Origin of the sequence: Streptomyces sp. NPDC007088, from assembly GCF_042869355.1 — a bacterium.
GTDB lineage: Bacteria > Actinomycetota > Actinomycetes > Streptomycetales > Streptomycetaceae > Streptomyces.
The window spans coordinates 223776-339118 of the sequence record NZ_JBIAFO010000007.1; the positions used below are offsets into that span (position 1 = coordinate 223776).

The window sequence follows — 115343 nt, forward strand, 5'->3', positions numbered from 1 at the left end:
TGCGCAGCCACTCCTCGACCCGGTCGGCGACGTGCGCGCCGTCGAGGGCGGCGATGTCGGCGGTGTCGACGGGGTGCAGCAGGTTGCCCGCGGCGAACACGCCGGGCGCGCTGGTGCGCAGCGCGGTGTCCACGAGCGGGGCGCGACTGGCCGGGTCCATGGTGAGACCGGCCAGGCGGGCGAGTTCGTGGTCGGGAATCCAGTCACCCGTGAAGACGACGGTGTCGCAGGCCACGCGGGTACGGGCGCCGGTGTCGAGGTGGGTGAGTTCCACGGCCTCGACCCGCCCCTTGCCGATGACGCGGCTGACCTTGGCGCGCCGGGCGACGGGCAGGTTCAGCACGGTGCGCCCGGCGAGGTTGAACACGCCGTAGGACTCGGGCCTCGGGTGCGAGCTGACCATGAGCGCGGTGCGGCAGCCCGCCTCGCGCAGGGTCAGCGCCGCCGAGTAGCTGACGAGTTCGGCGCCGACGACGACGGCCCGTTCGCCCACCGGCTGGTGGTGGAGGTGGACGAGGTTCTGCAACTGCCCGGTGGTGAGCACCCCGTGCGGGCGGTCGCCGGGTACGAGGCGGGCGCTGCGCGGGCGTTCGCGGGCGCCGGTGGCCAGGACGACGGCGTCGGCGGTGACGCGCGCGCGTCCCTGCGGGCCGGTGATCTCGACGGTGCGGGGCCCGGCCCAGCCGGTCACGGTGGTGGCGGTGCGCAGGACGGCCCCGGCGGCGGTGGCGCGGTCGGCCAGGAGACGGGCGTAGGCGGGGCCGCGCAGCACGCGGCGCAGGTCGCGCAGCCCGTAGCCGGTGTGGTCGCTGTGCCGGGGGATGCCGCCGGGCCGGTGTTCGCGGTCGAGGACGAGGACCTCGCCGGGCAGCCGGCGGGCGAGCCGGGCGGCGGCGGTGAGCCCGGCGGGCCCGGCGCCGATGACGAGGACCTGCGGCGTGTGGACGGGGAGGGGCACGGCGTCCTCGGGCGTGGTCGCGGAGTGGAGGGGCATGGTCACGGAGGTCACCTCTGCTGTGCGGTCCCGGCGGGGCGGGCGGGGGCTGCGGCCTGGGCGGGGCCGGGGTCCGGGGTGGCGAAGCCGGTGGCGTGCGCGGCGGCGGCCGGTACGTAGGGGGCCCGGTCCCCGGCGCTCTCGGCGCCCGCCGCCGCGCAGCGGGCCCGTACCTCGGCCCCGCAGTAGAAGCCCTGGCAGCGGCCGTTCATGGCGCGGGTGCGACGGCGCAGCCCCTCGGGGGTGCGGGCGGGGACCTCGGCGCGGAGCGCGTCGCGGATCTCGCCCTCGGTGACGCGTTCGCAGAAGCAGACGACGGTGCCGTAGGCGGGGTCGGCGGCGATGAGCCCGGCGTCCTGGTAGGGGCGGACGCCCGCCTCGCCGAGGTTCGGCATCCGGGGCGGCTCGGGCAGGTCGGTACGCGGGGTCAGCGGCAGGCCGGTCCCGGCGAGCAGGTCGCGGACGTGTTCGGCGAGGGCCATTCCCGAGGTGAGGCCGGTGGAGCGGATACCGCCGACGAGGACGTACCGCCCGTCGGGCGCGGCCTCGACGAGGTAGTCGGGGTGGTCGACGGCGGCGCGCAGTCCGGCGTAGCTCGCGGTGACCTCTTCCTCCAGCAGGCGCGGCATGAGCTTCCCGCCCTTGCCGAGCAGGAAGGCGAAGCCCTCCTCGGAGGTGCCGGTGGCGCCCCGGTCCGTGAGGTTCTCGGAGGTGGGGCCGAGCATGACGTTGCCGTAGATGGTCGGCGAGACGAGCACGCCCTTGCCGCGTTTGGTGGGCACCGGCAGCACGATGCGCGGGACGAGGGGCCGGGCGAGCTTGTCGTACACGAGGAGTTCGCCGCGCCGGGGGGTGACGGTGAAGCGGTCGTGGCCGAAGAGCCGGTCGACGTGGTCGGCGCCGAGTCCGGCGGCGTTGACGACGCGCCGGGCGTGGACGGGCCCGGCGGGCGTGTCCAGCACGGTGACGCCGCCCTCCTCGGTCCGTACGGCCGTGACCGGGTGGTCCAGGAGCAGCGTGGCCCCGCGGCGGACGGCGTCGGTGGCGAGCGCGAGGTTGGTGGTCCAGGTGCAGATGATCGACTCGTCGGGGACGGTGAGCCCGCCGCGTACGCCCTCGCCGAGGTCGGGCACGAGTTCCCGCACCTCCTCGGCGGAGATGATCCGGCAGCGCTCGTACCCGTTCGCCCCGGCCTTCTCGCGCAGTCCCGGCAGCGCGTCGAGTTCCTCGTCGTTCCAGGCGACGAGGACGGCCCCGGTGCGCTCGACGGGGATGCCGGTCCGCTCGGCGTACGCGGAGAGCAGCTCGTAGCCGCGCCGGACGAGGCGGGCCTCCAGGCTGCCGGGGGACGCGTCGAAACCGGTGTGCAGGATCGCGGTGTTGGCCTTGCTGGTGCCGTCGCCGACGTCGGAGCGGGCCTCCACCAGGGCCACCGTCAGTTCGTGACCGGCGAGTTCGCGGGCGATGGCGCATCCGACGATGCCGCCGCCGACGACGGCGACGTCGTACACGGGTGTGCCGTCCCCCGTGGGGGTGGGCCGGCCGGCCGGGGTGGTGCTCATGCGGTTGCTCCTTGGGCGTACGGGGCGGGGTGCGGGGCGGCGGCCGCGGCGGCCCCGGCGGCGGCCTGCCAGCGGGCGAGGTGGTCGGCGGCGCGGTCGGCGCTCCAGCGCGGGGTGACGACGGCGGAGGGCGGCTTGGCGGGGGCGGCACCGGCGAGGCCGAGTCCCGGTTCGAGGGCGAGCCGGGCGAGCGCGGCGGCGCCGAGCGCGGTGGCGTGCTCGCTGGGGTGCGCCTCGACCGGGATCTGGGCGAGGTCGGCCTGGGCCTGGAGCAGGGCGCGGCTGCGGGTGAGGCCGCCGTCGGCGCGCAGGGCGCCGACCGGGGCGCCGGTGTCCCGGACGACGGTGGCGCACAGGGTCGCGACCTGGGCGGCGATGCCCTCCAGGACGGCGGCGACGAGGTGGCCGGGGCGGGTGGCGAGCGCGAGCCCCTCGAACCGGGCCCCCGCCCCGGGGCTCCACCAGGGCGCGGCGAGCCCGGCGAAGGCGGGCACGCACAGGGCGCCCCCGCTGCCCCCGGCGGCGGCGGTGTCGAGGTCGGCGGCGGAGGCCAGCAGCCCCATGTCGGTGAGCCAGCGCACGGCCGAACCCGCCGTGTACACCTGCCCGTCGAGGCAGTACGCGCTCTCCCCGGCGGTCCGCCAGGCGCAGGAGAGCGCGAGCCCGCCGGAGGAGCGCACCGCCTCGCTCCCGGTGTTCGCGAGGAGGAAGGCGCCGGTGCCGTACGTGCACTTGGCGGTGCCGGGCGTGAGGCAGCCCTCGGCGATCAGGGCCGCCTGCTGGTCCACGACGAGCCCCGCGACGGTGGCGGGCGGCCCGAAGGCGGTGGTGGTGCCGACGGGTTCGTCGCAGCGCACGAGCCGGGGCAGGCGCTCGTCCCCGAGTCCGAAGAGGCCGAGCAGGTCCGTGTCCCAGTCGAGCCGGTCGATGTCGAGGAGCAGCGAGCGGCTCGCGGTGGTGACGTCGGTGACGAAGGCCCCCGTGAGGTGGTGCAGGAGCCAGGAGTCGGTGGTGGTGACGACGCCCTCGGTGGTGACGTGGGCGCGCAGCCAGGCCATCTTCGGCGCCGAGAAGTACGGGTCGAGCGGCAGTCCGGTGCGGGCGGCGACCTCGGCGGCGCGCGGCGCGAGCGGACCGGTCACGCTCCCGGCGCGCCGGTCCTGCCACACGATCGCCGGGGAGAGGGGCCGGCCGGTGTCCGGGTCCCAGGCCAGCACGGTCTCGCCCTGGTTGGCGAGGGCGACGACGTCGGGGGCGCGACCGGCCCTGGCCACCGCCTCCCGCCCGGCGGAGAGCACGGAGTCCAGGAGCGCGGCCGGGTCCTGCTCGACCCCGCCACCGGGCAGGTAGCGGGGGCGTACGTCGTGCAGGGCGACGGCCAGGGGTTCGAGCCGCTCGTCGGTGAGGACGGCCTTCGTCCCGGAGGTGCCCTGGTCGATGCTGAGGATGGTGGTCATGGCCGGGTCCTTCTGCGGTGCGGCGGGTGCGGGTGCGGGGCCGGTGTCCAGGGATCGGCCCGCGCCGGTGCCGCCGGGCGGGGCACCGCCCCGGGGCCGTACCGCCGCGCGCCGAGTGAAGCGCTGACCGTAGATGACCGCTACTGTGGCTTTCTGACCGCACCTGCGTCAAGGGGGCGGGAGGAATTCACACCCACCGGACACCTCACCGGGCACCCCACCGGTCTCTCCCGGGCATCCCCTCGGCGCCCCCACACCACGCCCACGGCACCGGACGACGGCACCGGACGGCCGCACGCCGGACACGCCGAGCGGCGGGGGCCCGCGGCCCCCCCCCCGCCGCCCGGCGGGCGCCCCCGGACCCCCCGGCCCCGCGCGCGCCCCCCCCCCCACCGGGCCCCGCCCCCCCCCCCCCCCGGGGGGCGCGCCCCCCCCCCCCCCGCCCCCCCCCCGGGCCGCCCCGCCCCCCCCGCGCCCCGGGCGGGGGGCGCCCCCCCCCCCCCCCCCGCGCGGGGGGGGGCCCCCCCCCCCCGCGGGGCCCACAGCCGTATGAGGGGACGGGCTCCGCTCAGGGCCGCTGGACGCTGCCGTCCGCGTTCCGCAGCAGCGCCCAGCGGTCGTGCTCCAGCGGAGCGCCGACGGGGTGGGCGCGGGCCGCCGTCTCGTCGAAGTCGACGCCGAGGCCGGGCTCCTGGGAGGGGTACAGGCGGCCCTCGTGCGGGACGGGGGCGCCGGGGAAGACCTCGCGGGTCGCCTCCCTGAAGGCCGCCGCCTCCTGCACCCCGAACGCGGGGGAGCTGATGTCCAGCGCGAGGTTGGCCGCCATGCCCACCGGGCTCACGTCGCCCGGCCCGTGCGGGGCGGTGCGCGCCCCGAACAGCTCGACGGCCGCGACGAGTTTCCTGGCGGGGGTGAGCCCGCCCAGAGTGGGGACGCGGACCCGGGCGAAGTCGACGACCCGCTGTTCCAGCAGCGGCAGGTACATCCCGACGTCGTGGTACAGCTCGCCGACCGCGAGCGGCACCGGCCCGGCCGCGCGCAGTTGCCCGAAGTGCGCGGCGTCCTCCGGGGCGAGGGCGTCCTCCAGGAAGAACAGCCCGGCGTCGGTGACCTCGTGGACCAGCTCGCGGGCCTGCGAGGGCGTCAGCCGCTCGTGCGCGTCGTGCAGCAACTCCACGTCCCAGCCGACGCGTTCGCGCACCTCCCGCAGTACGGGCGGTACGTGCCGCAGATAGCTCAGCGAGTCCCAGGTGCCGGAGCGCAGGGCGCGGCGCCTGGCCTCGGCCTCGTCGCGCGGGGCGGTGCCGTAGGCGTCGGTGCCCTCCACCGCGACCTGCACGCGCACGTGCCGGTAGCCGCGTTCGCGCGCGGCCAGCACCCGTTCGGCGATCTCCCCGGCCTCCCGGCCGTCGACGTGCGTGTACGCCTCGGCCGCCTCCCTGGCCCGGCCGCCGAACAGCTGGTACAGGGGCAGCCCGGCGGCCTTGCCCTTGATGTCCCACAGCGCGACGTCGATGCCGGCCAGCGCGTTCTGCCCGATCGAACCCCCGCGCCAGTATCCGCTGTTGAGCAGCAGCCGGTGCAGGTCCTCGATGTCGGAGGGGTCCCGGCCCAGCAGCATCGGCCCGTAGTAGTCGTCCACCACGGAGCGGATCGCCAGGGTGCGCTGCGGGTCGCTCGCGCAGCCGAGGCCGTACAGGCCGGGCTGGTTGGTCTCCACGCGCACGATCACGTACGGGCAGCCCTGCGGCGCGCACAGGAAGGTGCGGACGGCGGTCACGCGCAGCGCGTCGGCGGCGGAAGAGGCCCACGGGGCGCGGGCGAGCACCTCGTCGCGGGGGCCGGCGGGCGCTGGGGCCGGGGCCGCGCCGGGGGAGGTCGGGGGAGCCTGCGCCGGGCCCTCGGCGGGGTCGGGACGGAGGTGGTCGGTCGAGGCCATGGGGCCCTCCGGAAGGGGGTGTCGGCGGACGGAGTTTTCCGCTGTTTTTCCGTGTGGTTACGACTGTTGACACCGTACATCAACTCGATTTAGATACCACCAACTGCTTCGAGAGAAGCCGGAGGGGCTGAACGAACAGCTCTGGAGAAAGGCGCTGGGAACGTGAAAAGACTCCTCCCGGCCGCACGTCGCTCTTCGCTCCTGGCCACGGTCGCCGCTTTGAGCGTCCTTGTCGCCGGATGCGGTTCCAGCGGCGGCGGAACGGGTTCCGGCCGGGGTGAACTGCGCATGTGGACCTTCAAGCAGTCCCATGTGGCCGCTTTCCGGGCCGCCGCCGAGAAGTTCACGGAGGCGACGGGGACGAAGGTGGACGTCCAGGCGTACACGCCCGACGACGCCTTCCTGACGAAGATCCAGGCGGCCGCGCGGACCAACGACCTGCCCGACGTCATGGAGGTGCACGCCAAGGGGGAGGACTTCGCGCTCGGCGGGGCCGGCCTCCTGGCGGACCTCTCGGACGAGGTGGACGCGGACTGGACGAAGCGCTTCCTGCCGCAGGTGCGCGGGGACGGCGTCGTCACCCCGGTCGACTACGAGAACTCGCTCACCGAGGGCTCCAAGTCCCTCGGCGTGCAGCGCGGCGACCGTTACAGCATCCCGGTCACCGTCGGCACGCAGGGCATGGTCTACCTCAACAAGGAGCGGGCCGCCAAAGTGGGCGTGACCGAACCCCCCGCCACCTGGGAGGAGTTCATCGACGTCCTCGACCGGCTCAAGAAGGAGTACGGCGGGCGGGGCGGGCTGACCATCGGCCTCAAGTCCCCCTCCACCGCCCTGGAGTGGATCATGCAGCCGATGGCCTACGGGCTGCTCGGCAAGGACCGCTTCGAGCAGCTCTTCGGCCGCGACGCCGGCAAGGGCTGGAGCTCCCCCGAGGGGCGGAAGGTCCTGGACACCTACAATCAGGTCACGCCGTACTGGATGCCCGGCAGCCAGTCCAAAACCATCGACGAGGCCGACCTCGCCTTCGCCCAGGGCAAGGCCAGCGTGGACGTCGGCGGCACCTACACCCTCGCCTTCCTCGCCGACAACGGCTACGACGTCGGCAACCTCCTGACCTTCCCGGTGCCGCCGCCCGCCGCCGCGAAGATGCCCGACCTCCAGATGTCGCCCTTCTCCCTGACCGGCCTCGGCATGGTCAAGAAGACGGCCAAGCGCGACGAGGCCCTGGAGTGGATGAGGTTCCTCTCCCGCCCCGAGATCGCCGCGACCTTCGGCAAACAGGCCAACGACGTGCCCCCGAACGATTTCGACGCCGGTCAGGCCAAGGCCCTCGGGCCCGTCCTCAACTCGATGCAGAGCAGCTTCGGCACCGACCCCGAGGGCTACAACCCGAGTGTCACCTCGTACCGCCCCAACCTCTACGACGCGGGCAAGGTCGGCGCGGTCCTCGCGCAGATGACCCCGCTCAAGACGCTCTCCACCAGGAGTACCGGAGCCCGTATGAGTTCCATGATGAAGTCCTACTGGTCGGAGCAGGGCTCATGAGCGCCGGACCGGCCGCGCAGGCGCCCGTCCGCGCCCCGCGCGAGAGCGCGTCCCCGGCCGGCACCGCCGCCCGGCCGCCACGCGCCCGCCTGCGCGAACGGGGCACCGAGGCCGCCTGGGGCTATGCCTTCGTCGCCCCCGCCGTACTCCTCTTCCTGGTCATGGGCGCCTATACCGTGGTCTACGGATTCGGGCTGAGTTTCGCGCAGTGGAACGGCTTCTGGCCCGAATGGCACTGGCGGGGACTCAAGAACTACACGGACCTGCTCGGCGGTTCTCCCACTTACTGGCCCATCGTCAGGAAAGCGGCGACGAACACCCTGTGGGTGGTGATCGGCGTCCCTCTCCTCACCGTGCTCATCGCCTTCCCGCTCGCCATCGTCCTGAATTCGGCGAAACGCTTCCAGGGAATCCTGCGCTCGGTCTATTTCCTGCCGTACGTCACCACCGGAATCGCCGTCTACTTCGCGTGGAACTACATCCTGGAACCCGGCGGCGCGATCAACCTGCTCCTCAAGGCCGTGGGCCTCGGCAGCCTCCAGCAGCCGCAGGGCTGGCTGGGCAACCCCGACACCGCGCTGCCCACCATGATCGTCGTGATGGTCTGGTCGGCCGTCCCGGTCGCGATGCTCCTGTACCTGACCTCGCTCCAGTCCCTGGACACCTCCCTGCTGGAGGCGGCGCAGATCGACGGCGCCGGCTGGCTGCGCTCCACCACGTCCGTCGTCTGGCCGCTCATGAAGCCGATCACCGTCGTGGTGGTCCTGCTCAACGTGCGCGACTCGCTCCAGGGCTTCCAGTCCTTCCTGATCATGACCAACGGCGGCCCCGGCGACTCCACCAGCGTGCTCGGACTGGAGACCTACCGGCTCGCCTTCCTCAACGAGATGTCCCCGACGCTCGGCCTCGCCAGCGCCCTCGGATGGCTCCTGTTCCTCGCGGCGCTCGTCGTCGCCTTCATCAACCAGCGGGCCATGAGGAGGATCGGATGAGCGCCACCACCACCGCCGCCGCGCGGACCGGCCGGCCCGCCCGTACGCGCGGCGGCGAGGCCGCCCGGGGCGGCGGGCGCCCGGTCGGCCGGATCGTCACCAGGACCGTCGTCGGGCTGCTCCTCGCCGCCTACGCGGCCGTCAGCCTCTACCCGTTCCTCTGGATGGTCTCGGCGGCCTTCAAGACCAACGCCGAGGTGCAGGAGGGCGGCCACCTCGTGCCGCACCACCCGACCCTGCACACGCTGACCGACACCTGGAACCGGCTCGACTTCTTCGACTACTTCCTCAACAGCGTCAAGGTCACCGTCCTGACCACGGTCCTGGTCGTGATCATCTACTCGGCCGCCGCCTACGCCTTCTCGACGCTGCGCTTCCCGGGCCGCACGTGGCTCTACCGCCTCTTCCTCGTCCTGCTCTTCGTCCCCGGAGTGGTCACCCTGCTGCCGATCGTGCTGCTGGAGGGCCGGATGGACATCCTGGGCACCCACTGGGGCCTGATCCTGCCCGGCGTCAACGGCACCGCCCCGCTCGCCGTCCTGATGCTGACCAACAGCTTCAACACCGTGCCGGGTGAACTGCGCGAGGCCGCGCGCATGGACGGGGCGGGCGAGCTGCGCATCTTCGGCCGGATCTACCTGCCGCTGGCCCGGCCCGCGCTCGTCACGATCGCGCTCCTCACCGCCATCCCGACCTGGAACGAGTACCAGCTCGCCCGGATCTCGCTCAACGACCCGGGCCGCTACACCCTGCCGATCGCCCTCCAGCAGCTCCAGTCCTCCAACGTCGTGCAGTACAACTCGCTCATGGCGGCCGCCTTGATCATGGTGATCCCGGTGATCATCCTGTTCCTGTGCGCGCAGCGCTACTTCGTGAACGGACTGATGGGGGCGGTCAAGGGATGAACCGGAAGGGAACGGCCAGGACATGAACCCGAAGGGAACGAACAAGGGATGAACGACCGCCAGACGGACCGGGCGGACCGGACGGACGGGACGGACCAGACGGACGGGACGGACCGGACGGGCCGGGGCACCGTCCTCGTGACCGGCGCGGCCGGCGGGATCGGACGGTTCGTCGTGCGGGCGCTGACCGGCGCCGGGTACCGCGTGGTGGGCGCCGACCGGGAACGCGGCGCGGCGGACGACGGCTGCGCGCGCTTCGTGACCGGGGACCTCGCCGACGCCGCCACCGTCACCGCGTGCTTCACGGCCGCCGCCGAGGAGGCCGGGCCCGCCGGGCTCGCCGGGGTCGTCCACCTCGCGGCCTATCCGGCGCCCGGCATCGTCGCCGAGGACGAGACGCTGCGGGCCAACGTCCTCGCCGCGTACCTCGTGTTCCAGGAGGCGGGCCGGCGCGGGGTCCGGCGGATCGTCGCCGCCTCCAGCGCCTCGGCGGTGGGCCTCGCGTGGGCCGACCGCGAACTGCACCCCGTGTACGTGCCCGTGGACGAGGACCACCCGGACCTCACCGTCGACTCGTACGGGCTGTCCAAGGTCATGACCGAGCAGGCCGCCGCCTTCACGACACGCCGCTGGGGCACCGACACCGTCCTGCTGCGCTTCCCCTTCGTCGGCGCGGGGGCGCGGCTGCGCGCCCGCCTCGACGAGGTGCACGCCGACCCGGGCGGCAACAGCAAGGAACTGTGGGGCTGGCTGCACACCGAGGACGCGGCGCGATCCGTGCTGGCGGCGCTCACCGCCGAGCTGAGCGGCCACCACGTCGTCAACATCTGCGCCCCGGACAGCGCCGCCCTCGAACCGAGCCTCGACCTGCTGTCCGCGTACCACCCGGACACCGAGGTGCGCGAGGGCTTCGGCGGCCACGACACCTTCTTCGACACGCGGCGCAGCCGGGAACTGCTCGGTTTCGTGCCGAGTCGCACGTGGCGTTGATCCGAGGGGGCAGGGGGGCCGGGCCGGGCGCGTAGGGACGCGTACTCCGGCCCCGGCGCCCGTGCCCCGCCCCGCCGCCCGTGCCCCGTCCCGCCGCCCGTGCCCCGTCCCGCCGCCCGCGCCCCGACCCGGCGCCCGTGCCCCGCCCCGGCGCCCGTGCCCCGCCCCGGCGCACACGCTGCCGCCGCCCCCCGCCCGCCACCTGCGCGAACCGTGCCCGTGCCGTCCGTCCGGCCCCCCGGCTACAGTCGGGAGCGCGCCACCCGTTCCGAGGGCGATCCCCCCGGCCCCCTGCGGCGCATCCGACACGGCGAAGGCATCCCACCATGAGCGAGCAGCAGCACACCGGGCCCCAGGCCCCGTCCCCGGCAGGCGAGCGGACCACCCCGCGCGGACCCGTCGACTCCTCCCGCGTCCCGCGCTACGCGGGCCCCGCCACCTTCGCGCGGCTGCCCCGCCTCGACGAGGTCGGCCGGGCCGAGGTCGCCGTCGTCGGCGTCCCCTTCGACACCGGGGTCTCCTACCGGCCCGGCGCCCGCTTCGGCGGCAACGCCGTCCGCGAGGCGTCCCGGCTGCTGCGCCCCTACAACCCGGCGCAGGACGCCTCCCCCTTCGCCCTCGCCCAGGTCGCCGACGCGGGCGACATCGCGGTGAACCCCTTCGACATCGGCGAGGCCGTCGAGACGATCGAGGGCGCGGCCGGGGAACTGCTCTCCACCGGCGCCCGGCTCATGACGCTCGGCGGGGACCACACGATCGCCCTGCCGCTGCTGCGGGCCGTCGCCGAGCGGCACGGCCCGGTCGCGCTGCTCCACTTCGACGCGCACCTCGACACCTGGGACACCTACTTCGGCGCCGCCTACACCCACGGCACCCCCTTCCGCCGCGCCGTCGAGGAAGGCATCCTCGACACCTCCGCGCTCTCCCACGTCGGCACCCGGGGCCCGCTCTACGGCAAGCGGGACCTGACCGACGACGCGAAGATGGGCTTCGGCATCGTGACCTCCGCCGACGTCATGCGACGCGGCGTCGACGAGGTCACCGACCAGCTGCGCCAGCGCATCGGCGACCGCCCGCTGTACGTCTCCGTCGACATCGACGTCCTCGACCCCGCGCACGCCCCCGGCACCGGCACCCCCGAGGCCGGCGGTCTCACCTCCCGCGAACTGCTGGAGATCCTGCGCGGGCTCTCCTCCTGCCGGCTCGTCTCCGCCGACGTCGTGGAGGTCGCCCCCGCCTACGACCACGCCGAGATCACCGCCGTCGCCGCCTCCCACACCGCGTACGAACTCACGACGATCATGTCCCGCCAGATCGCCGAAGCCCGGAAGGACCCCGCGAACCAGTGACCCACGACCACGACCTGGAACTGCGCCCCACCGACGAGCAGACCCGGGCCGCGCTCGACCCGCCCGCCGGACGCACCGGCGGCGACCTCGTGGTCGAGACGCTGCGCGGACTCGGCGCCACGACCGTCTTCGGACTGCCCGGACAGCACGCCCTCGGCCTGTTCGACGCGGTGCGCCGCTCCGCGCTCGGCTACGTCGGGCTGCGCGTCGAGAACAACGCGGGCTTCGCCGCCGACGGCTACGGGCGGGTCACCGGGGAGGCCGCGCCGCTCCTGCTGTCCACCGGGCCCGGCGCGCTCACCTCGCTCGCCGCGCTCCAGGAGGCCGCCGCGGGCAGCTCCCCGGTGCTCGCCATCAGCAGCCAGGTCCCGGTCGCCGGGCTCGGCGGGGGCCGCCACGGCTACCTGCACGAACTGCGCGACCAGGAAGCCTCCTTCCGGGGCGTCGTGAAGTCCACCCACACCGTGCGCACCGCCTCCCAGATCCCCTCCGCGATCGCGGCGGCCTGGGAGTCGGCGCTCACCGTCCCGCACGGCCCCGTCTGGGTCGAGATCCCGCAGGACGTCCTCACCGCTGAAACGGTCCTGCCCGAGGTCAACGCGCCCGACGCCTTCCCGCCCGACCTCGTGCCGCGCCCCGAGCTGACCGCGCTCGCCGCGCACTGGCTCGCGCACGCCGAACGGCCCGCCGTCCTCGCCGGGGGCGGCGTCGTCCGCGCCGACGCCGCCGGGAAGCTGCTCGCGCTCGCCGAACACCTCGACCTGCCGGTCGTCACGACGTACGGCGGCAAGGGCGCCTTCCCGTGGGAGCACCCGCTCTCCGGGCAGTCCTGGATCGAGGACCGGCACACCACCGAGTTCCTGGAAGACGCCGACGTGCTGCTCGTCGTCGGCTCCGGGCTCGGTGAACTCTCCTCGAACTACCACAGCTTCGCGCCGCGCGGCCGGATCGTGCAGATCGAGGCCGACCTCGGGAAACTGGAGTCCAACCACCCGGGCCTCGGCATCCACGCGGACGCCCGCCTCGCCCTGACCGCCCTCCTGGAGACCGCCCCGCCCCGCAGCGAACCCGGGGCGCCCGAGCGCGTCGCGAGCCTGCTCGCCAAGGTCCGCGCCCGCATCGACGCGCAGCACCTGACCCTGGAACAGGACCTGCTCGCCGCGATCAGGGCGGCGCTGCCCGACGAGTCGCCGAGCTTCTGGGACATGACGATCCTGTCGTACTGGGCCTGGGCCGCCTTCGACGCCCGCCGCCCCGGCACGATGCACTCGGCGCAGGGCTCCGGCGGGCTCGGCTACGCCTTCCCCGCCGCCCTCGGCGCCGCGAGCGCCGACCCGGCCCGCCCCGTCCTCGCGGTCTCCGGGGACGGCGGCGCGATGTACTCGCTCGCCGAACTCGCGACCGCCAAACAGTACGGGCTGCCGGTGACCTGGCTCATCGTGGACGACGGCGGCTACGGCATCCTGCGCGAGTACATGACCGGAGCCTTCGGCGAGACCACCGGCACCGAACTCGCCCGCCCCGACTTCCCGGCGCTCGCCGCCTCCTTCGGCGTACCGGCGGCCCTGACCACCCCCGAGCGGCTGCGTGAGGACCTGGCCGAGGCGCTCGCCGCACCCGGTCCCTCGGTCGTCGTCCTCCCGGCCGTACCGAGGATGTTCAAGGAGAGCTGAGGGCGGGGGTACGCGGGGGTACGCGGGGTACCGAGGGCGCCCGGCCGGGCGCGGCGCCGGGCCCGGGAGGTTCACCCGGACGGCCCTGGCCCGCTGGCCGCTCCAGGGGCGCCGGGACAGCGTGGGAGCCGTCCCTCGCCACACCCCTCGTACCCCGCCCGCAGGGCGCGCAGCGCGTGTGCCCCGTCGGCCGGCGGTCAGGACCTGGAGGACCGTCCCGTGCCTCACCGCGCCCGTACCGTCCGAGCCGCCCTCGCGTGTGCGACGGGCTCCGTGCTGCTGGCGACCGGCTGCCAGACCGTCGCCGGGTCCCAGGCCGCGCAGCAGGCGGCCACCGCGACCGCGATGCCGACCCCCACGACGACCGCGACCGGCCCGGTCCGCCGGCTGTGCACGAAGGCGACCCGGACCGGCTGCTACACCTTCGACCAGCTCCGGCAGGTGTACGGCGCCAAGGCGCTCAACGCCAAAGGCACCGACGGCGAGGGCACGACGGTGGCCGCGCTCAACGTCGTCGGCTCCCCGCACCTGGCCGAGGACCTGAAGACCTTCAGCTCCGCGATGCGCCTGCCCGCCCCGGACCTGACCGTCGTGCGCCAGTCCCCGGGCAGGGGCCGGCGGGCCGCCCCCTTCGACTGGAAGAACGAGACCATGGTCGCCATGGCCCGCGAGGCCACCCTGGACGTCCAGGCCCTCCACGCCATGGCCCCCAAGGCCGGCCTGCGCTTCTATCAGGTGGACCTGGAGCAGCGGGACGCGGCGAAGGGCATCACCCCGCGCGCCATGGACCTCATCGCGCGGGCCATCCGCACGGCCGTCGCCGAGAACAAGGCCGACGTCCTCTCGCTCAGCTTCGTCTTCCCGGAGACCGGCGACCAGAGCGCCCACGTCGCCCGGCTCTACCGCGACCTGCGCCCGGTGTTCGACGAGGCCGCCGCCAAGGGCATCACCGTCGTCGCCGCGAGCGGCGACGAGGGCGCCGCCCCGGGCGCCGCCGAGGCCGCGAAGGCCGGACGGGAACCGGTGCGCACCGTGTCCTGGCCCGCGAGCGATCCCGGGGTGACGGCCGTCGGCGGCACCCGGCTCACCCTGGACGACCGGGGCCGGCGCCGCAGCCCCGACACCGTGTGGAACGACAAGGGCGGCGCGACGGGCGGCGGCACCTCGGTCCTCGCGGGCCGACCCGACTACCAGGACGGCGTGCGGAAGGTGACCGGGGAGCACCGGGGCGTCCCCGACGTCTCCCTCACCGCGTCCGCGACCGGCTCCACGATGATCTGGTTCACCCACGACCGGACCTCCTCCTGGGCCCCCATGCTCGGCACGAGCCTCTCCGCGCCCCTCTTCGCCGGCCTCACCGCGCTCGCCGCGCAACAGGCCGACAAGCGACTGGGCCCGGTCAACGCGACCCTGTACGGCGCCGTCCAGGCCGCCGACCGCTCCGGGCTCGTCGATGTCGTGAACGGCGTCAACGGCGAGGCCGGCTACCGCGCCGCACCCGGCTACGACCTCGCGAGCGGCCTGGGCACGGTGGACGCCGCCCGACTGGTCCCGGTACTGGCCCAGGGACAGTGACCTGTCAGCCGGCAGCACCCCGGCAACCAGCCCCTCCGGCGCCGACAACCAGCCCCTCCGGCGCCGACAACCAGCCCCTCCGGCGCCGACAACCAGCCCCTCCGGCGCCGACAACCAGCCCCACCGGCGCCGGCAACCAGCCCCTCCGGCGCTTGAGGAGCGGGGTCCGGGGCGGAGCCCCGAGTCGGTTCCCCCCGGCCCGGCGGAGCCCACCGGTGGAGCCCGAACGTAACGGCGGGATGAAATCCGCACGTGAACGCGTTCCCCCTGCGGCGACACAGATCCACAGGAGGCGCGCGTGGCGGCGGGAGAACCCACCCCTATCGGTACGGACATCGGCTCGCGGGACGACAGGACCCCGCCCCCCGCCCCCCGGCAGGCACCCGGCTGGGCCCGGCGGCTCGCCGGCTACGCCTGGCGGTACAAGAGGGATGTCGTCATCTCCCTCGGCGCCTCCCTCGCGGGCATGGCCGTCATGGCCCTCGTCCCGCTCATCACCAAGATCATCATCGATGACGTGATCGGTGACGGCAGCCGCCCCATGGGCACCTGGGCCGGCGCCCTCGTCGGCGCCGCCGTCGTCGTCTACGTCACCGCCTACCTGCGCCGCTTCTACGGCGGCCGGCTCGCGCTCGACGTGCAGTACGACCTGCGCAGCGAGATGTACGCCACCATCACCCGGCTCGACGGCCGCCGCCAGGACGAACTGTCCACCGGCCAGGTCGTCGGCCGCGCGACCAGCGACCTCCAGCTGATCCAGGGCCTGCTGTTCATGCTGCCCATGACCATCGGCAACGTCCTGCTGTTCGTGATGTCCCTGGTCATCATGGCGACGCTGTCGCTCCCGCTGACCCTCGTCGCCCTCGCCGTCGCCCCCGCCCTCTACTTCATCGCCCGCCGCTCCCGCGCCAAACTGCACCCCGCGACTTGGTACGCGCAGGCCCAGGCCGCCGCCGTCGCCTCCGTCGTGGACGGCGCCGTCTCCGGAGTCCGCGTCGTCAAGGGCTTCGGGCAGGAGGAGCAGGAGACGGGGAAGCTGCGCGAGGTCGGCCGCAGGCTGTTCGCGGGCCGGCTGCGCACCATCCGCCTCAACGCCAGGTACACCCCGGCGCTCCAGGCCGTCCCCGCGCTCGGCCAGGTCGCGATGCTCGCGCTCGGCGGCTGGCTCGCCGTGCGCGGCCACATCACGCTCGGCACCTTCGTCGCCTTCTCCTCCTACCTCGCGCAGCTCGTCGGCCCCGTACGCATGCTCGCCGTCGTCCTCACCGTGGGCCAGCAGGCCCGCGCGGGCGTCGAACGGGTCCTCGAACTCATCGACACCGAGCCCTCCCTCCAGGACGGCACGAAGGAACTGCCCGCCGACGCGCCCGCCACCGTCGAGTTCGACGACGTCGGCTTCGCGTACGAGGAGGGCCGCCCGGTCCTCGACGGCTTCTCGCTGGAGATCAGCCCCGGCGAGACCGTCGCCCTCGTCGGCTCCTCCGGCAGCGGCAAGTCCACCGTGTCGCTCCTGCTGCCCCGCTTCTACGACGTGTCCCACGGCGCCGTCCTGGTCGGCGGCCACGACGTGCGCGAACTGACCCAGTCCTCGCTGCGCTCCGCGATCGGCCTGGTCCCCGAGGACTCCTTCCTCTTCTCCGACACGATCGGCGCGAACATCGCGTACGGCGTGCCCGGCGCCACCCGGGAGCAGATCGAGACGGCCGCGCGCGCCGCCCAGGCCGACCGCTTCATCCGCGAACTGCCCGAGGGCTACGACACGACCGTCGGCGAACACGGACTGACCCTGTCCGGCGGGCAGCGCCAGCGCGTGGCCCTGGCCCGCGCGATCCTCACCGACCCGCGCCTGCTCGTCCTGGACGACGCGACCTCCGCCGTCGACGCCCGCGTCGAGCACGAGATCCACGAGGCGCTGCGCGGCGTCATGGCGGGCCGTACGACCCTGCTCATCGCGCACCGCCGCTCCACCCTCGGCCTCGCCGACCGCATCGCCGTCCTCGACCGGGGCCGGCTCGCCGCCGTCGGCACGTACGAGGAGCTGGAGGCGGACTCCCCGCTCTTCCGCCGCCTGCTCACCGACCCCGACGAACTCGGCGCCGTCTCGCCCGGCCACCCGCTCCCCGCCGACCTGCCCGAGGACGAGTCGGTCCGCGCCGAACTCGACGCCGAGTACGACGCGGAACGCGGCATCACCCCGCAGCTGTGGACCGGCGACCGCACCCCGCGCGACACCGCCCTCACCGGGATGCCCGCGACCCCCGAACTGCTCGCCCAGGTCGAGGCGCTGCCCCCGGCCGAGGACCTGCCCGGAATCGACGAGGCGCGCGCCGTCGCCCCCGAGGACTCCTACGGGCTGCGCCGGCTGCTGCGCGGCTTCGGCAGGCCGCTGCTGCTCAGCCTCCTGCTGGTCGCCCTCGACGCGGGCCTCGCGCTGGCCCTGCCGGTCCTCATCCGGCACGGCATCGACGACGGCGTCAACCGGCTCGCGCTCGGCGCCGTGTGGACGGCGGCGGGCCTGGGCCTGGCCGCCGTACTCGTGCAGTGGGCCGCGCAGATCGGCGAGAACCGCATGATGGGCCGCACCGGCGAACGCATGCTGTACGCGCTGCGCCTGAAGATCTTCGCGCACCTCCAGCGGCTCGGCCTCGACTACTACGAGCGCGAGCTGACCGGCCGCATCATGACGCGCATGACGACGGACGTCGACGCCCTGTCCTCGTTCCTCCAGACCGGACTGGTCACCGCCTTCGTGTCGGTCGTCACCTTCTTCGGCATCATGGCCGCGCTGCTCGTCATCGACGTCGAACTCGCCCTCGTCGTCTTCGCGACGCTGCCCGTCCTGATCCTCGGCACCGTCGTCTTCCGGCGCCGCAGCGTCAAGGCGTACAAGCTGGCCCGCGAACGCATCTCGGTCGTCAACTCCAGCCTCCAGGAGATGGTCGCGGGACTGCGCGTCGTCCAGGCCTTCCGCCGCGAGGACACCGGCTACGAGACCTTCCAGAAGGACGCCCGCGCCTACCGCAACGCCCGCATCCGGGGCCAGTGGCTCATCTCGGTCTACTTCCCCTTCGTCCAGCTCCTGTCCACGGTCGCGACCGCGCTGGTCCTGATCGTCGGCTCGCACCGCGTCGACGCGGGCACGCTGACGACGGGAGCGCTGGTCGCCTACCTCCTCTACATCGACCTGTTCTTCTCCCCCGTCCAGCAGTTGTCGCAGGTCTTCGACGGCTACCAGCAGGCCACCGTCTCACTGGGCCGCGTCCAGGAACTCCTGGTCGAGCCGACCTCCACGGCGAGCGCGCAGCGGCCCGAACCGGTCGGCGAACTGCGCGGCGAACTCGCCTTCGAGCACGTCGCCTTCGCGTACGGCGAGGAGACCGCGCTGCACGACGTGGACCTGCGCATTCCGGCCGGGCAGACCGTCGCCTTCGTCGGTGAGACGGGCGCGGGCAAGTCCACGCTCGTCAAGCTCGTCGCCCGCTTCTACGACCCGACCTCCGGCGCCGTCACGGTCGACGGCCGCGACCTGCGCGACCTCGACCTGGCCGGGTACCGGCACCAACTCGGCGTCGTACCCCAGGAGTCGTACCTGTTCGCGGGCACCGTGCGGGACGCCATCGCGTACGGCAGGCCCGAGGCGAGCGACGCCGAGGTGGAGGCGGCGGCCCGCGCGGTCGGCGCGCACGACATGATCGCGACCCTGGACGGCGGCTACCTCCACGAGGTCACCGAACGCGGCCGCAACCTCTCGGCCGGACAGCGCCAGCTCATCGCCCTGGCCCGCGCCGAACTCGTCGACCCCCGCGTCCTGCTGCTCGACGAGGCCACGGCCGCGCTCGACCTCGCGAGCGAGGCCCAGGTCACGCAGGCCACGGAACGCGTCGCGGGCCGCCGCACGACCCTCGTCGTCGCCCACCGCCTCACCACGGCGGCCCGCGCCGACCGCGTCGTCGTCATGGACCACGGCCGCGTCGCCGAGGACGGCACCCACGACGAACTCCTCGCCCTGAACGGTACGTACGCCCGCCTGTGGCGCACGTTCACCGGGGAGGGCGAGCCGGTGGACCTGATCAAGCCGAGTGGCCCCGGCGACCCGAGCGACCCGGAGGAGCCGGTGGCCGTGCGGTGAGGTGAGGCGGGCCGGGCCGGGCCGGGCGGGGGCGGGTCGGCGGGGCGGGTCAGGGGGCCGGGGTCACAGCTCCCTCCGCAGGAGAACGCACATCGTCTCGTGGCGGCGGACCGACCCGTCGGGCCCCTCCTCGTCCCAGGCGTCGGGCTCGCGGCCGTACGCGACGTAGCCGAGCCGCTCGTACAGGGCGCGGGCCCGGGGGTTGTCCTCCTCCACGGCCAGCTCGGCGGTGCGCAGACCGCGCTCCCGGACACGCTGTTCGGCGGCGCGCACGAGCAGCGTCCCGAGGCCCCGGGACCGCAGCGCCGGGAGCACGGCGAGCTGCCACAGCGTCCCGGCCCCCTCGGACGCCTGATAGTCGACACCGCCGATCGCCACCGGCAGGCCGACGGGGGTGCACACGGCCAGGTAGTCCACCTCACCGGCGGCGGCCCGCGCCAACTCCCGCTCCACGTGGCGCAGATGGGTGGCCGATCCGGACCAGGCACACGCGGGGAGGTCCTGCGGCCGCAGATCGCGCACGCTGACGGGCAGGACGAGGGTGGCGTCGGTACGGCTGCTGCTCTCCTGAGTCGTCACACCCGAAGCATGCTGCCCGCGCCCCGGACACGGCAACGCGTTTCCGGGCGACTTGGAGGCGTCACAGAAGCCTCGGGCGATCGATGTGACTGCCGGCTGGGCTGCTCCGTCGGGCTGCTCGCTGGGCTGCGGAAGATATAAGCCCGTCAGGGCTTCCGGCTCGACGGTTCGCTCGTGGAGTGCGCGTTCTGCTCCAGTCCGGTGGTGGCGGACCAGCCGGCGAGCAGCTTCAGGCCGTCCTCGGCGGCGGTATCGGGGGGCGCGCTGTAGACGACCACGCTCAGGCCGCTGTCGTCCGGCAGGCTCATGGTCTCCTGATCGAGTTCCAGGTCGCCGACGAACGGATGGCTGAGGCGTTTGGTGCTCTCGCGGAAGACATGCACGTCGTGAGATCCCCACATCACGCGGAAGGCGTCGCTGCGGGTGGACAGTTCACCGATCAGGTTCGACAGTTCCCGGTCGTAGGGGCTCTTTCCCGCCTCGACGCGCAGCGCGCCCACGGCGAAGCGGGCCATACGCTCCCAGTCGGTGTAGAACCGCCTGGCCGCTGGATTCAGGAACGCGAACCGGGCGACGTTCGCCCCGCAGGCCGGGTCGGCGTACATCTCCGAGTACAGGGCCCGGCCCAGTGGGTTGGCGGCCAGCGTATCGAGGCGGTTGTTCATCACGTACGCCGGCATCCCCGGCATGCCTTCGACGATCCGCGCCACGCTCGGCCTCACCGCCGGGCGGACCTCCCGCTGCCTCGCCCGCGCCCCCGGCCCGGCGGCGCGGGCGAGGTCGTACAGGTACACGCGCTCGGTGGCGTCCAGCCGCAGGGCGCGAGCCAGGGCGTCCAGCACGCTGTCGGAGACACCTTTGAGGTTGCCGCGCTCCAGGCGCGTGTAGTACTCGACGCTCACCCCGGCGAGCGTGGCGACCTCTCCCCTGCGCAGTCCGGGCACCCGCCGCTGACCGTAGGCCGGCAGACCCGCCCGCTCGGGGGTGATCTTGTCGCGTCGGGAGCGGAGGAAAGCGCTGACTGCGTCCCGGTTGTCCATGACGACAGGGTAGGCAGGCCACACGAGCGCTGGGGGACCCTGCCAGTACCCCTCACAGCGGAAACTCCCCCGTCACGCGCCCGTGCCGTTGCATGGTGCTCGCCCCGGTCCTCCGGGGCCCGACCGGTGCGAGGGCACATGCGCCCCGGGCCGGCCGACCTTTCCGGTACCGGAACAAAACTGAAGGGCACCAAGATGAGCAACCAGACGAAGACGCCGGCGGAGAGCCCCGCGCAGGTCGTGCGAGGGCTGTATGACGCGCTGAGCAAGGGCGACGTGCCGGGTGTCCTGGCCAGGCTCGCCCCCGAGGTGATCATCGACGAACCGATCCAGCTCCCCTACGGCGGCGTGCACCAGGGCCGCGAGGTGTTCGCGCAGTCGATCCTGGGCGCGATGGCGGGCTACGCCAACGTCGCCATCACCGATGCCGAGGTGTTCGAAGGCCCGGCCGGCGTCGTCGGAAGGCTCACCGGAACGCTGACGGCCCACACCACTGGTGAGGACTTCCCGCTGACCATGGTCGAGATCCACCAGATCGAGGACGGCACGGTGCGCAAGATCGACGTCTACACCAAGAACCCCCACGAACTCGCCGCCTTCTACGCGCGCGCCGAGGCGGGCACCCGCTGACGACGACACGGTTCACAGCCGGGCCGAGTCGCCTCACGGCGGCGCGAGCAACCCGGCCGACTCACGCTCGGGCTCTCGTCCTCGGGCTCTCGTCCAGCCGCGGCCGCGCCGGCGTGCGCGCGGAGGGCCGAGCGCGAAGGGTGGCCCAACCCCCGGATCACGCGTCACGCATAACAGGTGAGTGGTGGGTGCTTGCCGGGCAGCCACAATGACCGGGACTCGTAGTCGGCGGATGGCTGTCCGATACGCGCAGGTCACAGGCGCGTGGAGGAGACGCGCTGGCGAATCCCGAGAGGGCCGGCTGGCGGATCACGCCCTGTCCGGAGCCGGTGGAGCCGCCGTCGTGGCGGGGGAGCAGCTCGCACGTCGCCCACCACGCCTGAGCGGGTATCCCGAATCCGGCACCCTGTCCACAGGTGAGTTCTCCTGGCTTTGCCGTGGGCCGGCCGCATTCCGCCCCTGGTGAAGACCGGCCCACTCGGGCAGGCGCGTCACTACAGTCCGGACTCATGACGACGACGGTCACGACGCGCACAGTCACCTACCCGGCCGACGGTCTGACGATGACCGGCCACCTCGCCCTCCCCACCGGTACCGGCCGCCGCCCCGCGGTCCTGATCGGGCCCGAGGGGATGGGGCCCAGCGACATCGAGCGCCGCCGGGCCGAGGCCCTGGCCGGACTGGGCTACGTGGCGCTGGCCTTCGACCTGCACGGCGGGCGCTATCTGGACGACCCGGAGGAGATGCTGGCCCGCTGCCTGCCGCTGCTCGCCGCCCCCGACCGGATGCGGGACATCGGCCACGCCGCCCTCGACGTCCTGCTCGCCGAACCACGGACCGATCCCGGCCGGGTCGCCGCCATCGGCTACGGCACCGGGGGCGCGATCGCGCTGGAACTCGGGCGCGCGGGGGTCGACCTGCGCGCGATCGGCACGGTCAACGGCCTGACCACGGGCCGGCCGGGCGAGGCGGCCCGCATCCGCTGCCCGGTGTGGGCCGGAGTCGGATCGGAGGACCCGATCATGTCCGCCGCCCAACGTGACGCCTACGCGGCCGAGATGCGGGCCGGGGACGTCGACTGGCGCCTCGTGACCTACGGCGGCGCCCTGCACGCCTTCCACCACCCACCGGTCGACCACGCCACGCCCCCCGGCGTCGGCCACCACCCGCGGCACGCGCGACGCGCCTGGCGCGACATCCTCGACCTCCTCGCCGAGTGCCTGCCGGTGACGGGGGCGGGGTGAGGCGGACGCCGGGGCCGACGCCGTCGTGACACGGCATCGGGCAGGACGACAAGGGGCCCGGGAACCGACGCGCGGGACCCTCAAGCGGTGCCGCGCCCCGCGGCGTCCAGGACGGGACGCCGACGAGGACACGCCACGGCGTCCGCGGGGACGGCAGGAGTGACGACGCCCCCGTGGGCCCTCGTCGCCGGCGGGCGGCTACGGGGCGGCAAGAGGACGGCCGTCCTCCGGCGCAACCGCCGACCCACCCGCCCGCGTCCCCCACCTCGTACATCCGTACGGTGGTGGGGGATGTGAAGGAAGGGGCGGGAGTGACAAGAAGTGGTGACCGGGGAAGGGCGGGAGCGCGCACCCTGCTGACCGCCGTCCTCGCCCTGAGCACGCTCCTGGTCCTGCTGCTCACGCCCACCGCGGCGACCGCCGCGACCGGCCACTGCCGGGGCCACCTCGTCCGCACCCTGCGCTTCCCGACGGGCACCCTGACCGTCCACCGCTCCGGCCCCTACGTGTGCGCCCAGACGCAGGCGCGCAGCACCCGCACCCGCACCACGATGTCCGTGACCCTCCAGGCCCGGGGCAGCCGCCAGGTCGGCAGGAAGGCCCGCTACACGGCCCGCACCCCACCCGTCACCGTCCACGCGGGAGGCCGCTCGATCCGGGTGAGCGGGGCAGTGGGCCGGGGCTCGGCGCACAGCGGCTGGTTCGAGGGCTGAGACACCGGCGGACCGGTGCGGTGCCTCTCTTGTACTGTCCCGGTGTCCCACGCCGAGGAGGCCGATCCATGGACGTCATCCCTGCCCGCGCGGGCCGGCCGGTCGACCTGCCCGTCCTGCTGGTCGCGGTGGTCTGGGGCTCCAGCTACCTGGCGGCCAAGGGGGTCACCACCGCGCACACGGTCGTGGCGGTCCTGGTCCTGCGCTTCGCCGTGGCGCTTCCCGTCCTGGTGCTCGCCGGGTGGCGGCGCCTGCGCGCGCTGAGCGCCGTACAGGTACGCGGGGCGCTCCGGCTCGGCCTGATCCTGGCCGTGATCTTCCTGCTGGAGACGTACGGGGTCGTGCACACCTCGGCGACCAACGCGGGCCTGATCATCAGCCTCACCATGGTGTTCACGCCGCTCGCCGAGAGCCGGCTGAGCGGCACCCGGCTGCCCGGCCCCTTCCTCGCGGCCGCCGCGCTCTCGGTACTGGGCGTCGCCCTGCTGACGCAGGGCGCGGGGTTCACGAGCCCCTCGGCGGGCGATCTGCTCATGCTGGGGGCAGCGGTCGCCCGTACCGCGCACGTCCTGGTCATGGCGCGTTCCCGGTCGGTACGGGGAGCGGACGCGCTGTCGCTGACGACGCTCCAACTCGGCGGCGCGGTAGCCGTGTTCTGCGTCCTGTCGGCCGTCCCCGGCACCGGTGCCTCCCCTTGGGCGACGGCCTCCGGCTTCGGCGCGGGGGACTGGCTCGGACTCCTCTACCTCTCCGCCTTCTGCACGCTGCTGGCGTTCTTCGTCCAGATGTGGGCGGTCCGCCGTACCTCGCCCTCCCGCGTCAGCCTGCTCCTGGGCACCGAGCCGCTGTGGGCGGCGGTCATCGGCATCGCGGCGGCCGGCGACCGGCCGGGCTGGCCGGGCCTCGCGGGCGCCCTCCTGGTCCTCGTCGGCACGGCGTGGGGGCGGACGGTGACGGGGCGGCCGGCCCGCGAACACCCCGCCGAGCCGCTGAGCGCCCCGGCCCCCACTCCGGCCGCCGACGCCGCGACGCGGGCGGAGTAGGACCCGTCGTCCCGGGGGACAGGAGCGGTTCGCCAGCTCGAAGGCCGGGACCGCAGGGGCATGGTCCGCACGCGGTCGCATTTACCGAGCCGGTCCTGTGCCGCACGGTGGTCGGCCGGTGACGGAGGCATGAGGCGAGGAAACCTGACGGGAGCCCGGTGCCGCGCACTGCGGTGCCCCTCCTGCTTCCTTCGGGCTTCGGGCTTCGCGCTTGGGGCTCCGGGTAAGGCGGGGTCGTACGCACCGGAGCGCCGGGCGGCGGGTTTCCTGCATCAGGGGCCGGGGCGCCCTCCCCGTTCCCACTCGCTACTCCTCACCTGCCCCGGGCGCCGAACGATCGCCGGTCGGCGCCTCGTTGAAGGTGATCGCGACCGGCGCGTTCGCCTCCGCCCGTGCGCGGGCCGACGCCGCCGCGACCTCCTCGTAGGTCCATTCCCGGTACAGGCGCTCCCCGTGGGCGTCGGTGATGTCGATGACCACGCTGGTCCACTCCTCGGCGGGCTCCTCGGGGACGAGTCCCAGCTCGTACGTGGCGTCCCGGAGGAGGGACTCGGTGACGCGTACGCCGGTGAGTCTCTCGGCCAGAGCGAGGACCGCCGCCTTCTCGTCGACGTCCGGGGCGCTCGCGTCGTGTTCTCCCCCGGCGGTCAGCGGGAAGCCGACTTCCCGCAGCAGCGGCACCAGTTCGTCGGGGGTGTCGCCGTCGCGCGACGAGGGGCCCTCGAACGTCGTACGCAGCTCACCGTCCTCGAACCAGTGGAAGAGGTCGATGGGCTTGCCGCCGTTGGTCGAGTGCGCCACGACCCGGCCGCCCCTCGACAGCGTCTCCACGCACGGCGCGGTGATCCCCAGGCCCCCGTCGATGCCGAGGACGAGTGTCCAGTCGCCGTCCTCGCCCGGAGCGCTGAAGGCGCCCGCGACGTAGGACTCGTCCCAGGAGTCGTCCACCTCGTCGCGGTGGGCGCCGGCCGCCTCGATCAGCCCGGCCGCTCCCTCCCCGGTACCGCGTGGCTCCGCCCTCATCGCGCGCAGCACCTCTCGCGGGGGCCACCCCTGAATCAGCGTCAGCGTGTACCCGCTGTCCCGCATGAGGCCGAAGAGCGGTGAGGTGCGGATCCAGGCGTAGTCGTGCGCGGTCACGGAGTTCATACGGCGCAGTGTGCCTGACGCCTCCGACAACGCCCGGTGCGAGCCGTTTCCTGCCGCCGTCCGTTCCGCGGCGGGGGCGGCCCGCCTAACTCCCGCTGGGCGCCCGGCTCACATCGACCACGCAGAAGATGTTGTCGTCCGGGTCGGCGAGGACGACGAAGTCGGGGTCCTGCGGATAGGAGTCCCAGTCGACCGCCTTCGCTCCCAGGGCGACGAGGCGGTCCACCTCCGCCGCCTGCTCGCTCGCCGTCTCGGTGAAGAGGTCGAGGTGGACGCGGGGGTGGGACTGCGCCGGGGAGTCGCTGACCATCAGGCCGAGCGCGCGGCCCGAGCCGTCGGCGTGGAGCAGGGTCTGCCAGGTGTCGCTGCTCCACTCCCGTGCCGCCACCAGATTCAGGGCCGAGGTCCAGAAGGCCACCGCGCGGTCGAGGTCCGTCACGCCGAGGACGGTGATGCCGAGTTTCAGCACGAGTGCTCCCAAGCCGGTGAGAAGGTGCCTGTCGTTGTCAGAACGTTACTTCACCGGTTTCGAAGCGGGTGCCTTCTCGCTGACCTGCCGATACGCGAGCGGTGCGTTTGCTTAATTCCATGAGTGCGCATATTGCTAAACTCTGTCAAGAATTACGGCAAGTCAGGAACTGCTAGCGTCCTCGCATGGACCTCATGTCGATGCCGTTCGGCGCGGGAGTGAGCGTGCTCCTCTCGCTGTTCTCTACCGTGGTGCTCATTGCTGTGGCGCACCCTGATCCGGGAATGCGTGACCGCGCGTTCCGGGTTCTCCGTATCCTTTTCTCGTGAAACGTTATGCGCATCGCCCCGCCCGGGTGTCCTGAGGTGATCTCACCCTTTGCGCGCCGCGTCGCGGGGTATGGGCGTGGAAAGGGTTCGGGATCAGTGCGCGGGCACTGATCCCGATGTCCTCGAACCGAGTACCCGCGGTGAGTGCCACGCGGTCAATACGCGCGCTGAATGCGTGCGGCGTGAAGGAGAGCAGGAAGGCGCGGTGTCCGGTGTCGCCGCCGCCCGGGAGCGCGCGGGCGCCTTACGGGGTGTAGGAGCCGGGCCGGGTCGGCACCGTCACCGTGTCCTCGTCCCCAGCAGCGACCGCCAGCGGGGCAGTTCGGTGAACGGCACGATCAGGCACAGCAGGGTCACGGGCGCGGCGATCCACGTCGGCCACAGCGCCCAGGCGGCCACCGTCGCCGCCGCGAGCTGGAGCAGGAGCAGGAGGATGGTGACGATGCCGGGGACCGCGACGGGGGAGTCGCCGCCGGGCCGGTCCCCCGGGGTGGAGAAGACCGCGGGCAGCCCGATCAGCAGCACGTCGGCGCCGATGGCCAGGAGCGCGGAGTGCGGCCACAGGGCCCAGGGGACGGCCACCCAGGCGATCAGCTCCGTGGCGAAGCGCAGACCGCCCCGGACGTAGGTGTGTCCGGGCTTTTTCGTGGCGATCGCGTGGCTAGACATCGACACGGTCCGCCAGGAAGCGGGTGACGAGGGCGGCGACCTGCGCGGGGCACTCCGCGTGGAGGTAGTGGCCGGCGCCGTCGATGATCTCCAGGCTGCCGACGCCCGCCGGCAGGGCGGCGACGATCGCCGCGCCCTCGGCCGCGGGGTCCGGGAAGTCCGGGTCGGCCGAACCCATGACGATCAGCGCCGGGCAGGCCACGTGGGGCAGTTGGGCCTCCGCGTCGGAGCCGTTGGTCTTCATGGTCTTCAGGAACTGTTCCATCCGGCCCGGCTCGGACAGCTTGGCGCGCAGCACGGCGGTGTAGTCGGCCCAGTCGGCGGGCTTGCCGGGGTAGGCGGTGTCGAGGTAGCGCAGCCACACGCGCAGGCTGCGGAAGGCGACGGTGGCGCCCATCAGCAGCCCCCCGCGCCGGTAGCGGCCCACCCGCAGCATCGCGCCGAGGTCCGTCTTGGGCACGCGGGTGAAGGGGTTGAGCTCCACGACCGCCCGGACCAGCCCGGGTGCCTGGGCGGCGGCGATCGTGGCCGCACCGCCGGAGAGCGACTGGCCGACGACGACGGCGGGGCCGCCGAGATGGCGGATGAGCGCGAGCAGGTCGGAGGCGACGTCGGCTCGGGAGATCGACGGCCAGCCGGTGCTGGAGTCGCCGTGCCCGCGCAGGTCCGCGGAGACGACGCGGTAACCGGCCTCCGCCAGGAGCGGCGCGAGGAAGCGGTAGGACTGGCGCAGGTCGCCGATGCCGTGCGACAGCACGATCAGGGGCCCGTCGCCCACTGATTCGTAGGCGATACGGCCGGTGCCGACGGTCAGGAAGGAGACGCCGGGTGCGGAGGGGGAGCTGGTGCTGCCGGAGTCGGGGAGAGCGTGCGTGGTCATGGTGTGTCTTCCCTCGGAGGGGCCGGCCCTCGGGGCGAGGGCATGGCAGACGGGGAGCGCGCTAGGGTAGACCGGAGTGCAGAAGCTAGATGCCAGTCCAATTTCTGGACTCCCGTCCAGCGAAGTAGAGCACACCTTGCCATCCGCGGGAAAGTAAAGAATCGGTAATGCCTGACAGCCCCAGTACCCCTGACTCCTCGCCGGCCCCTCCGGGCGGCCCCCCCGCCTCCGGCGGCGGGCGGCGTGCGCGCCAGCGCGAGCGGCGGCGCGCCGAGATCTACGACGTCGCGATCGAGTTGTTCGTCGAGAGGACCTTCGAGGGGACCACGATGGAGGACATCGCCGAACGCGCCGACGTGGCTCGGGCGACGGTGTTCAACTACTTCCCGCGCAAGGTGGCCTTCCTGCAGGAGTGGGCCGTCCGGCGTCGCGCGCTCGCCACGAAGGCCGCCTACGCGGGAGACGAGGGTGCCTCGTCCCTGCGGGGCGTGCTCGTGCGCTACTTCACCGAGATGGGGCGTCTCGCCGACGCGTCACGGCCCGTGAGCGTCGCGGTGATCATCGGTTCAGTGCACACGACCGACATCTGGCGCAAGTCGCCCATCGCCGCCGAACTGGCCGAGGTGGCGCACAAGGCGCGGGAGGGGGGCGAGATCGCGCCGCACGTGGACACCGACCGCGTCGGCCTGCTCCTGTCGGCCGCGTACTACGTCATCCTCACCGCGTGGGCCAGCGAGGAACCCGCCCCGTTCGACCTCACCGAGGAGCTGATCTCCATGGTCGACACCATCCTGTACGGCATCCTCCCGAGACAGGACACCCAGGGCGCCTAGGACACCTAGGGCATCTGGGGCCGGAACGGGCCCGGAGCGCGACGGTGTTCAGCCCCCGCCCCCGGGTGCCACCCATACCGTCAGGCCCGTCCCCGGCACCCGTACCGGTCGCCAGTCCCGGGCGTACGGCGGGGGTCCGTGGCGGGTCGCGGCCACGGCGGCCGTGGGGAGGCGGGCCGCCTTCGCGGTGAGCCGGGCGCGGGTCAGGTTGCGGTTGTTGCCGGCGAGGTTGCCCGAGGCGCAGCCCGCGGAGTAGCCGATCGGCGGGGCCTGGGCGCCCGTCACCAGGCAGGGCGGCCTGATGCCGTGCGCGTTCAGGTAGGCCGCGACCTTCGCGTAGCGGGCGGTCGTCTCCCGGGCCACGTGGAGGTTGTGCCGGAAGGGGCCGGCCTGGGTCGCGAGGTGCAGGCACAGGACGGCGGCCACCGCCCCGGCCGCGTACCGGGGGCCGTGGCCGGCCACCGCGTCCAGGAGGCCCGCGGCCAGGGGCAGCGCCAGCAGGGCGTACGCGGGCAGGAGGAAGCGGGGCGCCGAGTAGCCCAGGGCCAGGAGGTACGGGGCGCTCAGGGCGGCGGCGCAGCCCACCGGGAGCCAGGTGGTGATCCGCCGCCCGCGCCGGGCCCGTACGCACACCGCCGCCGCGAGCGGCGGCAGCGCGAGCCACCACCACGTCAGCCACGGCTGGGCGGGTTCCACCGTGCACGGGCGGCACAGCAGCGGCCCGTTGAGGCTGCGCCACGCGTCGCCGCCCGCCCAGCGCAGGCCCATGTCGCCCTGCACCGCGCTCGACACCCGCAGCCGCCCGGCGATCCCGCCCCACCGCGCGTACGCCTCCCCGACCCACGGCGCCGCGCCCGCCGCGAGGCCGCCCGCCACCGCCGCGAAGGGGCCCGGCGCGCGCAGCGGGCGGTGCAGGACGCTCGCGAGGAGCAGGGGCAGGGCCAGCCAGCAGCCGTCCGGGAAGCGCAGCAGCGTCGCGCCCGTCACCGTGCCCGCGACACCCAGCAGCAGCGCCCGGCGCGCCGGACCGGTGGCGGCCGCCGCGCGCAGCAGGCAGCCCGAGGCGGCCACCGCGCACAGGGCGACCCACAGGTTCGGCATCGCCTGCGGCCCGTACAGCAGCGTCGACCACACCGCCGCGAACAGCCCCGCCGCCAAGGCGCAGCGACCGGCCCCCAGCAGCGGCCGCCACACCGCGAACGCGCCGTACAGCGCCGCCGCCGCGAGCAGCCCGAGCCACAGGTGGACGGCCGGGGGCCAGTGCGTGAGCCACAGCACGGGGGCGGCGAGGTAGCTGATGCCCCGTGAGCGCGGCGCGCTGAAGTAGGCGGCGGGCCGGTGCGGGTCCACCTGCGACACGTACACCGTCTCGTCCCAGCCCAGACCCAGCCAGGGCACCACCCCGGCGAGCTGCGCGAGCCCGTACGCGAGCGCCACCAGTCCGAGCGCCGGCAGCGCGCGCGGGCGCGGGGGTGCCGCCGGGCGGGGGAGGGCGGGGGGAGTCAGGGCGGCGGGGACGGTCATCGGCGGAACCCTCCACAACGGCTCAGAGCTGATCGTCCCCCGCGCTCCACCCTCGCCCAGCCCCGCGCCGCCCTCCCCCCACGACGCGCCGGAACGCCCCTGTACGAGGGGGTTTCGCGGTGAATTCACCCTTCGCACGTGGCCCTCTGGCGTCGCTCCGTCCCGTCCGCTACGTTCCGTCCGTTGCCGGTCGCCGTGCGCGTGACGGACGTCGGCCGGTCCGTCGACGACAAGGAGGCCCGGTGGCCGGGAAGACGCTCAGGGGGCTGCTCGCCCTGCTGCTGCTCGTGGTCGGGGCGGTGGGCCTGGGTACCAGCGCCGCCGTCGCCCAAGGGGGAGCGGCGCGGGACACGACCGACATCAAGGAACGGCTGCTGTCCGTTCCCGGGGTGAGTCTCATCGAGGAGAAGCCGTACGAGGGGTACCGCTACTTCGTCCTCGGCTACCGGCAGCCCGTGGACCACCGGCACCCCTCGCGGGGCAGCTTCACGCAGCGCTTCACCGTGCTGCACAAGGACACCGCGCGGCCCACCGTGTTCTACACCGGCGGCTACAACGTCTCCACCAGCCCGAGCCGCTCCGAGCCCACCCGCATCGTGAACGGCAACCAGATCTCCCTGGAGTACCGGTACTTCACGCCCTCACGGCCCGCCAACGCCGACTGGTCCAAGCTCGACATCTGGCAGGCCGCGAGCGACCAGCACCGCCTGTACGAGGCGCTCAAGCCCGTCTACGGCAAGAACTGGCTGGCCACCGGCGGCTCGAAGGGCGGTATGACCGCCACGTACTACGAGCGCTACTACCCGAAGGACATGGACGGCGTCGTCGCCTACGTCGCCCCCAACGACGTCGTGAACGGCGAGGACTCCGCGTACGACCGCTTCTTCGAGCACGTCGGCACCGCCGGGTGCCGCGACAAGCTCAACGCCGTGCAGCGCGAGGCGCTGATCCGCCGCAAGCCGCTGGAGCGGAAGTACGCCGACCTCTCCGCCGCCCAGAAGTACACCTTCACGACCATCGGCAGCCTCGACAAGGCGTACGAGGCCGTCGTCCTCGACCTCGTGTGGGGCTTCTGGCAGTACTCCGGCGAGGCCGACTGCGCCGACGTGCCCGACGCGCGCACCGTGAGCGACCAGGACCTCTTCGCCTACGTCGACGAGATCTCCGGCTGGTCCTTCTACACCGACCAGGGCCTTGAGCCCTACACGCCGTACTACTACCAGGCCGGCACCCAGCTCGGGGCGCCCACCATCGCCCTCCCGCACCTCAAGGGCCTCACCCGCTACGGCTACCAGCCGCCCCGGAACTTCGTGCCGCGCTCCATCCCCATGCGCTTCGACTCCCGGGCCATCCCGCGGGTGGACGACTGGGTCAGGCACCACGCCCGGCACATGCTCTTCGTCTACGGCGAGAACGACCCGTGGGGCGCCGAACGGTTCTCCGTCGGCCGGGGCGCCAAGGACTCGTACGTCTACACCGCGCCCGGCGCCAACCACGGGGCCAACGTGGCCGGACTCGTCCCCGCCGAACGCGACAGGGCCACCGCCCGCATCCTCGACTGGGCCGGCGTCGCGACCGCCGCGACGGCCGCCGACCCCTCCACCGCCGCACCCCTCGCGCGCTACGACGCGGCCCTCGACCGCGGCCACCAGGAACGGGAGATGACCCTGCGGCCCTGAACCGCCCGGACGGCCCGAAAGGCCCCGCCCGTACGGAGAACCGTTCCGTACGGGCGGGGCCTTCGCGGTGGTGCGGGCACTCAGCGCGCGTAACGGCTGCTCCACAGGCGGCGCAGCACGAGGAGCACCGCGCCCGCACCGAGGGCGAGGAGCGCCGCGAGCCACAGCGGCAGCGGGGACCGGCCGTCCGCGTCCGCCACGGGCGCGGACGAGGGCGAGGGCGTCCGCTTCTCCGCCGCGCCCCCCGCGTGCGTGGCGCCCGGCCCGGGGCGACCGGCCGCCGGACCGGACCCCGAGGGGGAGGGGGACGCCGACGGTGACGCGGAAGCGGAGGCCGAAGGGCTCGTGCTCGCCGGGGTGGCTCCCCCGGCGGACTTCTCCGCCTTTCCGTCCGTCGCGGCGTCCTTTCCGGCGTCCCTTCCGGCGCCCTTTCCGGCGTCCTTCCCAGCGCCCTGCCGGGCGTCCGTTCCATGGGGATTCCCGGCGTCCGTCCCGCTCCTCGTGGCCGCGCCGGCCGGCGGTTGTGCCGTGTGCCGCGGTCCCGCCGGCGCGCCCGCCGCCGTCCCCGGCCCGCTCCGCCCGTGCGCGCAGTTGCCGCCGGTCGTGGTGCGCCACGTGAGCTTCAGGTAGCCGTCGCCGGTACGGGCGCCGCCCACGTAGTGCGTGCCCTCGGGGCCGGTGCTCGATCCGCCGCCCCCGCCGCCTCCCGGGAACGCGCCCGCCCCGCTCGGCCCGGCCCCGCCGCCCCCGCCGACGAGACCCGCCCCGCCGCCCCCTCCGTTGCCGTGGCGCGGGGTGACGGGGCCCCAGCCCGCGTCCCCGCCGCGCAGCCGGCTGCCGTCGCCGCCCGGGGTGCCGTACGGTCCGGCGGGCGCGGTGCCCGCGACGCCGCCCCGGCCGCCCTCCGCCCCGCCCCGCCCGCCGCGACCGTCCGCCGCGTGGACGCCCGTACCGCCGGGTGAGCCCCTCCAGCCGCCATTGCCGCCCGCGACCGCGCCGTCCCCGGCCGCGTTCCCGCCTCCCGCGCCGCCCCCGCCGGCCGCGATCACCAAGGGCCGGGCGCCCCGGCTGAGGACCGTCGCGCCGCCACCCCCGCCGCCGAGCCGGCCCGCGCTCACCCCGTGCGGCGGGGTCCCGGCCCCGCGCCCGCCGCCGCCGTGGCCGCCCTTCCCCGCCGCCGTACGGGTCGCGTCGCCGCCCCGGCCCGCGACGTCCACCGTCAGCACCTCGCCCGGAGTGACCCGTACGGGGGCGAGGACCTCGGCGCCCCGGCCGCCCAGGACGTTGCCGGAGGCGGAGCGCGCGTGGCCGCCCTGCGCGCCGAACGCGTCCACGGCCAGCTCGCACACCCCGGCCGGGACGGTGAACCGCCGCGCGGAACCGGTGAACGGGAAGGCCGTCGATCCGGCCGAGGCCCGGGAGAGGGGGGTGCCGGAGGTGAGCGGTGACGCCGACTGCGCGGCGCCGGACAGCGCCGCGACCAGGGCGCCGGCGGACACCAGCGTCACCGCGTAGCGCGCCGACAGTGTTCTGAGAGGCCCGAAGGTCATACATGCGGTCATAAGGGAAAAATTAACCGAGCATCATCGTATCTTCGGGAAGTTCCGTGACCCTGCGTGTTGCGGGTGTCGCCACCCGGTGACCCCCGGCTGACACGGCCTCAGGCCCCCGCGCCCCGCGCCCGGACGATGCATTTACCGGGCGCGGGTGCGTCGCGCGGGCGCTCAGCGCCCCCGGTACGTCAGCCCGTACCCGACCGGGTACAGCTCCTTCGCCGGATCGTCGGCGCGCGCCACCGGGACCGGCAGCCTGCCGCGCGGCGCCGTGCGGCCGGCCAGGACCCGGGCCGCCGCCCGCACCTCGACGTCCGTCCAGCCGTACGAGGCCAGCAACGCCCCTACGCCGTCGGGGAGATGGGCGGCGTCGTACGGGTTGCGCAGCGCCACCGCGACGACCGGGACGCCGGTCGCGACGAGCGCCGAGAGCAGCGCCCGTTGCGGGCTCGTGGCGGTCAGGTTGTACGTCCCGACCACCACGGCGTCCTTGCCGGAGGCGGCGGCCACCGCCGCGTCCACGGCCGCCCGGCCGGGCGCCGTCCCGGTCGCCAGGACCTGCGTACGGAAACCGAGCCCGGCCAGTTCGGCGCCGAGGACCCGGGTCGGCGGGCCGTCCGAGCCCGAGGGCGAGGCGGCGTCGGCGCCGACCACCAGCAGTTCGCGGTGGGAGCGGCGCGAGAGCGGGAGCAGGCCCCGCTCGTTGACGAGCAGCGTGGTCGTGCGCTCCGCGATCCGGTCGGCGGCGGCCAGGTGGGCGCGCGTGCCGACCGCCCGGCCCACCGCCCGGTCCCGGACGTACGGATCGTCGAACAGGCCCCGGCGGCGCTTGAGTTCGAGGATGCGCGAGACGGACACGTCGATCCGCTCCTCGGTCAGCTCGCCGGAGCGCACCGCCGCGAGGACCGAGCGGTACGCGAGGCCGATGTCCGGCGGGTCCAGCAGCTGGTCCACCCCCGCCCTCAGCGCGAGCACCGGCACCCGGTCGTCGCCGTACTTCGTGCGCACCCCCTCCATGCGCAGCGAGTCGGTCACCACCACGCCCTCGTAACCGAGCTCCTCCCGCAGGATGCCCGTCACGATCGGCCGCGACAGGGTGGCCGGGTCGCCCGAGTCGTCGAGCGCGGGCACCATGATGTGCGCCGTCATGATGACGTCGATCCCGGCGGCCACGGCCGCCCTGAACGGCGGGGCGTCCAGCTGCTCCCACTGCGCGCGGGTGTGCCCGATGACGGGGAATCCGTAGTGGCTGTCGGTCGCGGTGTCGCCGTGACCGGGGAAGTGCTTCGCGGCCGAGGCCACGCCCGCGTCCCGCTGGTACCCCTTGACCTGCGCCGCGACCAGACGCGCGACGGACCGCGGCCGCGAGCCGAAGGAACGTACGCCGATCACCGGGTTGGCGGGGTTCACGTTGACGTCGGCGTCCGGGGCGAAGTCCTGCCGGATGCCGAGGGCGGCCAGTTCCGCGCCCGAGATCCGCGCGGCTTCCCGGGTGTCGGCGACCGAACCGCCCGCGCCCAGCGCCATCGCGCCCGGCAACTGCGTGGCCGGCTTCCCGATCCGGGCGACCGCCCCGTGCTCCTGGTCGGTCGAGACGAGCAGCGGCACCGGGACGCGCAGCGCGAGGCCCGCGCGCTGGATGCCGTTGGAGAGGCCGGCCGTCTGCTCCGGATCGCGCACGTTGTGCGCCCACGTGAAGTAGATGATCCCGCCGAGGTGGTACTTCGCGACGAGTTCGGCGGGCGTGCGCACGCCGATCTCCTTGAGGTTCGCGTCGATGTCCGCCTGGTCCGGTTCGGTCGCCGAGTGGCCGTAGACCCGCATCACGAAGAGCTGGCCGACCTTCTCCTCCAGCGTCATCCGCTCCAGCAGCCGCCGGGTCGAGCGGCCCGAGAGCGGCGCCGTGCCCGTGCCCGTCCCGGCTTCCACGCCTCGCGAGCGGCCGGCCTCGCCCGCGGTCTCCGTACCGGTCCGGGGCCCGGCCGCCGTCGCCGTGCCGCCGCCGAGCACGGCCTGCGCCCCGAGGACCGTCGCCCCCGCCGCGAGCACCCGGCGCCTGGCCGGGCCGGGACCGTCCCCTCCGGCCCCCTCTTCCCGCCCGGCCCGCTCGTCCTGTCGCCCGTCCGCCTGCTGCTGCCTCTTCCGCACCCGCGTTCCCTTCGTGTGCCCGCCGTGGCCGCCGCGCCGTACCGCCAGTACGTCTGGAGGCAAATACGCCTGTCTGATGATCTGAAAGAAACTTTCGAAGACTTACGGATAACCTGAAGGTAACTACCAGTCAAGAGGGCGTGCGCGGACGCGTCCGGACGGAGCACAGAGCTGCCTCGGACGGGGAGGCGTGCGGGGCGCGCCGGGATGCGGGGTGTGCGGGACGCGCGCGGGCTCGCGGAACGCGGCGGCACGGACGGCGGCTGTACGGAACGCCGCTGTACGGAAGGCGGCTGTACGGAGCGCGGCTGCACGGAAGGCGGGGGAGGCGTGGGGCGCGCGGCCCTGGAGCCTGGGGAGGGCCGCGAAGGGCCGGGGGGGCAAGGCCGCGAAGAGGCCGGAGGGGAGCGCCGCCGTCGGCGCCGGAGAAGGGCGCGCCGACGGCGACAGGCCGCCCTCCGTGTACCCGAAGGCCGTGTACGTCCGAAGGGGCCGTGTGCGTCCGGAAGGGACCGTACGTGTCCGAAGGGGCCCGGCTCGCGGGCCGGGCGCGCGGCCGGGCCCACAGGCGAAGGCGTTGCTCAGAAGAGGGCGCCCGGCCCTGGTCCGCCGGACGGCGACGCGGTGGAACGACGGCGCGGTGGAACGACGGCACCACGGAAACCCCGGCGTCCCAGCCCCGCCCCCGCCTCGCCCGGGTCCCCGTCCGCCAGGTCTCCGTCCACCCGGGTCCCCGTCCACCGGGGCGCGTTCCGCCCCGCTCGCGTCCGCCCCGCTCGCGTCAGGCCGACTCGCGTCAGGCCGACTCGCTCAGCAGCCGTCCCAGGTAGAACGCGCCCCCGGCCAGTCGCTCCGGCAGCGGGGCCGCCTCCGGGTACCAGCGCTGCTCGTACTCCCAGCACAGCCAGCCGTCCCAGCCCTCACGGGTCAGGGTCTCCACGACCTCCGTCAGCGGCAGGACGCCCGCGCCGAGGGCCAGCGGGGTCGTGTCCTCGGCCGAGGCGATGTCCTTGACCTGCACGTACCCCAGGTACGGGGCGAGCGCGAGATAGGAGTCGGCGGGCTGCTCGCCGCCGAGCCAGGTGTGCATGACGTCCCACAGGGCGCCCGCCGACTTGTGGCCCACCGTGCCGAGGACCCGCGTGGCCGCCGCCCCCGTGCGGTGCGAGTCGTGCGTCTCCAGCAGGATGCGGACGCCCAGCTCAGCCGCGTACTCCGCGCCGACGCCCAGCCGCCGCGCCGCCGTCGCGTCCGCCTCCTCCTCGCTCTGGCCGGTGCCGCCGCCGGGGAAGACCCGGACGAAGGGGGCGCCGAGGTCCCGGGCCAGTTCGAGGAGGGCGCGCAGCTCCTGGACGCGGGGCTCGTCCTCGCCCGGCTCGGCCACCCGGACATAGCCCGCGACACCGACGATCTCGATCCCGGCCGCCGCGAACTCGCTGACGGCGGCGGTCCGTTCCTCCGCCCCGACGCCCGGGTGCAGCGGCTCCTCGGGGTGGGCGCGCAGCTCCACGCCGTGATAGCCGTTGTCGGCGGCCAGCCGGACCACCTCGGGAATCGGCATCCCGGGCACGCCCAGGGTGGAGAACGCCAGTTTCATGCCACAGCTCCTCGCTCGTTCCATGTCCGGCCGGCTGTCCGGCCGGCCGCCCACTGCTGAACACCGACCTGCCGACCGGCTCGCCGGCACCGCGCCCGACCCTTCCGGGGACCGCGCCGACCCCCTCACGGGGCCGCGCGCACGTCACCCTACGGGCAGGTCACAAGCGTCCGGGCCCCATCGGGCCCACCCGCTCCACGTGTCAGTCCCCTGCCCTCGGCGGCGCCGTCGAACCACGTACCGTCAGCTCGCCCCCCGACAGGGCGACCCCGCCCTCCGGCGGGGTCTCGCGGCCCGTCGCGATCCGGCCCGCCCGCGCCCCCGCCTCGTGCAGCGGCAGCCGTACGGTCGTGAGCGCCGGGACCGCGTCGACGCTGAACGGGAGATCGTCGAAGCCCGCGACCGACACGTCCGCCGGGATGCTCAGCCCGCGCTCGCGCAGAGCCGCGCACGCGCCGAGCGCGACCGTGTCGTTGGCCGCGACGACCGCCGTCATCCGGTCCGTCCGCCCGGCCGCCGCCCCCTCCCGCGAACGGTCCAGCAGTTCCAGCGCGGCCCGGTGGCCCGAGGCGCGGTCGTACGGGCCGTGCAGCAGGAGCGCGGGATCGTCGGCGAGGCCCGCGGCGGCCAGCGCCTCGCGGTGGCCCTCAAGGCGGTGCCGCGTCGTCGTGCGCTCCCGCGGGCCCGCGATGTAGCCGATGCGCCGGTGCCCCAGGCCGATCAGGTGTTCCGTGAGGGCGCGGGCCCCGTCGCGGTTGCCGAAGGTCAGGGCGGTCAGGAGTCCGGGCGCCTCGGGCACGCCGTCCGCCCCGGCGGCGGGCAGCGGCGGACGGCCCAGCAGCACCACCCGCGTCCCGGCCGCGACCAGTTTGCGCAGCTTCCCCGCCACGGCGTCCCCGTGCTCGGCGGACTCGACCGCGCCGCCCGTGAGCACGACCGCCGCCGCCCGCTGCCGCTGGAGCAGCGTCAGGTACGTCAGTTCGCGCTCCGGGGAGCCGCCCGTGTTGCACACCACGGCCAGCCGCTCGCCCCCGGCCCGGCCGCCCGGACCGCCGATCTCCGACTGCACCGCGCTCGCCAGGATGCCGAAGAAGGGGTCGGCGATGTCGTTGACCAGCACCCCGACCAGATCGGAGGTGGCCGCCGCCAGGGCGCTCGCGGGCCCGTTGAGCACGTAGTCCAGCTCGTCGACCGCGCGCAGCACCCGGTCCCTGGTGCTCGCGGCGACCGGGTAATTCCCGTTCAGCACACGGGAGACGGTCGCGGGGGAGACCCGCGCGCGGGCCGCCACGTCCGACAGGGTCACGGTCATCTCGTCCTCCTGGCCATCAGGAGGCCAGTCATACCAGGCATCGCCCGGGGTGTTGCCCGCGGAGCCGTCCAGAGGTTAGCTTCGGAGCGCGTAGAAAGCGCTTGCTATCCCTCTGCCCCTCTGCCCCTCTGTCCGCCTGCCCCTCTATCGCTCAATCCCTCTACCGCTCAACCCCTCCAGCACGCCTCGCCGCCCGGCCCGGAGACCGGCGCCGGCCGGGGCCCCGGGAAAGGACCTTCATGGAACGCAGGACGGTGCACATCGCCATGAACGGGGTGACGGGGCGCATGGGCCACCGTCAGCACCTCGTCCGCTCGATCCTCGCGCTGCGCGAGGAGGGCGGGCTCGACCTCGGCGACGGCACGGTGCTGTGGCCCGAACCGGTGCTGGTGGGACGGCGCGAGGACGCCCTGCGCGCGCTCGCCGAACGGCACGGCCTCACGCGCTGGTCGACCGACCTCGACGCGGTGCTCGCCGACGACAGCGTCGAGATCTACTTCGACGCGCAGGTCACCTCCGCCCGCGAGGAGGCCCTGAAGAAGGCGATCGCCGCCGGAAAGCACATCTACACGGAGAAGCCCACGGCGACCGGCCTGGACGGGGCGCTGGAACTCGCCCGGCTCGCGCGGGCGGCCGGAATCCGGCACGGCGTCGTCCAGGACAAGCTGTTCCTGCCGGGCCTGCGCAAGCTCAAACGGCTCGTCGACGGCGGCTTCTTCGGCCAGATCCTGTCCGTGCGCGGGGAGTTCGGCTACTGGGTCTTCGAGGGCGACTGGCAGTCCGCGCAGCGCCCGAGCTGGAACTACCGGCGCGAGGACGGGGGCGGCATCGTCGTCGACATGTTCCCCCACTGGGAGTACGTCCTGCACGAACTGTTCGGCCGCGTCACCTCCGTCCAGGCGCTCACCGCGACCCACCTGCCGCGCCGCTGGGACGAGCAGGGCAAGCCCTACACCGCGACCGCCGACGACGCGGCGTACGGCGTCTTCGAGCTGGAGGGCGGCGCGGTCGCCCAGATCAACTCCTCGTGGGCGGTACGCGTGCACCGCGAGGAACTCGTCGAGTTCCAGGTCGACGGCACCGAGGGCTCCGCCGTCGCGGGACTGCGCGAGTGCCGTGTCCAGCACCGCTCGGCGACCCCGAAACCGGTGTGGAACCCGGACCTCCCCGCCACCGAGGCGTTCCGCGAACAGTGGCAGAAGGTCCCGGACAACGGGGAGTTCGACAACGGCTTCAAGGCGCAGTGGGAACTCTTCCTGCGCCACGTCCACACCGGGGCGCCCTACCACTGGGACCTGCTGGCCGGGGCGCGCGGCGTGCAGCTCGCCGAACTGGGCCTGCGCTCCTCCGCCGAGGGCCGCCGCCTCGCCGTGCCGGAGGTGACCCTGTGACCGGCACCCCGCCGAGCGTCCTGCGCCTCCCGGGCGCGGACGGCACGCTGCGCCCGCACACGCCCGGCGCCGGGGCGCGCACCGCCCCTCCGGCCCCGGGGGCGGCGCCGCTCGCCTCCCGTACCGTCTTCTCCGCCGCCCACGTCGTCGCCGACCCCTACGCGGACATCAGCGCCGACGACCCGGCCGCCGTCGACTGGGACGCGACCCTCGCCTTCCGCCGCCACCTGTGGGCGCACGGGCTCGCGGTCGCGGAGGCCATGGACACCGCACAGCGGGGCATGGGCCTGGACTGGCCGGCCGCCGCCGAACTCGTACGCCGCTCGGGGGCGGAGGCGCGCGCGGTGGGCGGCCGGATCGCGGCCGGCGCCGGAACCGACCAACTCGCCCCGCGCGCCGGCGCGTCACTGACCCTGGCCGGAATCCGGGCCGCCTACGAGGAACAGCTGGAGGTCGTGGAGGGGGCCGGAGCCCAGCCGATCCTGATGGCCTCGCGTGCCCTCGCGGCCGTCGCGAAGGGCCCGGAGGACTACCTGTCCACCTACGCCCACCTGCTGCGGCAGTCCACGGCGCCGGTGATCCTGCACTGGCTCGGCCCGATGTTCGACCCGGCGCTGAGCGGTTACTGGGGCGCCGACGACCTGGACGCGGCCACCGACACCTTCCTCCAGGTCGTCGCCGAGCACCCGGACAAGGTGGACGGCGTCAAGATCTCCCTGCTGGACGCGGACCGCGAGGTCGACGTACGGCGCCGGCTGCCCAGCGGGGTGCGCTGCTACACGGGCGACGACTTCCACTACCCGGAGCTGATCGCCGGGGACGCGCGCGGCTTCAGCCACGCCCTGCTCGGCGTCTTCGACCCGCTCGGACCACTCGCCGCCCAGGCCGTACGGGTCCTGGACACCGGCGACGCCGAGGGGTTCCGGGCCCTGCTCGACCCGACCGTCGCACTCGCCCGGCACCTGTTCCAGCGCCCGACCCGCTTCTACAAGACCGGAGTGGTCTTCCTGGCCTGGCTCGCGGGACACCAGGAGCACTTCGCGATGGTCGGCGGCCTCCAGTCGGCGCGCTCACTGCCGCACCTGGCCCGCGCCTACGAACTCGCGGACGGGCTGGGCCTGTTCCCCGACCCGGAGCTGGCCGCGTCCCGGATGCGCTCGCTCCTCGGCGTGTACGGGGTGGCGGGATGACGCGCGCGACGGACGGTGCGCCGCTCCGGGCGCACGAGCGGTTCAGCATCAACCAGATGACCGTCAGGCAGCTCTCGCTCCCCGAACTCGTCTCCGCGTGCCGCACGTTGGGGGTGCGCGGCGTCGGCCTGTGGCGCGAACCGGTCCAGGCGTACGGGGTCGAGGCGGCGGCAGGACTCGTACGCGACGCGGGACTTGAGGTCACGTCGCTGTGCCGGGGCGGATTCCTCACCGCGCGCGAGGCGAGCGCCCGGAAGGCGGCGCTCGCCGACAACCGGACGGCGATCGAGGAGGCCGCGACGCTCGGCACGAAGGTCCTCGTCCTGGTCAGCGGCGGACTGCCCGAAGGGGACAAGGACCTCGCCGCCGCCCGCGAACGGATCGCCGAGTCCCTGACCGAACTCGCCCCGTACGCGGCCCGGTACGGGGTGCGACTGGCGATCGAACCCCTGCACCCCATGTTCGCCTCGGACCGCTGCGTCGTCTCGACCCTGACGCAGGCCCTCGACCTCGCCGCGCACTTCCCGGCCGAGCAGGTCGGCGTCTGCGTCGACACGTACCACGTGTGGTGGGACGACCGGGCACCCGGGCAGATCGACCGGGCCGGACGCGAGGGCCGGATCTGCGCCTTCCAGCTCGCCGACTGGACCACCCCCCTGCCCGCCGGAGTCCTCAACGGGCGGGGCCAGATCGGCGACGGCTCGATCGACATGCGCGCGTGGCGGCGACGCGTGGAGGCGGTCGGCTACACCGGCCCGATCGAGGTCGAACTGTTCAACGACGAGCTGTGGGCCACGGACGGCCGCGAACTGCTCGCGAGGACGGTACGGCGGTTCGCGGAACACGTCTGGTAGCCACGAACGCGGCCGGCAACGGGGCGGGGCGGATGACCGGGCGGGCCCCGCCGGGAGGGGCCGCCCGGTCACCCGCCCCCGCCCGCCCCCTGCGGGCCTGTCGGCCCACGGCCGGGTTCCGGCCGGGTTCGACGGGCGCAGTGCGGGCAACGACTTACCAGGCAAGGGGCCGGTCCCACGTGGCCGAAACCCGCGTGTCCCCGGGCGCCAGGATGTCGTACTCCCGTTCTAAGCTGAGGTGTTTCACGGGGGTCGGCCGGGGGGCCGAACGCGTCACCCGTGCCCGTTTGCCGATCCGCAACGCCGCCCGGCGAGCCGCCGGGCCGCGCGTGCGGTCCCCGGCGCCGGGCCACCGGGCGCGCGTCGGGAGAGCTGTGCCCGCCCGCGCCGCATCCGGGAGGGAACATGCACGTCAGGCTCGTACTCCGTACCGCCCTGGTCGCCGCGCTCGCGACGGTGACCGCCGCGACGACCACGGGGGCGTCGGCCGCCGGGAACCAGCCGCCGCCGCGGCCGTCCATCGCCGCGCTGACCACGGGGGACACCGTCTGCGACGTCGTCGAGGCGACCACCGTCCAGGCCCGTCCCACGCTGCGCGCGCGGCTGGACGACGCGGACGGCGACCAGCTCACCGCCCAGTTCGAGGCCGTCTGGAGCGACGTGGACGGCACCGCGCACCGCGTGGGCGCCAGTACCGGACCGCAGCCCAGCGGTGACGTCTTCGCGTGGACGGTGCCGGACTCCGTCCCCGACGGCTTCCCGGTGCGGTGGCGGGTGCGCGCCAAGGACGGCGCCGGCTACGGCCCGTGGAGCGACTCCGCCCGGCAGGGGAGGTGCCGGTACGCGGTGGCGACGCGGACCCAGCCGGTGGCGGCCTGGCGGCTCGACGACCGCAACGGCTCCTACTACGCCGACGCGTGGGCGGGTGGCTACCGTGGCCTGCCCAGCTCCGGCGTCCGGCTCGGGGACCCCGGTCCCCACGGGACCACCCCGGGCGCCGCGTCCTTCGACGGCGGCTTCGAGAGCTACGTGGTCACGGAAGGGATCGTCGTGGACGTCACGCGCGCCTTCACCGCCGGGGTGTGGGTACTCCCCGACGAGACGGGCGGGGCCATGACGGCGATCAGCCAGTCCGGTCTCCTGGACACACCGAACTTCACCCTCGGCACGACCACCGACGCGGACGGAGAACCCGCCTGGAGCTTCACGCTGCCCTCCGCGGACGGGCAGACCCGGGTCACCGGCGGGACCCCGCGGGCGGGGGAGTGGGCCTACCTCACGGGCTCCTACGACCCCGCGACGCACACCGCCCGGCTCTCCGTGGACGGCGCGCCGGTGGCCACCGGGGAAGCGACGGTGCCCGAGGACACCGACCTGTGGTACTTCGTCATGGGGCGGGCCTGGGACATGTACAGGAGTGATGTCGCGCCCCGGTGGCGGGGCGAGCTGGCCGACGTCCGGGTGTGGGACCGCGCGGTACCGCCCGCCGAGATCGCCGAACTCGGCCGCCGCAAGCCGCGGCCCTTCGCCTACTGGGGGATGGAGGCCACCGAGACCTGGGAGAACGGATGGGAGGTCATTCCGGAGAAGGACCACCACGCCGACCTCATCCTCGAAGGCGACGCCCACATCACCACGCGGGACCCGCTGGAGGGCAGCGGCAGCGTCACCCTGGACGGGGAGGGCGACTACCTGTGGAGCGACATCCCGCCGCTCGACACCGGCCGGAGCTGGGCCGTCGCCACGAAGGTGCGTCTGCACGGCACTCCTGACCGGGACATGGCCGTCCTCTCCCAGCCCGGGGAGAGGACGGACGCCTTCACCCTCCGCTACCACGCGGCGGACCACACCTGGCAGGCCCGGCTCGCCCTCGCCGACGAGAGCGACGCCGCCACCACGGACCTCGTCGCTCCCGCCCCCGACGGGGCGCAGACCCTGGCGCTCCAGTACGACGAGAAAGCCGGCGAGGTCCAGCTCTACGTCAACGGCGCCCTCGCCGACAGCGCGCCCTACGCGGCGGCGCACGTGTGGGAGACCGGGCACTTCCTCCAGGCCGGCCGGGACTCCGCCGCCGACGGCGCCGGGGAGCACTACCTCGACGGCGACATCGACGAGGTCCACACCTGGGCCGGCGCTCTCTCCCACGACGAGATCAGGACGGTGTCGCAACCCGGGGAGCACCCCGCCCTGTGACACCGGCTGCCCCGGAAGAAATTCTCCCGAGCCGTACAACCCTTCGCCCCGACGGCATGTCGTACTGGGTGTCGGCAGAGCTTCGGGGGGATTCCGGGGGGGATCTGGAAGCGCTGCCACGGGGGGTGGGGGAACACCCGAAGGAGCCCGGTTCGGTGACGAACCGGGCTTTTTCACGTCGCGAAGACGCCGCCGGGACGCTCAGCCGGACAGCTCGATCCGGTAGTACCGCACCCGCTCGTCGCCCCGGACGAAGCGCAGCCCCGCCGCCTCCAGCACGTGCCGGGAGGGCGCGTTGCCGTGGTCGGTGTCGGCCTCCACGGCCCGTACGCCCTGCCGCCCGGCCAGCTCCAGCAGCGCGCGCAGCGCCTCGGAGGCGTACCCGTGCCCGCGCGCGGCGGGCACCAGCCCGTAGCCGACACGGACGGTGCCGTGCTCATCGGCCGGCCCGTGGAAGTCGATCCCGCCGACGGCGCCGCCCGGCACCCTCTCGCGCGGCCGGATCTCGTACGCCCCGAGCGGCCGGGGATCGCACCCTCGCGCACACAGTCCGAGGAAGCGCCGCGCGGCGGACAGGTCCCCGCTCCCCGGATACCCGCCGTCCGCCGCCTCCCCGCCCTCCAGAAGACGTACCGCCTCCCGGGGCGTGAGCGGATGAAGCGCGAGACGAGGCGTCAACAGGTCGACGGTTCGGGCGGGCGGGTACGGGGGGTGACGCTCGGTGTCGGACATGGGGGGAGTCTGCCTTGGGGACGGGGCGCCGGCGAGCCGTTTCGGTGACCGGGAAAGCGGGGCCCCGCGGTCGGCAGTCACCGAGCCGGGACAAGTTTCCGCGCACCTCTTGCTCATGCAAGTAATGTGCAACAAGCTTGGCCGGTCCTTACTGGGGAGCCGGAGTCCCGCGCGCGGGAAAGGGGAGCCTCGTCATGCCTCGACTCATTCCGGACTCGGGGCCGCAGCGCGTGCTCGCGGCCTCGAACTTCGTCTACACCGTCGGCAGCGGTCTGTATCTGACCGCCGGGGTGCTGTACTTCACGCAGGCGGTCCACCTCCCCGCCGGGCAGGTGGGAGCGGGCCTCGGGGTCGCCGGAGTGCTCTCGCTCCTCCTCGGCGTCGCCGTGGGGCGTCTCGCGGACGTGCGCGGCGCACGCGGCATCTACGCGGGCACTCTGCTGGTGCAGGCGCTGGCCACGGCCGGATTCCTCCTCGCGGACGGCTTCTGGGCCTTCCTGTGCGCGGTGTGCGCGGCCGGTGGGGCGAAGTCGGCCGGACTCGCCGCACGTTCACCGCTCATCAGGCGGCACGGCGGCGCGCGCCCCCAGGAGTTCCGGTCCTACCTGCGGGCCGTGACCAACCTCGGCATCTCCCTGGGGGCGCTCCTCGCGGGGTGGGCCGTCCAGGTCGGCACGCTCCCCGCTTACCGGTTGCTGGTCCTCGGCAACGCGGTGGCCTTCGTGGCCGCCGCCGTCGTCCTGCGGCTCCTGCCGGTCTCGCCACCGGCGCCCGCCGCGCACGGCCCGCGCGGGAGCGCCCTGCGCGACCGGCCCTATCTGCTGCTCACGGCGCTCGACGGCGTCATGGCCATCCAGTTCAAGGTGCTCACCGTCGCCATCCCCCTGTGGATCGTCGGGTTCACCACCGCCCCGCACTGGGTCGTCTCCGCCACGATGCTGACCGGTACGGTCCTCGTCGTCGCCTTCCAGGTGCGCGCGGGCCGCGGCGTCGTCTCACCGAAGGCGGGCGGGCTCGCCTACCGCAGAGCGGGTCTCGCCTTCCTCCTCTCGTGCGCGCTGGTCCCGCTGTCCGCCGGGGTGCCCGCCGGGATCGCCGTGGCCGTACTGCTGGGCGCCGTGGTCGTCCACACCGCCGGTGAACTGTGGCACTCGGCGGCGGGCTTCGAGGTGTCCTTCGCGCTCGCCCCGGAACGGGCCACGGGCCAGTACCTGGGCGTCTTCGGCCTGGGCGCGGGCCTCGCCGAGGCGGTCGGCCCCGCGCTCCTCATCGCGCTGTGCGTGTCCTGGGGGCGGCCGGGCTGGTACGTCGTGGGGGCCCTGTTCCTCGTGACGGGACTGCTCGCCCCGCTCGCCGTCCGCAGGGCGGAGCACACCGGTGGGGCGGCGGGTGCGGCCGTGCGCGGCGAGGCGGCCGTGTGAGTCCTCGGCCGCGGCGCCTCGCCGGGCCTCAGCCCGGGGCCGTTCACGGCGCCCCTCCCCGGTAGGTGGCCGGACCCGGCGGCCCGGCCCTCGGTCAGCCGGCCGCTCCGAAGGCCGCGCCGGCCAGGGCCAGGACGCGGTCACTCATGCCCGAGCCCTTCGCGTCCGTGTCGTTGACGCTGTAGACGAGGGTCCTGGAGAGGTCGCGGGTCGCGGCGACGCCCGTCAGGTAGCCGTAGCGGCTGCCGGTCTTGGCCCACACCTCCCGGCCGCCGAGCCTGAGCATCGAGAGGCCCGCGCTGTAGGCGGCCGGGTCGTCCGAGCCGTACATGCGCACGCGCCCGCCCGGCAGCGTGAACATCTCCTCCAGCGCGGGACCGCGTACGACCCTGCCCCGGAAGAGGGCGGTCATGAGGCGTTCGAGGTCGGCCGTGGTCGAGACGAGATCGCCCGCGGCCCAGGAGCCGGTCTGCCCCCAGACGGTGACGTCGCGCGGCTCCGTCCCGCCGTCCGCCGTGGGAAACATCTGGTAACCGTGGTTGTGCGGGCCCCTGATGGCGGGGTCGGCCCCCGGCAGGTACGTGTCGCGCAGGCCGAGCGGGCGGATCACCCGCCGGTTCACCTCCTCCTCGTAGGAGTGGCGCGTGACCCGCTCCACCAGGAGGCCCAGGACGGTGTAGTTGATGTTCAGGTAGTGCTGGACCGTGCCGGGGCGGAACTCGGGGTCCCGCGCGGTCGCCGAGGCCACCGCCGCCCGCGGGGTGGTGCGGTCGAAGCGGTGGGCGTACGCCTCCTCCAGGGTGTCGGCGGTCGTCTCGGCCGCCGGGATACCGCTCGTGTGGTTGAGCAACTGCCGTACCGTCACATGGCGGTAGCGCGCCGGAATCAGGTCCGGCAGGTAGGAGCGGGCCGGGCGGTTCAGTGCGACCCGTCCCTCGTCGGCGAGCTGGAGGACGACAGCGGCGGTGAGGACCTTCGTGGCCGAACCGGCCCGGAACCTCGCCCCGGGCAGCGCCGGACGGCGGCTGTCGAGGTCGTGCACCCCGGCCGACCCCCGCCAGGCGCCCTCCCTCCCGCCCACCCTGACGAGGGCGGCCGTCGCGTCGTCGGCGGGCAGGTCCGCGAGGGCTCCGGCCAGGGCACGCGCCTGCTCCGCCGGTATCCCGTGGTGGTGGCGCGCCACGCTCGGCGGCGCGGGTGCGGCGAGGGCCGGGGCGACGGACAGACCGGTCACGGCCAGCGCGACCGAGGCGGCCACGGCGACGGGGAGGGGCGGAGGGCGAAGGCGCGAAGTCATAAGTCAACTTCCGTGTGGTAGAGGCTGGTTGATGTGAACATCCTGGTTGCGCTCCGCTCCTCGGTGATCATCCGCCGGGACGAGCCCGCCCCTGAGCCGACCCCGGGACGCCCCGGCCCCGCGGCGCCCGCCCCTCGGGGTTCGCTCAGGGTTCTCCCGGCAGGGAGCGCCGCCCGCCCTCCTTCCGCCCCGGCCGTGACCCGCGCTGTCACCCCCCGGCGATACCGTCGCCCCATGGCCAGTACCCACACCTCCGGGACCCCCGGGACCTCCGGGCAGTCCGCCGGGCCCGCGCTCGCCGTGCTCGAAGCGACGCTGGAGCGGATCACGTACGCGAACGAGGAGACGGGGTACACCGTCGCGCGCGTCGACACCGGGCGCGGCGGCGGGGATCTGCTGACCGTCGTGGGGGCGCTGCTCGGGGCGCAGCCCGGGGAGTCGCTGCGGATGCGGGGCCGCTGGGGCTCGCACCCGCAGTACGGGCGGCAGTTCGTCGTGGAGAACTACACGACGGTGCTCCCGGCCACGATCCAGGGCATCAGGCGTTACCTCGGCTCGGGCCTCGTCAAGGGGATCGGGCCGGTGTTCGCCGACCGGATCACCCGGCACTTCGGCACCGAGACGCTCGACATCATCGAGCAGGAGCCGAAACGGCTCATCGAGGTGCCGGGCCTCGGTCCCAAGCGGACCGCGAAGATCACCGCGGCCTGGGAGGAGCAGAAGGCCATCAAGGAGGTCATGGTCTTCCTCCAGAGCGTCGAGGTGTCCACCTCCATCGCCGTACGGATCTACAAGAAGTACGGGGACGCCTCCGTCTCCGTCGTCAAGAGCGAGCCCTACCGCCTGGCCGCCGACGTGTGGGGCATCGGCTTCCTCACCGCCGACCGCATCGCGCAGGCCGTCGGCATCCCGCAGGACAGCCCGGAGCGCGTCAAGGCGGGCCTCCAGTACGCCCTTTCGCAATCCGCCGACCAGGGCCACTGCTACCTCCCCGAGGAACGGCTCATCAGCGACGCGGTGAAACTCCTCGGCGTCGACACCGGGCTCGTCATCGACTGCCTCGGTGAACTGGCCGCCGACCCCGAGGGCGTCGTACGCGAACAGGTGCCGCCGGACACCGAGGACGGGGAGCCGGTGACCGGGGTGTTCCTCGTGCCCTTCCACCGCGCCGAACTCTCACTCAGCGGGCAGCTGCGCAGACTGCTCGACGCGGACACCGACCGGCTCGCCGCCTTCCAGGACGTCGACTGGAGCGCCGCCCTCGGCTGGCTCGCCCGGCGCACCGGCGCCTCGCTCGCCCCCGAGCAGGAGGCCGCCGTGCGGCTCGCGCTGACCCGCAAGGTCGCCGTCCTCACCGGCGGCCCCGGCTGCGGGAAATCCTTCACCGTGCGCTCCGTCGTGGAACTCGCCCGCGCCCGGCGCGCCAAGGTCGTGCTCGCCGCGCCCACCGGGCGGGCCGCGAAACGGCTGTCCGAACTGACCGGCGCCGAAGCCTCCACCGTGCACCGGCTGCTGGAGCTGAAGCCCGGCGGGGACGCAGCCTTCGACCGGGACCGCCCGCTCGACGCCGACCTCGTCGTCGTGGACGAGGCGTCGATGCTCGACCTGCTGCTCGCCAACAAACTCGTCAAGGCGGTCGCGCCCGGCGCCCACCTGCTGCTCGTCGGCGACGTCGACCAACTGCCCTCCGTGGGTGCCGGGGAGGTCCTGCGCGATCTGCTCGCCGAGGGCTCCCCGGTGCCCGCCGTACGGCTGACCCGGATCTTCCGGCAGGCCCAGCAGTCCGGCGTCGTCACCAATGCCCACCGCATCAACTCCGGTTCCCAGCCGCTCACTTCCGGCCTGGACGACTTCTTCCTCTTCGTGGAGGACGACACCGAGGAGGCCGGGCGGCTGACCGTGGACGTGGCCGCCCGGCGGGTACCGGCGAAGTTCGGGCTCGACCCGCGCCGTGACGTGCAGGTGCTCGCCCCGATGCACCGCGGGCCGGCCGGAGCGGGCGCCCTCAACGGGCTGCTCCAGCAGGCCATCACCCCCGCCCGGCCCGGACTGCCCGAGAAGCGCTTCGGCGGCCGGGTCTTCCGCGTAGGCGACAAGGTCACCCAGATCAGGAACAACTACGAGAAGGGCGCCAACGGCGTCTTCAACGGGACCGTCGGCGTCGTCACCGGCCTCGATCCGGAGGAGCAGCGGCTCACCGTCCTGACCGACGAGGACGAGGAGATCCCCTACGAGTTCGACGAACTCGACGAGCTGGCACACGCCTACGCCGTGACCATCCACCGCTCCCAGGGCAGCGAGTACCCGGCCGTCGTCGTCCCCGTCACCACGAGTGCCTGGATGATGCTCCAGCGCAATCTTCTGTATACGGCCGTCACCCGCGCGAAGCGGCTCGTCGTGCTGGTCGGCTCGCGCCGCGCCCTCGCCCAGGCGGTCCGGACGGTTTCCGCAGGCCGGAGGCACACCGCCCTCGATCACCGACTCGCCGGACGGCCGCTGACCGGCCTACGGTGAGGAGGTGTGGCGCGGATTCCGGGACCCTGGAAGGGAGCCGCGGCGACCCCGCCGTGACCTCGCCGGACACCGTACGGAAAAATGATCGATCAAAGCGGTGGGAAACATCACCCCGCCCTTCCGCAACCGGAGACCAAGCGGCAGTATGGCAAGGCTCGGCGGCACTGAGTGCCGCCAATAGGGCCAATGGTCGGCCCCGAGTGCACTTTCCTCGGCCAAATGGGGGAAGGTAGAGACAGTCAGGGCACCTCGAAGAAGAGGCACTACGTCGGTGAGGGATGACGTGAGCGAGAAACGCGACAACGACGCGGTAGTACTGCGGTACGGCGACGGCGAGTACACCTACCCGGTGGTCAACAGCACCGTCGGCGACAAGGGCTTCGACATCGGGAAGCTCCGCGCCCAGACCGGTCTGGTGACCCTGGACAGCGGATACGGCAACACCGCCGCGTACAAGTCCGCGATCACCTATCTGGACGGTGAGGAGGGCATCCTCCGGTATCGCGGCTACCCCATCGAGCAGCTTGCCGAGCACAGCAGCTTCCTCGAGGTGGCGTACCTGCTCATCAACGGTGAGCTTCCGCAGGTCGACGAGTTGTCGGCCTTCAAGAACGACATCACGCAGCACACCCTGCTGCACGAGGACGTCAAGCGGTTCTTCGACGGCTTCCCGCGCGACGCCCATCCGATGGCCATGCTGTCCTCCGTGGTCAGCGCGCTGTCGACGTTCTACCAGGACAGCCACAACCCGTTCGACGAGCAGCAGCGCAACCTGTCGACGATCCGGCTCCTGGCCAAGCTTCCGACGATCGCCGCCTACGCGTACAAGAAGTCCGTGGGCCACCCGTTCGTCTACCCGCGCAACGACCTCGGCTACGTCGAGAACTTCCTGCGCATGACGTTCTCCGTGCCGGCCCAGGAGTACGAGCTCGACCCGGTCGTCGTCTCGGCGCTCGACAAGCTGCTCATCCTGCACGCGGACCACGAGCAGAACTGTTCGACCTCCACGGTGCGCCTGGTCGGCTCCTCGCAGGCGAACATGTTCGCCTCGATCTCCGCCGGCATCAACGCGCTGTGGGGCCCGCTGCACGGCGGCGCCAACCAGTCGGTGCTGGAGATGCTGGAAGGCATCAAGGAGTCCGGCGGCGACGTCGACACCTTCATCCGCAAGGTGAAGAACAAGGAAGACGGTGTGAAGCTCATGGGCTTCGGACACCGTGTCTACAAGAACTTCGACCCCCGGGCGAAGATCATCAAGTCCGCGGCGCACGACGTGCTCTCCGCGCTCGGCAAGTCCGACGAGCTGCTGGACATCGCGCTCAAGCTGGAGGAGCACGCGCTGGCCGACGACTACTTCGTCGAGCGCAAGCTCTACCCGAACGTGGACTTCTACACCGGTCTGATCTACCGGGCGATGGGCTTCCCCACCGAGATGTTCACCGTGCTGTTCGCGCTGGGCCGCCTGCCGGGCTGGATCGCGCAGTGGCACGAGATGATCAAGGAGCCGGGGTCGCGCATCGGGCGCCCGCGGCAGATCTACACGGGTGTCGTCGAGCGCGACTTCGTGCCGGTCGAGCAGCGCTGAGCGGGGTTCCCCCGCGGTAATGAGGCGGCGTCGTTTCTCCCCGTGGCGGGGGGAGCGGCGCCGTTGCGTTGTCCGGGGGCGATCGGCCCTCCGGGCCTCTCGTCCTCAAGCGCCGGACGGGCTCGATATACGGCCTTCGGTATATGGCCTTCGGTCTCGTCCTCAGACGCCGGACGGGCTCGATGAACGGCCTTCGGCCTTGTCCTCAAGCGCCGGACGGGCTCGATGAACGGCCTTCGGCCTTGTCCTCAAGCGCCGGACGGGCTCGATGAACGGCCTTCGGCCTTGTCCTCAATCGCCGGACGGGCTCGACAGGGCCGCGCGGTCACCCATGGAGCCCGTCCGGCGATTGAGGACGCGAGGCCCGGAGGGCCGAGAACCCACTCGTGCGGACACCCATCAAGCCCGTCCGGCGATTGAGGACGCGAAGGCCGGAGGGGCAAGAGGTCCCGTACCCGGTCACCCACAGAGCCCGTCCGGCGATTGAGGACACGCGGGCCGGCCCGGAGGGCGGACACGCCTCCGGGCCCGCGCGACAAGCGAAAGGCGCCCCGCCACTGGTCCCCCCACGGGCCAATGGTCAGGGCGCCTTCCCTGTGCCCCGGGATCGGATTCCCCCCACGGGATCCGGCCGGGCGTCTGTGGTGCGCGGTCCGCCGGGACGCGTACGCGCGGGAGGGCCGCTCAAGCTCCCCGGCGGCACGTCGCCCCGGCTGTCGCTGTCGAGAACGTCCCCCAAGACGTCCTCGGCTGCCGGAGAACGCCCCCCAAGACGTTGCCCGGCATGCCGTTAGACCCACGAGCAGGGCTCATGGTTACCTACGGATCTGTGTGATCTGCGTCTCTCTCCCTTCCGGGCGCGCGACCTGAACCACGCGAAGACCCGGACCTTGAGATCCGGGCCTTAGCGTAAGGGGGTTGCGGGGGCTATGTGAAGGTCCTGAGGCGAAGACTGTTGGTCACTACGAAGACCGAGGAGAAGGCCATGGCCGCCCCGGCGATCATGGGATTGAGCAGACCGGCCGCCGCGAGCGGGATCGCCGCGACGTTGTAGCCGAAGGCCCAGAACAGATTGCCCTTGATCGTTCCGAGGGTCCGGCGGGACAGCCGGATCGCGTCGGCCGCGACCCGCAGGTCGCCCCGGACCAGCGTCAGGTCACCGGCCTCGATCGCCGCGTCCGTACCCGTGCCCATCGCCAGGCCCAGATCGGCGGTGGCGAGCGCCGCCGCGTCGTTGACGCCGTCGCCCACCATCGCCACCGTCCGGCCCTCGGACCGCAGCCGGCGCACGACCTCCACCTTGTCCTCGGGCAGGACGTCGGCGACGACCTCCTCGATGCCGACCTCCCGGGCCACCGCCTCGGCGACCGCCCTGTTGTCACCGGTCAGCAGGACCGGGTGCAGGCCGAGGGCGCGCAGCCGCGTCACGGCCTCCGCGCTCGTCTCCTTCACCGCGTCCGCGACCGTCAGGAGCCCGCGTACCGTCTCCTTCTCCTCGTCCGGGGCCGCCCAGGCCACGAGGACCGCCGTGGCGCCCTGAGCCTCCGCCCGCGCCTTCGCCTCGGCCACCGCCGCCGGGAGGTCCAGGTCCGCCATCAGACGGTCCCGGCCGACCCGCACACGGTGCCCCTCGACCGTGCCGCGCACCCCGCGCCCGGCCAGGTTCTCGAACCCCGCCACGGGCGGCAGCGCGCCCACCCGCCGCTCGGCGCCCTCCGCGAGAGCGCGCGCCACCGGATGCTCCGAGGCGTGCTCCAGGGCGCCCGCGAGGCGCAGCAGCTCGTCCTCGTCCACGCCGGGGGCGGGCAGCGCCGCCCGCAGCCGCATCCGCCCGGTCGTCACGGTGCCCGTCTTGTCGAGGACGACGGTGTCCACCGCCCGCGTCGACTCCAGGACCTCGGGGCCCTTGATCAGGATGCCGAGCTGCGCGCCGCGCCCCGTACCGACCATGAGGGCCGTCGGCGTCGCGAGGCCCAGGGCGCACGGGCAGGCGATGATCAGGACCGCGACGGCGGCGGCGAACGCACCCGTCACGTCGTCCGTCGCGAGCAGCCGGCCGACGAGCGTGCCGAGGGCGATCAGGAAGACGACCGGGACGAAGACCCCGGCGACCCGGTCGGCGAGCCGCTGCACCCGCGCCTTGCCGTTCTGCGCGTCCTCGACCAGGCGGGCCATGCGGGAGAGCTGCGTGTCGGAGCCGACCCGGGTCGCGCGCACCACGAGGCGGCCCGAGGTGTTGACGGTCGCCCCGGTGACCGCGGAGCCCGGGGCCACGTCGACCGGCACCGACTCCCCGGTGAGCATCGAGGCGTCGACCGCCGACTCGCCCTCCTCCACGGTGCCGTCGGTGGCGATCTTCTCGCCGGGCCGTACGAGGAAACGGTCGCCGGTGCGCAGCGCCCCGACCGGGACCCGCACCTCGCGGCCCTCCCGCAGGACGCCGACGTCCTTGGCGCCCATCTCCAGGAGCGCCCGCAGCGCCGCCCCCGCGCTGCGCTTGGAGCGGGCCTCCAGGTAGCGGCCGAGCAGGATGAAGGTCACGACCCCGGCCGCGACCTCCAGGTAGATCGTCGAGGCGCCGTCCGAGGGGCTCGCCGTGAAGTCGAAGCCGTGCCGCATCCCCGGCATCCCCGCGTGGCCGAGGAACAGGGCCCACAGCGACCAGCCGAAGGCGGCGAGGGTACCGACCGAGACCAGGGTGTCCATCGTGGCGGCGCCGTGCCGGGCGTTGGTCCACGCGGCCCGGTGGAAGGGCAGCCCGCCCCATACGACGACGGGTGCCGCGAGGGTCAGTGACAGCCACTGCCAGCTGTCGAACTGGAGTGGCGGGACCATGGCGAGCAGGACCACCGGGAGGGACAGGACCGCCGAGACCGTGAGCCGCTGCCGCAGGGCCGCGAGCCGCGCCCGCGCCGGGGAGGCGGGCGCGCCGGCGCCCGGGGGCGCATCGGTGGCGGGTCCCGCGGCCGGCCGCGCCGCCCCCCGCTCCTGATCCGGCTCCGGGGCGGGCTCGGGCTCGGGGCGCCGGACCGGCTCGGCGGTGTAGCCGGTCTTCACGACGGTCGCGACGAGGTCGTCCACGGCGACTCCGCCGCGGTAGGAGACCTTCGCCTTCTCGGTCGCGTAGTTGACCGAGGCGACGACGCCCTCCATCCGGTTGAGCTTCTTCTCGACGCGCGCCGCGCACGCGGCGCAGGTCATCCCCCCGACGGCGAGTTCCACCTCGGCCGCGGGGGCGCCCGGCCCTCCCGGCGGCGCTATGTCCGGCTGCTCGGAGTCCTGGAGCGGCGTGCTCATGGGGCTGCCTTCCACTGGGGGGCGTCTGCTGACGGTCGGTTCATAGCTGACGGTCGGTTCATAGGGGTACGGGGCAGGGGTATGCCGGAGCGGGCGGACGGCCCGGAGCGGGCCGCCCGTCCGGAGTCCCGGTCAGACCGTGCCGGCCAGCTCGTAACCGGCCTCGTCCACGGCGGCGCGCACGGCGGCCTCGTCCAGCGGGGCGGCCGAGTCCACCGCGACCTCGCCGCGCGCGGCCGAGGCGCGCACCCCGGTGACGCCGGCCAGCTCCTTCAGCTCCGCGGTGACCGCGCCCTCGCAGTGGCCGCAGGACATCCCGGTGACCCGGTAGACGGTGGTGACGGAGGCGGTGGCGTCGGTGGCGGACTGCGCGGTCATGGTGTGTCTCCTCGTCGGGCGGGAGCGGGGCGCGGGCCCCGCGTGGCAACGGCGTAGCGTGCCGGGAGTGACCCGAGGGGTACCCGGGATTTCCCGACACTCACCACACTATACCCCTAGGGGGTATCGATCCAGCGGCTGGACGCCGCGGCGTGGTCCTGTGGGCCGCTCGTCGCCCCGGCGTTCCAGGTCGGGTCGCGGCGCGCCATCGCCCGGCCCCACGCCGCGGCGATCAGCGTGATGAGGACCAGCCCGCCCGCAGAGAACGCCAGGTACAGCCGCCGCTGCTCCGCGTCCGCCCCGCTCAGGAAGTCCGGGGTCGGGGTCGACAGGGTCACCGCCCGGCCGGTCACCACCGACACCAGCCACAGCGCGATCCCGTGCGTCGAGTCCCACAGCGCGTGCAGCGCCGAGACCCCGAGGTAGGCGAGGAGCAGGCCCCAGCCCGGACGATAGCGCCCGTCCGGCCCGCGGTGCGCGAGCAGCACCGCGCCCGCGAGCGCCGTCCACAGCCCGTGGCCGAACGGAGTGAGCACCCCGCGCAGGATCTCGGTCTGGAGCAGGGAGCGCAGGTCGAGGCCGTTCAGCGAGAGCGCCGCGTTGAAGGCGTACCCGGAACTCTCGAAGGCCGCGAAGCCGAAACCGACCGCCCCGCCCAGTACCGCCCCCGCGCGCGGGCCGTACAGCCACTTCGCGTGCCGTACGAGCCACATCAGGACGAGCAGCTTCACCGCCTCCTCGATGAGCCCCACCCCGGCGTACGCGCCGACCGAGGGGTGCAGCAGGAAGTACTCGGCGAGCGAGGCCCCCAGTACCCCGAGCACCCCGCCCGACACGAAGCAGCTCAGCAGCGCGTGCACGCCCAGGCCCGCCCCGTGGCGCTCGTAGGCCCACAGCGCGAAGGTCACCGGGACGAGGAAGCTGCCCAGCAGGATCAGCGTCGGCAGCAGCGTCGTGTTCCGCGTCGCCCAGGTCACCGCCGCCGTCAGCGCCCACAGCAGCGCCCCGATCCACAGGCAGTGCCGCCACAGACCCGGCCGGACGGCCATCCCGTCCGCGTACGGGACCGGCTGCGGGGGAGGGGTGGGCGCGGGGGCCGGGGGCTGGGTCACGAGCGGTCTCCGGGGGTGGTCCGGGGAGGGCGGAGGCGTACCCGGGTGTTCCGGGTGTTCCGGGTGTTACGGGTGGTACGGGGTGTTCCAGGTATCCGAGGACGTTTCGTTTGAGGAGGGGCGTGTGCCCGGATCTTAGGGCGGTCCGGGCGTCCGGCCCGGCCCCCTCGGTCCACGCCGCGCCGTACGGGTTACCGTCGCGTCCCAGAAGCCCCGCCGCCCACGCGCGGACGGACGGGACCGGGACGGGTGGAGGAGTCATGCGGGCAGTCGTGTTCGAGCGGTTCGGGGAGCCGGCGCGGGTGCGGACGGTCCCCGATCCCGCGCCCGCCCCGCACGGCGCCGTGGTGCGTGTCGAGGCCAGCGGGCTGTGCCGCAGCGACTGGCACGGCTGGCAGGGCCACGACCCGGACATCCGGCTGCCGCACGTCCCCGGGCACGAACTCGCCGGAGTCGTGGCGGCCGTAGGGCCCGGCGTGCGGCGCTGGCGGGCGGGCGACCGGGTCACCGTGCCCTTCGTGTGCGCGTGCGGCACCTGTCCGTCCTGCGTCGCCGGACGGCAGGAGGTGTGCGAACGGCAGACCCAGCCCGGGTTCACGCACTGGGGCTCCTTCGCCGAGTACGTCGCCCTCGACCACGCCGACGTCAACCTCGTCGCCGTCCCCGAGGACCTGTCCTGCGCGGCGGCGGCCTCGCTCGGCTGCCGTTTCGCGACCGCCTACCGGGCGGTGCTCGCGCGCGGCAGGGCCGCGCCCGGCGAGTGGGTCGCCGTGCACGGCTGCGGCGGCCTCGGGCTGTCCGCCGTGATGATCGCCGTAGCGGCCGGCGCCCGGGTCGTCGCCGTCGACGTGCGCGAGGAGGCGCTGCGCCTCGCCGCCGCCTGCGGGGCCGACGTGTGCGTCGACGCGCGCGCGGGCGACCCGGCCGAGGCCGTCCGCGAGGCGACCGGCGGCGGTGCCCACGTGTCCCTCGACGCGCTCGGCTCCGCCGCGACCTGCGCCGCCTCGGTGCGCGGTCTGCGCCGCCGGGGCCGGCACGTGCAGGTCGGCCTGCTGCCCGAGGACCCGGCCGTGCCCCTCGGACGTGCCCTCGCGCTGGAACTCGAACTCCTCGGCAGCCACGGCATGGCCGCGCACGCCTACCCGCCGATGCTCGACCTCGTACGCTCCGGCCGGCTGCGCCCCGGACTGCTCGTCACCGACACGATCCCCCTGGAGGCGGCCCCCGCCGCACTCGCCGCGATGGGCTCACCGGGCGGTCCGGGCGGGGTCCGGGTCGTCCTCCCCTAGGTCGTCCCTAGGCGCCGGTCAGCGTGAGCGGTGCCGGTTGCCGGGCCGGTTCGCCACCCACGTGCGGATGGTGTCGGGGTACCAGTACGGCCGCCCGCCGATCGTGCGGTCCGGCGGGGGCAGCACGCCCTGTTTGCGGTAGGAGCGCACCGTGTCCGGGCGCACCTGGATGTGCGCGGCGATCTCGTTGTACGACCAGAGGTCCGGGCCGGTCATGCGGGCACCTCCCTGCGTACGCCTCAGTGGCGGTCCGGGTCGAGCCGCCGGGGGACTGGGCGCGTGACGAGCAGCCAGCCTGGGCCGAACGGGTGGCCCGGGACGCGTGCCCGGCGCGACCGTGAGCGGGTCGTGGCCGAATCCGGATGCTCCTGGGACGGATGTGACACAAGCGGCTCTTTTGTCGTACGACCGTGACAGAGCGGGCGTATGGACTGATTATCCGCTCCGACCGGGGCCGACGGAACACCCGGGAGGGCGAGAAGACGACGAGAGGGAGAGGGCAGCAAGAAGGGTGCGGCCGTGCGGTGGCCCGAGCTTGGGCGTACGCGTGCCCTCGCCGCCGGTCCGAACCTCGGACTCGGGCAGACCTGAGCCGGTGCCGAAGCGCTGCTTCACCGAGGCCCTCGGTCCGGCCACGGCCAATGCTTTGGCTCGCGTGAGCCTCCGGGCCCGCATACCCCAGGTCAGTGGATCGCCTCGTCCATGAGGACGTAGAGCAGCCCGACGAGGGAGCCGCTGCTGACGATCTCGCGACGGTCGATCATGCCCCGCACGTCGGCCAGCGGGATCCACTCGATCCGGTCCGACTCGTTCTTCTCGGTCGGCGGGCCCTCGTACGTCGCCCCATCGGCCCGGAAGACGTGGTGCTGGGAGTCGGTGATGCCGTTGGCCGGCTCGGCGTAGATGAGTGACTTGATCGGGCCAGGTCGCCAGCCCGTCTCCTCAAGCACCTCACGAGCTGCTGCTTCCGCCGGGCTCTCGCCTTCCTCGACCAGCCCCATGGGCAGCTCCCACGCCCAGGCGTCCGTGATGAAGCGGTGCCGCCACATCATCAGAACCTCATGCCGCTCGTTGACCACGGCGGCCACGGCCAGGTGCCGAAGCCTGACGACGTGGTGCTCCCAGCGGTTTCCGTCCGGGGTCTCGATGTCGGTGAGCCACAGGTTCACCCAGGCGTTCTCGTAGACCGGACGTTCCCCGTGGATCTTCCACTGCATCGCTGCGGCCCCTCTCGATCGGCCACCAGCATCGCAGAGCGGCGACTGACCGAGGCCCAATTCAGCTCCGCATCACGTCAGATTGACGAAAACTGGCGCTTCTGACTCCACAGGGTCGCGACCTCGTGTCGGGGGCCCGCCCCCGTCCGTCCGGGGCAGTCGCGTCGGCCGGCCCCGGATCCGGGGCCGGCCTCGCCGGCGTCCGCCGGCGGCTCCCGGCGTCGCACCGGTCCGGACGGCGCCAGCCGGTAGCCGTGGGTAGCGCGGCCCCCCGGGGTGGCGCGGCCGTTCGCTCCCGGGCGGGGCTACGTGTTGTCAGGCGCCGCAGGATCGCAGGAAGGCCCGGGTGCGCGCGGCCACCGGCAGGGGGCGGTCCGGCGGGCAGGGGTACATGTCCTGCTCGACGATCGCGAACAGGTCCACGTCCAGCGCCCGCACCGCCTCCAGTACGGGCTCCAGCGCGGGCACCCCGAGCGGCGGCTCGCACATCACCCCGCGTCCCACCGCCGGGCCGAACGGCAGGTCCTGCGCGCGTACCGCCGCCAGCACCTCCGGGTCGACCTGCTTGAGATGCAGGTAGCCGATCCGCTCCCCGTACGTCTCGACGAGCCTGACGCTGTCCCCGCCGCAGTAGGCGTAGTGACCCGTGTCCAGGCACAGCGAGACGAGGTCGGGCTCGGTCGCGTCGAGGAACCGCGCGACGTTCTCCTCCGTGTCGATGTGCGTGTCCGCGTGCGGATGCACCACGACACGCAGACCGAAACGCTCCCGCACCTCGTGCGCCAGGCGCTCCGTCTGCCGCGCCAGGTCGTGCCACTGCGTCGCCGTCAGCGTCCGGTCCTCCAGGACCCGGCCCGTCTTGTCGTCCCGCCAGAAGGAGGGGATCACCACGAGGTGAGAGGCGTTCAGGTCCCGGGCCAGGGCGGCGATCCGCTCGACGTGCTCCCACGTCGACTCCCACACGGCCGGACCGTGGTGCAGCCCCGTGAAGACGGTGCCCGCCGACACCTTCAGGCCGCGCGCCGCCGTCTCCCGCGCCAACAGGGCCGGATCGGTCGGCAGATAGCCGTACGGGCCCAGCTCGATCCACTCGTACCCGGCGACGGCCACCTCGTCGAGGAACCGGGTCCACGGCACCTGGCGCTCGTCCTCGGGAAACCACACCCCCCAGGAGTCGGGGGCGGAACCGATCCGGAGACGGGACTGCGGGGGCACCTCGGTGTCAGCCATGCGGTCCACCTTCCCCAGCGCGCCGAAAAGGTGTCAAGAACGGCGCGTACGGGCCCGGCGGGGCGGATACCGGCACGGCGTGGCGGCGGGCAGGGCCGGGCGCGCCGCGTCGTCCAGGTCCGTATGTCAGGACAAAAGGTTGACACGCCGCACCCGTGACGGCTAGACCTGGGACCGGGCGAACCGAAGGGGTCATGGATGGAGCCCGAGCCGTACGAGCTGATCACCATGGGCCGCATCGGCGTGGACCTCTACCCACTCCAGAGCGGGGTCCCGCTCGCCCGGGTCGAGACCTTCGGCAAGTTCCTCGGCGGCTCCGCGACCAACGTCGCCGTCGCCGCCGCCCGCCTCGGCCGCCGCACCGCCGTCGTCAGCCGCACCGGTGACGACCCGTTCGGCGCCTACGTCCACGAGCAGTTGCGCCGCTTCGGCGTCGACGACCGCTGGGTCACCCCCGTCCCCGGGCTGCCCACCCCCGTCACCTTCTGCGAACTCTTCCCGCCCGACGACTTCCCGCTGTACTTCTACCGCCGCCCCAAGGCCCCCGACCTGGAGCTGCACCCGGGGGAACTCGACCTCGACGCGCTGCGGTCCGCGCGGATCTTCTGGATGACCGGGACCGGCCTGAGCGAGGAACCCAGCCGCGCCACGACCCTCGAAGCGCTCGCCGCCCGCTCGGCCGGGCCGCCCGGAGCGCGGCGCACCGCGACCGTCTTCGACCTCGACTGGCGCCCCATGTTCTGGTCCGAGCCCGGGAGCGCCCGCCCGCACTACGCCGCCGCCCTCGCCCACGCCACCGTCGCCGTCGGCAATCTGACGGAGTGCGAGGTCGCCACCGGCGAGAGCGAACCGCGCGCCGCCGCCGAGGCGCTGCTCGCCGCCGGAGTCGAACTCGCCGTCGTCAAACGCGGCCCCGGGGGCGTCCTCGCCGTCCACCGGGACGGCACCGTGGTCGACGCCGCCGCCGTCGAGGTCGAGGTCGTCAACGGGCTCGGCGCCGGGGACGCCTTCGGCGGGGCGCTGTGCCACGGACTGCTCGACGGACTGCCCCTGGAGGAGACCGTGCGGTACGCGGGCGCCGCCGGGGCCATCGTCGCCTCCCGGCTGGAGTGCTCCTCCGCGATGCCCTTCCCGCACGAGGTCGCCGCGGCCCTCGAAGGCACCCGCCCGTGAGGCACCGGCCGGCCTCGGCGGGGGAGCGCCCGTGACCGGCGTCGACCTCGCCGGACTGGCCCGCGTGCGCGCCGAACACCCCGAGGCGGTCGCCGAGGCCGCCGCGCGCCGGGTGCGGCGCCCGCTCGTCCTGCCGGGGCGCGGGCTGCTCGTCGTGGCCGCCGACCACCCCGCGCGCGGGGTGCTCGGCGCCGGGCCCGACCCCTTCGCGATGGCCAGCCGCCGCGAACTCCTCGACCGGCTGTGCCTCGCCCTCGCCCACCCCGGAGTGGACGGCGTCCTCGGGAGCGCCGACGTGCTGGACGACCTGCTGCTGCTCGGCGCCCTCGACGGCAAGGTCGTCATCGGCTCCATGAACCGGGGCGGCCTCGCCGGTTCCGTCTTCGAGGCCGACGACCGCTTCACCGGCCCCCGCCCCGCCGACCTCGTGCGCTCCCGCTACGACGCCGGGAAGATCCTGCTGCGCATCGACCCCGCCGACCCCGGGACGCTGCGCACCCTGCACACGGCGGCCCGCACCGTGGACGAGATGGCGCGGGCCCGGCTGCCCGTGTTCCTCGAACCCTTCCTCAGCCGGCGCGAGGGCGGAGTGCTGCGCAACGACCTCGGTGCGGGCGCCGTCACCCGCTCCATCGCCGTCGCCTCCGGACTCGCCGGGACCTCCGCCTACACGTGGCTCAAGGTCCCCGTCACCGAGGACCCGGCCGACATGGAGCGCGTCATGGAGACCTCCGCGCTGCCCGCCGTCCTCCTCGGCGGGGAGAGCGCGGCCACCCCGGCGGAGCAGGAACGCGCGTACGACAGGTGGCGGCGGGCGCTGCGGCTGCCGACCGTGCGCGGCCTCGTCGTGGGCCGCGCACTGCTCTACCCGGCGGACGGGAACGTGGCCGGGGCGGTCGACACCGCCGCCGGACTGCTCGCCTCCGCCTTTGGCGGGGTAGGGGCATCCCAGGGGCCCCTCGGGGCCCGTGATGTGCTCGGGCGGCAGAAAGGCCCCGGATGACGACCGACAGCGACGGCGGACGAGCCGTCAGCCCCCCCGCGCGCGCGGGGACCGGCGCCGGGGACGGACACACCCTCGGCCCCCACGTGCGCGCGGGCACCGAAGCCGGGGACGGGTACGCCCTCGACCTCGGCCCCGGGCGGACCGGACTGCGCCACACCGCGCTGCGCGTCCTCGACCTGCCGCCGGGCGGGCGCCACGAACTGTCCACCGGCGCGTACGAATGGGTACTCCTGCCGCTCACCGGCGGGGGTACCGTTCGCGTGGACGGGGAGAAGTTCACCCTGCGCGGCCGCACCGGCGTGTTCGACGGGGTCAGCGACTTCGTCTATCTGCCGCGTGCGGCACACGCCCAGATCTCCTCCGGCGCGGGAGGCCGTTTCGCTTTGGCAGGAGCGAACTGCGGGCGACGACTCCCCGCCCGTTACGGCCCCGCGCCGGAGGTCCCCGTCGAACTGCGCGGCGCGGGACCGTGCAGCCGGCAGGTCAACAACTTCGCCGCCGCCGGGGTCTTCGACTGCGACTCGCTGATCGCCGTCGAAGTCCTCACCCCCGGCGGCAACTGGTCCTCCTACCCCCCGCACAAGCACGACGAGGACAAGCCGGGCCGCGAGAGCGAACTGGAGGAGATCTACTACTTCGAGATCGCCGGGCCCGGCGGCCACGCCTACCAGCAGGTCACGCCCTCGCGGCCCGGCGGCACCTCGCTGCTGACGGAGATCCACGACGGCGACACCGTGCTCATCCCCGACGGCTGGCACGGCCCCTCCGTCGCCGCGCCCGGACACGACCTGTACTACCTCAACGTCATGGCGGGCCCCGGCGCCGCGCGCGAGTGGCTGATCAGCGACCACCCCGGGCACGCAGCGATCCGCGACACCTGGAGCGAACAGCCCCTCGACCCGAGACTCCCGCTCACCACCGCACCCGAAGCGGAGACCCCGGCATGAGCAGCAGCCCCGCCCCCGAAGAGCCCGGCACCCCCCAGGAGAAGCCCCCCGGCACCCGGCGGCTCACCGTCGCCCAGGCCCTCGTCGTCTTCCTCTCCCGGCAGTTCACCGAACGCGACGGCACCCGGCAGCGGCTCATCGAGGGCATGTGGGGGATCTTCGGCCACGGCAACGTCGCGGGCCTCGGCCAGGCCCTGGTCCAGTACGCCGCCTCGGAAACCGCCGCGTACCCCCTGCCCTTCCACCAGGGCCGCAACGAACAGGCCATGGTGCACGCCGCGACCGGCTTCGCGCGGCACCGCAGGCGGCTGTCCACGATGGCCGTCACGACCTCGATCGGACCGGGCGCCACCAACCTCGTCACCGGCGCCGCGCTCGCCACCGTCAACCGGCTGCCCGTCCTGCTGCTGCCCGGCGACGGCTTCGCCCGCCACCCCGCCGACCCCGTCCTCCAGCAGCTCGAACACCCGGGGGCCGGGGACATCAGCGTCAACGACTGCCTGCGGCCCGTCTCCCGCTGGTTCGACCGCGTGAGCCGGCCCGAGGCGCTGATCCCCGCCGCGCTCCAGGCCATGCGGGTGCTCGCCGACCCCGCGGAGACCGGCGCCGTGACCCTCGCCCTCCCGCAGGACGTCCAGGCCGAGGCGTACGACTGGCCCGAGGAGTTCTTCGCGGAGCGCACCTGGCGCGTGCGCAGGCCGCAGCCCGAACCCGCCGAACTCGACGCCGCCGCCGAGGCGATCCGCGCCGCGCGCCGCCCCCTGCTCGTCGCGGGCGGCGGGGTGCGCTACAGCCAGGCCGAGGAGGCGCTGCGCGCGTTCGCCGAGGCCACCGGCGTCCCCGTCGCCTCGACCCAGGCCGGGAAGGGCGCCCTGCGCCACGACCACCCCGCCGACGTCGGCGGCATCGGCCACACCGGCACCGCGACCGCCGACGAACTCGCGCGCGCCGCCGACCTCGTGATCGGCGTCGGCACCCGCTACACCGATTTCACGACCGCCTCCGGGACCCTGTTCGAGGGCGGCGCGCGCACCGGCGGGGACGGGGTGCGCTTCGTCAACCTCAACATCACGGGCTTCGACAGCCACAAACTGGGCGCCCTGCCGCTGGTCGCCGACGCCCGCGCCGGACTCGAAGCGCTCACCGAACGGCTCGGCGACTACCGCGTGGACGCCGCCGAGATCGCGCAGTACACCCTCGACAAGGCGCTGTGGGAGGAGCGCGTCGACGGCTACACCCAGCCGCAGAGCGGGGACATCTCCGACCTCGTACGCCCCAGCCAGGCGCATGTCGTCGGCGCCCTCCAGTCCGTCGTCGACGACACCGACGTCATCGTCAACGCGGCCGGCTCCCTCCCCGGCGACCTGCACAAACTGTGGCGGGCCAGGTCCCCGCTCCAGTACCACGTCGAGTACGGCTACTCCTGCATGGGTTACGAGATCCCCGCCGCCCTCGGCGTCGCGCTCGCCGCCCCCGGCACCCCCGTGTGGGCGCTCGTCGGCGACGGCACCTACCTCATGATGCCGACCGAACTGGTCACCGCCGTCCAGGAGAACATCCCGGTCAAACTCGTCGTGCTGCAGAACCACGGCTACGCCTCGATCGGCGGCCTCTCCCGCCAGGTCGGCGCCGAGGGCTTCGCCACCGCCTACCGCTACCGGCGCACCGACGGCTCCTACACCGGCGCCCCGCTGCCCGTGGACCTCGCCGCGAACGCCGAGAGCCTCGGCATGCGGGTGCTGCGGGTACGGACCGTGCGGGAGACCCGCGAGGCGCTCGCCGAGGCGCGCGAGGCGGACCGTCCCACATGTGTCTACGTCGAGACCGAAACGGCAGACAGAGTGTCCGGGGTGCCCACGGCCCAGGCGTGGTGGGATGTGCCGGTGGCCGAGACCGCGACCCTCCCGTCGACGGTCCGGGCCCGGCAGGAGTACGAACGGCACGACGCCGACCGCCGCCGCCACCACCTGTAGCACGGGCGCGGCGCCCCGGCCCCGCTCGTCAGAAAGGTGACCGCAATGAAGACCGTCCACCACTGGATCGGCGGCAAGTCCGTCGAGGGCACCTCGGGCCGCTCCGGGCCGGTGACCGACCCGGCCACCGGGGCCGTCACCACGCGCGTCGACTTCGCCTCGGCCGACGAGGTGGACACCGCCGTCGCCGCCGCCAGGTCCGCGTACGCGACCTGGGGCACCTCCTCGCTCGCGCAGCGCACGAGCGTCATGTTCCGCTTCCGCGCCCTGCTCGACGAGCACCGCGAGGAGATCGCCGCGCTCATCACCGCCGAACACGGCAAGGTGCGCTCCGACGCGCTCGGCGAGGTCGCGCGCGGGCTGGAGATCGTCGACCTGGCCTGCGGGATCACGACACAGCTCAAGGGCGAACTGTCCACCGAGGTCTCCGGCCGCGTGGACGTCGCCTCGATCCGGCAGCCCCTCGGCGTCGTCGCCGGCATCACGCCGTTCAACTTCCCCGCGATGGTCCCGATGTGGATGTTCCCGCTGGCCCTGGCCTGCGGCAACACCTTCGTGCTCAAGCCCTCGGAGAAGGACCCCTCGGCCTCCGTGCGGCTCGCCGGACTCCTCGCCGAGGCCGGGCTGCCCGACGGCGTGTTCAACATCGTGCACGGGGACAGGGTCGCCGTCGACCGGCTCCTGGAGCACCCGGACGTCGCCGCCGTCTCCTTCGTCGGCTCGACCCCGGTCGCCCGTCACATCCACCGCACCGCCACCGGGCACGGCAAACGCGTCCAGGCCCTCGGCGGCGCCAAGAACCACATGCTGGTGCTGCCCGACGCGGACCTCGACGCCGCCGCCGACGCCGCCGTCTCCGCCGCGTACGGCTCCGCCGGGGAGCGCTGCATGGCGATCTCCGCCGTCGTCGCGGTCGGCGCGAGCGGCGACGCGCTGGTCGCGAAGATCAAGGAGCGCGCCGCACGCGTCACCATCGGCCCCGGCACCGACCCGGCCTCCGAGATGGGCCCCCTCATCACCAGGGCGCACCGCGACAAGGTCGCCTCCTACGTCACCGGGGCCGCCGCCCAGGGCAGCGAGGTCCTCCTCGACGGCACCGGGTTCACCGTCGAGGGCCACGAAGAGGGGCACTGGATCGGACTGTCCCTCCTCGACAAGGTGCCCACCGACTCCGACGCCTACCGCGACGAGATCTTCGGCCCGGTCCTCGTCGTGCTGCGCGCCGAGACCTACGACGAGGGCCTCGCGATCATCAACGCCTCCCCGTACGGCAACGGCACCGCGATCTTCACCCGCGACGGGGGCGCCGCCCGCCGCTTCCAGCTGGAGGTCGAGGCCGGGATGGTCGGCGTCAACGTGCCGATCCCGGTCCCGGTCGGCTACCACTCCTTCGGCGGCTGGAAGGACTCCCTCTTCGGCGACCACCACGTCTACGGCAACGACGGCGTGCACTTCTACACGCGCGGCAAGGTCGTCACCACCCGCTGGCCCGACCCGGCCGACGCGCCCACGGGCGTGGACCTCGGGTTTCCCAGCGGCCACTGAGCCGCGGCGCCCGCCCGCCGAAACGCCCCCTCCCACGGTGTGAGCCTTCGCACGCCGGGCCCCGGTATACGGCCCGGCGGCGGGGGCAGGCGGGCCGTACCGCCGTCCCCCCTGCACTCGTACGGGTGTACGGCGTGCGGGTCGGGGAGGAGTTGTCCACAGGGCGTGCGGGGCTGTCCCTCGCGGCCCGTACCGTGGGCGCCATGGATCTGAGACCGCCCAGGCGGGACGGGCCCCGGGCCGGTGGTGCGCCCCTGAAGCGGGGCCGTGCCGCACGCCTGACGACCTGTCTGCTCGCCGCCCTCCTCACCCTCGCCGGGACGCTCCTGCCGGTGGCGCCCGCCGCCGCCGACTCCGGCGTGCACCGCGCCGACGCGTTCCGGACCATGCCGGGCGGGGTGCGGATCGACACCTCGTACTTCACCGCGGGCGACCCGGGCCGCAAGCGGCCCGCCGTGCTGCTCGCGCACGGCTTCGGCGGCAGCAAGGCCGAGCTGCGCCCGCAGGCCGAGAAGCTGGCCCGCGAGGGGTACGCGGTGCTGATCTGGTCGGCGCGCGGCTTCGGGCGGTCCACCGGCCGCATCGGCCTCGACGACCCGAAGGGCGAGGTCGCCGACGTCTCGCGGCTGATCGACTGGCTCGCGAAGCGACCGGAGGTCCAGCTCGACGCCAAGGGCGATCCCCGGGTCGGCGTGACCGGCGCCTCCTACGGCGGCGCGGTCTCGCTGCTCGCGGCCGGCCACGACCGGCGCGTCGACGCGATCGCCCCGCAGATCACGTGGTGGGACCTGCGCGAGGCGCTGTTCCCCCACGGCGTGTTCAAGAAGCTGTGGGCCGGGATCTTCTTCACCTCCGGCTCCGCCGACATCGGCTCGCGCCCCAGCGCCGTCGGCATCGGCTGCGGCCGTTTCGAGGACGAGCTGTGCGCGATGTACCGCAGGGTCGCGGTCGCCGGGAAACCGGACGCCGCCGCCCTGAGGCTGCTCAGGGAACGCAGCCCCCTCGCGGTCGGCGAGAACATCAAGGTGCCCACGTTCATCGCGCAGGGCCAGAGCGACTCGCTGTTCCCCCTCGGGCAGGCCGACGCGATGGCCCGGCGGATCAGGGCCAACGGCGCCCCCGTGGCCGTCGACTGGATCGCGGGCGGGCACGACGGCGGCGACATGGAGGTCCCGCGCGTCTCGGAGCGCATCGCCCACTGGTTCGACCGCTACCTCAAGAAGGACACCTCGGTCGACACCGGGCCCGCCTTCCGCATCTCCCGCACCGGCGGCGTCGACGCGACGGACGGCGCCTCCCGGCTCAGCGGCGTCGACAGCGCGAAGTACCCGGGCCTGACCGGCGGCGTACCGGCCCGGGGCACCGGCGAGAGCGACCAGGACACCCCGGGCGAGGCCGCGACCGGGCGGGAGACCGCGACCGGCTCCGGACTGCGCGAGCGGCGGATCAGGCTCGGCACGGCCCGCGAGGTCTTCAGCAACCCGCCGGGCGGTTCCCCGCCCGCCATCTCCGCCGTACCGGGCCTCGGCGGTTCGCTCGCCGAACTCGCCGACCGGGCCGGACAGGGCCTCGCCCTCGACTTCCCCGGCCAGTTCGCCCGCTTCAACTCCGCGCCGCTGAAGGAGAACCTGCGCATCACCGGGACCCCGACGGTACGTGCCCGCGTACAGTCCGGCACCGGCGAGGCCGTGCTCTTCGCGAAGCTCTACGACGTGAGCGCGGACGGCAAGCAGCAGGTGCTGCCCTCCCAGCTCGTCACCCCGCTGCGCGTCGAGAACGCCAAGGCGGGCCGGACGGTGAACATCACGCTGCCCGCCGTCGACCACGAGGTACGGCGCGGCCACACCCTGCGCCTCGTCCTGTCCGCGACCGACCTCGGCTACGCCTCCCCGGCCGCGCCCGCGACCTACGCGGTCACCCCGGTGAGCGCGCTGAGCGTGCCGAGCCTGCCGGACACCGAGACCGACACGGCCGCGCTGCCCGCCTGGGTGTGGGCGCTGCCCGCGGCCGGAGCCGTGATCGCCCTCGCCGTCCTGCTGCTCGGACGCCGCCGCACCACCGCGCCCGCGCCCGATCCGGCGCTCGCCGGGGTGCCGCTGCGCATCACCGGCCTGAGCAAGCGGTACGCGCGCTCCGCCGACCGGTACGCGGTGCGCGAGCTGTCCTTCGAGGCCGGGCGCGGACAGGTGCTCGGCCTGCTCGGGCCGAACGGCGCGGGCAAGACGACGACGCTGCGCATGCTCATGGGCCTCATCACGCCCGACGAGGGCGAGATCCGCGTCTTCGGGCACGCCGTGCGGCCCGGCTCCGCCGTCCTGTCACGGGTCGGCTCCTTCGTGGAGGGCGCCGGGTTCCTGCCGCACCTCAGCGGCCGGGAGAACCTGGAGCTGTACTGGCGGGCGACCGGACGCCCCGCCGAGGACGCCCACCTGGAGGAGGCCCTGGAGATCGCCGGTCTCGGCGACGCCCTCCAGCGCGCCGTACGCACCTACTCGCAGGGCATGCGGCAGCGCCTGGCCATCGCGCAGGCCATGCTCGGCCTGCCCGACCTGCTGATCCTTGACGAACCGACCAACGGCCTCGACCCGCCCCAGATCCGCGAGATGCGCGAGGTCATGATCCGGTACGCGGCGGCCGGGCGCACCGTGATCGTCTCCAGCCACCTGCTGTCCGAGGTCGAGCAGTCCTGCACGCACCTCGTCGTCATGGACCGGGGCCGGCTGGTGCAGGCCGGGCCCGTCGAGGAGATCACCGGCTCCGGGGACACCCTGTTCGTGGGCCTGGCCCGGGAGATCCCGGACGCGCTGGCGGAGAAGGTCGCGGCCCTCCCCGGCCTCGCCTCCGCGGCGCGCGCCGAGGGCGGACTGCTCCTCGCGCTCGCCGGGACGAACGCCGCCGACCTCGTCCCCGAACTCGTACGGCTCGACGTGCCGGTGGCCTCGGTGGGGCCGCACCGGCGCCTGGAGGACGCCTTCATGCATCTGATCGGAGCACGGGCATGAGTGAGGTCACCGAGCTGCCCGGAGGGGCGGCGCCCGGCGGCGGCGCCTCGCCCGCCCCCGCGCCCGCCGCCCCCGGCTACCGGGCCCGGCACACGCTGCCGCTGCGCGTCGAGGCGCGACGGCAGGTGCGCAGACGGCGGACCTACGTGGTCGCGGCGGTCCTCCTGCTGCTGCCCTTCGTGCTGGCCGTCGCCTTCGCGGTGGGCGGCACGCCCGGCGGCGGGGAGAGCGGCTCCCCGCGCGTCAACCTGATGGACACCGCGACCCGGTCCGGGGCGAACTTCGCCGCCGTGTGCCTGTTCGTGTCCGCCGGGTTCCTGCTCGTCGTGCCGGTCGCCCTGTTCTGCGGGGACACGGTCGCCTCGGAGGCCGGCTGGTCCTCCCTGCGCTACCTGCTCGCCGCCCCGGTGCCCCGGGCCCGGCTGCTGCTGAGCAAACTCGTGGTCGCGCTGGCCTTCAGTCTCGCCGCGATCCTGCTGCTGCCGCTCGTGGGCCTGGTCCTCGGCGGGCTGCTGTACGGCTGGGGGCCCCTGGAGCTGCCGACCGGGGGCGCGCTGACCGGATCGGACGCCGTGGGGCGGCTCGGGATCGCCATCGCCTACCTCTTCGTCTCCCAACTGGTCACCGCCGCCCTCGCGTTCTGGCTGTCCACGCGGACCGACGCGGCGCTCGGGGCGGTGGGCGGAGCGGTCGGGCTGACCATCATCGGCAACGTCCTCGACGCGGTCACCGCCCTCGGGCACTGGCGCGAGTTCCTGCCCGCGCACTGGCAGTTCGCGTGGGTGGACGCCCTCCAGCCGGACCTGTCCTTTGACGGCATGGCCAAGGGCGCCGCGGTCTCGGTGGCCTACGCGCTCGTCCTTTTCGCCTTCGCGGTAAGAGGGTTCGCACGCAAGGACATCGTGTCCTGAGCACACCGGGGGGCCCTGCCTCGCGCTCCTCCTGCTACTCCGGCCCCGCGAAAGGCGGTTCGGCCGGGGTCGGGCCGATGCCGGGCCGCAGGGCGCGGACCGCCACGCGCGGACGGAAGAAGTACGAGGGCGGGGCCTGGAGCGTGAGCACCTTGCGGTAGGCGTCGCCGAGGACGCGGTCACCGGGCACGCGCTGCTGGATACGCGCGAGATAGCGGCCGGTGAGCGCGTCCAGCGGGCCCTGCCGGGTGTTGGAGAGCTCGGCGCCGGGCACGGCGCGGTCGGCGCCCGCCGAGATGTCCCACGCCGGGCCCGCGACCGCCGCGAGGGCGCGCTGGACCCTGCGGGTGCTCGGTACCCGGGAAGGGTCGGCGAGCGCGTCGCGCAGCGCGAGGGCGCCGAGCGCCGCGACCGCCATGCCCTGACCGTAGATCGGGTTGAAGGTGCACAGCGCGTCTCCCATGGCGAGGAAACCCGCCGGGGTGCGGCCCTCGGCGTAGTGCCGGCGGACGTTCGCCGTGCGCCGCGCCCCGTAGACGGGGGAGTCGGGCACCGCAGCGCTGATCCAGTCCCGCAGATGCGGGTGCGGGTAGCGGGAGGCGAAGTCGAGGAGCCCTTCCTCGTCCGTCGGGGGACGGCTGCCGCGTGGACCGGCGAGGCTCGCGAACCAGCGGCCGTCCTCGACGCGCAGCACCACGCCCGTCAGCGGCTGCCGCGCGTCCGGCAGCACGTAGAGGCAGTCGTAGGAGGGATCGGGCTGCCCCTCCGGGAGGCGGAACAGGCGGCTCGCGTAAGCGAGTCCGGTGTCGATGGACTCCTCGCGCGGGCGGTCGGCGCCCAGTTCGGCGAGCCAGTCCGGGGCCGGGGAGGACCGCCCGGAGGCGTCCACGACGAGGTCGGCGGCCAGTTCGCGGACGGGGGCGTCCGTCGCGCCCCGGGCCCGCAGCCGTACCCCGGTGACCCGGCGCGCGTCGCCCAGGAGGCCGACGACCTGGGTGCCTTCGACCACGTCCACACCGCCCGCGGCGGCCACCTGTTCCCGCACGGTCGCGTCCAGCAGCGTGCCGGTGCAGGCGAACAGGTGCGTACTGGCCGGGAACCGCCGGTACCAGCGGCCCGACTGCCACTGCACCATGTCCCGCGGCATGCCGACGAGGCGGGCGCCCCGCTCCCGCAGCAGCGCGACCGTGCCGGGCAGCAGCTCCTCAAGGGCCCGCCGGCCGCTGGGCAGGAGGACGTGGACGTGCCGGGACTGCGGGAGTCCGGGGCGGGGCGCCGGGACGTTTGGCCAGCGGTCGCGTTCCACGAGGGTCACTCGGTCCGCGTACCGGCTGAGCACCCGGGCGGCCAGCATCCCCGCCATCCCGCCCCCGATGACGACGGCGTGCCGTCGCCCCGGTCCGTTCTGGTTACCTGCCATGCGCGGAGTGTAAGGGGCCGGGAGCGACCGCCACGAGCGACGGCCGTTCGCACCACGCGAGATCCGGCCACCGGGGGCGGGTCCACCCCGGGCCGACTGCGCCGACCGCGCCGACCGCGCCGACCGCGCCGACTGGGCCCACCGGGCCCGCCGGGAGCGGTGCGTCGAGCCGGTCAATCCCGTTCCCCGGCGGAGGCAATCGGGAGCGCGCGCCCCGGTCGTTCGCCGGCCCGCCCCCGATCACACCAGGGTTCCGCCCGGGAACGGGCGCCCCGCGTGGCATAGGCGGCCGTGGCCTCGCCGCCGACCGGTTCCGTCCGGGAGAACGGGCGCCCCGCGTTCAGGGGCCCGAAGGGCTGAGCAGGCGGTGCAGGGAGGCGTCCGGGTGCGGCACCGGACCGTCCTCCTCCTCGGCCGGGGCGGTCGGCAGCCGGTTGACGACGCTCTCCAGGGCGGCCGGCAGTGAGGGGTGGCGGCGCTCCCGGCACTGTGCGAGCAGCCGGTTGCGCACCTCCTCCGACAGGCCGGGGGGCGTCCCCCGGCCCGTCGCCGGAGTCCGGCGCGGCCCCGGGGCCGCCGGGGGCGCTATCCGCCGGGAGCGCTCGCGCCACCGCTCGGCGTCCCGGAACTCGGCCCGTGAACGGTGCAGCAGGGCCAGGCAGAACGCGGCCGTACGGCTCCCGCCCTCCGCCGCCTGCCGCCACCAGTAGGCCGCCGCGTCCCCCGCCCGCGTCAGGTGCAGCAACGCCCCGAAGACCAGGGCGCCGTGCGGGTCGCCGCCCTCGTCCAGCAGCCGGCGCAGGCTCGGCGCCGCCCCGGGCGCGTCCACGACCAGGGCCACCGCGAGATCCAGATCGTGCGCGGCCTGCTCGTGCGCCGAGGGGAACACATCGGGGGCCGGGCGCACGGCCGAGGCGGGCGGGGGTGGCGGCACGGGGGCGCGGCCCAGCCTGCGCCGGGCCTCGGCCACCGGGTACGCGCCGTGCAACACCTCGGCGCCCGCGAGCAGTTCGTCCACCTGCGCGCGGCCCCGCAGCCCGCTCATCGTCCCGCCCCGCCCTCCGCGTGCGGACGTCCGGGTCCGGTGTCCCGGTCGTCCCGCGCGGGCATGCCCAGGTCCGAGGCGATACGGCGCCGGGCCCGCCGGGCCTGGATGCGCACCGTCGCCGCCTCCGCGCCCAGGTAGTCGGCGACGTCCTCGACCGGGGTCCGCAGCACGTACAGCAGGACCACCAGATCGTACTGGCGCTCCGGCAGCCGCGAGATCACCCGGTACAGGCCGAGCGCGTCCTCCAGGGCCTCGAAGGGCTCCTTCCACTCCTCGCGCACGAGCCCGTCGACGGCGCTCAGGAAGGCCGAGGTGTGCACGAACGCCGGTTCCCGCTCGTGCAGTTCGAGCCAGCCGTGGATCTCGGCCTTCAGCACCCGCCACGCGTACCGCGACACCGAGTCCTGCCCGAGGACATGGGTCCAGCCGGCCCGCAGCCGGGCACAGACCGAACGCACCACGTGGTCCGCGTCCGCCTCGCCGACCTGCGTGTGCGCGTACCGCAGCCACAGCGACAGATGCGAGTCGGCGAAGGCGTCGAAGGTCAGGTCGGGACGGCGCGGCTCCAGCAGGGCCCGCAGTTCGTCGAGGGAGCGGGCACGGTCCTTGACCGCCTGGCCGCCACCGCGGTCCGCGGGCACCGCACCGGGAGCGGCCGCGGCGGGCCCGGTCAGGACGGGACCGGCGAGGGCGGCGTCGGCCGCCTGGGGCCCGCCCCTCACGGCCCGGTCCGTGGGCTGTTCACAGTTCACCGGCGTGACGCTCCGTTCGCCTGCGGGGCCTCGCCGGGGGTGGGGCGAGGATCTCGGCTCATTCAGTTGCCTCGGGTACCCGTATTTCTCTCGCGGTCCGGCTTCCGTGGGAAGTACCGGCCTGCCGGTACCACCCCTCGACATCCTGTCCGGTTCTCTCAACTTCCTCTCGTCACAGTACTTCTGACGGGACGTGTCCGTGGGCAGACTGTGAGCGATCAGCCTAGGCCGTACGGGTGAGGGAGGGGCCTCAATTGCCGGAGAACTACCCGGAGAACCACGCAGTCGACCTCGAACTGGACCGGGCGCACTCCGCCCGCATGTACGACTACTACCTCGGCGGGACGACCAACTTCCCGGCCGACCGGGAGGGCGCCGGGCGCGCGATGTCCGCCTTCCCCTCGATCCTCGCGACCGCCAGGATCAACCGGAGCTTCATGCACCGCTCGGTGCGCCTGCTCGCCCGTTCGGGGCTGGAACAGTTCCTCGACATCGGCACCGGCATCCCGACCTCCCCGAACCTGCACGAGGTCGCGCAGGCGGAACGGCCCGCCGCCCGCGTCGTCTACAGCGACAACGACCCGATCGTGCTGGCCCACGCGCGCGCTCTGCTGCACAGCACCCCGCAGGGCCGTACCGCCTACGTCCAGGCGGAGGCCACCGACCCGGCGGGACTGCTCGCCGCCCCCGGACTGCTCGCCACCCTGGACCTGGAGCGGCCCGTCGCGCTGAGCCTCAACGCGCTGCTGCACTTCGTGCCCGAGGACAAAGAGGCGTACGCGCTGGTCGAACACCTCAAGTCGGCGCTCGCGCCCGGCAGTACGCTCGCGATCAGCCACGTCACCCCCGAGTTCGACCCCGAGGGCATCGCCCGCCTCACCGAGGCGTACGCCGCCTCCGGCACCCCCGGCAAGGCCCGCGGCCGCGAGGAGATCGCCGCTCTCTTCGACGGCTGGGACCTCCTCGACCCCGGCCTGGTGCCGAGCCACGAGTGGCGCCCGGAGAGGGACGACAGCTTCTCCTCGTTCGGCGAGGTGAGCGCGAGGGAGGCGGCCTGCTACGCGGGGGTGGCGCGCAAACCCTGAGCCGGTGCGGCGGGGCGGCCGGGACGGCTCCGCCGCAGCCGGCCTCGCCGGGCGGGGACTTCTTCAGCGTCCGGCTCCGTCGCAGGGCCGCCCCGCCCGATCTCGTACCGGAAGGCGCCGAACCCCGAGGAGGGTGACGGTGCGGGCCGCCTTCAGCGCCCGAGCGAGCGCACCGGACCGCGCCACCGTGCCGGACAGGGCGTCGACCACGGCGTCGGTCCGCTCGGTCGAGGGCGCGCCCTCGCCCGCCGTCCCGCGCGCGCGACCGCCTCGATCAGCCCGGACGGACCTGTACTCGTGAGCCCCGGTCCTCCCGTGAGCTCCGGTCCTCCCGACGAGCCGGAGCGAGGCGTCCGCCGCCCGTGCGGGCCGTCGCCGCGCGACGCCACCGGCGCACACCGGGCCGCGCGACGGGCCTTGGCCCGGTGGCCCGGCGTCAGACCTCGTCCCGGCTCTCCTCCGGCGGGGCCGTGAACGCGACGGACGTACGGGGGCCGGGACCGTCCTCGTCCTGTGGACCTTGGCACCGCACCCGCAGGCCCTCGGCCAGCAGCCGGGGGGACGGGTCCGGCTCGGGGTCCCGCGAAGTGCCGTACAGCCAGGACAGGTTGACGGCCGCGCCCAGCAGGACCGGGTCGAGCGCGGGCACCGGCTCGCCCCAGCGCCGTACGGCCCGCGCCTCCAGGAGCGAGCCGCCCCGCAGCCGTACCAGGCAGCGGTCGCGGTCCAGCCGGGCCACCAGGACGTGCAGGTGCGGGTACGCGGCCGCCTTCGCCGCGAGCCAGGCCGCGGGCGAGAGCTCGCCCTCCAGCACGGTCCGCGCCATGACCTCGGCGCTGCGCGGACGCAGCCGGTGCCGGTCCAGGTCGGTCACGGCGAAGAAGCCGTCCGCCGCGTCGCGCGGGTCGCCGAGCACCGGGAACCTGCGCACCGTCACCGTGCCCCCGGGCAGGACCCCGCCCGTCACCGCGTACGCCACCGGCTGCCGGCGCGGGAGTTCCGGGGGCGGCGGGACCGGGCGCGGCTCGGGCGGCGCGGTGGGGGCGGGGATGCCGCGCGGCGCGAGGAAGGCGTACATGCGGCGCCGCAACAGCGTCCCCGCCTCGCCCGGCGCGCCGAGCTGCGAGGCCGCCACCGCGCGCAGCGCCGCACGCGGGCCACCGTCCGCGTGCTCCGGGCCGCCCGCGTGCTCCGGGCCGGCCGTGCGGTCCGGGGCGCTCGTGCGGTCCGGGGCGTCCGCCGCGTGCCCCGGGCCGTCCGCCGTGCGCCCGTCCGACGTGAAACGGTCGAAGGCCGTCGTGATCTGGGCGTGCAGGTCGCCCTCCGGGTCGAGGCGGGGCGCCGTCCCGCCGAAGGCGAAGGCGGGGGAGGCCGGGTCGAGTTCCCCGGCCCCGGTCGCCGCGAGCAGCGTCACGCGGTCCAGCGCGGAGCCGTAGAAACTCGTACTGCCGTGGTCGCCCACCACGACGTCCCCGGCGATGATCGTGGCCCGCCAGCCCTCGTCCGGCGGGATCAGTGTCAGGCCCGCGTCCACCTCGTCGGCGAGGCGCCGGAACACGGCGTACCTGCCCTGCCGCGCCCACACGTTGGGGTGCAGCACGGCGGCCACCGCGTACTCGTCGACGGGCAGCGCCGACAGCAGCCGGCGGGGCAGTGCGGGGCAGCGGCCCAGCAGCGAGTGCGCGCCCCACGTCGAGTGCAGGACGACCAGCCGGCGCGAGCCGACCCCGAGCCGTTCCCGGAAGGCGTCGCGCAGCGGCAGGCTCGCCCGGACCCGGTCGAAGCACCAGTCACCGACCACCAGGGCCCGCCCCGCGGCCGGGGGGCAGGAGCGGGCCAGCCGCCGCAACTGCTCCTCGTGCGAGACCCCGATGGCCGCCGGGACCACGTGGCCCCGGTGGGTCAGCTCGCGGCGGGACAGCCCCGCGGGCGATCCCCCGTCACCCGTGCTCTCGCGCACCAGCCGGTTGTAGCCCGCGCCGTGCGGCAGCACCATCAGCGGCCCGCGCACCCCGCGCATCGACGGGTGCACGGCACAGGCCAGCGCGAGATCCCAGCGGCGCCGCACCGCCTCCTCCCACGGCAGTACGGGCACCCCCAGCTCGGCGAAGTACGCGGGCAGCCCGTCGGCGAAGGCCGAACCGGGGTTGACCGCGCAGGTCACCTCGATACCGTCCGCCGGGTCCAGCAGCGTCAGGACGTCCATGAGCCGGGTCGCCGAGGTCAGCGTCCGCGCGATCCCCAGCACCCGGGCGCGCGGGGCGGGCCACGTGTCCCAGCGCGGCGAGGCGGTACGCCGCGCACCGCGGAGGAGGGAGGAGACCAGGGCCATGGAGCGGGAATCCCAGGAGGACGATCGGCCCCGGAGGGCGGTGGACAGGGGCGCGTGGAATCGTACTCAGCTGGAGCGCGCGGCGGGCGGGCGCACGCGCCGGTCACCGCCCGCCAATCCCCGACGGGCCGCACCGGGCCCGGTCACGCGGGCCCCCTGCCAGAGGCGTTCGTGCCGTCGGCGCCGCCCGTGCTCTCCGTGCTCTCCGCGCCGCCCGCGCCGTCCGTGCTCTCCGCGCCGCCCGCGCCGTCCGTGCTCTCCGCGCCGGTCGCGCCGACCGCCGTCCCGTCCACCGCCGTCCCGTCCACCGCCGTCCCGTCCACCGACGGACCGCGTGACCGGCCCAGCGCGGAGCGGCAGCTGTCGAGCAGTTCCGGGTCGGACACCTCCTCGGCGAGTTCGGCGAGGAAACCGAGGACCTGATCGAGCTTGGCGCGTTGTTCCAGGGCGGAGGCGAGGGCCCTGGCCTCCAGTGCGTACGTGAGCGCCCGCTCCGCCTCGCCGAGCGCGCGGTACGTGGTGGCCTCGGTCAGGCGCAGCCGCATCAGCAGCGCCCGCTCGCCCTGCGCCTGGGCGGCGAGCGCCGCCCCCGCCAGGGTCTCCAGCGCCTCCGCGGGCCGTCCCGCCCGGGTCAGGGCCGCCGCGAGCTGGTTGCGCTGCACGAGTTCGCCGCGTGGATCGCCCTCGTTGGCGGCCAGCGCCAGGCGCAGCAGCTCCACCGCCTCCGCGTGCCGCCCGCGCGCCCCGTGCAGCAGCGCCTGCGACTCCCATACGACGGCCCGCACCTGGGCGTCGGCGACCAGGGGAAGGACCGGCTCGGCGCGCTCCAGCTCCACCCGCGCCTCCTCGAACTCGCCCAGGTCCAGATGCGCGCGGGCGAGCTGATTGCGCATCCGCACCTCGACGTCGGGGCGCGCGAGGTGCTGCGCGGCCACCACGCCGAGCCGGTGCGCCTCGATCCAGTCGCTGTAGTGCTTGAGGCTGTGGTAGAGCGCCCACAGCGACTCGCACAGCCACCACACCTGCTCGTACCGCCCGCGGGCCGCCGCCTCGCGCACCACCGCGAGGAGGTTGGCGCGCTCGGCGTCGAGCCACGCGAGGGCCGGGGCCGCGCCGGTGAAGGGCTGCGGGCCGGTGGGCGGCGGCTGGAGACGCAGCCTGCGGGGGCCGAGCACCATCCGGTCGGCGTGCGCCGCGCGCTCCACGTAGAAGTCCAGCAGCCCGTCGGCCACTTCGGCGCGCAGTCCGGTCCCGGCCCGTTCCCGGGCCCAGGCCCGCGCGTGCGCGCGCACCACGTCGTGCAGGCGGTACCGGGGACCGTCCGGGTCCCCCGTCCCCGCCCCCTCCTCCCCGGCGTCCGGCTCCCCGCCGTCCGTGCCCCGCGTGCCGTCCGCGCGCGCCGCCGGGGCCGTCGCCGTGGCGAGATGCCCCACGAGCAGGTCCCGCAGGCCCGCCGCCGCGTTCGGGGCCCCGCTCGCGGTGGCCGTGGCCCGGGTGAACGCGTCGCACGGGGAGCAGCCCAGCCGCAGGTACAGATCGGCGCTCGCGGGGGCGAACTCGGCCACCACCCGGTCGAGTACGGCGTCCGCGCCCGCCTCGGCGCCCTCCAGTTCCGCCACGAGGTCCTCCAGGGGACGGTGATCCGCGTCCAGCAGGCGCTGTGCCACCAGCCGCAGCGCGAGCGGGAGCCCGCCGCACAGCCGCACCAGCCGCCGCGCGGTGTCCTCGTCGGCCCGCTCGTCCCACCGGCGCAGCAGGGCCGTGCCCGCCCGTTCGTCCAGCGGGTCGACGGTGATCAGGTCCGCCCCGTCCAGCCGCAGCGCCCGCAGTTCGCGGCGGCTGATCACGAAGACCTGGGTGCCCAGTTCGAGGAAGGGACGCGCCTCGGGGGCGTGCCGCACGTTGTCCAGGAAGACGACGGAGCGCCGCTGCCGCAACAGCGACCGCAGCCGGGCCGCGCGGGCCGCGTCCGAGGCGGGCACCTGCTCGCCGCGCACCCCCAGCTCGCCGAGGAAGTCCCCGAGCACCGCGCCCACGTTCGCGGCGCCGTCGCGGCGGTCCGCGTCCAGGTCCGCGTAGAGAATGCCGTCGGGGAAGGAATCGGCGTGCAGATCCGCGAACCGCGCGAGCAACTGCGTCTTCCCGACCCCGCCCGGCCCCGACAGGGCGATGTGCCCGCGGCCGGGGGACAGCCGCTTCAGCCGGGCCAGTTCGCGTACCCGGTTCTCGAAGCCGGGCAGCGGCGCCGGGCAGCCCCACGGAACCGGCGGGGGCGGGGTGGCGGGGGGCGGCACCTCGAAGCGCTCGATCTCGATGCGGGCGGCCTGGAACACGTTCCCGTGCACGACGGCCCCTTCGGCCAGCAAGTTCCGCGTCCCCGTGTCCGACCGCTCCTCCACCGGGTCCCCCCTCACCTCGTCGCGGCCCGGGTTGCCGCCCGGCGGCAAGCGTATGCCGCCCGCGCCGCGCCGGGAGCGGAACGGGCCGGTGCGCCCCCGTGCGCTCCGGCGTGCCGCGTCCCGAGGACACGTCGGGCGCCGCGCCCCTGGACCCGGTGGACCAGGCCCTTCGCACCGTGCCGTCCCGCGCTCACCGGGTCCTGGGGTGCCGGCCCGCACCGCACGCGCCGGCACCCCAGGACCCGTGTCGCGTGCGCCCGCGGCCGCCGCCCGGACCGGCGTCGCGCGCCGGGAGAAGAGGGGGAGTGCCGCCTCGCGGGGCGCCCCGGTGGCCCGTCCGCTGTCCGAAGACCCGCCCGGGAGTGTGCCGGCTCGGCCGCAGCGCTCGCCGAGAACCCGGCGAAGGCCCTGGACCACCCGCGGGGCGGCCTGGTTCACGTGCCGGGCGGGCCCTCAGCCCCGCGCGTCGCCGCGCTGCCCGGGGACCTCGCCGGGCGGGGCGGGAGCGGAGGCGGCCGCGACCCGCCGCTCCTCGGCCACCGCCGCGACCCGGCCGCGTACGAGGTACCAGCCGCCCCACAGCCCGAGCGCGATGAGCGGGACGCAGGACACCGTCCACGTACCGATGTCCCCGTCGCAGGCCATGAGCACCACGACGAGCAGCAGGAAGGCGAGCGTCAGATACGAGGTGAAGGGCGTGCCCGGCAGCCGGAAGCCGCCGCTGACGGCACGGCCGTCCCGGACGCGGCGGCGCAGGGCGAGCTGGCACAGCATGATCATCGCCCAGGTCGCGATCATGGTGATCGCGGAGAAGTTGAGCACGATCGAGAAGGCGCGGTCCGGGACGACGTAGTTGAGCACGATGCCCAGCACGTAGCAGGAGGCGGTCAGCAGGATGCCGCCGAAGGGCACGTGCCGCTTGTTCATCCGCGTCGTGAAGCGCGGCGCCGAACCCGCCAGGCCCATCGAGCGCAGCGTACGGCCCGTCGAGTACAGGCCCGAGTTGCACGAGGACAGCGCGGCCGTCAGCACCACGAAGTTCATGATCTGGCCGGCGCCGGGGATGCCGACCTTGCCCATCAGCGTCACGAACGGCGACTCGCTGCCGCTGTACGCGGTCCACGGCAGCAGCAGGACCAGCAGCAGCACCGAGCACACGTAGAACACGATGATCCGCCAGGACACCGAGTTGATGGCCTTCGGGATGACCTCGCGCGGGTTCTCGGTCTCCCCGGCGGTGATGCCGACCATCTCGATCGCCGCGTACGAGAACACCACGCCCTGGGTGATGACGACCGCCGCGAGGAAACCGTGCGGCAGCATCCCGCCGTGGTCGGTGATCAGCTGCGGGCCGCCGGCCTGCCCCTCGACCGGGTGGCGGCTGGCGAGCAGCCAGCAGCCGACCGCGAGGAAGGCGACGATCGCGGCGACCTTGATGATCGCGAACCAGAACTCGAACTCGCCGAACCAGCGCACCGAGACGAGGTTCGCGCCCAGCACGACGAGCAGCGCGAACAGCGCGAGCGTCCACTGCGGGATGTCCCGCAGCGCGCTCCAGTAGTGCAGGTACACGGCGACGGCCGTGATCTCCGCGATCCCGCTGCACACCCAGTGCAGGAAGTAGATCCAGCCCGCGAGGAACGCGGCCTTCTCCCCGCCGAGCAGCTCACGGGAGTACGAAACGAAGGAGCCCGAGGTCGGCCGGTGCATGACCAGCTCGCCCATCGCGCGGGCGATGAAGAACGCGAACAGGCCGGTGACCGCGAACACGACCACGAGGGAGGGGCCGGCCGAGTGCAGCCGCTCACCCGCGCCGAGGAAGAGTCCGGTGCCGATCGCGCCGCCCACCGCGATCATCTGGACCTGTCGCCGCCGCAGGCCGGAGGAGTAGCCGTCCTCGCTCACCGGCCCAGCGGCGCGGGTGGTGGACGGCTGGGCAGCCGGCACCACCGTTTCCTCGGGGACTGAGTGCTTCATGGGGGAATCTCCGTACTGCGGTGCTCAGGGCACACGCCGCCGCTGGTGCCGCGGGGCACACCGGCCCCGCGCCGTACGGGGCGCGGGAACCGGCCGAAGAGGGGGGCGGGGCGGTGCGGGGACGGGCTGGTCGTTCTCCGTGGGGGAGGTGGGGGGCGGGGTTCCGCCGCCGCGTGGGGCGGTGGGCGGGACCCGGGGCGACAGGGGAAACGGAATGAGTCACTCCGAAACCCGGGGCAGCCTACCGGGCGGTAGAGGCCGTGTGCACGCGGATGGGCCGGGAACGGACCTCGCCCAGCGGGCCGGGGCCCTCCCCGGCGCCGGTCAGCGCGCCGCGCTGCCCCACACCGCTCTCCGCGAGCACCTCGGCGAGACTCTGCGCCGGACGCACCAGCGCGAAACGAACCTGCCCGCTCTCCTCGTCCGTCCAGTAGCCGTGCACGGCGGGCCGGGGCAGGCTGTTGTAGCCGAAGGGCGTCGAGAAGTAGTAGGCGCCGGTGTCCCACAGCGCGACGAGGTCCCCGGGCTCCAGCTCGGGCAGCGAGCGCCCGCGCGCCACCAGATCCCCCGCGAAGCAGCAGGGCCCCGCGACGTCCTGCACCAGCGCGGGCCCCGTCTTCGGCTCGCCGTGCGCGTCGAACGCGGCGACCCGCAGCGGCCAGGACTCGGGCGCGAACACCGTACGGGTCGCGACCTGCGCCCCCGCGTGACCGACCGCGATCCGGCGGCCCCCCGAGGTCTTCGTGTACTCGACGAGGGCCGCGACGAAGCCCTGCTTCGCGAGCAGGGAGCGCCCGAACTCGGTGACGATCGTGTACCGCCCGTCGAACAGCCCCGGCACGGTCGCGCGCAGCAGGTCCGCGTACGCCGAGAAGGACGGGGCGGTCTCCTCGCCCGCGAAGTTCACCGGCAGCCCGCCGCCGATGTCGATCGTGTCGACCTGCTGACGCCCCGCCTCCCGGTTGATCCGCTCGGCCAGCGCGTACACGACGCGCACCGACTCGGCCATCAGCTCCAGCGGCACGCCCTGGGAACCGGTGTGGGTGTGCAGCCGGGTCAGCCAGGGCCGGTCCAGGAAGGAGTCGACGATCCACTCCTCGGCGCCCTCGTCGCGCAGCGCGACGCCGAACTTCGACGTCGCGGTCGCCGTCGACATCGCGCCGATCGTGCCGGTGCCGACCTGCGGGTTGATCCGCATGCCGAGCGGGGCGCCCGGCTCCCGCCCGGCCCCGGCCCGCTCTCTCACCAGCGCGTCGATCCGGGCGAGTTCCTGCGCGTTGTCCGCGTTGACCGCGACACCGGTCGCGAGCGCGTCCCGCAGCTCCCCGACGGTCTTGGCGGGCGAGTCGAGGACCGTACGGGAGGCGGGCACCCCGGCGGCGCGGGCCAGCTCCAGCTCCCCGGGGCTCGCGACCTCGCAGCCCACGCCCTCCTCGTTCAGCAGCTCCAGGACGGGCACGAGCGAGGCCGCCTTGACCGCGAAGGTGTGCAGAACGGGCGCGTCCCCCGCGAAGGCGGCGCGCAGCTCGCGCGCGGCGGCCCGGATGCCCGCGACGTCCAGCAGCCCCGCCACCGGGGCGCCGGGACCGACCAGCCCCGCGTGGGCCGCCGCCCGTACCGCCGCGTGCCTGCGGGTCAGGGAATCGTGTCCGGCCACCGGGGGACGCTGCCCGCCCGGCGCGTGGCCCTGCCCGCTCGGCGTGGAGTCGAGAACCATCGCGGTGCCTCCTCGTCGGTCCCCCGTGGGACCAGCAGTGGGGTGACGGCGTCGTCCGCGCGCCGTACGGGGCACCACTGTGCAGGGCCACGCAGCCCCCCGTCTGCGGCGCGCGGGCCGAACCCGGGCCCCCGCCCGTGGTGCGGGAGGACAAGGAGCGCGGCCGGTACGGCGGGACGTGGTGCGCCCGTACGAGAGAAGACGGGTTCCGTTGTCCGGACGGACGAACCGGGCCGCCGAGCGGTCTCAGTCCGCCCCGCGCGGCGGCCGAGCGGTCTCAGTCCGCCGCGTGCGGCGGGAGCAGTCCGGCGGCGCGCAACCCGAGATCGGCGAGCAGCCGGGTGTCCGGATCGGTGAGGTCGAGGCCGAACAGGTCGGACAGCCGCCGCAGCCGGTAGCGCAAGGTGTTGGGATGCACGCCCAGCAGCCGCGCGGTGGCCGGGACGTCACCGAACCGGTCGAGGTACGCGGCGAGGGTGCCCGCGAGGTCCGTGCGGTGCGCCGCGTCGTGCGCGAGCAGTTCCCGCACCGGTCCGTCGACGGCCGGGGACAGCGCGGAGACGGCGTCCACGACCCGCAGCGCGTCGAGCGCGGACCGCACGTCGGCCTCCTCGGCGACCACCGCGGTCCGCTCCGCTCCGCCCGCCGGGTGCCGCTCGCGCAGCACCCGCAGGACGAGGTGGGCGGCGCGGCAGGAGTCGGCGGCCTCCTCCAGCGCCTCCCGTACGGCGCCGACGGCGACGAGCGGGCGGAACCCGGCGCCGCGTACCGCGGCGGCGAGTTCCCCGCCCAGCCGCCGCGCCTGGAGCGCGGCGGTCCGGTGCCGGTCCGGGCCGTCGGCCTTTGCCGCGTCGCCGGGGCCGGGCAGCGGGAGCAGGACGTCGAGCCGGTCCCCGTCGCGCAGCGCGAAGCCCGCCGGATGGTGCGCGGTGGCCTGGAGCGCCGCGAGGTGCAGCGCGCGGCCGGGATCGGCGCCCGCCGCCCCCTCGTCCGGGACGGCCAGGACGCTGAGCACGGCGCACGGGGTGCGCGGGGCGAGCCCGAGCGTCGCGGCGGCCGAGGCCACGTCGGGGGTCCCGTCGAGCAGCGCGCGCACCGCCTGCCCGCGCCGCGTCGACCCGGTACGGCTGCGCAGCCGGTGGTGCAGGAGGTGCGGCGCGGCGGTCCGCGCCGCCTCGCGCAGCGCCTGCCGGGCGCCGTCCCCGAGCGGGGCGCCGTCGGCCGCGACCCAGATCGAGCCGAGCACCTCCTCACCCGCGCGTACGGCGACGGCGAGCCGCTCGGGGAACCGCTCCTCGGCGGGCCGGTGCACGACGTCGTCGGTGGTCCACAGGGTGCGCAGGAAACCGCTCGCGGTCAGCTCGGCGAGCCGCCAGCGCGGCACCTGCTGCCCCAGGATCGTCAGGCGGCGCAGCGGGTCCGCCCCGTTCTCGGACCGCGAGAAGGCCAGTACCCGCGACTCCGGGTCCTCGATCGTGACGGCCCCGCCGACCAGCGCCGCGAAGACGTTGGCGAGCGCGGGCAGGTCCCCGAGCGCCACGTCCGTCGCCGGCCCGGCCGCCCCCGGCCCGCCGCCGTACGCGAGGCCCGCGCGCAGCAGCCCCAGCAGCTCCGTCCACTCGACCCAGGGCGCCCGGGTCAGCAGGGCGGTCGGCACGACCCGCGCCACGTCGAGCAGCCGCTGCGCGGGCCCGGCCGCCCCGCGCCGTACGACGAGCGCGGCGGCCCCCGCCTGCGCGGCGGCCTGGAGCACCCCGGCGGCGTCCGCGGAGGAGGCGTCGACCCCGACCGCGACCAGGACGTGATCGCGGGCCGCGAAGGTCTCCCCGGGGTCGTACAGCCCGACCCCGCGCACCGGCACCCCCGGCCCGCCCGGCGCGGACACCACCTCGACGGCCTCTCCGGCGCCCGCGGCCAGCACGCTGCCGAGGGTCGGGGTGTCGGCGGCGGGAGCGGCGTGCCCGGGGGCGGGCTCGGGGTTCGGGACGGGTACGGACATGCCGTCTATTCTCCCGCGCGCCGGGCACGGAGGGGAGGGCGGCGGCGGTGGGGGGTGCCACAGGGCGGGCGGGGGAGAGCGCGGGAGCGGACGGGCACCACGGACGGCGGGAGCGCGCCGGTGCGAGGCGGCCCTGTTCTCGTACGGCTACGGCCAGGTGGCGTGTAGCGCTGAGTAACCACTCTGGGCTGTGGTCACGCTGTTGAAGGGTGGCGAAGTCGGCGTGCGCCGCCTCGACGGCCTCCGGGTATGCCTCGCGCTTGGCGTGCTCAACGAGCGCCCGGTAGACACTGGCCACCGAGGGACTCTGCCCCTCGCGCTTGCCGGTGGGGATGATCAGGCCGGGCCGGATCTGCTCGACGGACTCGCCGTCCGCCCTCCGGCGCAGCACGGTGTGCAGCATGTCGTCGGTGATGACCGGCGGCCGGCCGCCGTGCTTGCCCTTGCGGGCCTCGGTGTCGAGCCCCTCCAGCGTCGACTCCCGGATGTTCTCCCGCTCGGTCTCCGCCATCGCCGCGAAGAAGGCGAACAGCGGCTTCCCCGGCCCGGTGGGGTCGTAGATCCCGGGCAGGGGACCGGCGGGCATCTCCAGGACCAGGCCGTGCGCCGTGAGGTGGTCGGCGAGCGCGGTCAGCTCGGCGGCATCCCGTCCCAGCCGCTTCATCTCGTACACCGTCAGGATCACCCGGCCGTGCGGGGCGTGCGCCTTGACCTCCCGCGCCGTCCGCAGCGCCTGCGCGAACTCTGGACGCACCCGCACCCGGGTGCTGATCGTCCGCGTCGCTCGGCGAGGGGTCCTGAGTGCCCGTCACGGCCTCGGGTTCGCGCACAACACAAGTCTCAGAAGAAGGTTCATCCCGCGTTTGAGTGAGAACTCGTCATGAGAACTGATCGGAGATCAGCAGGGTTCTGGCGGGCCGTTCTTGATCTTGCTCTGGGAAAGGGGCGTTTATGAGAACAGCCTCTTTGCCCCCGGCCCCGTTCTCCGGTGGTCTGGTACCGGGCGGTGCGGGTGGTCAGGCGGCCGCACGTTCGCCGACGGGACGGCGGCGCAGGTTCGCGTCCTGGATGGCGGGCGGCAGGTAGTCCTGGTCGAGGGCGCCTACGTCGGTGCCGGGCGGGACGATCTCGTCGATCCGGTCCAGGAGGTCGTCGCTGAGGCGGACATCGAGGCCGGCGAGGAGGTCGTCCAGGTGCGTCATGGTGCGTGCTCCGGCGAGGGCGCTGGTGACGGCGGGGTGGGCGATGGTGAAGGCCATGGCGAGGTGGGTCATGGGCATGCCCGCTTCCTCGGCGAGGGGGATGAGCTGTTCGATGACGTCGATGCGACGCTCGTCGTTGAGGTGCCTGAAGAAGCCCGCGCGGCTCAGGGTGTTCTCCTGGTTCTTGCGTACCCGGCCGGTGAGCATGCCCTGCGCGAGCGGCCCCCAGGCCATGACGCCCATGTTGTAGCGCTGGGCGACGGGCAGGACCTCGCGCTCGATGCCGCGGTTGAGCAGGGAGTAGGGCGGCTGCTCGGTGTGGAAGCGCTCCAGGTTCCGGCGCTCTGCGACCCACTGGGCCTCGACGATGTCGGAGGCGGGGGTGGTGGAGGAGCCGATTGCGCGGACCTTTCCGCTGCGGATCAGGTCCGTGAGCGCGGAGAGGGTCTCCTCGATGTCCGTCGTGGGGTCGAGGCGCTGGATCTGGTAGACGTCGATGTAGTCCGTTTGCAGACGCCGCAGAGAGTTCTCGACCTCGGTCATGATCCAGCGGCGGGAGGTGCCCCGGTGGTTGGGGTTCTCACCCATCGGCAGGCCGAACTTGGTCGCCAGTACGACATCGTCGCGGCGCCCCTTGAGGGCGTGGCCGACGACTTCCTCGGAGTCGCCGTAGGTGTCGGCGGTGTCGAGGAAGTTGATGCCGGCGTCCAGTGCTTTGTGGATGATGCGAGCCGACTCCGCGGGCTCGTTGCCCATGCGGGTGGCGTACATCAGGGTGCCGAGCGCGTACGGGCTGACCTTGATGCCGGTGCGGCCCAGAGTGCGGTACTCCACGGCTTCCTCCTGGGGGTGTGGGAAGAGCGGGGCTGTGGGATGCTCTACGCTCCAGTTAAACGGAAACTCTTTCCGGAACTATACGGAAAACTTTTCCGGTTATGCAAACGGAGGGAACATGACTGAGACGCCAGGGCCGCCACGCCGCAGGCGTGCGGACGCACAGCGCAATATCGACGCGCTTGTCGAGGCCGCGAAGACAGTCTTCGGGACGACTGGCGTCGACGCACCCGCAAAAGAGATCACCGACCTCGCCGGACTCGGCGTTGGAACGCTCTACCGGCACTTCCCCCTGCGCTCAGATCTGGTCAAGGCCGTGGTGGAAAGCGGGATCGACGCCCTGGCGGCAACAGGAGCGCAGCTCAGCAACACCCATGAGCCCGCGGAGGCGCTCTCCCAGTGGCTGCGGCAGTACACCGAACTCCTGGGCACCAAACGAGGACTGGTCCCGGCCCTGCACTCGGGCGATCCGGCCTACGAAGCGCTGTCCCGTTACTTCATGGACAAGGTCGGCCCTGTCCTCAAGGCACTGCTCAGCGCAGCCGCAGCCGACGGAACCGTGCGCGCCGACGTCGGCGCCCGGGACCTGCTGTATGCCGTCGCCAACCTGTGCATGCCCGTACCCGGTGAGGGCCCCGAGTACAACCACCGCATGGTCGCCCTGCTGATCGACGGACTGCGGACCCCACACCAGGGTGCTCGGTCCGGCTTGTCACGGGGGCCCCGATGAGGCGTCGTCTTCACCCGCTCCACCCCACGGCTCCGGGTCTCACGCGGAGACTCCAGCCGCCTCGTCCTGAGTGGTGCGCGGGCCGGGCACCGTTGCCCTGATGGACAGGTCCGGATCGAGACGACTGTTCATGTCCAGCTCGAACCGCCCGTACCGATTCACCTGGGTCCAGAACAGCGGGGAAAGCGCCCGGCGGTCCGCGTCGGTGGGCTTGTCCGCCCACTTCGCATCTGCCGGGACCTCCTGCGTCAGCAGCGTGTCGACGTGCACCAGCGCGGACTGGAGCAGGTGCGGCGCGAGCATGCTGACCTCCTGGGATTCCTTGTCCGCACCGGCCGGGTCGCCGTCCTTGCCGTAGAAGAGGTCCTTGTTCGCGCTGTTCCCGTTCTCCACCACCTGCAACCCCTCGTGGATCTCCTTGCGGTGCCGCTTGATCCGGTCGCCCTGCCAGTCGTAGTCCGCACACGCCGCAGCGCCAACCTTCACCTGCTGAGCCACGTACTCCACCGCCGCCGCGGGCATCTCCTTGGCGGACTTCGGGAACCGGGCCTCCACCTCGAAGAACTTGAGCAACAGCGCGAAGCCCAACCGGGTCGCCCCGGACTTGTTCCGCACCTTCTTCATGTCGTCTTCGAGCAGCGTCCAGACCCCGGTCAGGTCTTCCGGCTCCCAGTCCTGCCGCACTCGCCCGCGCTGCCCACACGTCACCCGTGGTCAGGTGTTCTGCTGCGCTCGCGGGGCGCCCTGACCGCTGCCGCGCTCGGACGCGGCTGCCAGATGACGGCGGTGGACTGCGCCCCCGGCATGATCGAGCGGATCGTCTTCGCCGCCGGTGCCGGGCTCTGGCGCGGTACCGCACCGGCCTGACCTCGCGCCGGCGCCACCGATCAGCGGGCCGTCGGCTGTCCCCGTGGGACGAACGCGCGCGGCGGCCGGACGACGGTGGCTGGCGCGCTGGCGCCGGCCACCGGTGCGCTGGTGCTGTCCTCCGTGCCCGCGTCCGCCGCGAGCGCGGTGGAGATCGGCGCGCCGCACACCGCCCGGGTCGGCAAGACCATCACCGTCAAGGCGCACGCCGACGACGACCGCGTCGGCTACCCGCACCAACTGTGCCTGGAGGAGAACGGCTTCGGCCAGGGCTGGCACCAGGAGAGGTGCGGTACTCCGGCCAGGGGCGAGGCGCGGGTCACCGCACAGGGCACGTCCGCGCGGGGCGGCGACCTGAGGTTCCGCGCGGTGCTGTACGGCCTGGCCGGCAAGCACTATCAGAAGCCCGTGCGCCTGGGCGCCTCCGACGTGGTGACGGTGCGCGTGCGCTGAACGGGGGCGGCGGTACGGCCGTGGGCGGCGGGTCCGGTCCGCTCACGCCCGCCGCCGAGCCACCGGGAACCCTGGCCGGCACGGACCGCTCTCCGCGCCGGCAGGGGCCCGAGGCGTACGGTCAGGCGACGGCCGGGTGGAGGTAGAACGTCTCGTTGGCCGGCGGCGGCCCGGGGTTGATGGGGGCGGGCCACTGGATGACCCAGGCGCCGTCGCCGGTCTGGTTCTCGTAGATGTTGGCGATCAGACCGGTCGTGTTGTCGCGCAACATGGTCAGATTGGGCTGGTTGGCCACCGGGTGCTCCAGGGTGAAGTCACCGGTGTCGTGGTGGCTGCCGGCGGGGCCGTTCTGGCAGTCCCAGACACCGAGCCAGTCACCGGCCTTCGAGCTCTGGCCGTTGTTGACGTCGAGGCACCTCCCACTGGAGACACTGGCGATGTGGTAGACGACGCGGCCGCGCGAGGAGTTGTAGTCGACCGGGATCAGTTGCCAGCGCTGGTTGGCGCCACCGGTCGGGGAGTAGGTGACCACATGGGTACCGTTGGCGGTCTCCTCGTTGTAGACGTCCAGTACCCGGTTGTCGGCGTTGTCGGGGTGGATGGTCAGCTCGGCCGGGGCCCCCGCCGCGCGCAGGCTGTTGAAGTGCACCGGCCAGTGGTCGCTGCCCCGGTTGCCGCCGACGGTGGCCTGCCAGTTGTCGGTCCGCACGTTGGAGACCATGTAGTCGAGTTCACCGCCGCTCTGCTGCGTGGCCTGACCGCTGTTGTAGATCAGGGTCCCGCCCGGCGGGTTCAGGGCGGCCAGGGCGGCCGGGTCACGGTTGAAGTCGCCCATGACCACCCAGTTGCTGTTGACGTTGTCGTACGCGGCGTCCGCCACCAGGCGGATCAGCGAACCCGCGTCGTTCCCGCCGCCGGAGGCCGCGTGGACGGAGGCGTAGACGGTGTCGTCCTCCTCGTTGACCAGGGCCAGCGCGGGGCGGTACACACCGGGCAGGACCAGGGCGTTGTCGGCCTCCCACGAGGTGATCATGCCCAGGTCCCGCGTGCCGGTGCGCAGGATGTACAGGTAGCGGACCTCGTCCCGGGAGACGGTCCACCGGTAGTGCTCGACCCCGTCGGTGCTGGGTATCGGCAGGGCCCCGGCGGGCGCCTGGAGCGGGACCTCCTGGAGGGCGACCACCGACTGCCAGGTGGCGAGGGTCGCCGCGCCCGCCCAACGGTCGCTGCCCGCCTGCATGTTCCAGGTCGCGAGCGACTGCGTGTCGGGCTCCGCCGCCCGAGCGGGAGAGCTGGTCGTGGTCAGCAGCGCACCCAGGAACAGCAGGCTGCACAGGGTGGCCAGCACACCCCGGGCCACTCCGCCCGCACGAGGGCCGGAGATCCTCACGGGTGAGGACGCCTTCGTCGCGTCTAGCGGTCTCGGTTCGGACGGCATCTGTGGTGTCACGGCGGGGAACTCCTCGATCAGCCGGGAGGGGAAGAGGGATCGCTCGACAGGCCGCTCGCGCGCGTGCGGTACCGCACGCGCGTCAGGTCTGCTCGCCTGTACGGGACTTCGCAACGACCGGCTGCGATCAGTCACCGGGCCATTACGGCGCTATTTGATCACGAACGGTCAGTCGTCGGCTCCCCCACCCTCCAGGCTCCCGGAAGCACCCGCCCTTTCCGGCCACATCCGGAACGGGCGGTCCTATCGATGCCGAGTGGACCGCCGACCTGGCCGCATGGCTCCTGAAGACGGCCGGTGAGGCCCTGCGCGGAACGGGGCACTCCGTCCCCGTCGAGCTGACCGCCGCCCTCGCGGAGGGAGCCGGAGGGAGACGACGTGCCTCGCGCGTGTTCGTTCCGTACCCCGCGCGTGTTCGTGGCACGGGCACCCGGCGGCCGTCCCGTCCCGGGGACGTGCCCCTGACGGGGCGGCCCGGTCAGCCCAGCAGGTCGGCGACCTGAGCGGCCAGCGGCTCCAGTGGCACCTCGCGCGCGTCCCCCGGCGTACGCGCTGACGCCTCGTCCAGGGCGAGGGCCAGGGCCCCCACGATGGGCGGGGTGCCGGGTACGACGATGCGCGGATCGGAGTGCGCCGCGTGCAGGGAGTCCCGGATTCCGTTGCGGAGCTGGGCGCACCGCGTCCGCAGCAGGCCGCCGCCCAGGACCAGCGGTACGGAGTCCAGATCGCAGCCGAGCCGCTCTGTCGTGGCCGTGACGAAGGCGACGACCTCGGCGGCCATCCGGTCCACCAGCGCGCGGGCCACGGCGTCGCCCTCGTCCGCCGCGGCCAGGACCAGGGGCGCGAGTTCCACCAGCCGGGTGTGCGACACCTCGTACGTTAAGCGCCTGGTCCTAATTGGTCTACGGTTGGTCCACTGGATGTACCAACTCCTCTTATTGGTCTAGTAGGCAGGCAGACGTGACGGAATCCGCTTCTTCCCCTCCCTCGCTCGGAGCGACCGCCCGCGCCGCCTGCGGGACGCTGCGCTCACGCATCGGGGCCGGGCACTTCGCCGCCGCCGGCCGGCTTCCCGCCGAACGCGTCCTCGCCGCCGAACTGGGCATCAGCCGGGGCACCTTGCGCCAGGCGCTGGCGCAGCTCGCGGAGGACGGGCTGATCCTCCCGGCCCCGCAGTCCGGCTGGCACGTGGTGTCGGCCCCGCTGGGGGAACCGCCCCACACGCTGATCAGCTTCACGGAGATGGCCCGGAGTCGCGGCCTGGAGGCGCGGACCCGGGTGCTCGCCCGGCAGGAGCGGCCGGCGACCCTGGACGAGGCCGAACAGCTGAAGGAGCCGCCCGCCTCGGCGGTCCTCGACCTGGAGCGGGTCCGCTCGCTCGGACAGACGCCGGTCTGCCTGGAACGGCAGGTCATCTCCCTCTCCAGGGTCCCCGGCCTGGCCGACCGCGAGCTGCGGGACCGTTCGCTCTACGCCGAACTGGCCGCTCTCGGAGTGCGGCCCTACCGCAGCGACTTCAGCGTGCAGGCGGGCGGGGCCGACGCGCGGACGGCGGGGTATCTGGAAGTGGCGGAGGGCTGCCCCGTGCTCATCGGCACCGAGTCCTGCGCGGACGCGTCCGGCCGCCCCCTGATCCTCGGCAGGTCCACCTACCGCGGGGACTCCTACCGGTTCCAGGCGACCTTGTTCCGGCGCGGCTGACACGAGCGGGTGGGTGTCTGTGCGTGACCGAGGCCGTGGGCGGTCGTCACGGGAGCCGAGGGCACCGGGTGCGCGTGGCCGCCCGGCCCGGTGAACGGGCGGCCGACCGGCCCGCGGTGGCGCCCGCGCGGTCGGCGGCGCCCGCCCGCGGCACCGGCGCCCGGCCGCCGCCGGGAAGGCCGATCCCGGCTACCTGTTCCTGCCGCGCGTGTGGGGACTCGGGTACGCGGCCGAGGCGTGCGCGGCGCCGCCCGACTGGTTCGACGGCGCCCTTCCCGGCGAGCCGGTGGTGCTCCACACCCGGACCGCCAACGCCGGCTCGACGCGCCTCGCGGCGAAGCCGGGGTTCACCGAGGTGGAGCGGTTCCACGCCTGGGACGCCGAGCAGTGGCTCGGCCTGCGGCCCCCGGTGACGCCGTCCGCCTGAGCCCCTTCGGCCGACCCGACCGGTGGCCGGGTGGCAGGGGGCCCGCTCCCGGCGTCGCGGGGACGCCGGTGCAGCGACGGCTCACTGGAGCAGTGCGATGTGGGGATGGTCCGGGGACGCCGGGCACACGTGGAGTTGCAGGTTGTTGCCGCCGGTGATGTCGATCGCGGTGGGGGCGCCGTCCTGGGCGCCAGGGGAAGGCGGGGCCGGGGGCGTGCGCTCCTCCGTGGCGATCCACGTCTCGCTGCCGTCGTCCCATTCCCAGGAGGCGATGGTGAGGAGCGGGACCGCCGGGGTGCCGCACTCGGGGCAGGAGCGGTCGACGGGGTCGGTGGGGCTCCAGCGGGTCCAGCCGCCGGTCTTCCAGCCGGGGGCGGTGCAGAGGTTGTTCAGGTACAGCTCGCCCGGGTCGTCCGCGTACGCCTTGTACCGCGCGGGGTCGATCGACTCCCAGCGGCTCGGGTCGTTCAGCTGGTCCCGCAACTCCTGGTCCAGCTCCATGGGGTTGGGGAACTCGGTGACCTGCTCCGGTGAGAACAGGCAGGGCTCCGGGAGGTAGCACTCGTCCTGGACGACCGGCGGCTCGGGAGGTGCGTCGAGGACGTCGGTGACGGTGGCGGAGGAACGCCAGAACAGCGCGGTCCTGGGGTGTGCCATCGCGTGGTCGAACGGGCACCACAGGACCTGGAGGAGGTCCGTGCCCGACGGATGCGGGAAGGGGATGTCGCGGGCGTACAACTGGGCCACGGGCAGGAGAGGGACGGGACCGTCGGACCACGGGCGGCCCGCGTTGAACCGCTCCAGGACCTCCCGGTCCTCGGGGGTCCACTCGGGCGCCCCGGGGTCGAGGCGCAGCCGTTCGGCGGCGGCGGCGCGGTTGCGGCGCAGGAGCCGGACGTCGTCCGGGGAGTTGATCCTGAGCGACGCGCGGCTGTCGTGCGGTTCGGCGCAGTACGGCCACGGCTCGTCGGCGGGCCACAGGAGCGGCCCGCCGACGTGGCTGTCGTGCACGGCCGGCGACCCGGGGCGCGGATGCAGCCGGGTGGCCGTCCGTGCCAGCGGGGCCAGTCGGGGGAAGAGCGCGGTCACGTCGAACGGCCGTGGCGGGGTGGTGTAGAGGGCGTTCATGACCGGGATGCTGCCAGCAGCGTCTGACAACGTCCGACCACGGGTACGGCTGGCGGCCGGTCCGGGCCCGCGCTGCCCCGGCGTCGCGCGGCTGCCCCGGCGTCGCGCGGCTGCCCCGTCCTCGTGCGGTGCGTGAACCGGCCCGGCCGGCCGGCGAAGGCGGCGGTACGCCGGTCTACGAGCGTGCCGCCGCGCCCGGCGTCTGACCCGCCCTGTCGACGACGGCGTGCTCGATCTCCGCGCTGCTGGACAGGAGGGTCCCGGACTTTCCGTACGGGGTGTCCCTCGTCAGGTAGTCGCGGGAGCCGAGGAAGGAGTAGTCGTCCTTGTCGAAGACCCACTCGGTGCGGTTGCCGTACCGGGTGTCCTCGCGGGCGATGCCGAGGCCGCTGCGGCCGATCGCGTCCTTGGCCTCCGGTACCTCCCTTACGCCCGGGATCTTCGCCGCCGCCCGGTAGAGGGCCGCGGCCGTCTTCGGCGGGACGAGCCCGCCGAGCCAGGAACCGATCTGCTCGAAGACGATCTGGTCGGTCTCCTGGCCGGGGTCCTTCCTGACGTGGGCGTACAGGTAGGCCAGCAGTCCCTCCGGGTCGGTGGGCAGCCTCGCGAGCCAGTTGTAGGTGGGGCGGTACAGCCCGGCGGGGGTGCCGTCCTCGTCGCCGAACTCGGCGTTGACGGGAAGGTCCTCGCCGTTGGTCCGCACCAGCCCGAGCTTCTTGAGCGGGCGCGGGTCCTGCGCGGACCAGACCTGCTCCTCGTGCAGCGGGTCCAGCACGGCCTTGCCGCTGGTCAGGTCGGCGCCCTGGACCTTGGAACGGGTGTAGAGGAACTGGTCGTCGCGCACCACGGGGGCCTCGCTCGCGAGGGCGACGGTCGAGAGGTGGTGCAGCAGGCCGCCCGCGCCCTGGGACGCGGAGGCCGAGGCGGTCGCCGCCGCGCGGTGGTCGTCGCCCGTGCCGAGGGCGACACCGCCCGCGAGCACCCCGGCCAGCGCCAGCGCCGACACGGGAACGAGGACAGCGGGGCGCAGGAACCCGCGGACCGGTCGGGGAGCGGCGGCGGCCGGCCGGTCACGGCGGGGCTCGGCGGCCCGGTCGGCGTCGATGCGGTTCATCAGTACGTCCTTCTGGCGACGGAACTGCTCGGGCGACAGGTCCCCGGTCACCGGAGCCGGAAGCAGCCGGGCCAGGTGCCGGGCGGCGTCGTCGTTCCCGTCCTCCTGAGGACAGGCGGCGTCTTCGCGGTTCATCGGGTTCCCTCCCGCACGGGCAGAGCCGCGAGTGCGGCTGTGTTCGTTACCTCTCCGCGGACCGTCCGGGGTTCCGCGCCCTCTCCCGAGCGGTCGGCGCGGTCCGTGGCTTCCGCGAGCCGGGCGAGCCTCTTGCGGGCGCGCGACAGGCGTGAGCGCACCGTGCCCACCGGGACGCCGAGCGCGTCGGCGGTCTGCTGGTAGTCCAGCCCCGACCACACGTGCAGGGACAGCACCTCCCTTTCCTGGCGGCGCAGTTGGCCGAGGGCCAGCGAGACCGCCCGGAGGCGGCGCCGGTCGTCGAGCCGGGAGGCGGTCTCGCCCGCGAAGTCGGCCACGGCGGCCGGTGCCGGCTGGCGGACCAGGAAGGCGAGCCGGCGCCGCGACCCCCGCCGGGCGTTCTCACACTTGTGGGTGGCGATGCCGAGGAGCCACGGCAGCGCGGAACCCCGGCCCTCCTCCAGCCGCTCCCGCCCCTGCCACGCGGCGAGGAAGGTCTCGCCCATGACGTCCTCGGCCGCCGACCAGTCGCCCAGCAGGCGCAGCGCGTGGCGGTAGACGGCGTGGGCGTGGCGCTCGTACAGCTCGGCGAAGGCCTCGCGATCCCCCGCGCGCAGCCGTCGGCGCACCTCCTCGTGCACCGGGTTCTCCGGGTTCTCCGGGTTCTCCGGGTTCGCCGGGTTCTCCGGGTTCTCCGGGTTCGCCGGGTTCCTTGGGCACTCCGGGCTCTGCGGAGCCTCCGGGGCCTCTGACTCTGGTGGTTCCCTCACACCCGGTATCTCTCCGCGAGCACGCCCCGGTTCCTGTGACCCGCGCCATAAGCGGACGGGCGGTCCGGGGTGCCGACCGCCGGGAGAGAGGCTACTGAGGGGTGGTCCCGCGCGGGCCCCGGGGTGCGGTGAGCACGTGGCGGATCCCGGACGCCGTCGCCCGTCCCGGCTTCCCCCGAAAAGAAAGGCGCGCCCCCGGAGCCCCTTGCTACGGTGCGCCCATGTCAGTGATCAGACAGGTCCAAGTCACCTTCGACTGCGCGCAACCGGAGCGCGTCGCCCGCTTCTGGTGCGAGGTGCTGGGGTACGTCGCACCGCCTCCGCCGGAGGGGTTCGCCACCTGGGACGCGTACAACCTCAGCCTCCCCCCGGAGAAGCGGGACGCGGGATTCGTGGCCTCCGATCCCACCGGTGTCGGCCCGCGCCTGTACTTTCAGCGCGTACCCGAGGGCAAAGTCGTCAAGAACCGGGTGCACCTCGACGTACGCGTCGGGACCGGGCTGGAGGGCGAGGAGCGCCTGGCCGCGCTGGAGGCCGAGGCCGCCCGGCTGGTCGCGCTCGGCGCGGTACGCGGGCAACTCCTGCTCGCCGACGAGGAGAACGAGTCCTGCCAGGTGATGCAGGACGTCGAGGGCAACGAGTTCTGCCTCGACTGAGCGGACCCCGGGGACCAGCGGAAGCCCCAGAGCCCCGTGGAAGCCCTCAAGCCCCGCGGGCGCACCGCCTCCCTCAGGGCAGTCGGCGCCCCATCTTCGCGGAGCGCCGGTCGCTGTCCTTGGTGAACCACCACTCGTCGAACGCGGAGTGCACGAGGCCGAGGAGGACGGCGAGACGATCCGGGGCGGGGCTCGGGGAGTCGAAGAGGTCGGCGAAGCTCTTGTCGTCCCAGTGGAGCGTGAACTCCCAGTCCTCGGGGTCGCCCAGGGCCGGGACGACGGTCACCGTGTACCGCAGGGTGACCGTGCGGTCCGCGTGGTAGTCCGGGGACAGGCCACTGACCCGGTAGCCGACCGACTGGTCCCCGGCCCCCGTGGTGAAGGACTCGGCGAGGGCCGCCTCAGCCGGTGACCGGGGGGTCATCGCGGGACCCACCCGCTCAGCACTTCGCGCCGCCGCCCGCCCCGCTCGCGACGGTGTTCACCGGGTAGGCGGTCAGCAGGTCGTTGCGGGCGGCGGGCGTCCCGAGGATGGTCCGGAACTTCTCGACCGAGGGGCACTGGGCGGTGTACGTGGAGAAGCCACCGCGCCCGTTCGGCCGGCCCGAGTAGATCGCCGCGCTGATCTTCTTGTCCATGGCGGCGTTCCATCCGTGGCGGAGCTTGATGTGCTTCCAGCCCCACGTCTTCGTCCCGCAGCGGAGGGTGTACCTGGCCGGGCCCCGGAAGTACTCGCGGACGGTGTACGTCTGCCCGTGGCTGCGGCAGATCGCGTCGATGCTCGGGGCGGCGGACGCCGGGACCCCCGGCGAGGTGGCCGCGGCGGTGCCGGAACCCGCGAGGAGGACGGCCCCGGTCAGCAGGGGTACGAGGTGCCTGGTGCGGCGCGGTGTCGTCAACTCGGTCAGCCCTTCGGTACGGCGGTGTCGGGTGCCGCTCCCATCAAGGCGGCAATGGCACCGGATACGCAAGGGCGACGGGGACTCTTCAGCCGAAGGGGTGACCGGCGGTGGCCGGTGCCGGTGCCGGTGCCGTTGCCGGCGGAGGCGCCGGTCCGCGTCCGGTGCCGCCCGTCCGGCGGGAGAGGCCGGGGCCCGGCCTCGTAAGGAGGCCGGGCGGGTACACCTCCCGGGGCGCTCTCCGCTCACCCCACCGCCCGCCACCCGCTCAGCAGCGCCAGCGGAGTCGCCGCCGCCCACGCCTGCGGGGAGCAGGAGTGCGGGTAGGGGACCGGGCGGGAGTGTTCCGCGCGGCCGTAGCCCGCGAGGACCTCCGGGAGGCGGCCCGCGTGGTGTGCCGCCGCCTCGGCGAGGCCCGTCGTCAGGGCGCGCAGCTCCTCGGTCAGGCCGTAGCGGGCCAGGCCCAGGGCGATGACCGCGTTGTCGTGCGGCCAGGCGCTGCCCCGGTGGTACGACAGCGGGTGGTAGCAGGGCTGGCCCGAGGCCAGGGTGCGGATCGCCCAGCCGGAGAAGAAGTCCTCCTCCAGCAGGCGGCGGCCGACCCGGCGGGCGCGCGACTCGTCCAGGACGCCCGACCACAGCAGGTGCCCCGCGTCGGAGGCCAGCGCGTCCACCTGGCGGCCCGCGCCGTCCAGCGCGAGCGCCGGGAAGTCCTCCCCGGCCATCCAGAAGTCCCGGTCCAGCCGCTCCCGCAGCGCGGCCGCCTCCCGGTCGAGACGGTCCGCGTACGCCGCGTCCGACCAGCTGTCGCGCGCCAGCCGGGCCGTGCGGACCAGGGCGTCGTAGGCGTAGCCCTGCGCCTCGGACACCGCGACCGGGCCCTCGGCCTGCGTGCCGTCGCGGAAGCAGATCGCGCCCTCGGAGTCCTTCCAGTTCTGGTTCACCAGGCCCTTCGGGTCCGGGCGGTACACGAGGTAGCCGCCCCCGCCGAGGCCGCCGTCCCGGAACATCCACTCCACGGCCGCCCGCGCCTGTGGCTCCAGCGCCGTCGCGAGCGAGGTGTCACCCGTGGTGTCCGTGTACGTGCCGAGCAGGACGAGGAACAGCGGGGTCGCGTCGACCGAACCGTAGTAGCGGCCGTACGGGACCTGCCGGAAGTGCGCGAGTTCGCCGTGCCGGATCTCGTGCACGATCCGTCCGGGCTGCTCCCCGCGCTCCGCGTCGTACACCGTGCCCTGGGTCGCGGCCAGCGCGCGCAGCGTCGCGGCGGCCGGGTCCGGGCGGTACGGCAGGGCGAACAGCGAGGTCAGCAGCGAGTCCCGGCCGAACAGCGTGAGGAACCACGGCACTCCGGCCGCCGGAACCCGCACCTCCGCGCCGTCCGGTCCCGTGGCCGGCACCCGCAGGCCCGCGAGGTCGGTGAGCCCCTGACGGCAGGCGGCGGCCAGGCCGGCCGGGGCGTCCCCCGGTACCGCGAGCGGCGTCCGCTCCACGAAGGCCGCCGTGTCCGCGTGGGCGAGCGCCGCCGCCTCGGAGGGGCCGGCGACGGGGGAGGGGGCGGGGGCGCCGTGCGGACGCGCCTCGGCGCGCAGCAGGATCTCCGCGCCGCCGTGCGCCGGGAGTTCCAGGTCCCACACGAGCCGGTGCGCCGTGTCGCCCACCGGTTCCACGGCGGAAGGCGCGGGGGAGGCCGTGACCACCGTCTCCGCGTGCCAGGTCCCGTCGCGGTCGTAGGCGAAGCGGACGCCGGAGGCGCTGGGGGCCGCCGAACGGCGGGCGTTTTCCTTCACGTACACCCGGTGGTCCGAGCGCAGTTCGAACTGGTCGGCGAAGTCGGCGTCGGCGAGCAGTCCGAGGCGGGCGAGCCCCGGCTGCGGCAGGTTGCTCACCAGTCGCAGCCGCTCCACCAACACGCCGGAAGCGAGGGCGAGTTCACGGAACACGGTGTAGGCGGGCGGCTCGTCGCGGGTCCCGGGCGGGGTCAGTACGCAGGTGGCCGCGCCCGCGTCCTCGCGCAGGGGGACGAGGACGAGCGGCGTGGCGCCGTCCACCGTCAGCTCCCAGCGGCTGAGATGGCGCGCGTCGCGGCGGAACAGGCCGTCCGGGGTGCTGCCCCGGCGGCCCGTCAGCCCGCCGTCCGGGCCGAGTACGGCGAAGGTGCCGGCGTGGACCAGCGTGGTGTCGGCGGCGGTGGTCACAGGCGCACCGAAGTCCTCTCTCGCGCACCGGAGCCGGCCGGTGCGTCGCTGTCCCGGCCGGCGGCCCGGGGCGCGGGTGTGGCCGCCCGGCGGGCGGCGAGCAGGTCCAGGGTCAGGGCCGCCGTCCACCCGAAGTCGCGGGTGCCGCGCGCCTGGGCGGTGTACGGATCGACGTACTCGGCGAACCCGCAGGCGCCCGCGATGTCCAGCATCGCGTCCCGCAGGCCGTCCGCCTCCCGGTACGCGCCCTGGACGCGCAGTCCGCGCTCCAGCAGCCAGTTGATGTTGAACCAGGCGGGGCCGCGCCAGTACCGCGAGGCGTCGAAGGCGGGCCCGCTCAAATCGTAGGAGGCGGCCATCGGCAGCTCGCCGAGCCGGAAGCCCCCGCCCTTGGCGGTGGACAGCAGCGCCGCGACGACCTCGGCCGGCAGACCCGGCACGAGGAGCGGGACGAGACCGGCCGCGCTGCGTTCGGGGATCAGCCGGTCGTCCACCAGATCGCGGCTCAGGAACATGCCGTGCTCCGGGGACCACAGCCGCCGCACCAGCGCCTTCGTCAGCCGTGCCGCCCGCTCCTCGTGCGGGGCCGGATCGCCGCCCGTCTGAGCCGTGACGCGGGCCAGCGCGTGCTCGGAGGCGATGAGCAGCGCGTTGACGCACGGGTCCTCGACCGCGAAGGCCGAGGGCGCCGCCTCCCGGTAGCCCGCGTCGCGGTAGCCGCGGTCGCGGTAGTCCGCCGCGAGGCGCACGTACCGCCCGTAGTCGAGGTCGGTGGGGCGTTCCGCCGACTGGCCGTGGTCGAGGTCCGCGCGCCGGTAGGAGCCCGGGGCGACCGGCTCCACGCGGGCCAACGGCGCGTCCCAGGCGGGGCTGTTGTCCATCCCCGGCTCCCAGGGGTGGACCATCGCGGCCAGTCCGCCGCCCCCGAGGTCCCGGGGCCCGGTCAGGTAGTCGTGCCACGCGGCCAGCCGGGGCCGCAGCCGCTCCAGGAAGCCCCGCGCGCGCGAGGTCTCGGGGTCGGCGGTGTGCACGAGCCACGCGGCCAGCGCGTGCACCGGCGGCTGCACGATGCCGGAGGTCTCGATCGCCGCGGGGGCACCGGCCGCCGCCCCCGCGCGCGAGGAGCGCCAGAAGTCGGGGCTCGGGAAGTACGCGTCCAGCGGCACCGCCGGGTTGAACACGATGTGCGGGACGCGGCCGTCCGCCCACTGGGCGGCGAGCAGCGTCTCCAGCTCCCGCTGCGCCCGGCGTACCGACAGGTGCCGCAGGCCGATCGCGATGAACGCCGAGTCCCAGCTCCACTGGTGCGGGTACAGGCCGCGCGAGGGAACGGTCGAGCCGCCCCGCCAGTTGCCGAGCAGGACCCGTGCCGCACCGCGCCGCAGGGTCAGGTCCGCGGCGGCGGTGGGCACGGGGGTTCCGAGCAGTGCGCTCACGCCCCGGACCTCCGCAGGAAACCGGGGATCGAGCGGACCGCCTCGACCGGGTCGCCGGTCAGCCGGCACTCGGCGGCGAGGTAGCCGTCGAAGCCGATGGTGTGCAGCGCGCCCAGCCAGGCCGGCCAGTCCAGGTGGCCGGCGCCCGGCTGGAACCGGTTGGAGTCGCTGACCTGCGCGTGGCCGATGAACGGCGCGAAGGCCAGGATCGAGGCCGCGGGATCGGCCTCCTCGATGTTCATGTGGTAGCTGTCGATGCCGATGCGCACCGAGTCGAGCCCCACCGCGCCGATGAGTTCCGCGGCCTGCTCCAGCCGGTTGACCATGTGGTCCTCGTACCGGTTCAGCGGCTCCAGGTAGAGGCTCACGCCCTCCTCGCGCGCGTGCTCGCCCAGTTCGGCCAGACCGCTCAGCAGCACCTCGCGGTCCCGCTCCTCGGAGCGCGGCGGCTCGAACGGGGGCAGCCGGCGCGAGAACATGCCGTAGGAGGCCGGGGTCTGGACGCCCAGCGCGCCGATCTCGGCGGCGACGCTGAGCTGCGACTTCATCTGCTCCAGGGCGTCGCGGCGCAGGTCCTCGTCGAAGGCGGCGAAGAAATGCGACATCTCCACGCACACCGTGGGCATCACGACGCCGTCCGCGAGCGCCCGCCTCAGCTCGGGCAGCCGGTCCCGGAAGTGGAAGTCGCCCCTGGAGCGCAGCTCGACGGCGTCGAAACCGGCCTCCTGAGCGAAGTCCCATTTCTCCTGGAGCGTGTCACCGGGGAGCAGTTGTTCCTGGCAGGCGGTCTTCATCATGGCGGGGCCTTTCAGCGCCGGGCGGGTGGCGCGGCGGGATGCGCGGGGCAGCGGGGCGGGAAGAGGGGCGGCCGCCGCGGGGACGCGGCGGCTTCAGGTACCGGGGCGTCAGAAGCTCAGGACCATCTGGAGCGCGTCGGCGGGACGTTCGTCGAGCAGCGCGTACGCCTCGGCCGCGTCCGCGACCGGGACGACGTGACTGACCAGGGACTTCACGTCGACCCTGCCCTCGGCGACCAGGGAGAGGAAGGTGCGCTGGAGGCGTTCCACCGTCCACCGGCCGGACAGCTGCGGCGGCACCCCGCCGATCTGCGAGCACACGAGCTGGACCCGGTTGTGGTGGAACTCGTCGCCCAGGCGCAGGCCGACGCCGTCACCCTGGTAGAAGCCCGAGGCCACGACCCGGCCGCCGACGGCGACCGAGCGCAGCGCCTCGTGCAGCGCCGGGTAGGCGCCGCTGATCTCGATGGCGACATCCGCCCCGGCGCCGCCGGTGGCCTCGCGGACGCGCTCGGCCACGTCGTCCGTGCGGGCGTTGAGGGTGCGGGCCGCCCCGTAGGCGCGGGCGGTCTCCAGACGGCCGTCCAGGGCGTCGACCGCCGTCACGCGGGCGCCGTTGAGCTGGGCGAGCCGCGTCGTGAGCAGCCCGATGACGCCCTGTCCGAAGACCGCGACCTCCTCGCCGACGTGGATGTCGGCGGACAGCACCGCGTTGTAGGCGATCGCGCCGACCCGCGCGAAGGCGCCCGCCAGCGGCTCCAGACCGGAGGGCAGGGTGTGGCCGGTCATGCGCTCGACCGGGACGACGCCCTCACTGCGGTGGCCCCAGATGCCCCAGACCAGATCGCCCTTCGCCGGTACACCCGGCTGCCCGGCCAGCTCCGGGGAGACCTCCGTGACCTCACCGACCTCCGAGTAGCCCCAGCCGGCCACCGGGTACTCCATCCCGGCCGCCCCCTCCCGGAACAGCCGCGCCCCCGCGTCCCAGGTGCGGGTCAGATACGGGTTCGTGCCCCGGTACGCGGTGAGTTCGGTACCCGCGGATATCCCGCTGTAGTGCGTGCGCACCCGCAGGTGGCCGAGGGGCAGCGCGGCACTCTCGTGCGAGGCGACCTCGACCTGTCGGGGGCCGGTGAACTGGACGACGCTTTCCACGGAAAAGCACTCCGGACGTGAGAGACGGACATAAGAGGGCGGAGACGGGTGATCAGGACAGGTGTCGCGAGGGTGATCCGCCGGCCGCGACGGTGATCGCCGACTTCCGTCGAAGATATCTCAGAGTTATGTCTTGTCAACAAGCAAAAGTGATGTTGAGATGCAGCAGGAACAAACGTAAGTAGCGTGAGGACACAGCATGGTGATGAAGGGCCGAGGGACGAGGGCGACCCTCTTCGGGCTCGCCGCGACCCTCGCCGCCGGACTGCTCGCCGGATGCGGGAGCGACACCGGCGAGCAGAAGGCGGACCACCGGATCACGGTCTGGACGCAGGAGAACCTGCCGCCCCGCATGGCGGCCACGAAGAAGGTCGTCAGCCGCTTCGAGAAGGAGTCCGGCGTCCACGTCGACCTCGTGGGGGTCGACGAGGCCCAGCTCCCGCAACTCATCATGTCGGCCGCCGCCGCCGGGAAACTCCCCGACGTCATCGGCGCCGTCCCGATGGGCCAGGTCTGGCAGATGTACGGCAACGGGCTGCTCAACACGAAGGTGGCCCAGCAGGTCGTCGCCGACCTGAACCCGCGCACCTTCAACCCCAACGCCCTGTCGCTGACCGCCGACGGCGCCAGCCGGCTGGCCGTGCCCTCGGACGCGTGGCTCCAGATACTCGTCTACCGCAAGGACCTCTTCGCGAAGGCCGGACTGAGGCCGCCGACCAGCTACGCGAGCGCGCTCAAGGCCGCCGCCGCGCTCGACAAGGGCGACCGGGCCGGTATCTCGCTGGCCACCGACCCCTCCGACGTCTTCACCCAGCAGAGCTTCGAGGACCTCGCCCTCGCCAACGGCTGCCGCCTCGTGGACGACAAGGGCGAGGTCGCCCTCGGCTCACCGGCCTGCCGGACCGCCTTCAGGACCTACGACACCCTGGCCCGCGAGCACGGCGCCCCCGGCACCCAGAGCGTCGACACCACGCGGGCCACGTACTTCTCCGGGCGCTCCGGGATGATGGTGTGGTCCTCCTTCCTGCTGGACGAACTCGCGGGGCTGCGCTCCGACGCCCTCCCGAGCTGCCCGCAGTGCAAGAAGGACCCCGGCTTCCTGGCCCGCAACACCGGCATCGTCACCTCGCTCCAGGGCCCCGACGGCAAGGAACCCGCGCAGTTCGGCGAGATCACCTCCTGGGCCGTGACCCGCACCGCCGAGACCGGCGCCTCCCGGAAGTTCATCGAGTACATGATGGGCAAGGGCTACGCCGACTGGTTCGACATGGCCCCCGAGGGCAAGATCCCCGTCCGCAACGGCACCACCGCCGACCCCGAGGTCTTCCGGGACGCGTGGCGCGGCGCGGACATGGGCGTCGACAAGCGGCGCTCCCTCCAGCAGGCCTACCCCTCCGGCCTGGTCGACCAACTCCTCAAGGGCGTCGGCGAGATGCAGCGCTGGGGCCTCACCGAGGGACAGGGCGCCCTGGTCGGCGCGACCAACGGCGAACTGCCCGTCGCCAAGGCCATCGGCTCGATGACCGGCGGGCAGGAGTCGCCGGAGGAGGCGGCCAGGGAGGCCGCCGAGGAAGTCGCCGCCCTGAAGAAGTCCCTTCAGTAGCCCACGAGGAGCCCCCCGGTACCCCTTTCCGGGCCTCCGGAGCCGAGCCCGCCTCTCTCGCCGCCGCGCACGGGCTCCTGGAGCCCGCCGCCGGGACCCCACCGGCCCCGCCGCCCGCGACCCGCACGCCGCCCCCAAGGACCACCCATGAGCTCAGCCCCGAGCGACGCGAAGAAGCGCCGCACCCCACCCCTGTCCGCCGCCCGCAGGGAGAACCGCGCCGGACTCGCCTTCGTCACGCCCACCTTCGTCGTGGTGCTGGTCGTCGTGATCGTGCCCATCCTGTGGACGGTCCTGCTGGCCTTCCAGAACGCGAAGCTGGTCGACATCCAGAGCAACGGCCTCTTCGGCCGCTGGACCCTGGACAACTTCCGCCAGGTCTTCGGCTCACCCGGCTTCTGGAGCAGCCTCGGCACCACCGTCGCCTACACCGTCGGCGCCACCGCCGGGTCCATCGTCCTCGGTCTCGTCGCGGCGCTCGCGCTGCGCAAGCCCTTCCGGGGGCGCGGCGTCCTGCGCGCCGCGATGCTGCTGCCGTACGTCGCCCCGGTCGTCGCCGTCTCCTTCGTGTGGGAGACGGCGCTGAGCCCCCAGTACGGCATCGTCAACGAGTGGGGCCGCAAGCTGTTCGGCTGGGACGACCCGATCGCGTTCCTGTCCACCCGCTCCTACGAAGTGGGCCTGTTCGGGCTGCACTTCGACATCCCGCTCGCGCTGCTTACCGTCATCGCCTTCGAGACCTGGCGCTACTTCCCGTTCGCCTTCCTCTTCATGCTCGCGCGCCTACAGGCCGTACCGGACTCGCTGGAGGAGGCCGCGCGCGTCGACGGGGCGACCCCCACCCAGCGCTTCCGGCACATCCTGCTGCCGCAACTCATGCCCGTCATCGCCCTGTTGTCCGTACTGCGCTTCATCATGACCTTCAACAAGTTCGACGACGTCTACCTGCTGACCGGCGGCGGTTCCGGCACCGACGTCGTCGCCGTACGCGTCTACGACTTCCTCACCTCGCGCTTCGACGTGGGCGCGGCCTCCGCGCAGGCGCTCGTACTCGCCGTCGTGCTCATGGTCCTGCTCGGCGTCTATTTCGTGTTCTTCGGCAAGAAGGTGCAGGAGGAGTCCGCATGAGCCGCGCGTCCCGCATGACCCGTACACAGTTCGAGGAAGGGCTCTTCGGGGTCCTGCGCTGGGTCGTGATCGCCTTCCTGGCGCTCATCACGATCGTGCCCTTCTACTACATGCTGCTGCTGTCCCTGAAGCCCATCGACTCGCTGCTGCTCAACCCCGGCCAACTGTGGATCTCCGCCAAGGACTTCACCCTCTCGACGTACGAGAGCGTCCTGAAGCCGACCTCCGAGGGCGGGCAGGGCTTCCTGGCCATGCTGCTCAACTCGGGGCTCGTCGCGATCGGCACGGTGCTGCTGACGCTGGCCGCCGCCGTGCCCGGCGCGTACGCCGTCAGCCGGCTCAAGTTCTTCGGGCACCGCAAGGTCGGCGCGCTGTTCCTGGCCGTCTACCTCTTCCCCTCGACCCTGCTGGCCGTGCCGCTGTTCGTGATGTTCGCGAAGATGGGCCTGTCCGGCAGCCTCGTGGGCCTCGCCGTCGTCTACATCGCGCAGACCGTGCCGGTGTCGATCTACATGCTGAAGAACTACTTCGTCACCATCCCGTACAGCATCGAGGAGGCCGCCGCGATCGACGGCGCCTCCCGCTTCCAGACCGTACGCAAGATCATCCTGCCGCTGGCCCTGCCCACCCTCATGGCCACCGGCCTGTACGTCTTCATGATCGCGTGGAACGAGTTCCTCTTCGCCCTCCTCTTCCTCGCCGCCGACCCCGACAAGTGGACCGTCTCGCTGGGCCTCCAGCAGCTCGCCAACGGGATAGAGGTCTCCAAGACCGTCCTCATGGCAGGATCAGTCGTCCTCACGATCCCCGTCGTCGCCCTCTTCTTCGCCGCCGAACGGCTGCTCACCGAAGGGCTGACCGCCGGCGCGGACAAGGGGTAGGACACGGGGCCGCCTTCGGCCCGAAACATAAGCAGGGCACCCTGACCGGCAAGGCGCCGGAGCGCGGGCCCGGCCGACGAGGGACAGGACGGCAGACGGCGATGGCGGGAAACCAGGCGAGCGCCGGACACCTGCTGCGACTCATCCGCAGCGGTACGGCCACGACACGCGGGGAGTTGCAGGAGGCCACCGGGCTGTCCCGCTCGACCGTCGGCCACCGGCTCGACCAGCTGTTCCGGGCCGGCTGGCTGCGCGGAGCCACCGGCACCTCGACCGGCGGACGCCCCTCCGCCCGGCTGGAGTTCGACACCGACCACGCCGTCGTCCTGGTCGCCGACCTGGAGACCCGGCACGGCCGCGCCGCCGTCATGGACCTCGCGGGCCGGGTGCTCGCCGAACACAGCGGCGACCTCGTCATAGCGGACGGCCCCGAAGCCGTACTGGACCACGTCGCCCGCTGGTTCGGGCCGCTCCTGGAGCGCGCGGGCGCCTCGCCCGAGCGGGTCTGCGGCCTCGGTCTGTCCGTACCCGGGCCCGTCGACCGGGAGCGGGGCCGGCTCGTCCAGCCGCCCATCATGCCCGGCTGGGACAGCTACCCGCTGCGGGAGCGCTTCCGCGAGCTGTACGCCGAGCACGTGGGCGCCCACCACGAGGCCGGGCCGCTGCCCGTCCTCGTCGACAACGACGCCAACCTCATGGCCCTCGGCGAACAGCGCACCCACCACCCGGACTGCCGCGCCTTCGTCTTCGTCAAGGCGTCCACCGGGATCGGCGCGGGCGTCGTCATCGACGGGGAGGTGTACCGGGGCATCGACGGCGGCGCGGGCGACATCGGGCACATCCGGCTGCACGACCGGCCCGACGTCCTGTGCATGTGCGGCTCGCACGGCTGCCTCGCCGCCGTCGCCAGCGGACGCGCCATCGCCGCGCAGCTCACCGAGGCCGGGGTGCGCACCACCTCCGGCTCCGACGTGCGCGCGCACCTCGCGGCGGGACAGCCCGAGGCCGTGGGCCTCACCCGGCACGCGGGACGGCGCGTGGGCGAAGTGCTCGTCACCGTCGTGACGCTGCTCAACCCCGGGGTGCTGGTCCTCGGTGGCGACCTCGCCAGCACCCCGTTCCTGACCGGAGTGCGCGAACTGCTCTACCAGCGCGCCATGCCCCGCACCACCGCCCACCTCCAGGTCCTCACCTCCGACCTCGGCGACCGGGCCGGCCTCGTCGGTGCCGCCCGCATGGTCGTCGACCACCTGTACGCCCCCGACCGGGCCGACGCGCGCCTCGCCGCCCTCGCCCGCACCGACCCGCCCGCGGCCGTCCCCCTGTGACCCACCCGCACACCCCGTGAACCACCCGGAGCGCACCATGCACGACCCCGCCGCCCGCGAAACCCCCGCCGGCCCCGGCGAGAGCCCCGCCCCCGTCCGCGTCGGGCTCGTGGGCGCCGGGCCCTGGGCCCGCACCATGCACGCCCGCGTCCTGGCCGCCGGACCCGAGACGACGCTCACCTCCGTGTGGGCCCGCAGGCCCGAAGCGGCCCAGGAGGTCGCGGCGGCCTACGGCGCGCGGGCCGCCGGCTCCTTCGAGGAACTGCTCGACACGTGTGAGGCCGTCGCCTTCGCCGTCCCGCCGGCCGCGCAGTCCCCGCTCGCCGTACGGGCCGCCGCCGCCGGGCGCGCACTCCTGCTGGAGAAGCCGCTCGGCGCCGATCTGGCCGCCGCCCGCGCCGTCGCCGAGGCGGTCGCCGAACACGGCGTCGTCTCCCAGCTCGTCCTGACCAAGCGCTACCACCCGGCGACCCGCGCCTTCCTCGCCGAGGCGGCGAACCGCGAGGTCCTCGGCGCCCGCTCCTGCTACCTGCACGGCGCCTTCCTCGGCGGCGACATGGCCACCGCCTGGCGGCTCGAACACGGCGCCCTGCTCGACCTCGGCCCGCACCTGATCGACCTCCTCGACGCGGCGGTGTCCCCGATCGTCTCGGTCCGCGCCACCGGCGACCCGCGCCACTGGACCGAACTGACCTGCGCGCACGAGAACGGCGCGATCAGCCAGGCGTCCCTGTCCGGCGCCGTCCGCCTGCCCCGGGCCCGCACCCGTATCGAACTCCTCGGTCCGGACGAGGAGCTGGTGTACGACACGGAGGGCATCGACCACGAGGAGTGCTGGCCCGTCCTGCGCCGCGAGTTCGCCGAGGCCGTCCGCACCGGCGTCACCCGGGCCCCGGACGCCGCGCGGGGCCTGCGCGTCCAGGAACTCCTCGACCAGGCGGCGCGCAGCCTGGAGGGGTGAGACGGGCGGGGGCGCCTCACCCCTCCCGAACGGGTCCCCGTGGCGCCCGGTCCGGCGTCCTCCCCGTCCGTATCCGGTCCAGGGCCTCCCGCCGCGTCAGGCGCCACACCAGTTCCTCACCGGTCTCGGCCGGCGCGAGCCGCTCGGCGGGGCGGCGGCGGTGCCGGGAGAAACCGAGCCGGGCCGGAACGGCGCCGCTCGGCAGGTTGGCCGGGTCGTGGACGATCTCGACCAGCTCGACGCCCGGGAGCCGGAACGCCTCCTCGGTCAGCGCCCACGCCGCCCGGGTGGCCACCCCCCGGCCGGTGGCGGCCGGATGGAGCCAGTACCCGATCTCGTGACAGCGCGCCGGAGTGTCCTCGTGCCGGTAGAGCCCGCAGGCGCCGGCCAGCGCCCCGTCCAGCACCACGGCGTACGTGAACTCCGTGCCCTCCCGCCAGCGTTGGCAACGAGCGGCGAGATAGTCGGCGGTCCACACCAGGCTGTACGTCTCGGGGACCCACGGCACCCACGGGCGCAGGTGGTCCAGCGACTGGGCCGTGACCCGGTACAGCTCCGCCAGGTCCGTCGCGATGTCGAAGGCGCGCAGCGTCAGGTCGTCCAGGGCGATCGTCCGGGCGGGGAAGTCCATCAGGGCAGGATCGTACGCGCCACCGGCCGAGGGCAACGGGGGTGTGCGGGAGGAGCGTGGCCGGGCGGCGGAGACGTCGCTCCGGCAGGGCCTGCCGCCACCCGCCCCGACGTACGAGGCGCCCGGCCCGCCGACCGCCCCGGCCCGTGCGCCCCAGCAGGGCGTGCACGGGGTCGCCGCACGGGGCCTCGGGAAACAGTCCGCCTCGCCGCCTCGCCGCCTCGCCGCCTCGCCGTCCGGCCGTCCGGTTTCCCGGACTACGGCACCGGCTTCGCGCCCACCGCGTCCGCCTCGGCCAGCAGCCGCCGTACGTCCTCGACGGACCAGCCCGTGATCCGGGAGACGTCCACCTCGGTGGGGGCGGGCTGGTCGCGGTGGGCGCGCAGCAGGGCCACCGCCTCGACCACGAGATCGTCCCGGGCTGCCGACAGGGCCTGTTCCGCCTCCGCGTACCGCTGTGCCGCGAGTTCCAGCTTCGCCGTCTTCATGGGTGAGCGCCTGCCCCCGTCGCGCCGCACCAAGCGCGGGGCGACAGCCGGGTTCCGTCCGGTGGCGCGCGGTACCCGTGAGTGTGTTCGCCCGCCTCGTTCGGGTCGTGTCAGCGGGGTACCGGGGGAATCCGGCTCCCGGTGGGAACAGTGGGAGGTGTGAGGGTCCGGGCGGTGGTCGTCCACCGGTCCGGGCCGCCGTCGCACCACCGCACCGGGGGAACTTCCTTGCGTATCCAGCAGACCCGTCACCGCGCCGCCCTCTTCGGCGCCGCCGCCACGACCGCCGTGCTCGCCCTGACGCTCACCGCCCACGGCGGGCAGGGCTCCGGCGCGCGGGCCGCCGACCCGGGCCGCACCACCACCGTCGCGTACACCGGGGCCGGGCACAGCGGGGCTCCCTTCGGGGGCGCGGGGCCACGGGCGGGCGGCGGGGACTCGGACGCCCACGCCTTCAAGCCCCCTTGCGACAACCGGAAGTTGTCGGTGCGGGTGACCGGGCGGGCCGGGGCCCCCGGGCAGCGGGTGATCGCCGTCCGCAACCTCGGCGGCGGCGCCTGTGGCCTGAGCCGCTTCCCGCGCGTCAGCCTCGGCGACTCGCACGCCCGCGACCACGGCAAGGACGTCCGGCCGCTGGTCCCCGGCGGCCGGGGCGGTCAGTCCGCGTACCCGGTCGGGGCCGGGCGGACCGCCTACGCCGTGATCGACCTCAACCCGGGCCGGTCGCGCACCGGCACCGTACGCCGGATCGACGAACTGAACGTGCTGGCCGACGGCGACCACATGCCGAACGCCGATACGCGCACCTTCCCCCTCGGCCCCGGGGCGAAGGTGCTGAAGCCGAAGCTCGGCCTGTACCGCGCCACGGTCGCCGAGGCGGTGCGGTCGACGCGGCTGGCGGACACCCCTCAGCGCTGAACGGGCCGGACGGGGACCGGGCGGGTCCCCCGGACAGGTCGCGGAGACCTGTCCGGGGGACCCGGGGGACCGGACCGGCGTGCGTCGGCCCAGTAGCGGGTGTCGCTGCCGAGCGTGGCCGGGTCCGCCTCGGCCCGGTCCCCAAGCCAGTACACGGCCTCGCGGTAGTGGGCGACGTCCCGCGTGCCCGGGTTCTCGGCCCGAAGGAGCCGTCGCGGTGGCCGGCGCACCACGGGTCGATCCCTTGGCGCGCCCGGCGGCCCTCCGGGGGCGGGCCGGGACGGCGTCCGCCCGCTCAGTCGGTGCCCGCCTCCATGGCGACGCGGTCGAGCACCTGATCGTCCTCGGAGACCTCGCCGCGCGAGGCGATGACCTCGGCACCGCCCCGGGGCATCGCGCCGATCAGGCCGGTCGAGGCCGCCTGCGCGGCGCCGGTCAGCGCCGTGGGGGAGGAGCCGACCATGCCGAGTCCCGCGTACTGCTCCAGCTTCGCGCGCGAGTCGGCGATGTCCAGGTTGCGCATCGTGAGCTGGCCGATGCGGTCGACCGGCCCGAAGGCCGAGTCCTCGGTGCGCTCCATCGACAGCTTGTCCGGGTGGTAGCTGAAAGCCGGACCCGTCGTGTCCAGGATCGAGTAGTCCTCCCCGCGCCGCAGCCGCAGCGTCACCTCGCCGGTCACGGCCGTACCCACCCAGCGCTGGATCGACTCGCGCACCATGAGCGCCTGCGGGTCCAGCCAGCGGCCCTCGTACATGAGGCGGCCCAGCCGGCGGCCCTCGTTGTGGTACGTCGCGAGGGTGTCCTCGTTGTGGATCGCGTTCACCAGCCGCTCGTACGCCGCGTGCAGCAGCGCCATGCCGGGCGCCTCGTAGATGCCCCGGCTCTTCGCCTCGATGATGCGGTTCTCGATCTGGTCGGACATGCCCAGGCCGTGCCGGCCGCCGATCGCGTTGGCCTCGGTCACCAGATCCACGGCGGAGGCGAAACGCTTCCCGTTGATCGTCACCGGACGGCCCTGCTCGAAGCCGACCGTCACGTCCTCCGGAAGGACCTCCACCGAGGGGTCCCAGAAGCGGACGCCCATGATCGGCTCGACCGACTCGATCCCGGTGTTCAGGTGCTCCAGGGTCTTCGCCTCGTGCGTCGCGCCCCAGATGTTGGCGTCCGTCGAGTACGCCTTCTCCGTGCTGTCGCGGTAGGGCAGCCCGTGGTCGAGCAGCCACTCCGACATCTCCTTGCGCCCGCCCAGCTCGGACACGAAGTCCGCGTCCAGCCACGGCTTGTAGATGTGCAGCGCGGGGTTGGCGAGCAGCCCGTAGCGGTAGAACCGCTCGATGTCGTTGCCCTTGAAGGTCGAGCCGTCGCCCCAGATCTGGACGTCGTCCTCCAGCATGGCCCGCACCAGCAGGGTCCCGGTGACCGCCCGGCCCAGCGGCGTCGTGTTGAAGTACGGGCGCCCGCCCGAACGGATGTGGAAGGCACCGCAGGTCAGTGCCGCGAGCCCCTCCTCCACCAGCGCCTCGCGACAGTCCACCAGCCGCGCGATCTCGGCGCCGTAGGCCGAGGCGCGGCCGGGCACCGAGGCGATGTCGGGCTCGTCGTACTGGCCGATGTCGGCGGTGTAGGTGCACGGGACGGCGCCCTTGTCGCGCATCCACGCGACCGCGACCGAGGTGTCGAGGCCGCCCGAGAAGGCGATGCCGACGCGCTGACCGGTGGGCAGGGAGGTGAGGACCTTAGACATAGCAAGAGTATGCGGCATTCCGCATTATCATGCAAAGTGGGGAGGAACGCGCAGGTCACGGCGGTGGTGGCGGGGCGCCTCAGTCGGCCGCCGGGCGTTCCGGCCGGCCGGTCCGGTGCGGGAGGAGGCCGGCGCCGGTGGGGCGCTCGCGCGCCCAGGGCGCGAGCTGGACGATCCCCCACGCGACCTCGACGGCCAGGAACAGCCACAGTATCCGCGAGACTCCGTTGAGCAGCGCGTACGCCATCCAGGCCGAGAACAGCGTGCGGGCGGCGCCGTCGAGCAGCCCGTGCACCGGCAGCGGCCGGACGACGCGCAGTGCGGCCCAGACGACCACGACCGAGCCCATGAGGTTCGCGTACAGGGTCTGCCAGGGGTCGAGGGCGGGCAGGGCGCCCCAGTCGAGGGCCTCGCCCAGCGAGGACAGGGTGTCGTGCACCAGCGCGTACGTCCACGGGGTCGCGAACCCCGCGGTGACCACGAGGTCGTACCAGGCGCTCGCGCGTACGACGCGCAGGTAGGCGGGGCGTGCGGGGGCGTCGGGACGGGTCATGTCAGGGGCTCCGGCCGGTCGGGTTCGTCGGGTTTCGGCGACGCCTCACGCTAAACAGTGGAGTACGGTCCAAGGTCAAGCTCGTCGTTCGGAGGGACGTGGGGGATGCGCATCGGAGAGCTGGCCGCGCGTACGGGGATGTCCAGGGACACGATCCGCTTCTACGAGAAGGGCGGCCTCGTCGCGGGCCGCCGACTGGCCAACGGCTACCGGGACTTCCCGCCCGAGGCGGTGGCCTGGCTCCAGTACGTCCGCACCGCGCGGACGCTCGGGTTCTCCCTGGCGGAGATCGCGCGGACCGGCGAGGAGTTGCGCGGGGCGCCGGACACCGCGGAAGCGCTGTCCGCGCTGTTCGAGGAGAAGATCGGGGTCATCGACGCGCGTATGTCCCAACTCGCCTCCCTGCGCGCCGAACTCACCGAACGCGTCGGCACCGGGTGCCCGTTGCGGGCGGCCGGGCCGGACGGGGGCCGGGGTGGCGACGGGGGTACGGAGGGCGGCGGCGGGCGAGTGGCGGGCCGGGCGCCGGTGCCGCTGATCGGGGCGCTCAAGCCGGTCGACTGAGGTGTCCGGGTGAGGTGTTGGGGGGCAGGCGTGGGGGTGCGCCCTCGGCTGGGTCATGCGCGGCCCGGGTGGTTCTCCCGTCCCGCGCCGGCGGGCACGGTCCGGGTGGCCCTCTTCGTGCGGGTGCTCCCGCCCCCTGCCGTTCCTCGCCCCGGGCCCGCTCGCCTTCGCCTTGACGGCGGTGGAGCGGTGGGCGGGGACGTCGGCTGAGGGCAACGGCGCCCGCAAGTAAGGGACTTCGGGAGCCGGAGGGGCTCCGTACGGCTCCCGGCCCCGCTCACCGGCGGGCGGCGGCGTCCCGTCGCAGGTTGAGGCAGATCCGCGCGCAGATGCCGCCCCAGGCCACGGCGAGAACGGCCGGCCAGAGAACGCCGGCCGCCGAACGGCCGCCGGTCAGCGCCACCACGAAGCCGACGGCCCCGCCCACGGCCAGGACGACCGCCACCGCCAGCGCGAACCAGGCCAGCCGCCGTGTCGAGACGCTCATCGGATATCTGCGCATGGCCGTCGGCTACCCCCGCAGACCCCGATGACCCGCGCCCCGCCGCACGACCGCCCGGCAGCCCGGCCACCACCGAACTCCGGTGCCCCAACCCGCCCGGCCGTCACCGACCGCCGGGCGGGGTGCTTTCGAGCCACGGTCGTCTTCCGGGGTCGTGGTCCGCCGCCGCCCACCGCCGCACCCACGCCCCCCGCCCGGCCCGCGCGCCCGGCTCGTGGACAAACCCGCACCCGCCCCTCCCTCCGGGCCGCTCCCGAGCGGCGCAGATCACACCCCGCCGCCCATTGACGCCCGTGCGCCAAACCGGTTTAGTAAACGCCGGTCGATCGTTTAAACCGGTTTAGACACCGGCTGGAAACACGCGGTCGCCCCTGACGGGTCCCTCCCGGCAGTACCCGGCAACACGCAGAGAGCGGAAGGCGCCATGGCTCGCAGGCCCACCATCGCCGACGTGGCACAGCGCGCGGGCGTCTCGCGCAGCTCCGTCTCCTTCGCCCTGAACGACCGGCCCGGGATCGCCGAGGAGACCAAGGAACGCATCCTCGCGGTCGCGGCGGAGATGGGCTGGACCCCGAGCCGCCCCGCCCGCGCCCTGTCCCT

General features: G+C 74.0%; 93 protein-coding genes and 2 pseudogenes (2 of these 95 cut by a window edge). 45 read left to right on the forward strand and 50 right to left on the reverse strand.

The features are described 5' to 3' along the window. The 4 genes from ACFYMP_RS13960 to ACFYMP_RS13975 all read right to left on the reverse strand — a co-directional run. Positions 1-994, reverse strand: the 5' portion of a protein-coding gene (locus ACFYMP_RS13960; RefSeq protein WP_388856055.1) for an NAD(P)/FAD-dependent oxidoreductase. 296 nt of this gene lie to the left of the window's left edge; only the first 994 of its 1290 coding nucleotides appear in the window; it begins with the start codon at positions 992-994; its stop codon lies off the left edge, out of view. 11 nt (positions 995-1005) lie between these two features. After that, positions 1006-2556: an NAD(P)/FAD-dependent oxidoreductase gene (locus tag ACFYMP_RS13965; RefSeq protein WP_388855703.1), complete on the reverse strand. Its 1551-nt coding sequence runs from the start codon at positions 2554-2556 to the stop codon at positions 1006-1008. After that, entirely contained in the window at positions 2553-4013 is a 1461-nt protein-coding gene (locus tag ACFYMP_RS13970; RefSeq protein ID WP_388855706.1) for an FGGY family carbohydrate kinase, read from the reverse strand. Before ACFYMP_RS13970 ends, ACFYMP_RS13965 begins: the two co-directional genes overlap by 4 nt. 568 nt (positions 4014-4581) lie before the next feature. Then, positions 4582-5952, reverse strand: a complete 1371-nt coding sequence (locus ACFYMP_RS13975) for an enolase C-terminal domain-like protein (RefSeq protein ID WP_388855709.1) — start codon at positions 5950-5952, stop codon at positions 4582-4584. A 219-nt stretch (positions 5953-6171) separates the two neighbouring features. Between ACFYMP_RS13975 and ACFYMP_RS13980 the strand changes: the two genes are divergently transcribed. From ACFYMP_RS13980 to ACFYMP_RS14015, 8 genes are all read left to right on the forward strand, one after another. Then, on the forward strand, positions 6172-7500 hold the full coding sequence (locus ACFYMP_RS13980) for an ABC transporter substrate-binding protein (RefSeq protein WP_388855712.1): 1329 nt from the start codon (positions 6172-6174) through the stop codon (positions 7498-7500). Next, a complete protein-coding gene (locus ACFYMP_RS13985) occupies positions 7497-8492 on the forward strand; it encodes a carbohydrate ABC transporter permease (protein ID WP_388855715.1) in 996 nt (331 codons plus the stop codon). Before ACFYMP_RS13980 ends, ACFYMP_RS13985 begins: the two co-directional genes overlap by 4 nt. Then, positions 8489-9397 carry a carbohydrate ABC transporter permease gene (locus ACFYMP_RS13990; protein ID WP_388855718.1) on the forward strand — a complete coding sequence of 303 codons (909 nt, stop codon included), beginning with the start codon at positions 8489-8491 and terminating at the stop codon, positions 9395-9397. Before ACFYMP_RS13985 ends, ACFYMP_RS13990 begins: the two co-directional genes overlap by 4 nt. 48 nt (positions 9398-9445) lie before the next feature. Continuing rightward, the gene (locus tag ACFYMP_RS13995) at positions 9446-10387 is read left to right on the forward strand and encodes an NAD-dependent epimerase/dehydratase family protein (protein WP_388855721.1); all 942 of its coding nucleotides are present in this window, start codon (positions 9446-9448) and stop codon (positions 10385-10387) included. A 326-nt stretch (positions 10388-10713) separates the two neighbouring features. Continuing rightward, positions 10714-11736: an agmatinase gene (speB, locus tag ACFYMP_RS14000; protein ID WP_388855724.1), complete on the forward strand. Its 1023-nt coding sequence runs from the start codon at positions 10714-10716 to the stop codon at positions 11734-11736. Next, positions 11733-13409: a thiamine pyrophosphate-binding protein gene (locus tag ACFYMP_RS14005; protein WP_388855727.1), complete on the forward strand. Its 1677-nt coding sequence runs from the start codon at positions 11733-11735 to the stop codon at positions 13407-13409. Before speB ends, ACFYMP_RS14005 begins: the two co-directional genes overlap by 4 nt. Before the next feature lie 219 nt (positions 13410-13628). Beyond that, entirely contained in the window at positions 13629-14984 is a 1356-nt protein-coding gene (locus ACFYMP_RS14010) for a S8 family serine peptidase (RefSeq protein ID WP_388855730.1), read from the forward strand. A gap of 334 nt (positions 14985-15318) precedes the next feature. Continuing rightward, positions 15319-19113 carry an ABC transporter ATP-binding protein gene (locus ACFYMP_RS14015; protein ID WP_388856058.1) on the forward strand — a complete coding sequence of 1265 codons (3795 nt, stop codon included), beginning with the start codon at positions 15319-15321 and terminating at the stop codon, positions 19111-19113. Positions 19114-19176: 63 nt separating this feature from the next. On the opposite strand, the gene ACFYMP_RS14020 is transcribed toward ACFYMP_RS14015, so the two are convergent. Together ACFYMP_RS14020 and ACFYMP_RS14025 are read right to left on the reverse strand one after the other, a co-directional pair. After that, positions 19177-19692, reverse strand: a complete 516-nt coding sequence (locus tag ACFYMP_RS14020; protein ID WP_388855733.1) for a GNAT family N-acetyltransferase — start codon at positions 19690-19692, stop codon at positions 19177-19179. Between the two features lie 146 nt (positions 19693-19838). Further along, the gene (locus ACFYMP_RS14025; RefSeq protein WP_388855736.1) at positions 19839-20732 is read right to left on the reverse strand and encodes a helix-turn-helix transcriptional regulator; all 894 of its coding nucleotides are present in this window, start codon (positions 20730-20732) and stop codon (positions 19839-19841) included. Between the two features lie 195 nt (positions 20733-20927). Between ACFYMP_RS14025 and ACFYMP_RS14030 the strand changes: the two genes are divergently transcribed. The 4 genes from ACFYMP_RS14030 (at position 20928) to ACFYMP_RS14045 (ending at position 24362) form a co-directional block, all read left to right on the forward strand. After that, positions 20928-21362 (forward strand): nuclear transport factor 2 family protein, encoded by a 435-nt coding sequence (locus ACFYMP_RS14030; protein ID WP_388855739.1) that lies wholly within the window; start codon positions 20928-20930, stop codon positions 21360-21362. A gap of 509 nt (positions 21363-21871) precedes the next feature. After that, positions 21872-22606: a dienelactone hydrolase family protein gene (locus tag ACFYMP_RS14035; RefSeq protein WP_388855742.1), complete on the forward strand. Its 735-nt coding sequence runs from the start codon at positions 21872-21874 to the stop codon at positions 22604-22606. 311 nt (positions 22607-22917) lie between these two features. Further along, positions 22918-23319, forward strand: a complete 402-nt coding sequence (locus ACFYMP_RS14040; protein ID WP_388855745.1) for a hypothetical protein — start codon at positions 22918-22920, stop codon at positions 23317-23319. Positions 23320-23387: 68 nt separating this feature from the next. Then, a complete protein-coding gene (locus ACFYMP_RS14045) occupies positions 23388-24362 on the forward strand; it encodes a DMT family transporter (protein WP_388855748.1) in 975 nt (324 codons plus the stop codon). A gap of 306 nt (positions 24363-24668) precedes the next feature. Here the strand turns inward: ACFYMP_RS14045 and ACFYMP_RS14050 are convergent, their stop codons facing one another. Both ACFYMP_RS14050 and ACFYMP_RS14055 read right to left on the reverse strand, forming a co-directional pair. After that, complete coding sequence (locus ACFYMP_RS14050; RefSeq protein ID WP_388855751.1) at positions 24669-25511, reverse strand: DUF6461 domain-containing protein; 843 nt, start codon at positions 25509-25511, stop codon at positions 24669-24671. Positions 25512-25596: 85 nt separating this feature from the next. Continuing rightward, the gene (locus tag ACFYMP_RS14055; protein WP_388856061.1) at positions 25597-25980 is read right to left on the reverse strand and encodes a VOC family protein; all 384 of its coding nucleotides are present in this window, start codon (positions 25978-25980) and stop codon (positions 25597-25599) included. A gap of 185 nt (positions 25981-26165) precedes the next feature. On the opposite strand from ACFYMP_RS14055, the gene ACFYMP_RS14060 reads away from it, so the two are divergent. Next, entirely contained in the window at positions 26166-26309 is a 144-nt protein-coding gene (locus ACFYMP_RS14060; RefSeq protein WP_388855754.1) for a hypothetical protein, read from the forward strand. A gap of 279 nt (positions 26310-26588) precedes the next feature. Here ACFYMP_RS14060 and ACFYMP_RS14065 read toward each other — a convergent pair whose 3' ends face one another. Together ACFYMP_RS14065 and ACFYMP_RS14070 are read right to left on the reverse strand one after the other, a co-directional pair. After that, positions 26589-26978 (reverse strand): hypothetical protein, encoded by a 390-nt coding sequence (locus ACFYMP_RS14065; protein ID WP_388855757.1) that lies wholly within the window; start codon positions 26976-26978, stop codon positions 26589-26591. After that, positions 26971-27858, reverse strand: coding sequence for an alpha/beta fold hydrolase (locus ACFYMP_RS14070; protein WP_388855760.1), 888 nt, complete (start codon positions 27856-27858; stop codon positions 26971-26973). Before ACFYMP_RS14070 ends, ACFYMP_RS14065 begins: the two co-directional genes overlap by 8 nt. 167 nt (positions 27859-28025) lie before the next feature. On the opposite strand from ACFYMP_RS14070, the gene ACFYMP_RS14075 reads away from it, so the two are divergent. Next, the gene (locus ACFYMP_RS14075; RefSeq protein WP_388855763.1) at positions 28026-28691 is read left to right on the forward strand and encodes a TetR/AcrR family transcriptional regulator; all 666 of its coding nucleotides are present in this window, start codon (positions 28026-28028) and stop codon (positions 28689-28691) included. Between the two features lie 48 nt (positions 28692-28739). Here the strand turns inward: ACFYMP_RS14075 and ACFYMP_RS14080 are convergent, their stop codons facing one another. Next, entirely contained in the window at positions 28740-30215 is a 1476-nt protein-coding gene (locus ACFYMP_RS14080) for a hypothetical protein (RefSeq protein ID WP_388855766.1), read from the reverse strand. 299 nt (positions 30216-30514) lie between these two features. Here ACFYMP_RS14080 and ACFYMP_RS14085 point away from each other — a divergent pair, with 299 nt between their 5' ends. Further along, a complete protein-coding gene (locus ACFYMP_RS14085; RefSeq protein WP_388856064.1) occupies positions 30515-31894 on the forward strand; it encodes a S28 family serine protease in 1380 nt (459 codons plus the stop codon). An 80-nt stretch (positions 31895-31974) separates the two neighbouring features. Here ACFYMP_RS14085 and ACFYMP_RS14090 read toward each other — a convergent pair whose 3' ends face one another. From ACFYMP_RS14090 to ACFYMP_RS14105, 4 genes are all read right to left on the reverse strand, one after another. After that, positions 31975-33444, reverse strand: a complete 1470-nt coding sequence (locus tag ACFYMP_RS14090) for a hypothetical protein (protein WP_388855769.1) — start codon at positions 33442-33444, stop codon at positions 31975-31977. A 174-nt stretch (positions 33445-33618) separates the two neighbouring features. Next, positions 33619-35376: a glycoside hydrolase family 3 protein gene (locus ACFYMP_RS14095; protein WP_388856068.1), complete on the reverse strand. Its 1758-nt coding sequence runs from the start codon at positions 35374-35376 to the stop codon at positions 33619-33621. 1015 nt (positions 35377-36391) lie between these two features. Continuing rightward, positions 36392-37192, reverse strand: a complete 801-nt coding sequence (locus ACFYMP_RS14100) for a sugar phosphate isomerase/epimerase family protein (protein WP_388855772.1) — start codon at positions 37190-37192, stop codon at positions 36392-36394. 202 nt (positions 37193-37394) lie between these two features. Further along, a complete protein-coding gene (locus ACFYMP_RS14105) occupies positions 37395-38504 on the reverse strand; it encodes a LacI family DNA-binding transcriptional regulator (protein ID WP_388855775.1) in 1110 nt (369 codons plus the stop codon). A 239-nt stretch (positions 38505-38743) separates the two neighbouring features. On the opposite strand from ACFYMP_RS14105, the gene ACFYMP_RS14110 reads away from it, so the two are divergent. The 4 genes from ACFYMP_RS14110 (at position 38744) to ACFYMP_RS14125 (ending at position 44132) form a co-directional block, all read left to right on the forward strand. After that, complete coding sequence (locus ACFYMP_RS14110; RefSeq protein ID WP_388855778.1) at positions 38744-39895, forward strand: Gfo/Idh/MocA family protein; 1152 nt, start codon at positions 38744-38746, stop codon at positions 39893-39895. Continuing rightward, on the forward strand, positions 39892-41085 hold the full coding sequence (locus ACFYMP_RS14115) for a dihydrodipicolinate synthase family protein (protein WP_388855781.1): 1194 nt from the start codon (positions 39892-39894) through the stop codon (positions 41083-41085). The genes ACFYMP_RS14110 and ACFYMP_RS14115 overlap by 4 nt, the downstream gene beginning before the upstream one ends. Further along, complete coding sequence (locus ACFYMP_RS14120) at positions 41082-41939, forward strand: sugar phosphate isomerase/epimerase family protein (RefSeq protein WP_388855784.1); 858 nt, start codon at positions 41082-41084, stop codon at positions 41937-41939. The genes ACFYMP_RS14115 and ACFYMP_RS14120 overlap by 4 nt, the downstream gene beginning before the upstream one ends. 405 nt (positions 41940-42344) lie before the next feature. After that, the gene (locus tag ACFYMP_RS14125) at positions 42345-44132 is read left to right on the forward strand and encodes a LamG domain-containing protein (RefSeq protein WP_388855787.1); all 1788 of its coding nucleotides are present in this window, start codon (positions 42345-42347) and stop codon (positions 44130-44132) included. Positions 44133-44333: 201 nt separating this feature from the next. On the opposite strand, the gene ACFYMP_RS14130 is transcribed toward ACFYMP_RS14125, so the two are convergent. Continuing rightward, on the reverse strand, positions 44334-44864 hold the full coding sequence (locus tag ACFYMP_RS14130; RefSeq protein WP_388855790.1) for a GNAT family N-acetyltransferase: 531 nt from the start codon (positions 44862-44864) through the stop codon (positions 44334-44336). Positions 44865-45058: 194 nt separating this feature from the next. Between ACFYMP_RS14130 and ACFYMP_RS14135 the strand changes: the two genes are divergently transcribed. After that, positions 45059-46285 carry an MFS transporter gene (locus ACFYMP_RS14135; protein WP_388855793.1) on the forward strand — a complete coding sequence of 409 codons (1227 nt, stop codon included), beginning with the start codon at positions 45059-45061 and terminating at the stop codon, positions 46283-46285. Between the two features lie 94 nt (positions 46286-46379). Here the strand turns inward: ACFYMP_RS14135 and ACFYMP_RS14140 are convergent, their stop codons facing one another. Beyond that, entirely contained in the window at positions 46380-47582 is a 1203-nt protein-coding gene (locus ACFYMP_RS14140; RefSeq protein WP_388855796.1) for a serine hydrolase domain-containing protein, read from the reverse strand. A 234-nt stretch (positions 47583-47816) separates the two neighbouring features. On the opposite strand from ACFYMP_RS14140, the gene ACFYMP_RS14145 reads away from it, so the two are divergent. Next, positions 47817-50096 (forward strand): ATP-dependent RecD-like DNA helicase, encoded by a 2280-nt coding sequence (locus tag ACFYMP_RS14145; RefSeq protein WP_388855798.1) that lies wholly within the window; start codon positions 47817-47819, stop codon positions 50094-50096. Between the two features lie 271 nt (positions 50097-50367). Further along, positions 50368-51681 (forward strand): citrate synthase, encoded by a 1314-nt coding sequence (locus tag ACFYMP_RS14150; protein ID WP_388855801.1) that lies wholly within the window; start codon positions 50368-50370, stop codon positions 51679-51681. Between the two features lie 927 nt (positions 51682-52608). Here ACFYMP_RS14150 and ACFYMP_RS14155 read toward each other — a convergent pair. The 3 genes from ACFYMP_RS14155 to ACFYMP_RS14165 form a co-directional block, all read right to left on the reverse strand. Next, the gene (locus ACFYMP_RS14155; RefSeq protein WP_388855805.1) at positions 52609-54978 is read right to left on the reverse strand and encodes a heavy metal translocating P-type ATPase; all 2370 of its coding nucleotides are present in this window, start codon (positions 54976-54978) and stop codon (positions 52609-52611) included. A 132-nt stretch (positions 54979-55110) separates the two neighbouring features. Continuing rightward, positions 55111-55356 (reverse strand): heavy-metal-associated domain-containing protein, encoded by a 246-nt coding sequence (locus ACFYMP_RS14160; RefSeq protein ID WP_388855808.1) that lies wholly within the window; start codon positions 55354-55356, stop codon positions 55111-55113. 116 nt (positions 55357-55472) lie between these two features. Then, a complete protein-coding gene (locus ACFYMP_RS14165) occupies positions 55473-56405 on the reverse strand; it encodes a PrsW family intramembrane metalloprotease (protein ID WP_388856071.1) in 933 nt (310 codons plus the stop codon). A 323-nt stretch (positions 56406-56728) separates the two neighbouring features. On the opposite strand from ACFYMP_RS14165, the gene ACFYMP_RS14170 reads away from it, so the two are divergent. Beyond that, the gene (locus ACFYMP_RS14170) at positions 56729-57757 is read left to right on the forward strand and encodes a zinc-binding dehydrogenase (RefSeq protein WP_388855811.1); all 1029 of its coding nucleotides are present in this window, start codon (positions 56729-56731) and stop codon (positions 57755-57757) included. 18 nt (positions 57758-57775) lie between these two features. Here ACFYMP_RS14170 and ACFYMP_RS14175 read toward each other — a convergent pair whose 3' ends face one another. The 3 genes from ACFYMP_RS14175 to ACFYMP_RS14185 form a co-directional block, all read right to left on the reverse strand. Further along, on the reverse strand, positions 57776-57973 hold the full coding sequence (locus ACFYMP_RS14175; protein WP_388855813.1) for a MerR family transcriptional regulator: 198 nt from the start codon (positions 57971-57973) through the stop codon (positions 57776-57778). Positions 57974-58440: 467 nt separating this feature from the next. Then, complete coding sequence (locus ACFYMP_RS14180) at positions 58441-58974, reverse strand: NUDIX hydrolase (protein ID WP_388855816.1); 534 nt, start codon at positions 58972-58974, stop codon at positions 58441-58443. Between the two features lie 315 nt (positions 58975-59289). After that, the gene (locus ACFYMP_RS14185) at positions 59290-60204 is read right to left on the reverse strand and encodes a sugar phosphate isomerase/epimerase family protein (protein ID WP_388855819.1); all 915 of its coding nucleotides are present in this window, start codon (positions 60202-60204) and stop codon (positions 59290-59292) included. Between the two features lie 198 nt (positions 60205-60402). Between ACFYMP_RS14185 and iolC the strand changes: the two genes are divergently transcribed. From iolC to ACFYMP_RS14220, 7 genes are all read left to right on the forward strand, one after another. Continuing rightward, positions 60403-61377: a 5-dehydro-2-deoxygluconokinase gene (gene iolC, locus ACFYMP_RS14190; protein WP_388855822.1), complete on the forward strand. Its 975-nt coding sequence runs from the start codon at positions 60403-60405 to the stop codon at positions 61375-61377. 31 nt (positions 61378-61408) lie between these two features. Beyond that, a complete protein-coding gene (locus ACFYMP_RS14195) occupies positions 61409-62380 on the forward strand; it encodes a deoxyribose-phosphate aldolase (RefSeq protein ID WP_388855825.1) in 972 nt (323 codons plus the stop codon). Continuing rightward, positions 62377-63330 carry a 5-deoxy-glucuronate isomerase gene (iolB, locus tag ACFYMP_RS14200; protein WP_388855828.1) on the forward strand — a complete coding sequence of 318 codons (954 nt, stop codon included), beginning with the start codon at positions 62377-62379 and terminating at the stop codon, positions 63328-63330. The genes ACFYMP_RS14195 and iolB overlap by 4 nt, the downstream gene beginning before the upstream one ends. Next, positions 63327-65303 carry a 3D-(3,5/4)-trihydroxycyclohexane-1,2-dione acylhydrolase (decyclizing) gene (iolD, locus tag ACFYMP_RS14205; protein ID WP_388855831.1) on the forward strand — a complete coding sequence of 659 codons (1977 nt, stop codon included), beginning with the start codon at positions 63327-63329 and terminating at the stop codon, positions 65301-65303. The genes iolB and iolD overlap by 4 nt, the downstream gene beginning before the upstream one ends. 45 nt (positions 65304-65348) lie before the next feature. Beyond that, entirely contained in the window at positions 65349-66848 is a 1500-nt protein-coding gene (locus ACFYMP_RS14210) for a CoA-acylating methylmalonate-semialdehyde dehydrogenase (RefSeq protein WP_388855834.1), read from the forward strand. A 203-nt stretch (positions 66849-67051) separates the two neighbouring features. Next, positions 67052-69850, forward strand: coding sequence for an alpha/beta fold hydrolase (locus ACFYMP_RS14215; RefSeq protein ID WP_388855837.1), 2799 nt, complete (start codon positions 67052-67054; stop codon positions 69848-69850). Then, positions 69847-70761, forward strand: a complete 915-nt coding sequence (locus ACFYMP_RS14220) for an ABC transporter permease (protein WP_388855840.1) — start codon at positions 69847-69849, stop codon at positions 70759-70761. The genes ACFYMP_RS14215 and ACFYMP_RS14220 overlap by 4 nt, the downstream gene beginning before the upstream one ends. A gap of 34 nt (positions 70762-70795) precedes the next feature. Here the strand turns inward: ACFYMP_RS14220 and ACFYMP_RS14225 are convergent, their stop codons facing one another. From ACFYMP_RS14225 to ACFYMP_RS14235, 3 genes are all read right to left on the reverse strand, one after another. Beyond that, positions 70796-72181, reverse strand: coding sequence for an FAD-dependent oxidoreductase (locus ACFYMP_RS14225; RefSeq protein ID WP_388855843.1), 1386 nt, complete (start codon positions 72179-72181; stop codon positions 70796-70798). Between the two features lie 340 nt (positions 72182-72521). After that, positions 72522-73226: a hypothetical protein gene (locus ACFYMP_RS14230; protein ID WP_388855846.1), complete on the reverse strand. Its 705-nt coding sequence runs from the start codon at positions 73224-73226 to the stop codon at positions 72522-72524. Next, on the reverse strand, positions 73223-73981 hold the full coding sequence (locus ACFYMP_RS14235) for a sigma-70 family RNA polymerase sigma factor (RefSeq protein ID WP_388855849.1): 759 nt from the start codon (positions 73979-73981) through the stop codon (positions 73223-73225). The genes ACFYMP_RS14230 and ACFYMP_RS14235 overlap by 4 nt, the downstream gene beginning before the upstream one ends. Positions 73982-74301: 320 nt before the next feature. Here ACFYMP_RS14235 and ACFYMP_RS14240 point away from each other — a divergent pair, with 320 nt between their 5' ends. Next, positions 74302-75066 (forward strand): SAM-dependent methyltransferase, encoded by a 765-nt coding sequence (locus ACFYMP_RS14240; protein WP_388856074.1) that lies wholly within the window; start codon positions 74302-74304, stop codon positions 75064-75066. Positions 75067-75502: 436 nt separating this feature from the next. On the opposite strand, the gene ACFYMP_RS14245 is transcribed toward ACFYMP_RS14240, so the two are convergent. From ACFYMP_RS14245 to ACFYMP_RS14265, 5 genes are all read right to left on the reverse strand, one after another. Continuing rightward, the gene (locus ACFYMP_RS14245) at positions 75503-77398 is read right to left on the reverse strand and encodes a hypothetical protein (protein ID WP_388855852.1); all 1896 of its coding nucleotides are present in this window, start codon (positions 77396-77398) and stop codon (positions 75503-75505) included. A gap of 143 nt (positions 77399-77541) precedes the next feature. Beyond that, positions 77542-79743: an NB-ARC domain-containing protein gene (locus tag ACFYMP_RS14250; protein WP_388855855.1), complete on the reverse strand. Its 2202-nt coding sequence runs from the start codon at positions 79741-79743 to the stop codon at positions 77542-77544. Positions 79744-80250: 507 nt separating this feature from the next. After that, positions 80251-81774, reverse strand: a complete 1524-nt coding sequence (locus ACFYMP_RS14255; protein ID WP_388855858.1) for an amino acid permease — start codon at positions 81772-81774, stop codon at positions 80251-80253. Positions 81775-82015: 241 nt separating this feature from the next. Continuing rightward, positions 82016-83491: a diaminopimelate decarboxylase gene (locus ACFYMP_RS14260; RefSeq protein ID WP_388855861.1), complete on the reverse strand. Its 1476-nt coding sequence runs from the start codon at positions 83489-83491 to the stop codon at positions 82016-82018. Positions 83492-83768: 277 nt separating this feature from the next. Continuing rightward, entirely contained in the window at positions 83769-85490 is a 1722-nt protein-coding gene (locus ACFYMP_RS14265; protein ID WP_388855864.1) for a PucR family transcriptional regulator, read from the reverse strand. 401 nt (positions 85491-85891) lie between these two features. Between ACFYMP_RS14265 and ACFYMP_RS14270 the strand changes: the two genes are divergently transcribed. Further along, positions 85892-86050: a hypothetical protein gene (locus ACFYMP_RS14270; RefSeq protein ID WP_388855868.1), complete on the forward strand. Its 159-nt coding sequence runs from the start codon at positions 85892-85894 to the stop codon at positions 86048-86050. Here the strand turns inward: ACFYMP_RS14270 and ACFYMP_RS14275 are convergent. Both ACFYMP_RS14275 and ACFYMP_RS14280 read right to left on the reverse strand, forming a co-directional pair. After that, positions 85987-86250 (reverse strand): annotated as a pseudogene (locus tag ACFYMP_RS14275) (recombinase family protein); the annotation flags it as partial. The gene ACFYMP_RS14270 and the pseudogene ACFYMP_RS14275 overlap by 64 nt on opposite strands. 256 nt (positions 86251-86506) lie before the next feature. Beyond that, positions 86507-87526 (reverse strand): aldo/keto reductase, encoded by a 1020-nt coding sequence (locus ACFYMP_RS14280; RefSeq protein WP_388855871.1) that lies wholly within the window; start codon positions 87524-87526, stop codon positions 86507-86509. Positions 87527-87644: 118 nt separating this feature from the next. Here ACFYMP_RS14280 and ACFYMP_RS14285 point away from each other — a divergent pair, with 118 nt between their 5' ends. Further along, positions 87645-88256: a TetR/AcrR family transcriptional regulator gene (locus ACFYMP_RS14285; RefSeq protein ID WP_388855875.1), complete on the forward strand. Its 612-nt coding sequence runs from the start codon at positions 87645-87647 to the stop codon at positions 88254-88256. Between the two features lie 39 nt (positions 88257-88295). On the opposite strand, the gene ACFYMP_RS14290 is transcribed toward ACFYMP_RS14285, so the two are convergent. After that, complete coding sequence (locus ACFYMP_RS14290) at positions 88296-88940, reverse strand: Tn3 family transposase (protein ID WP_388855878.1); 645 nt, start codon at positions 88938-88940, stop codon at positions 88296-88298. 258 nt (positions 88941-89198) lie between these two features. Here ACFYMP_RS14290 and ACFYMP_RS14295 point away from each other — a divergent pair, with 258 nt between their 5' ends. Beyond that, positions 89199-89576, forward strand: a complete 378-nt coding sequence (locus ACFYMP_RS14295) for a hypothetical protein (protein ID WP_388855881.1) — start codon at positions 89199-89201, stop codon at positions 89574-89576. Between the two features lie 121 nt (positions 89577-89697). Here ACFYMP_RS14295 and ACFYMP_RS14300 read toward each other — a convergent pair whose 3' ends face one another. Both ACFYMP_RS14300 and ACFYMP_RS14305 read right to left on the reverse strand, forming a co-directional pair. Continuing rightward, on the reverse strand, positions 89698-90966 hold the full coding sequence (locus tag ACFYMP_RS14300; RefSeq protein WP_388855884.1) for an RICIN domain-containing protein: 1269 nt from the start codon (positions 90964-90966) through the stop codon (positions 89698-89700). A 538-nt stretch (positions 90967-91504) separates the two neighbouring features. Continuing rightward, positions 91505-91897, reverse strand: coding sequence for a hypothetical protein (locus ACFYMP_RS14305; RefSeq protein WP_388855887.1), 393 nt, complete (start codon positions 91895-91897; stop codon positions 91505-91507). Positions 91898-91986: 89 nt separating this feature from the next. Between ACFYMP_RS14305 and ACFYMP_RS14310 the strand changes: the two genes are divergently transcribed. Together ACFYMP_RS14310 and ACFYMP_RS14315 are read left to right on the forward strand one after the other, a co-directional pair. Continuing rightward, positions 91987-92727, forward strand: a complete 741-nt coding sequence (locus ACFYMP_RS14310; RefSeq protein ID WP_388855890.1) for a GntR family transcriptional regulator — start codon at positions 91987-91989, stop codon at positions 92725-92727. Positions 92728-92878: 151 nt separating this feature from the next. Continuing rightward, a pseudogene (locus ACFYMP_RS14315) lies at positions 92879-93154 on the forward strand (GNAT family N-acetyltransferase); the annotation flags it as partial. A gap of 81 nt (positions 93155-93235) precedes the next feature. On the opposite strand, the gene ACFYMP_RS14320 reads toward ACFYMP_RS14315, so the two are convergent. The 3 genes from ACFYMP_RS14320 to ACFYMP_RS14330 form a co-directional block, all read right to left on the reverse strand. Beyond that, the gene (locus ACFYMP_RS14320; protein WP_388855893.1) at positions 93236-94282 is read right to left on the reverse strand and encodes a hypothetical protein; all 1047 of its coding nucleotides are present in this window, start codon (positions 94280-94282) and stop codon (positions 93236-93238) included. Positions 94283-94457: 175 nt separating this feature from the next. Next, on the reverse strand, positions 94458-95531 hold the full coding sequence (locus tag ACFYMP_RS14325) for a CU044_5270 family protein (RefSeq protein ID WP_388855896.1): 1074 nt from the start codon (positions 95529-95531) through the stop codon (positions 94458-94460). Beyond that, positions 95528-96160 (reverse strand): RNA polymerase sigma factor, encoded by a 633-nt coding sequence (locus ACFYMP_RS14330; RefSeq protein ID WP_388856077.1) that lies wholly within the window; start codon positions 96158-96160, stop codon positions 95528-95530. The genes ACFYMP_RS14325 and ACFYMP_RS14330 overlap by 4 nt, the downstream gene beginning before the upstream one ends. A gap of 362 nt (positions 96161-96522) precedes the next feature. On the opposite strand from ACFYMP_RS14330, the gene ACFYMP_RS14335 reads away from it, so the two are divergent. Beyond that, positions 96523-96957: a VOC family protein gene (locus tag ACFYMP_RS14335; protein WP_388855899.1), complete on the forward strand. Its 435-nt coding sequence runs from the start codon at positions 96523-96525 to the stop codon at positions 96955-96957. Positions 96958-97030: 73 nt separating this feature from the next. On the opposite strand, the gene ACFYMP_RS14340 is transcribed toward ACFYMP_RS14335, so the two are convergent. The 6 genes from ACFYMP_RS14340 to ACFYMP_RS14365 form a co-directional block, all read right to left on the reverse strand. After that, complete coding sequence (locus ACFYMP_RS14340; RefSeq protein WP_388855902.1) at positions 97031-97381, reverse strand: hypothetical protein; 351 nt, start codon at positions 97379-97381, stop codon at positions 97031-97033. Between the two features lie 16 nt (positions 97382-97397). Continuing rightward, positions 97398-97856: a hypothetical protein gene (locus ACFYMP_RS14345; protein ID WP_388855905.1), complete on the reverse strand. Its 459-nt coding sequence runs from the start codon at positions 97854-97856 to the stop codon at positions 97398-97400. Between the two features lie 245 nt (positions 97857-98101). Continuing rightward, on the reverse strand, positions 98102-100054 hold the full coding sequence (locus ACFYMP_RS14350; protein ID WP_388855907.1) for a glycogen debranching N-terminal domain-containing protein: 1953 nt from the start codon (positions 100052-100054) through the stop codon (positions 98102-98104). Continuing rightward, entirely contained in the window at positions 100051-101490 is a 1440-nt protein-coding gene (locus ACFYMP_RS14355; protein WP_388855910.1) for a hypothetical protein, read from the reverse strand. The genes ACFYMP_RS14350 and ACFYMP_RS14355 overlap by 4 nt, the downstream gene beginning before the upstream one ends. Continuing rightward, positions 101487-102287, reverse strand: coding sequence for a sugar phosphate isomerase/epimerase family protein (locus ACFYMP_RS14360; RefSeq protein WP_388855913.1), 801 nt, complete (start codon positions 102285-102287; stop codon positions 101487-101489). The genes ACFYMP_RS14355 and ACFYMP_RS14360 overlap by 4 nt, the downstream gene beginning before the upstream one ends. Positions 102288-102395: 108 nt before the next feature. Next, positions 102396-103442, reverse strand: a complete 1047-nt coding sequence (locus ACFYMP_RS14365; RefSeq protein ID WP_388855916.1) for a zinc-binding alcohol dehydrogenase — start codon at positions 103440-103442, stop codon at positions 102396-102398. 199 nt (positions 103443-103641) lie between these two features. Here ACFYMP_RS14365 and ACFYMP_RS14370 point away from each other — a divergent pair, with 199 nt between their 5' ends. The 5 genes from ACFYMP_RS14370 to ACFYMP_RS14390 all read left to right on the forward strand — a co-directional run bounded on the left by ACFYMP_RS14370 (position 103642) and on the right by ACFYMP_RS14390 (position 109343). After that, a complete protein-coding gene (locus tag ACFYMP_RS14370; protein WP_388855919.1) occupies positions 103642-105045 on the forward strand; it encodes an ABC transporter substrate-binding protein in 1404 nt (467 codons plus the stop codon). 147 nt (positions 105046-105192) lie between these two features. Then, positions 105193-106173, forward strand: coding sequence for a carbohydrate ABC transporter permease (locus tag ACFYMP_RS14375; protein WP_388855922.1), 981 nt, complete (start codon positions 105193-105195; stop codon positions 106171-106173). Continuing rightward, entirely contained in the window at positions 106170-107054 is an 885-nt protein-coding gene (locus tag ACFYMP_RS14380) for a carbohydrate ABC transporter permease (protein ID WP_388855925.1), read from the forward strand. Before ACFYMP_RS14375 ends, ACFYMP_RS14380 begins: the two co-directional genes overlap by 4 nt. A 101-nt stretch (positions 107055-107155) precedes the next feature. Further along, positions 107156-108382, forward strand: coding sequence for an ROK family protein (locus tag ACFYMP_RS14385; protein WP_388855928.1), 1227 nt, complete (start codon positions 107156-107158; stop codon positions 108380-108382). Between the two features lie 37 nt (positions 108383-108419). Continuing rightward, complete coding sequence (locus ACFYMP_RS14390) at positions 108420-109343, forward strand: Gfo/Idh/MocA family protein (RefSeq protein ID WP_388855931.1); 924 nt, start codon at positions 108420-108422, stop codon at positions 109341-109343. A gap of 16 nt (positions 109344-109359) precedes the next feature. On the opposite strand, the gene ACFYMP_RS14395 is transcribed toward ACFYMP_RS14390, so the two are convergent. Both ACFYMP_RS14395 and ACFYMP_RS14400 read right to left on the reverse strand, forming a co-directional pair. After that, complete coding sequence (locus ACFYMP_RS14395) at positions 109360-109974, reverse strand: GNAT family N-acetyltransferase (RefSeq protein WP_388855934.1); 615 nt, start codon at positions 109972-109974, stop codon at positions 109360-109362. A 257-nt stretch (positions 109975-110231) separates the two neighbouring features. Next, the gene (locus ACFYMP_RS14400; protein WP_388855937.1) at positions 110232-110462 is read right to left on the reverse strand and encodes a hypothetical protein; all 231 of its coding nucleotides are present in this window, start codon (positions 110460-110462) and stop codon (positions 110232-110234) included. A gap of 228 nt (positions 110463-110690) precedes the next feature. On the opposite strand from ACFYMP_RS14400, the gene ACFYMP_RS14405 reads away from it, so the two are divergent. Beyond that, positions 110691-111380: a DUF4232 domain-containing protein gene (locus ACFYMP_RS14405; protein ID WP_388855940.1), complete on the forward strand. Its 690-nt coding sequence runs from the start codon at positions 110691-110693 to the stop codon at positions 111378-111380. Between the two features lie 295 nt (positions 111381-111675). Here the strand turns inward: ACFYMP_RS14405 and argG are convergent, their stop codons facing one another. Then, positions 111676-113124, reverse strand: a complete 1449-nt coding sequence (argG, locus tag ACFYMP_RS14410; protein WP_388855943.1) for an argininosuccinate synthase — start codon at positions 113122-113124, stop codon at positions 111676-111678. A 79-nt stretch (positions 113125-113203) separates the two neighbouring features. Further along, a complete protein-coding gene (locus tag ACFYMP_RS14415) occupies positions 113204-113677 on the reverse strand; it encodes a hypothetical protein (protein WP_388855946.1) in 474 nt (157 codons plus the stop codon). Between the two features lie 105 nt (positions 113678-113782). Here ACFYMP_RS14415 and ACFYMP_RS14420 point away from each other — a divergent pair, with 105 nt between their 5' ends. After that, complete coding sequence (locus tag ACFYMP_RS14420; protein WP_388855949.1) at positions 113783-114241, forward strand: MerR family transcriptional regulator; 459 nt, start codon at positions 113783-113785, stop codon at positions 114239-114241. Between the two features lie 277 nt (positions 114242-114518). Here the strand turns inward: ACFYMP_RS14420 and ACFYMP_RS14425 are convergent, their stop codons facing one another. After that, positions 114519-114743 carry a hypothetical protein gene (locus ACFYMP_RS14425; RefSeq protein WP_388855952.1) on the reverse strand — a complete coding sequence of 75 codons (225 nt, stop codon included), beginning with the start codon at positions 114741-114743 and terminating at the stop codon, positions 114519-114521. 424 nt (positions 114744-115167) lie between these two features. Between ACFYMP_RS14425 and ACFYMP_RS14430 the strand changes: the two genes are divergently transcribed. Then, positions 115168-115343: the start of a LacI family DNA-binding transcriptional regulator gene (locus ACFYMP_RS14430; protein WP_388855955.1), read on the forward strand. Its footprint extends 844 nt past the window's final position; the window shows 176 of its 1020 coding nt (coding positions 1-176); its start codon is at positions 115168-115170; its stop codon lies off the right edge, out of view.

Excerpts from the sequence above, each read along its gene's own strand:
- ACFYMP_RS14130 (WP_388855790.1), bottom strand. The coding sequence starts at position 44,864 with ATGTCCGACACCGAGCGTCACCCCCCGTACCCGCCCGCCCGAACCGTC.
- ACFYMP_RS14270 (WP_388855868.1), top strand. The coding sequence starts at position 85,892 with ATGTCGTCGGTGATGACCGGCGGCCGGCCGCCGTGCTTGCCCTTGCGG.
- ACFYMP_RS14080 (WP_388855766.1), bottom strand. The coding sequence starts at position 30,215 with ATGACCGTCCCCGCCGCCCTGACTCCCCCCGCCCTCCCCCGCCCGGCG.
- ACFYMP_RS14050 (WP_388855751.1), bottom strand. The coding sequence starts at position 25,511 with ATGAACTCCGTGACCGCGCACGACTACGCCTGGATCCGCACCTCACCG.
- ACFYMP_RS14180 (WP_388855816.1), bottom strand. The coding sequence starts at position 58,974 with ATGCAGTGGAAGATCCACGGGGAACGTCCGGTCTACGAGAACGCCTGG.
- ACFYMP_RS14375 (WP_388855922.1), top strand. The coding sequence starts at position 105,193 with ATGAGCTCAGCCCCGAGCGACGCGAAGAAGCGCCGCACCCCACCCCTG.
- ACFYMP_RS14060 (WP_388855754.1), top strand. The coding sequence starts at position 26,166 with ATGGACCTCATGTCGATGCCGTTCGGCGCGGGAGTGAGCGTGCTCCTC.
- ACFYMP_RS14035 (WP_388855742.1), top strand. The coding sequence starts at position 21,872 with ATGACGACGACGGTCACGACGCGCACAGTCACCTACCCGGCCGACGGT.
- ACFYMP_RS14065 (WP_388855757.1), bottom strand. The coding sequence starts at position 26,978 with ATGTCTAGCCACGCGATCGCCACGAAAAAGCCCGGACACACCTACGTC.
- ACFYMP_RS14360 (WP_388855913.1), bottom strand. The coding sequence starts at position 102,287 with ATGATGAAGACCGCCTGCCAGGAACAACTGCTCCCCGGTGACACGCTC.
- ACFYMP_RS14220 (WP_388855840.1), top strand. The coding sequence starts at position 69,847 with ATGAGTGAGGTCACCGAGCTGCCCGGAGGGGCGGCGCCCGGCGGCGGC.
- ACFYMP_RS14090 (WP_388855769.1), bottom strand. The coding sequence starts at position 33,444 with ATGACCTTCGGGCCTCTCAGAACACTGTCGGCGCGCTACGCGGTGACG.
- ACFYMP_RS14390 (WP_388855931.1), top strand. The coding sequence starts at position 108,420 with ATGCACGACCCCGCCGCCCGCGAAACCCCCGCCGGCCCCGGCGAGAGC.
- ACFYMP_RS14175 (WP_388855813.1), bottom strand. The coding sequence starts at position 57,973 with ATGACCGGCCCGGACCTCTGGTCGTACAACGAGATCGCCGCGCACATC.
- ACFYMP_RS14420 (WP_388855949.1), top strand. The coding sequence starts at position 113,783 with ATGCGCATCGGAGAGCTGGCCGCGCGTACGGGGATGTCCAGGGACACG.
- ACFYMP_RS13975 (WP_388855709.1), bottom strand. The coding sequence starts at position 5,952 with ATGGCCTCGACCGACCACCTCCGTCCCGACCCCGCCGAGGGCCCGGCG.
- ACFYMP_RS14245 (WP_388855852.1), bottom strand. The coding sequence starts at position 77,398 with ATGGCCCTGGTCTCCTCCCTCCTCCGCGGTGCGCGGCGTACCGCCTCG.
- ACFYMP_RS13995 (WP_388855721.1), top strand. The coding sequence starts at position 9,446 with ATGAACGACCGCCAGACGGACCGGGCGGACCGGACGGACGGGACGGAC.
- ACFYMP_RS14425 (WP_388855952.1), bottom strand. The coding sequence starts at position 114,743 with ATGCGCAGATATCCGATGAGCGTCTCGACACGGCGGCTGGCCTGGTTC.
- ACFYMP_RS14165 (WP_388856071.1), bottom strand. The coding sequence starts at position 56,405 with ATGGCCGTCCGGCCGGGTCTGTGGCGGCACTGCCTGTGGATCGGGGCG.
- ACFYMP_RS14140 (WP_388855796.1), bottom strand. The coding sequence starts at position 47,582 with ATGACTTCGCGCCTTCGCCCTCCGCCCCTCCCCGTCGCCGTGGCCGCC.
- ACFYMP_RS14225 (WP_388855843.1), bottom strand. The coding sequence starts at position 72,181 with ATGGCAGGTAACCAGAACGGACCGGGGCGACGGCACGCCGTCGTCATC.
- speB (WP_388855724.1), top strand. The coding sequence starts at position 10,714 with ATGAGCGAGCAGCAGCACACCGGGCCCCAGGCCCCGTCCCCGGCAGGC.
- argG (WP_388855943.1), bottom strand. The coding sequence starts at position 113,124 with ATGTCTAAGGTCCTCACCTCCCTGCCCACCGGTCAGCGCGTCGGCATC.
- ACFYMP_RS14160 (WP_388855808.1), bottom strand. The coding sequence starts at position 55,356 with ATGACCGCGCAGTCCGCCACCGACGCCACCGCCTCCGTCACCACCGTC.
- ACFYMP_RS14260 (WP_388855861.1), bottom strand. The coding sequence starts at position 83,491 with ATGGTTCTCGACTCCACGCCGAGCGGGCAGGGCCACGCGCCGGGCGGG.
- ACFYMP_RS14265 (WP_388855864.1), bottom strand. The coding sequence starts at position 85,490 with ATGTCCGTACCCGTCCCGAACCCCGAGCCCGCCCCCGGGCACGCCGCT.
- ACFYMP_RS14320 (WP_388855893.1), bottom strand. The coding sequence starts at position 94,282 with ATGAACGCCCTCTACACCACCCCGCCACGGCCGTTCGACGTGACCGCG.
- ACFYMP_RS14335 (WP_388855899.1), top strand. The coding sequence starts at position 96,523 with ATGTCAGTGATCAGACAGGTCCAAGTCACCTTCGACTGCGCGCAACCG.
- iolC (WP_388855822.1), top strand. The coding sequence starts at position 60,403 with ATGGAGCCCGAGCCGTACGAGCTGATCACCATGGGCCGCATCGGCGTG.
- ACFYMP_RS14185 (WP_388855819.1), bottom strand. The coding sequence starts at position 60,204 with ATGGCTGACACCGAGGTGCCCCCGCAGTCCCGTCTCCGGATCGGTTCC.
- ACFYMP_RS14135 (WP_388855793.1), top strand. The coding sequence starts at position 45,059 with ATGCCTCGACTCATTCCGGACTCGGGGCCGCAGCGCGTGCTCGCGGCC.
- ACFYMP_RS13965 (WP_388855703.1), bottom strand. The coding sequence starts at position 2,556 with ATGAGCACCACCCCGGCCGGCCGGCCCACCCCCACGGGGGACGGCACA.
- ACFYMP_RS14395 (WP_388855934.1), bottom strand. The coding sequence starts at position 109,974 with ATGGACTTCCCCGCCCGGACGATCGCCCTGGACGACCTGACGCTGCGC.
- ACFYMP_RS13970 (WP_388855706.1), bottom strand. The coding sequence starts at position 4,013 with ATGACCACCATCCTCAGCATCGACCAGGGCACCTCCGGGACGAAGGCC.
- ACFYMP_RS13990 (WP_388855718.1), top strand. The coding sequence starts at position 8,489 with ATGAGCGCCACCACCACCGCCGCCGCGCGGACCGGCCGGCCCGCCCGT.
- ACFYMP_RS13985 (WP_388855715.1), top strand. The coding sequence starts at position 7,497 with ATGAGCGCCGGACCGGCCGCGCAGGCGCCCGTCCGCGCCCCGCGCGAG.
- ACFYMP_RS14025 (WP_388855736.1), bottom strand. The coding sequence starts at position 20,732 with ATGGACAACCGGGACGCAGTCAGCGCTTTCCTCCGCTCCCGACGCGAC.
- ACFYMP_RS14385 (WP_388855928.1), top strand. The coding sequence starts at position 107,156 with ATGGCGGGAAACCAGGCGAGCGCCGGACACCTGCTGCGACTCATCCGC.
- ACFYMP_RS14370 (WP_388855919.1), top strand. The coding sequence starts at position 103,642 with ATGGTGATGAAGGGCCGAGGGACGAGGGCGACCCTCTTCGGGCTCGCC.
- ACFYMP_RS14110 (WP_388855778.1), top strand. The coding sequence starts at position 38,744 with ATGGAACGCAGGACGGTGCACATCGCCATGAACGGGGTGACGGGGCGC.
- ACFYMP_RS14145 (WP_388855798.1), top strand. The coding sequence starts at position 47,817 with ATGGCCAGTACCCACACCTCCGGGACCCCCGGGACCTCCGGGCAGTCC.
- ACFYMP_RS14045 (WP_388855748.1), top strand. The coding sequence starts at position 23,388 with ATGGACGTCATCCCTGCCCGCGCGGGCCGGCCGGTCGACCTGCCCGTC.
- iolD (WP_388855831.1), top strand. The coding sequence starts at position 63,327 with ATGAGCAGCAGCCCCGCCCCCGAAGAGCCCGGCACCCCCCAGGAGAAG.
- ACFYMP_RS14255 (WP_388855858.1), bottom strand. The coding sequence starts at position 81,774 with ATGAAGCACTCAGTCCCCGAGGAAACGGTGGTGCCGGCTGCCCAGCCG.
- ACFYMP_RS14215 (WP_388855837.1), top strand. The coding sequence starts at position 67,052 with ATGGATCTGAGACCGCCCAGGCGGGACGGGCCCCGGGCCGGTGGTGCG.
- ACFYMP_RS14155 (WP_388855805.1), bottom strand. The coding sequence starts at position 54,978 with ATGAGCACGCCGCTCCAGGACTCCGAGCAGCCGGACATAGCGCCGCCG.
- ACFYMP_RS14400 (WP_388855937.1), bottom strand. The coding sequence starts at position 110,462 with ATGAAGACGGCGAAGCTGGAACTCGCGGCACAGCGGTACGCGGAGGCG.
- ACFYMP_RS14125 (WP_388855787.1), top strand. The coding sequence starts at position 42,345 with ATGCACGTCAGGCTCGTACTCCGTACCGCCCTGGTCGCCGCGCTCGCG.
- ACFYMP_RS14170 (WP_388855811.1), top strand. The coding sequence starts at position 56,729 with ATGCGGGCAGTCGTGTTCGAGCGGTTCGGGGAGCCGGCGCGGGTGCGG.
- iolB (WP_388855828.1), top strand. The coding sequence starts at position 62,377 with ATGACGACCGACAGCGACGGCGGACGAGCCGTCAGCCCCCCCGCGCGC.
- ACFYMP_RS14105 (WP_388855775.1), bottom strand. The coding sequence starts at position 38,504 with ATGACCGTGACCCTGTCGGACGTGGCGGCCCGCGCGCGGGTCTCCCCC.
- ACFYMP_RS14240 (WP_388856074.1), top strand. The coding sequence starts at position 74,302 with ATGTACGACTACTACCTCGGCGGGACGACCAACTTCCCGGCCGACCGG.
- ACFYMP_RS14075 (WP_388855763.1), top strand. The coding sequence starts at position 28,026 with ATGCCTGACAGCCCCAGTACCCCTGACTCCTCGCCGGCCCCTCCGGGC.
- ACFYMP_RS14100 (WP_388855772.1), bottom strand. The coding sequence starts at position 37,192 with ATGAAACTGGCGTTCTCCACCCTGGGCGTGCCCGGGATGCCGATTCCC.
- ACFYMP_RS14380 (WP_388855925.1), top strand. The coding sequence starts at position 106,170 with ATGAGCCGCGCGTCCCGCATGACCCGTACACAGTTCGAGGAAGGGCTC.
- ACFYMP_RS14120 (WP_388855784.1), top strand. The coding sequence starts at position 41,082 with ATGACGCGCGCGACGGACGGTGCGCCGCTCCGGGCGCACGAGCGGTTC.
- ACFYMP_RS14230 (WP_388855846.1), bottom strand. The coding sequence starts at position 73,226 with ATGAGCGGGCTGCGGGGCCGCGCGCAGGTGGACGAACTGCTCGCGGGC.
- ACFYMP_RS14070 (WP_388855760.1), bottom strand. The coding sequence starts at position 27,858 with ATGACCACGCACGCTCTCCCCGACTCCGGCAGCACCAGCTCCCCCTCC.
- ACFYMP_RS14340 (WP_388855902.1), bottom strand. The coding sequence starts at position 97,381 with ATGACCCCCCGGTCACCGGCTGAGGCGGCCCTCGCCGAGTCCTTCACC.
- ACFYMP_RS14325 (WP_388855896.1), bottom strand. The coding sequence starts at position 95,531 with ATGAACCGCGAAGACGCCGCCTGTCCTCAGGAGGACGGGAACGACGAC.
- ACFYMP_RS14285 (WP_388855875.1), top strand. The coding sequence starts at position 87,645 with ATGACTGAGACGCCAGGGCCGCCACGCCGCAGGCGTGCGGACGCACAG.
- ACFYMP_RS14030 (WP_388855739.1), top strand. The coding sequence starts at position 20,928 with ATGAGCAACCAGACGAAGACGCCGGCGGAGAGCCCCGCGCAGGTCGTG.
- ACFYMP_RS14415 (WP_388855946.1), bottom strand. The coding sequence starts at position 113,677 with ATGACCCGTCCCGACGCCCCCGCACGCCCCGCCTACCTGCGCGTCGTA.
- ACFYMP_RS14210 (WP_388855834.1), top strand. The coding sequence starts at position 65,349 with ATGAAGACCGTCCACCACTGGATCGGCGGCAAGTCCGTCGAGGGCACC.